The sequence below is a fragment of the Dyella humi genome (assembly GCF_044904605.1).
Lineage (GTDB): Bacteria > Pseudomonadota > Gammaproteobacteria > Xanthomonadales > Rhodanobacteraceae > Dyella_B > Dyella_B humi.
The window spans coordinates 1-115343 of record NZ_JADIKI010000022.1; the positions used below are offsets into that span (position 1 = coordinate 1).

97 protein-coding genes, 1 tRNA gene and 2 pseudogenes (1 of these 100 running past the window's edge) are annotated in these 115343 nt (G+C 60.3%); 59 read left to right on the forward strand and 41 right to left on the reverse strand.

Going from position 1 to position 115343, the window contains the following annotated elements:
• The 5 genes and pseudogenes from ISP18_RS04985 to ISP18_RS05005 all read left to right on the forward strand — a co-directional run.
• Window positions 1-941 (forward strand): RHS repeat domain-containing protein (locus ISP18_RS04985; RefSeq protein ID WP_404559248.1); only part of this gene is annotated, 941 nt, incomplete at its 5' end.
• 11 nt (window positions 942-952) lie between these two features.
• The gene (locus ISP18_RS04990; RefSeq protein WP_380007492.1) at window positions 953-1270 is read left to right on the forward strand and encodes a hypothetical protein; all 318 of its coding nucleotides are present in this window, start codon (window positions 953-955) and stop codon (window positions 1268-1270) included.
• Window positions 1271-2343: 1073 nt separating this feature from the next.
• A pseudogene (locus ISP18_RS04995) lies at window positions 2344-2472 on the forward strand (RHS repeat-associated core domain-containing protein); the annotation flags it as partial.
• A 90-nt stretch (window positions 2473-2562) separates the two neighbouring features.
• On the forward strand, window positions 2563-3072 hold the full coding sequence (locus tag ISP18_RS05000) for a Tox-REase-5 domain-containing protein (protein WP_380010913.1): 510 nt from the start codon (window positions 2563-2565) through the stop codon (window positions 3070-3072).
• Window positions 3073-3080: 8 nt separating this feature from the next.
• Window positions 3081-3719, forward strand: coding sequence for an Imm52 family immunity protein (locus ISP18_RS05005; RefSeq protein WP_380007495.1), 639 nt, complete (start codon window positions 3081-3083; stop codon window positions 3717-3719).
• A gap of 60 nt (window positions 3720-3779) precedes the next feature.
• On the opposite strand, the gene ISP18_RS05010 is transcribed toward ISP18_RS05005, so the two are convergent.
• Entirely contained in the window at window positions 3780-4079 is a 300-nt protein-coding gene (locus ISP18_RS05010) for a hypothetical protein (RefSeq protein ID WP_404559249.1), read from the reverse strand.
• Between the two features lie 6 nt (window positions 4080-4085).
• Between ISP18_RS05010 and ISP18_RS05015 the strand changes: the two genes are divergently transcribed.
• The 7 genes from ISP18_RS05015 to ISP18_RS05045 all read left to right on the forward strand — a co-directional run bounded on the left by ISP18_RS05015 (window position 4086) and on the right by ISP18_RS05045 (window position 11081).
• Complete coding sequence (locus ISP18_RS05015; RefSeq protein WP_449757883.1) at window positions 4086-6365, forward strand: RHS repeat-associated core domain-containing protein; 2280 nt, start codon at window positions 4086-4088, stop codon at window positions 6363-6365.
• 2 nt (window positions 6366-6367) lie between these two features.
• Window positions 6368-6745 (forward strand): hypothetical protein, encoded by a 378-nt coding sequence (locus tag ISP18_RS05020; protein ID WP_380007501.1) that lies wholly within the window; start codon window positions 6368-6370, stop codon window positions 6743-6745.
• 80 nt (window positions 6746-6825) lie between these two features.
• Window positions 6826-7053 carry an RHS repeat domain-containing protein gene (locus tag ISP18_RS05025; protein ID WP_380007504.1) on the forward strand — a complete coding sequence of 76 codons (228 nt, stop codon included), beginning with the start codon at window positions 6826-6828 and terminating at the stop codon, window positions 7051-7053.
• Window positions 7054-7096: 43 nt separating this feature from the next.
• Window positions 7097-7390: a transposase gene (locus ISP18_RS05030; RefSeq protein WP_380007507.1), complete on the forward strand. Its 294-nt coding sequence runs from the start codon at window positions 7097-7099 to the stop codon at window positions 7388-7390.
• A gap of 35 nt (window positions 7391-7425) precedes the next feature.
• On the forward strand, window positions 7426-8181 hold the full coding sequence (locus tag ISP18_RS05035) for an IS3 family transposase (protein WP_380007510.1): 756 nt from the start codon (window positions 7426-7428) through the stop codon (window positions 8179-8181).
• 823 nt (window positions 8182-9004) lie between these two features.
• Window positions 9005-10180 carry a DegT/DnrJ/EryC1/StrS family aminotransferase gene (locus tag ISP18_RS05040; protein ID WP_380007513.1) on the forward strand — a complete coding sequence of 392 codons (1176 nt, stop codon included), beginning with the start codon at window positions 9005-9007 and terminating at the stop codon, window positions 10178-10180.
• Between the two features lie 136 nt (window positions 10181-10316).
• Window positions 10317-11081, forward strand: a complete 765-nt coding sequence (locus tag ISP18_RS05045; RefSeq protein ID WP_380007516.1) for a class I SAM-dependent methyltransferase — start codon at window positions 10317-10319, stop codon at window positions 11079-11081.
• Window positions 11082-11206: 125 nt separating this feature from the next.
• Here ISP18_RS05045 and ISP18_RS05050 read toward each other — a convergent pair whose 3' ends face one another.
• Entirely contained in the window at window positions 11207-11812 is a 606-nt protein-coding gene (locus ISP18_RS05050; protein WP_380007519.1) for a GNAT family N-acetyltransferase, read from the reverse strand.
• Window positions 11813-12113: 301 nt separating this feature from the next.
• Here ISP18_RS05050 and ISP18_RS05055 point away from each other — a divergent pair, with 301 nt between their 5' ends.
• Complete coding sequence (locus ISP18_RS05055) at window positions 12114-13106, forward strand: DUF4034 domain-containing protein (RefSeq protein ID WP_380007522.1); 993 nt, start codon at window positions 12114-12116, stop codon at window positions 13104-13106.
• Between the two features lie 159 nt (window positions 13107-13265).
• The gene (locus ISP18_RS05060) at window positions 13266-13568 is read left to right on the forward strand and encodes a tetratricopeptide repeat protein (protein ID WP_380010916.1); all 303 of its coding nucleotides are present in this window, start codon (window positions 13266-13268) and stop codon (window positions 13566-13568) included.
• A gap of 13 nt (window positions 13569-13581) precedes the next feature.
• On the opposite strand, the gene corA is transcribed toward ISP18_RS05060, so the two are convergent.
• The 7 genes from corA to miaB form a co-directional block, all read right to left on the reverse strand.
• Window positions 13582-14592 (reverse strand): magnesium/cobalt transporter CorA, encoded by a 1011-nt coding sequence (gene corA / locus ISP18_RS05065; RefSeq protein ID WP_380010919.1) that lies wholly within the window; start codon window positions 14590-14592, stop codon window positions 13582-13584.
• A gap of 45 nt (window positions 14593-14637) precedes the next feature.
• Window positions 14638-15852, reverse strand: coding sequence for a lipoprotein N-acyltransferase Lnb domain-containing protein (locus ISP18_RS05070; RefSeq protein ID WP_380007525.1), 1215 nt, complete (start codon window positions 15850-15852; stop codon window positions 14638-14640).
• A gap of 285 nt (window positions 15853-16137) precedes the next feature.
• Window positions 16138-16977, reverse strand: a complete 840-nt coding sequence (locus tag ISP18_RS05075; protein ID WP_380007528.1) for an HlyC/CorC family transporter — start codon at window positions 16975-16977, stop codon at window positions 16138-16140.
• 194 nt (window positions 16978-17171) lie between these two features.
• Window positions 17172-17663 (reverse strand): rRNA maturation RNase YbeY, encoded by a 492-nt coding sequence (gene ybeY / locus ISP18_RS05080; protein ID WP_380007531.1) that lies wholly within the window; start codon window positions 17661-17663, stop codon window positions 17172-17174.
• A 15-nt stretch (window positions 17664-17678) separates the two neighbouring features.
• On the reverse strand, window positions 17679-18728 hold the full coding sequence (locus ISP18_RS05085; RefSeq protein WP_380007534.1) for a PhoH family protein: 1050 nt from the start codon (window positions 18726-18728) through the stop codon (window positions 17679-17681).
• Window positions 18729-18810: 82 nt separating this feature from the next.
• Window positions 18811-19338, reverse strand: coding sequence for a GNAT family N-acetyltransferase (locus ISP18_RS05090; RefSeq protein WP_380007537.1), 528 nt, complete (start codon window positions 19336-19338; stop codon window positions 18811-18813).
• Between the two features lie 9 nt (window positions 19339-19347).
• Entirely contained in the window at window positions 19348-20691 is a 1344-nt protein-coding gene (gene miaB, locus ISP18_RS05095; RefSeq protein ID WP_380007540.1) for a tRNA (N6-isopentenyl adenosine(37)-C2)-methylthiotransferase MiaB, read from the reverse strand.
• Between the two features lie 361 nt (window positions 20692-21052).
• Here miaB and ISP18_RS05100 point away from each other — a divergent pair, with 361 nt between their 5' ends.
• Window positions 21053-22132, forward strand: coding sequence for a lytic transglycosylase domain-containing protein (locus tag ISP18_RS05100; protein WP_380007543.1), 1080 nt, complete (start codon window positions 21053-21055; stop codon window positions 22130-22132).
• Window positions 22133-22184: 52 nt separating this feature from the next.
• On the opposite strand, the gene ISP18_RS05105 is transcribed toward ISP18_RS05100, so the two are convergent.
• Entirely contained in the window at window positions 22185-23390 is a 1206-nt protein-coding gene (locus tag ISP18_RS05105; protein WP_380007546.1) for a S1C family serine protease, read from the reverse strand.
• 234 nt (window positions 23391-23624) lie between these two features.
• Between ISP18_RS05105 and petA the strand changes: the two genes are divergently transcribed.
• From petA to cycA, 6 genes are all read left to right on the forward strand, one after another.
• Window positions 23625-24230: a ubiquinol-cytochrome c reductase iron-sulfur subunit gene (gene petA / locus ISP18_RS05110; RefSeq protein WP_380007549.1), complete on the forward strand. Its 606-nt coding sequence runs from the start codon at window positions 23625-23627 to the stop codon at window positions 24228-24230.
• Entirely contained in the window at window positions 24230-25534 is a 1305-nt protein-coding gene (locus tag ISP18_RS05115) for a cytochrome b (RefSeq protein ID WP_380007552.1), read from the forward strand. The genes petA and ISP18_RS05115 overlap by 1 nt, the downstream gene beginning before the upstream one ends.
• Window positions 25527-26270 (forward strand): cytochrome c1, encoded by a 744-nt coding sequence (locus tag ISP18_RS05120; RefSeq protein ID WP_380007554.1) that lies wholly within the window; start codon window positions 25527-25529, stop codon window positions 26268-26270. The genes ISP18_RS05115 and ISP18_RS05120 overlap by 8 nt, the downstream gene beginning before the upstream one ends.
• An 89-nt stretch (window positions 26271-26359) precedes the next feature.
• On the forward strand, window positions 26360-26986 hold the full coding sequence (locus ISP18_RS05125) for a glutathione S-transferase N-terminal domain-containing protein (RefSeq protein WP_380007557.1): 627 nt from the start codon (window positions 26360-26362) through the stop codon (window positions 26984-26986).
• 218 nt (window positions 26987-27204) lie between these two features.
• On the forward strand, window positions 27205-27633 hold the full coding sequence (locus tag ISP18_RS05130; RefSeq protein WP_380007560.1) for a ClpXP protease specificity-enhancing factor: 429 nt from the start codon (window positions 27205-27207) through the stop codon (window positions 27631-27633).
• 251 nt (window positions 27634-27884) lie between these two features.
• The gene (gene cycA / locus ISP18_RS05135) at window positions 27885-29288 is read left to right on the forward strand and encodes a D-serine/D-alanine/glycine transporter (RefSeq protein ID WP_380007563.1); all 1404 of its coding nucleotides are present in this window, start codon (window positions 27885-27887) and stop codon (window positions 29286-29288) included.
• A gap of 3 nt (window positions 29289-29291) precedes the next feature.
• On the opposite strand, the gene ISP18_RS05140 is transcribed toward cycA, so the two are convergent.
• From ISP18_RS05140 to ISP18_RS05155, 4 genes are all read right to left on the reverse strand, one after another.
• Window positions 29292-29708 (reverse strand): DUF3301 domain-containing protein, encoded by a 417-nt coding sequence (locus ISP18_RS05140; protein ID WP_380007566.1) that lies wholly within the window; start codon window positions 29706-29708, stop codon window positions 29292-29294.
• Window positions 29709-29744: 36 nt separating this feature from the next.
• Entirely contained in the window at window positions 29745-30602 is an 858-nt protein-coding gene (gene nadC / locus ISP18_RS05145) for a carboxylating nicotinate-nucleotide diphosphorylase (protein WP_380007569.1), read from the reverse strand.
• A gap of 172 nt (window positions 30603-30774) precedes the next feature.
• Window positions 30775-33087, reverse strand: coding sequence for a DUF1631 domain-containing protein (locus ISP18_RS05150; protein ID WP_380007572.1), 2313 nt, complete (start codon window positions 33085-33087; stop codon window positions 30775-30777).
• Between the two features lie 204 nt (window positions 33088-33291).
• Entirely contained in the window at window positions 33292-33564 is a 273-nt protein-coding gene (locus ISP18_RS05155) for a Trm112 family protein (protein ID WP_380007575.1), read from the reverse strand.
• A 67-nt stretch (window positions 33565-33631) separates the two neighbouring features.
• Between ISP18_RS05155 and purE the strand changes: the two genes are divergently transcribed.
• Both purE and ISP18_RS05165 read left to right on the forward strand, forming a co-directional pair.
• Entirely contained in the window at window positions 33632-34135 is a 504-nt protein-coding gene (gene purE, locus ISP18_RS05160; RefSeq protein WP_380007578.1) for a 5-(carboxyamino)imidazole ribonucleotide mutase, read from the forward strand.
• Entirely contained in the window at window positions 34132-35286 is a 1155-nt protein-coding gene (locus tag ISP18_RS05165) for a 5-(carboxyamino)imidazole ribonucleotide synthase (protein WP_380007581.1), read from the forward strand. Before purE ends, ISP18_RS05165 begins: the two co-directional genes overlap by 4 nt.
• A gap of 85 nt (window positions 35287-35371) precedes the next feature.
• On the opposite strand, the gene ISP18_RS05170 is transcribed toward ISP18_RS05165, so the two are convergent.
• Window positions 35372-35953 carry a superoxide dismutase gene (locus tag ISP18_RS05170; protein ID WP_380007584.1) on the reverse strand — a complete coding sequence of 194 codons (582 nt, stop codon included), beginning with the start codon at window positions 35951-35953 and terminating at the stop codon, window positions 35372-35374.
• A 108-nt stretch (window positions 35954-36061) separates the two neighbouring features.
• Here ISP18_RS05170 and grxD point away from each other — a divergent pair, with 108 nt between their 5' ends.
• The 7 genes from grxD (at window position 36062) to ISP18_RS05205 (ending at window position 44541) form a co-directional block, all read left to right on the forward strand.
• Window positions 36062-36388, forward strand: a complete 327-nt coding sequence (gene grxD / locus ISP18_RS05175; RefSeq protein ID WP_380007587.1) for a Grx4 family monothiol glutaredoxin — start codon at window positions 36062-36064, stop codon at window positions 36386-36388.
• Window positions 36385-37158, forward strand: a complete 774-nt coding sequence (locus ISP18_RS05180; RefSeq protein ID WP_380007590.1) for an SDR family NAD(P)-dependent oxidoreductase — start codon at window positions 36385-36387, stop codon at window positions 37156-37158. Before grxD ends, ISP18_RS05180 begins: the two co-directional genes overlap by 4 nt.
• A 50-nt stretch (window positions 37159-37208) precedes the next feature.
• The gene (locus ISP18_RS05185) at window positions 37209-37805 is read left to right on the forward strand and encodes a YhgN family NAAT transporter (RefSeq protein ID WP_380010922.1); all 597 of its coding nucleotides are present in this window, start codon (window positions 37209-37211) and stop codon (window positions 37803-37805) included.
• Window positions 37806-38053: 248 nt separating this feature from the next.
• The gene (locus ISP18_RS05190; RefSeq protein ID WP_380007593.1) at window positions 38054-39766 is read left to right on the forward strand and encodes a lysophospholipid acyltransferase family protein; all 1713 of its coding nucleotides are present in this window, start codon (window positions 38054-38056) and stop codon (window positions 39764-39766) included.
• A 526-nt stretch (window positions 39767-40292) separates the two neighbouring features.
• Window positions 40293-42740, forward strand: a complete 2448-nt coding sequence (locus ISP18_RS05195) for a TonB-dependent receptor (RefSeq protein ID WP_380007596.1) — start codon at window positions 40293-40295, stop codon at window positions 42738-42740.
• A 250-nt stretch (window positions 42741-42990) separates the two neighbouring features.
• Window positions 42991-44391, forward strand: coding sequence for a nucleotide 5'-monophosphate nucleosidase PpnN (gene ppnN / locus ISP18_RS05200; protein WP_380007599.1), 1401 nt, complete (start codon window positions 42991-42993; stop codon window positions 44389-44391).
• Window positions 44392-44464: 73 nt separating this feature from the next.
• A tRNA-Asn gene (locus ISP18_RS05205) sits at window positions 44465-44541 on the forward strand.
• A gap of 137 nt (window positions 44542-44678) precedes the next feature.
• Here ISP18_RS05205 and ISP18_RS05210 read toward each other — a convergent pair.
• The gene (locus ISP18_RS05210; protein ID WP_380007602.1) at window positions 44679-45101 is read right to left on the reverse strand and encodes a response regulator; all 423 of its coding nucleotides are present in this window, start codon (window positions 45099-45101) and stop codon (window positions 44679-44681) included.
• Between the two features lie 81 nt (window positions 45102-45182).
• Window positions 45183-47318: an ATP-binding protein gene (locus tag ISP18_RS05215; RefSeq protein ID WP_404559250.1), complete on the reverse strand. Its 2136-nt coding sequence runs from the start codon at window positions 47316-47318 to the stop codon at window positions 45183-45185.
• 808 nt (window positions 47319-48126) lie between these two features.
• Here ISP18_RS05215 and ISP18_RS05220 point away from each other — a divergent pair.
• The 12 genes from ISP18_RS05220 to ISP18_RS05275 all read left to right on the forward strand — a co-directional run bounded on the left by ISP18_RS05220 (window position 48127) and on the right by ISP18_RS05275 (window position 61472).
• Entirely contained in the window at window positions 48127-48804 is a 678-nt protein-coding gene (locus ISP18_RS05220) for a response regulator (RefSeq protein WP_380007609.1), read from the forward strand.
• On the forward strand, window positions 48801-51176 hold the full coding sequence (locus ISP18_RS05225; RefSeq protein WP_380007612.1) for an ATP-binding protein: 2376 nt from the start codon (window positions 48801-48803) through the stop codon (window positions 51174-51176). Before ISP18_RS05220 ends, ISP18_RS05225 begins: the two co-directional genes overlap by 4 nt.
• Window positions 51177-51711: 535 nt before the next feature.
• Window positions 51712-52284 carry a fimbrial protein gene (locus ISP18_RS05230; RefSeq protein WP_380007615.1) on the forward strand — a complete coding sequence of 191 codons (573 nt, stop codon included), beginning with the start codon at window positions 51712-51714 and terminating at the stop codon, window positions 52282-52284.
• Between the two features lie 74 nt (window positions 52285-52358).
• A complete protein-coding gene (locus ISP18_RS05235) occupies window positions 52359-53120 on the forward strand; it encodes a fimbrial biogenesis chaperone (RefSeq protein WP_380007618.1) in 762 nt (253 codons plus the stop codon).
• Between the two features lie 106 nt (window positions 53121-53226).
• Window positions 53227-56085 (forward strand): fimbria/pilus outer membrane usher protein, encoded by a 2859-nt coding sequence (locus ISP18_RS05240; protein WP_380007621.1) that lies wholly within the window; start codon window positions 53227-53229, stop codon window positions 56083-56085.
• 2 nt (window positions 56086-56087) lie between these two features.
• Window positions 56088-57314 (forward strand): fimbrial protein, encoded by a 1227-nt coding sequence (locus tag ISP18_RS05245; protein WP_380007624.1) that lies wholly within the window; start codon window positions 56088-56090, stop codon window positions 57312-57314.
• A gap of 11 nt (window positions 57315-57325) precedes the next feature.
• On the forward strand, window positions 57326-57835 hold the full coding sequence (locus tag ISP18_RS05250; RefSeq protein WP_380007627.1) for a fimbrial protein: 510 nt from the start codon (window positions 57326-57328) through the stop codon (window positions 57833-57835).
• Window positions 57836-57845: 10 nt separating this feature from the next.
• Window positions 57846-58394, forward strand: coding sequence for a fimbrial protein (locus ISP18_RS05255; RefSeq protein ID WP_404559251.1), 549 nt, complete (start codon window positions 57846-57848; stop codon window positions 58392-58394).
• 109 nt (window positions 58395-58503) lie between these two features.
• Window positions 58504-58842, forward strand: a complete 339-nt coding sequence (locus tag ISP18_RS05260; RefSeq protein WP_380007633.1) for a fimbrial protein — start codon at window positions 58504-58506, stop codon at window positions 58840-58842.
• A gap of 274 nt (window positions 58843-59116) precedes the next feature.
• A complete protein-coding gene (locus tag ISP18_RS05265) occupies window positions 59117-59881 on the forward strand; it encodes a fimbrial biogenesis chaperone (protein ID WP_380007636.1) in 765 nt (254 codons plus the stop codon).
• A gap of 122 nt (window positions 59882-60003) precedes the next feature.
• The gene (locus tag ISP18_RS05270) at window positions 60004-60771 is read left to right on the forward strand and encodes a fimbria/pilus periplasmic chaperone (RefSeq protein WP_380007639.1); all 768 of its coding nucleotides are present in this window, start codon (window positions 60004-60006) and stop codon (window positions 60769-60771) included.
• A 410-nt stretch (window positions 60772-61181) separates the two neighbouring features.
• On the forward strand, window positions 61182-61472 hold the full coding sequence (locus ISP18_RS05275) for an Hpt domain-containing protein (protein WP_380007641.1): 291 nt from the start codon (window positions 61182-61184) through the stop codon (window positions 61470-61472).
• A gap of 278 nt (window positions 61473-61750) precedes the next feature.
• On the opposite strand, the gene ISP18_RS05280 is transcribed toward ISP18_RS05275, so the two are convergent.
• The 7 genes from ISP18_RS05280 to ISP18_RS05310 form a co-directional block, all read right to left on the reverse strand.
• Window positions 61751-63193: an amino acid permease gene (locus tag ISP18_RS05280; protein WP_380007644.1), complete on the reverse strand. Its 1443-nt coding sequence runs from the start codon at window positions 63191-63193 to the stop codon at window positions 61751-61753.
• A 141-nt stretch (window positions 63194-63334) separates the two neighbouring features.
• Complete coding sequence (locus ISP18_RS05285) at window positions 63335-64915, reverse strand: aldehyde dehydrogenase (NADP(+)) (RefSeq protein ID WP_380007647.1); 1581 nt, start codon at window positions 64913-64915, stop codon at window positions 63335-63337.
• Window position 64916: 1 nt separating this feature from the next.
• A complete protein-coding gene (locus ISP18_RS05290) occupies window positions 64917-65822 on the reverse strand; it encodes a dihydrodipicolinate synthase family protein (RefSeq protein ID WP_380007650.1) in 906 nt (301 codons plus the stop codon).
• Window positions 65819-67108, reverse strand: a complete 1290-nt coding sequence (locus ISP18_RS05295; RefSeq protein ID WP_380007653.1) for an FAD-dependent oxidoreductase — start codon at window positions 67106-67108, stop codon at window positions 65819-65821. The genes ISP18_RS05290 and ISP18_RS05295 overlap by 4 nt, the downstream gene beginning before the upstream one ends.
• On the reverse strand, window positions 67101-67349 hold the full coding sequence (locus ISP18_RS05300) for a (2Fe-2S)-binding protein (RefSeq protein WP_380007656.1): 249 nt from the start codon (window positions 67347-67349) through the stop codon (window positions 67101-67103). Before ISP18_RS05300 ends, ISP18_RS05295 begins: the two co-directional genes overlap by 8 nt.
• Entirely contained in the window at window positions 67346-68461 is a 1116-nt protein-coding gene (locus ISP18_RS05305; protein ID WP_380007659.1) for an NAD(P)/FAD-dependent oxidoreductase, read from the reverse strand. The genes ISP18_RS05300 and ISP18_RS05305 overlap by 4 nt, the downstream gene beginning before the upstream one ends.
• The gene (locus tag ISP18_RS05310) at window positions 68440-69384 is read right to left on the reverse strand and encodes a 4-hydroxyproline epimerase (RefSeq protein WP_380007662.1); all 945 of its coding nucleotides are present in this window, start codon (window positions 69382-69384) and stop codon (window positions 68440-68442) included. The genes ISP18_RS05305 and ISP18_RS05310 overlap by 22 nt, the downstream gene beginning before the upstream one ends.
• Before the next feature lie 412 nt (window positions 69385-69796).
• Between ISP18_RS05310 and ISP18_RS05315 the strand changes: the two genes are divergently transcribed.
• The 8 genes from ISP18_RS05315 to msrA all read left to right on the forward strand — a co-directional run bounded on the left by ISP18_RS05315 (window position 69797) and on the right by msrA (window position 76131).
• On the forward strand, window positions 69797-70918 hold the full coding sequence (locus ISP18_RS05315) for a transglycosylase SLT domain-containing protein (RefSeq protein ID WP_380007665.1): 1122 nt from the start codon (window positions 69797-69799) through the stop codon (window positions 70916-70918).
• Between the two features lie 259 nt (window positions 70919-71177).
• On the forward strand, window positions 71178-72074 hold the full coding sequence (gene lgt, locus ISP18_RS05320) for a prolipoprotein diacylglyceryl transferase (protein WP_380007668.1): 897 nt from the start codon (window positions 71178-71180) through the stop codon (window positions 72072-72074).
• Between the two features lie 9 nt (window positions 72075-72083).
• The gene (locus ISP18_RS05325) at window positions 72084-72878 is read left to right on the forward strand and encodes a thymidylate synthase (protein ID WP_380007671.1); all 795 of its coding nucleotides are present in this window, start codon (window positions 72084-72086) and stop codon (window positions 72876-72878) included.
• 162 nt (window positions 72879-73040) lie between these two features.
• On the forward strand, window positions 73041-73529 hold the full coding sequence (locus ISP18_RS05330) for a dihydrofolate reductase (protein WP_380007674.1): 489 nt from the start codon (window positions 73041-73043) through the stop codon (window positions 73527-73529).
• Between the two features lie 9 nt (window positions 73530-73538).
• Window positions 73539-74501: a Nudix family hydrolase gene (locus ISP18_RS05335; protein ID WP_380007677.1), complete on the forward strand. Its 963-nt coding sequence runs from the start codon at window positions 73539-73541 to the stop codon at window positions 74499-74501.
• A gap of 40 nt (window positions 74502-74541) precedes the next feature.
• Complete coding sequence (locus ISP18_RS05340) at window positions 74542-74820, forward strand: putative signal transducing protein (protein ID WP_380007680.1); 279 nt, start codon at window positions 74542-74544, stop codon at window positions 74818-74820.
• 91 nt (window positions 74821-74911) lie between these two features.
• A complete protein-coding gene (locus ISP18_RS05345) occupies window positions 74912-75430 on the forward strand; it encodes an adenine phosphoribosyltransferase (protein ID WP_380007683.1) in 519 nt (172 codons plus the stop codon).
• A gap of 47 nt (window positions 75431-75477) precedes the next feature.
• Complete coding sequence (gene msrA / locus ISP18_RS05350; protein ID WP_380007686.1) at window positions 75478-76131, forward strand: peptide-methionine (S)-S-oxide reductase MsrA; 654 nt, start codon at window positions 75478-75480, stop codon at window positions 76129-76131.
• Window positions 76132-76193: 62 nt separating this feature from the next.
• On the opposite strand, the gene ISP18_RS05355 is transcribed toward msrA, so the two are convergent.
• From ISP18_RS05355 to ISP18_RS05385, 7 genes are all read right to left on the reverse strand, one after another.
• The gene (locus tag ISP18_RS05355) at window positions 76194-76799 is read right to left on the reverse strand and encodes a DUF3501 family protein (RefSeq protein ID WP_380007689.1); all 606 of its coding nucleotides are present in this window, start codon (window positions 76797-76799) and stop codon (window positions 76194-76196) included.
• Window positions 76800-76807: 8 nt separating this feature from the next.
• Window positions 76808-78151 (reverse strand): heterodisulfide reductase-related iron-sulfur binding cluster, encoded by a 1344-nt coding sequence (locus tag ISP18_RS05360; protein WP_380007693.1) that lies wholly within the window; start codon window positions 78149-78151, stop codon window positions 76808-76810.
• A gap of 206 nt (window positions 78152-78357) precedes the next feature.
• A complete protein-coding gene (locus tag ISP18_RS05365) occupies window positions 78358-78780 on the reverse strand; it encodes a rubrerythrin family protein (protein ID WP_380007696.1) in 423 nt (140 codons plus the stop codon).
• A 148-nt stretch (window positions 78781-78928) separates the two neighbouring features.
• On the reverse strand, window positions 78929-79873 hold the full coding sequence (oxyR, locus tag ISP18_RS05370; protein WP_380007698.1) for a DNA-binding transcriptional regulator OxyR: 945 nt from the start codon (window positions 79871-79873) through the stop codon (window positions 78929-78931).
• A 151-nt stretch (window positions 79874-80024) separates the two neighbouring features.
• Window positions 80025-81977 carry a S8 family serine peptidase gene (locus ISP18_RS05375; RefSeq protein ID WP_380007701.1) on the reverse strand — a complete coding sequence of 651 codons (1953 nt, stop codon included), beginning with the start codon at window positions 81975-81977 and terminating at the stop codon, window positions 80025-80027.
• A gap of 147 nt (window positions 81978-82124) precedes the next feature.
• Window positions 82125-89102: an ESPR-type extended signal peptide-containing protein gene (locus ISP18_RS05380; protein ID WP_380007705.1), complete on the reverse strand. Its 6978-nt coding sequence runs from the start codon at window positions 89100-89102 to the stop codon at window positions 82125-82127.
• Window positions 89103-89881: 779 nt separating this feature from the next.
• Complete coding sequence (locus ISP18_RS05385) at window positions 89882-90637, reverse strand: response regulator transcription factor (RefSeq protein WP_380007708.1); 756 nt, start codon at window positions 90635-90637, stop codon at window positions 89882-89884.
• A 132-nt stretch (window positions 90638-90769) separates the two neighbouring features.
• On the opposite strand from ISP18_RS05385, the gene ISP18_RS05390 reads away from it, so the two are divergent.
• The 8 genes and pseudogenes from ISP18_RS05390 to ISP18_RS05425 all read left to right on the forward strand — a co-directional run bounded on the left by ISP18_RS05390 (window position 90770) and on the right by ISP18_RS05425 (window position 104908).
• A complete protein-coding gene (locus tag ISP18_RS05390; protein ID WP_380007710.1) occupies window positions 90770-93454 on the forward strand; it encodes a M1 family metallopeptidase in 2685 nt (894 codons plus the stop codon).
• Between the two features lie 207 nt (window positions 93455-93661).
• The gene (locus ISP18_RS05395; RefSeq protein ID WP_380007713.1) at window positions 93662-95407 is read left to right on the forward strand and encodes a type IV secretory system conjugative DNA transfer family protein; all 1746 of its coding nucleotides are present in this window, start codon (window positions 93662-93664) and stop codon (window positions 95405-95407) included.
• Window positions 95408-95457: 50 nt separating this feature from the next.
• Window positions 95458-96177, forward strand: a complete 720-nt coding sequence (locus ISP18_RS05400) for a hypothetical protein (RefSeq protein WP_380007716.1) — start codon at window positions 95458-95460, stop codon at window positions 96175-96177.
• Between the two features lie 63 nt (window positions 96178-96240).
• Window positions 96241-96618, forward strand: a pseudogene (locus ISP18_RS05405) (glycoside hydrolase family 73 protein); the annotation flags it as partial.
• A 21-nt stretch (window positions 96619-96639) separates the two neighbouring features.
• Window positions 96640-97452 (forward strand): peptidoglycan-binding domain-containing protein, encoded by an 813-nt coding sequence (locus ISP18_RS05410; RefSeq protein ID WP_380010925.1) that lies wholly within the window; start codon window positions 96640-96642, stop codon window positions 97450-97452.
• Between the two features lie 83 nt (window positions 97453-97535).
• On the forward strand, window positions 97536-101657 hold the full coding sequence (locus ISP18_RS05415; protein ID WP_380007719.1) for a DUF2339 domain-containing protein: 4122 nt from the start codon (window positions 97536-97538) through the stop codon (window positions 101655-101657).
• Window positions 101650-102498 (forward strand): peptide chain release factor N(5)-glutamine methyltransferase, encoded by an 849-nt coding sequence (gene prmC, locus ISP18_RS05420; RefSeq protein ID WP_380007723.1) that lies wholly within the window; start codon window positions 101650-101652, stop codon window positions 102496-102498. The genes ISP18_RS05415 and prmC overlap by 8 nt, the downstream gene beginning before the upstream one ends.
• A 94-nt stretch (window positions 102499-102592) precedes the next feature.
• Window positions 102593-104908: a TonB-dependent receptor gene (locus tag ISP18_RS05425; protein WP_380007726.1), complete on the forward strand. Its 2316-nt coding sequence runs from the start codon at window positions 102593-102595 to the stop codon at window positions 104906-104908.
• A gap of 179 nt (window positions 104909-105087) precedes the next feature.
• Here the strand turns inward: ISP18_RS05425 and ISP18_RS05430 are convergent, their stop codons facing one another.
• The 3 genes from ISP18_RS05430 to ISP18_RS05440 all read right to left on the reverse strand — a co-directional run bounded on the left by ISP18_RS05430 (window position 105088) and on the right by ISP18_RS05440 (window position 110325).
• The gene (locus tag ISP18_RS05430; protein ID WP_380007729.1) at window positions 105088-107688 is read right to left on the reverse strand and encodes an MMPL family transporter; all 2601 of its coding nucleotides are present in this window, start codon (window positions 107686-107688) and stop codon (window positions 105088-105090) included.
• A 171-nt stretch (window positions 107689-107859) separates the two neighbouring features.
• The gene (gene dxs, locus ISP18_RS05435; RefSeq protein WP_380007732.1) at window positions 107860-109647 is read right to left on the reverse strand and encodes a 1-deoxy-D-xylulose-5-phosphate synthase; all 1788 of its coding nucleotides are present in this window, start codon (window positions 109645-109647) and stop codon (window positions 107860-107862) included.
• Window positions 109648-109725: 78 nt separating this feature from the next.
• Entirely contained in the window at window positions 109726-110325 is a 600-nt protein-coding gene (locus ISP18_RS05440) for an HNH endonuclease (RefSeq protein ID WP_380007735.1), read from the reverse strand.
• A gap of 256 nt (window positions 110326-110581) precedes the next feature.
• On the opposite strand from ISP18_RS05440, the gene ISP18_RS05445 reads away from it, so the two are divergent.
• Window positions 110582-111352: a SapC family protein gene (locus tag ISP18_RS05445; RefSeq protein WP_380007737.1), complete on the forward strand. Its 771-nt coding sequence runs from the start codon at window positions 110582-110584 to the stop codon at window positions 111350-111352.
• Between the two features lie 94 nt (window positions 111353-111446).
• Here the strand turns inward: ISP18_RS05445 and ISP18_RS05450 are convergent, their stop codons facing one another.
• The 7 genes from ISP18_RS05450 to ISP18_RS05480 all read right to left on the reverse strand — a co-directional run.
• Window positions 111447-111821: a helix-turn-helix domain-containing protein gene (locus ISP18_RS05450; RefSeq protein WP_380007740.1), complete on the reverse strand. Its 375-nt coding sequence runs from the start codon at window positions 111819-111821 to the stop codon at window positions 111447-111449.
• Complete coding sequence (locus ISP18_RS05455) at window positions 111821-111949, reverse strand: addiction module toxin RelE (protein ID WP_380007743.1); 129 nt, start codon at window positions 111947-111949, stop codon at window positions 111821-111823. Before ISP18_RS05455 ends, ISP18_RS05450 begins: the two co-directional genes overlap by 1 nt.
• Window positions 111946-112134 carry a hypothetical protein gene (locus ISP18_RS05460; RefSeq protein WP_380007747.1) on the reverse strand — a complete coding sequence of 63 codons (189 nt, stop codon included), beginning with the start codon at window positions 112132-112134 and terminating at the stop codon, window positions 111946-111948. The genes ISP18_RS05455 and ISP18_RS05460 overlap by 4 nt, the downstream gene beginning before the upstream one ends.
• 112 nt (window positions 112135-112246) lie before the next feature.
• Window positions 112247-112705, reverse strand: coding sequence for a c-type cytochrome (locus ISP18_RS05465; protein WP_380007750.1), 459 nt, complete (start codon window positions 112703-112705; stop codon window positions 112247-112249).
• A complete protein-coding gene (locus tag ISP18_RS05470; RefSeq protein WP_380007753.1) occupies window positions 112702-114309 on the reverse strand; it encodes a flavin monoamine oxidase family protein in 1608 nt (535 codons plus the stop codon). Before ISP18_RS05470 ends, ISP18_RS05465 begins: the two co-directional genes overlap by 4 nt.
• A gap of 203 nt (window positions 114310-114512) precedes the next feature.
• Window positions 114513-114986, reverse strand: a complete 474-nt coding sequence (locus ISP18_RS05475) for a GNAT family N-acetyltransferase (RefSeq protein ID WP_380007755.1) — start codon at window positions 114984-114986, stop codon at window positions 114513-114515.
• A 250-nt stretch (window positions 114987-115236) separates the two neighbouring features.
• Window positions 115237-115343 carry the 3' portion of a CocE/NonD family hydrolase gene (locus ISP18_RS05480; protein ID WP_380007758.1) on the reverse strand. Its footprint extends 1867 nt past the window's final position, so only the last 107 of its 1974 coding nucleotides appear in the window; the start codon falls outside the window, past its right edge — the gene reads right to left on this strand; its stop codon occupies window positions 115237-115239.

Sequence of the window (115343 nt, forward strand, 5' to 3'; positions counted from 1 at the left end):
TCCAGAAGATTACCAACGGCCAAACCGAGCGCTACGTCTATGACGAAGCCGGGCAGCTGATCGGCGAATACGGTGCGACGAACCGCGATTACATCTGGATGGATGGCATCCCGGTGGCCAACGTCGACACGACGAACGGCGCCAGTGCGATCAGCTATGTGACGGCGGATCAGTTGGGGACGCCGCGTGCCATTGCGGATGGGAGCGGTAACACCCTCTGGCAGCTTCCGTATCAAGGTAATCCGTGGGGTGAGGTGCAGCCAGTATCGAGCGGCTATGTGTATAACCCGCGATTCCCTGGGCAGTATTTCGATGCCGAGTCAGGACTTGTGCATAACGGGGCTCGTGATTACTGCCCGGAATGTGGCGGGTATATTCAGAGCGACCCGCTGGGGCTTTTCGGTGGGCAAGTCAGTACATACGCTTATGGTTTGAATGATCCGTTAAACCACATCGATTCATCGGGGACGAGTGTCACGTGTGATCAGGGCTCTTGCACGATCGACGCGCACTCGCTCCTTGAGGTGGGCGTGGACTATTTGTACGTATCGTCTGTCTATCTTCAAAGGCTGGCCCAAAATGCAACTGCTAGGCCTAACGACATGACGCGTTTAGAAGAGCGTCATTTCGATCGCGTATGTCGCAATAGTGATGATCAGTGCGCCGGTCTTAAAGCGGCGGTGCGTCAGGCTATCGCGCAAGCTCGTGCAAAAATGTCAAATATGCAAAACGACAGTAGCTTGTTCGAACATGCTTTTTCCACCCCAAATCCGAATGTGACCGGAACCTCAACTACCTGGCTTGGACATACGGATGATTTAAAAGGCCGCCTCGCAAATATATATGCGATGATTTCCTTGGGACAGAAACTGGGATGTGACATGAGTGAAGAGGCTAGAGAAGCTGCTACTTTGTTTGTTCCAAGCGCTCCAAATAAGTAGGGAATACAACGATGAAAATTGAGATTGACTTTAGTATTTTTGATTCGCCTGTGTCTGCTTACGGAAATGTAACGGGGCAAGTTAGTGTCTATGGTGCACCAGAGATCGGCTCATATATCGACTTTATCGGTAGCGCAGGGCGAATCATCGCCGATGGGTTTTCGGGAGCGCTCCGAGTCGACCATATTACCCCGGTGCCTAGCGTTGGCTCGGTTATCTACGGACTCGAGGATGTTGTTGTTCCGTCACCGAATGTTGCGAAAGAGCTCGGTAGGCGATTGTCAGACGAGATGGATCTCTTTGTTGTCGACTATGACCGACCTGCGTGAGGTTGGTGAAATGCAAGGCATGACTTCATGCTCAGAGTGTCATCTATGGCATCCCAGCCTACGCGCTAACGCTAACTCGCAGAATGGTGTTGGAGGGCTGCACAACTCTACATCCCGGGGTATCAGAATGTGCTAAGGCCGGCGTACCAAATCCCGTTTAAATAGGACTAGTAATGCCTGTTCGTTTCGATGCCTCCCATGGATTGGTTTGTATTGGCTCTCACATAATAGTGAGGGCCAATATGTCAGTTGCAGATCTCCAGGGGCAGGGAGTCGCGTTCGTGCGTGACTTTGATATGCGAAGTGGCTGGCTTCTTAAGGTAGCGTCACCTCTATATTTGGGAGGTCAACGCGTCGCTTGGTCTGTAAACTTCTGTGACGACAAATTGCACTTTCTAGACTTATCCATCGGCGCGGATGGAAGTTCGGACCTAACGGTTATCAAAAAGAAACACGATCAGTACCTTAGAGATCAACTGGGCCGGCCCACTGAATTTCGCGGTAGCTCCATCATCTACCGCTATCCATGGGGCGAGATAGGATCAGGAATGGATGATCGAAATGGATCTGCCTCCATTACTGTGCACTGGCCTTGATCCTGCTGTATTAGAGAAGCTCAGAGGCAAGGCGACCGGCAACGCGGCAAGAAGCGTGGATGCCAATGGCAATACCACGGCGATCGGTCAGGCGGGGAGTACTTACGGCTTTGGCTACAACAACCGCAACCGCATGACCGTGGTGCAGCTTGCGGGTAGCACGGTCGCCATCTACACCTATGACGCGCTCGGGCAGCGTATCCAGAAGGTGGTCAATGGCCAAACCGAGCGGTACGTCTACAACGAAGCTGGGCAGCTGATTGGCGAATACGGCGCGACGAATCGCGACTACATCTGGATGGATGGCATCCCGGTGGCCAACGTCGATACGTCGAACGGTGCCAGCGCGATCAGCTATGTGACGGCGGATCAGCTGGGGACGCCGCGTGCCATCGCGGATGGGAGCGGTACACCCTCTGGCAACTGCCGTATCAGGGTAATCCGTGGGGTGAAGTGCAGCCGATATCGAGCGGCTATGTGTATAACCTGCGATTCCCTGGGCAGTATTTCGATGCCGAGTCAGGACTTTTGCACAACGCAGTCCGCGATTACTGCCCGGAATGTGGACGGTATGTTCAAAGCGATCCAATCGGCCGGGCCGGTGGTCCCAGCACGTATGCCTATGTAGGTGGCAATCCACTCATCCACAGTGATCGATTTGGCCTTGCAGGGGGCGGTGAGGAAGACGATGACATTTTGGAAGAATTAGATGAGCTGTTTCCGAAGCTAGGTGTTAATCAAGCAGAGCAATGGATCCAATATAAGATCGACATGCTGGAAGGGGAATGCATGGCACCCGGGGCCAAACCCGACCCCATGTCGACGCTTCCCGGTCAGTGGATACCAGTTAACGAGAGCATGTCCAACTTCTCGCGCGCCTACCAACAGTTCATCACTGGACAAACTGGCATGGCGTATGAGGTTAACGGCGTTCGGTTTGACGGTGTTGCAGATACCAGCTATCTGGACGCAAAGGCCAACTATTCGCAATTTGTCGATGGAAGCGGCGAATTCTATGGATGGTGGGGAGGTGCCTCTGATTTTGTGGATCAGGCAAACAGGCAAATTGAAGCGGCGGGAGGCCAGCCGATAGAATGGCACTTTGCTCAGCAGGATGCGGCCGCGGCAACGCAGTCGCTGTTCAATTCAGCAGGAGTCAGCGGAATAACCGTCGTCCACACTCCATACATGACTGCAGCGCAGTAGGAAAGGTAATGAAGATAAACGTCGGAGCCTATTGGGGCTCAAGACAAGAGTCGCTAGACCAGTGCGCTGCCCGGCTTGAGAGATACCTGTCAGCGCTTAGAAGTTTTCCCGTACTGGCGGACTGGTACCTTCAGGGAGGTTCAGTTCGACAAGCGTCAGGTAAAACTCCAATTACTCAATTTGGTGATGGGATCCTTACTGAGCTGCTACGTGCTGGAAGGAACAAATATGATACCAAGCCTGGCGTCATAGAAAATTTGGGCTATCGGGTTGGACTATGGAACAGACGCGGAGAGACCGAATCTGCCAGTCTTCTGATCGGATGTGGGATGTACTCGACGAATCCTCGATTGAGTAATGCCGTAGTTCTAGCACTCCCCTCCAACCTAGAGACGTTATCTACCGACACACAAAGTGCGATTAAGAGATTGCTATGCGTACATGTTGAGGCATGGAACCCTGACTGGAGTGCTGTGTTTGCGTCTCAATGCGACGCCATAAAAAATCGTAAGGGAAATGGTCCTTTTCTCGATAAAATGCTGTGGCTTAAAAGTGGTACGAAGGCGCCAGAGGGGCTCGTAACTGAGCAGCCAGTAGAGCAAGTGCTCGACGGGGCTTTGTACACAAGCAAAACGGGACGGAGGTAGTTAAATCGTCAGACACCGCGCTAGCATAAGGCACGACGTCGACGAGCCATCGCTTACGGCTTAACTAACTCCTTTCTGTTTTGCCGTGCCGCCTGCTACTAGGCCGGCGACCTGCACACCCTCACCAACGCCACCGGCCAAGTCACCACCATCGCCTCCTACGATGGAGCCGGCCGCATCACGCGCCTCACCGACATCAACGGCGTCAACACCGACCTCACCTACACCCCGCGTGGTTGGCTGGCCTCCCGCAGCATCAACGGCCAAACCATCACCTTCACCTACACACCCTATGGCGCCGTCCAGACCATCACCGACGCGGACGGCATCGTCACCACCTACGGCTATGACGCTGCCCATCGTCTGGTGAAGATCACCGATGCGCTGGGCAACTATGTGCAATACACCCTCGACGCCGCCGGCAACAAAACCGCCGAGCAGGTCTACGACACCAGCGGTACGCTGCACAAAAGCCTCACCCGCAGCTTCAACACCCTGGGCCAGCTCACCAAGGTGATGGATGGCCTCAGCCACACCGTGTTCGACGCCAGCGCCAGCGGCAGCTACGACGCCAACGGCAACCTGGTGCAAAGCGCCGATGGCCTCGGCATCCAGCGCCAATTGGGCTACGACGCGCTCAACCGCCTGGTGCAGACCCTCGACAACTACAACGGCACCGACAGCGCCACCCAGAACACCAAAACGGCGTACACCTACGACAGCCTGGACCGCCTCACCCAGCTGACCGATCCCAGCAACCTGGCGACCACCTACAGCTACGACGGCCTCAGCAACACCACCGGCCAGCAAAGCCCGGACACCGGCATGACGAGCCGCACCTTCGATGCCGCCGGCAACGTGCTGACCCGTACCGACGCCAAGGGCATCACCGCCACCACCACCTACGATGTGCTGGATCGCCCGCTCACCGTCAGCTACCCGGACAGCACGCAGAACATCACCTACGCTTACGACGAGGCCAACAGCGTCACCGGCTGCCCCAGCAGTTACGCGAATGGCCGCCTCACGCGGATCATCGAGAACGCCGTCACCACCGTGTACTGCTACGACGCGCGCGGCAACGTGATCCAGAAGCAGCAGATCACCGCCGCCGGCACCGACACCATTGCCTACCGCTACACCAACGCCGATCGGCTGAGCGGCATCGTGTATGCCAGCGGTACGCAGGCAAGCTACACAAGAGACGGCGATGGCCGCATTCAGTCGATCACGGTGACGCCGCCCAACGGCACGGCCAGCACGGTGGTGAGCAATGTCACCTATCAGCCGTTCGGGCCGATCGCCAGCTACACCCTGGGCAACGGCCAAGCCATCACCCGTAATTACGATGCGAACTATCGGCTGACAGATCTGACCAGCCCGGCGTTCAACCTGCACGTGGCACGGGATGCGATGGGCAACATCACGGCCATCGGCAATGCGCCGGGTGCGAACCCGGCCACGGAGACGTATAGCTACGATCCGCTGTATCGGCTGACGGCCATCACGAAAGCGGATGGCAGCACGCTGGAAAGCGTCACGTACAACCCGACCGGTGATCGCTTGAGCAAGACTGGGAATGGCCTTGCTACGGGTGTGTATAGCTACAACCCGAATACGCATCAGTTGATTGCTACGGGCAATGCGGCCAGAAGTGTGAATGCGAATGGCAATACCACGGCGATCAGTCAGGCCGGGAGCAGTTATGGGTTTGGGTACAACAACCGCAATCGCATGACTGTGGCGCAGCTCGCGGGCAGCATGGTCGGTAGCTACACCTACAACGCGTTGAATCAGCGGGTGCAGAAAATCGCCAACGGCGCAACGCAGCGCTTCGATTACGACGAGGCGAGTCAGTTGTTGGCTGAGTATGGCGCCACGAATCGTGACTACATCTGGATGGATGGTATTCCTGTCGCGAACGTGGACACGTCAGGTACGGCTAGCACGATCAGTTATGTGACGTCAGATCAATTGGGTACACCACGTGCGATTGCGGATAGCACTGGCAACACGCTTTGGCAATTCGCCTACCAGGGCAATCCGTGGGGCGAAGTGCAGCCGACGTCTAACGGTTATGCCTATAACCTACGCTTTCCGGGGCAGTACTTCGACCTCGAGACAGGGCTGCACAACAACGTCAACAGGGATTACAACCCAGCAACGGGAACGTATGAGCAAGTGGACCCGATTGGGTATCGCGGCGGCCAGTGGAGTTTGTATGCCTATGTGGATGGCAATCCTTTGCGCTACATTGATCCATTAGCTCTAGCAGAGACAACGGTTGACGCAGCTATAGAGAAGGCCATCTCGACGGGAGATGTCGCTGAGCTGGAGACGCTCTTAGACGCAACTGGCGATGAGGCACAAGTTGCAAGGATACGGACAGCGATCGATGATCTTAAGCTTGCCAATGCAAATAAACCTCCGGCAGATGTAATAAAGCAGGTCTCGACCAATTCTGAAGAGATTGCAAAAGGGAATCGGATTAGGAAGGTCGATGAGCTTGTGCGCAGGTTTGGTGGTAAGGCCAGGGATTGGTGCAAGAAGAAAGGCTGGGACGCTGAAGGAAATGAGTGGCACTGGTACGAAAATAACGGTCGTAAGATTGGTTGGAAATTGAACGGGGACTACGATCCCTTCTAACTATGAAAGTAAAGGCAAGATCGTACATACATGACCGCCTATTTGGCGAAAGCATTCATGCCGGCCTAACGGTCGGCGACATCTATCATGTTGTGGGCATTAGTGATGATCGTTTTCGTATCATCAATGACAACGGGGATCCTGTGTTATATGAAAGGGGCATATTTGACATCGTTGATCCATCCGTGCCCCAAAATTGGGTGGCCCAGTGGTTCGATGATGACGGTGAAAAATACTGCTATATCGACCCGCCTGGCTTTGGTAAGCCAGGTTTTTACGAAGATTACTTTGACGGCGTTGAATACGCAGTTGAAAGATTTTTCGCTTATTGCAAGCAAGAAGGCCTTCCTTGTCGCCTTCCAAAAAACAAAAAAATATGACTGCACGAGTGCTCTTGAAATATTGAGCACGTAGGCTGGGATGCCAATCCCGGCAACAAGGATCGCGGAAGTGGCTGGGATTGGCATCCCAGCCTAAGCGCTGCGGTACGCCCGGCGCCGCCTGCTACCAGGCCGGCGACCTGCACACCATCACCAATGCCAACGGCCAAGTCACCACCATCGCCTCCTACGATGGGGCCGGGCGCATCACGCGCCTCACCGACATCAACGGCGTCAACACCGACCTCACCTACACCCCGCGCGGCTGGCAGCAACAAAAGGGTCAGGTTGAGCTACCCCTGATTTAACGGACGCCTAAAAGCGAGGACAATCCTCGCACGGAGGTGTTCGATGGAAAAGCGTCAAAGGTTTAGCGCGGAATTCAAGCGCGAAGCGATCCGCATGATGCAAACCAGCGGCAAGCCCGTCGCCGTCGTGGCGCGCGAACTGGGTATCCCGCGCAATCGCCTGCACAAGTGGGTGCTAGACGCACAGAAGAAAGGCGACCAGGCGTTCCGTGGTAGCGGGCGCCCCAAAGCTAGTCAGGACGAACTGGCCGCGCTCAAGCGCGAGTTGGCGCGCGTGAAGGAAGAGAACGAGATTCTAAAAAAAGCGGCGGCGTATTTCGCGCGAGAGCTGCCGTGAAGTACGCCTGAATCGCAGGCGAGCGTGGTCATGGTGTGCGTATCTTGTGTCGCGCACTGCAGGTCTCGCCCAGTGGCTATTACGCTTGGCGGAATCGGCAGCCAAGCGCCAGAGCCATGGAGAATCGGCGTCTGGTTCAGCACATCCAGCAGGTGCATCAAGAAACCCATCAAGCCTACGGGGCGGATCGCATGTGGCAGGCATTGCTCCAGCGGGGAGAAACCTGTGGTCGCCACCGCGTGGCCCGGTTGCGCCAAGCCCACGCCATTCATAGCCGTCGACGGCGTCGCTACCTGCGCCAGCGCGGCACCTATCAACGGGTCTCGGCGGCGCCGAACAGGCTGACATGGCCTTTTGAAAGCGCAGGCAAGGATCAGGTTTGGGTGGCTGACATCACTTACGTCCCTACGCGACAAGGCTGGCTTTACCTGGCTGCCGTGTTGGATGTCCACAGCCGGCGCATTGTGGGTTGGGCCATGAGTCATCGCCCCGATCAGGCCTTGGCAAGTGATGCCTTGGCGATGGCGATCACACATCGAAACCCAGGCCACGGCACGATCCACCACAGTGATCAAGGCACGCAATACACCAGCAAGGCCTACCAGCAGCAACTGCAAGTAGCTGGCTTTATCGTCAGCATGAGTCGCAAGGGTATGCCTTACGACAATGCCGTCATGGAGAGCTTCTTCAGCTCCTTAAAACTTGAGCTCACGCATCACGAGTCGTTCGCCGATCGGGATGCGGCCAGAGCGAGGATCTTTCACTACATCGAGGTCTTCTATAACCGGTAACGGTTACACAGCAGTCTTGGCTACCACTCGCCCGATACATTCGAGAGAATGCACCGGGTGCCTTAATTTAACCGTCCGAAAAATCGGGGGTAGCCCAAATCGGACACGCGTACCGCTTAACTTAGGAGTTAGGTCGATTGTGGAGCCTTTGTGGTCAATCTCAATAGACTAACAATGTTCGTCAGTAGCACCGCGGCGACTGGCGTCGTCAGCGGAGAGACGCGCCTTAACTTCGCTCAACGCGGCGAACGTGTTTGGGCGCGCTATGCTGGCGGAAAGGTAGCGCGTGGTTGGCTGGTCGGTCGATGGACCGGCAACTCACTCCGCTTTCGGTATGGGCAGGTCGAGGACTCGCGCTCAATCCACGCAGGGCGTTCTGCGTGCGACGTACACCGTCTTCCTGACGGTCGCGTCCGGCTTATCGAGCACTTCACTTGGAGCACGCGAGTTGGCTCAGGCATCAACGTCTTCGATGAGCTACCACGGGCGGATTGAGGGCGTCCGGTATCGGGCTAACTCCTCTCTCAGGCGGACCGCTGCCAATCACTGCGCTATGCCGATTCGGCATGCGGCCTTATCGTCGAATTTGTAGCGGTCTAAGGTAGAGCAATCGGCCAAATGACATTCCGGTTCCGAGGTTGCGACTATACGTAGAACGCTTTGGGTGGTCCGGTGCCCCAGGGGACGCCACAAATTTGCCACACTAGCTAAGCGAAATCGTGCCTTCCAAAAACAAAACAGCGCTTTACAACGCAAGGTGTAAAGCGCTGTTCTGTATGAGATATTTGGTGGAGCGTAGGCCGTGCCTCTTCAGGATCTGCATATGATTTCCGTCGCTTTTCGTAACACACATGATGTGGTGGAAGAGATCTGGAGTCCGGCGGACCTCGATCAGCTGCGGCCAGAGCCCGATTCAGTCACCCGTTTCCGTGAAAGGTTTGCCGACATGGGTGGGCTGACCGGAGAAGTGGTGTTTGCCGCCAGTGGTAGACAGGCCCTGCGGCAGCTCTTGGCGCGCCTACCGCGGCGTCCGGAACGCCGCGACGTGCTGCTTAGCGCGTTCAATTGTCCGGTGGTCCCCGATGCGGTGCGCGCTGCCGGCTATCGTCCGGTGTTCTATGATTTTTCCTCCGTCCGAGGGAACGTGGATTGGGACCAGGTCGCGACCGACATCGGCGGCAGCGTCGCAGCTGTCATCGTTTCACATTTTTTCGGTGCGCCCGCAGATGCCGAAGCGCTCCGGGAGCGGACGCAGAAAGCAGGGGTCTTCGTGATCGAAGACTGCGCCCATGCGTTCGACGCGTCGATCCGGGGCGCCCCCGTGGGCTCCCTGTGGGATGCGGCGGTGTTCTCCTTCAACTACGGTAAACCCATCTCCCTTTGCGGTGGCGCCGCGCTGGTATTGAACGCTGCTGCGTTGCGAGGTATCTCGATGCCTTGCAGGGAAGCCGATGAGTCTGTTGAGCGCGACGAAACTGCGGCCTACCTCAAGGCGCTCAGCGCCGGACGACGGGCCATAGCTCCGGTCGTCGCGCCGCTGGATCTGGTGCGACGCATACTGCGCCGCATGCGGATCATGACCCCACTGACCCCGCCGCTGGCGTCGGGGTTCGGACCTTTGCGTGCGGCCCTTGGGCTTGCCTCTTTGTCACGTTGGCGCGAGGTGCGGGCCGTGCGGAACGCCAACGCCGATCTCGTGGCCTCCTGCGGCATCCCGCTCTGGCATGTGACGACGGGCGCGCAACCCTCGTGGCTGCGGCTGCGCGCGACGCTGCGCGACGAATCGGTCTTGCGCGAGGCGAGTACTCGGTTAAGAAGCCGGGGTTTCCGAGCCGGGAACATCAATTGGCCGAAGATCGATCCGGACTGCGGTCCCGCACCTTGGGCGCGGCAGGCGGCACGCTGCGGTATCGATGTGCCGATTCACCAAAACATGAGTGCAGACGAAATCGCGTTCATCATCGAGGTACTGGCACCGCTGGTGGAACCCGTTACTTGAACGTCGCGCAACGCCGAAAGGGAATGCTTGCGCAGTGGGTCGTACGCTTTATCGCGTCCACTTGGTCACAGCCTGATGCGGGATGCTAGCCTATGAAGACAAGTTCTCCGCTGTCATCTCTTCGAACTGAGCGCCTATGAACGCCAAGTCCAGCCACTACCAGGGTGTGGCTGCTCATCACGACAAGCTCGCCGAGCACGGTGTCTTCGGCCTGCTGGCGCCGCAGAATCGCGGCGGTGGAAAGAGCGAGTACGTGACTTCGGTCTTCGACCAAGCGCTGCTGCCGCTGATCCGTGAACGCCCGCATTCCTCCATGCTCGACTTCGGTTGCGGTACCGGGGTCTTTTGCCGCAAGGCGGCGCCCTTCGTGGAGCAGGTCGTGGGTGTGGATATCTCCGGCGGTGCCCTGGAAGTCGCAAAACAGGTGTGTGCAGGCTTGGGCAACGTCACTCTTTGCCTCACCGACGGCGATCATCTGCCGTTTCCCGAGGCGAGCTTTGACTGTGCCGTGGAGCGTGAAGCGCTCATGTACGTGCCGGACGCAAAACTCGATGCCGTGTTGACGGAGATATACCGCGTGCTGAGGCCTGGGGGCAGGTTCCTGCTGCTCGATCAGGTCTCCGATGACCCCTACTGGCAGAGATACCCCGGGACACCGCTCCAACTGAAGCGCTCACCGTCCGGCTTCCGCGACGCGGCTGCGCGAGCAGGCTTCACTCTTGTAGGCGACGGTCCGGTGCGCACGCCTCGGTTTCCGGCGATCTATCTCGCCTGGTCGGGTTTGGTGCCGCGACCGCTCATACCCCGGCTCGCGCGCCTCGAGGTCGCCTGGCACCGCGGTCGCCGCCATCCGGGGAAACGGTGGTGGAACGCCCTGTTTCTGCTCACCAAACCTGCATGAATTCTGCCGACGTCCGGGAGATGCCCCGGGCGGCCTACGCGAGTTTCCTGTCGGGTTGGCTCATTCCCCATTCCGGGGTCTGGAATACCTGGCCGATTCATGTTCGCTTCGCTGCGATGGATCACTCAGAGGCACTTTGCGATGTCTGCGTTGCGCCGTACGGGATCGAGGGTTCGACTGGCGCATTTGGCTTGCCATTCCCATCGCTCCGGAGGTAGGGCGATTTGCCCTTTGATCGTAAACTTGGCGGCCTTGTGCGTGCGCACGAAGCCCAAACGCTTTACCAGGCGGGCCATGACACGTGATTCAGACATGCAATAGCACTCCAGCCGTCCGCCTGGCGGAGTGCGCTTTTGAAAATAGGTAACAAGGGCTTGCCCAACGCCTTGCCGACGCCATTGCTCGTTCACCACGACCACGTCGATGCATATCAGTGAAGGGCCCGTTTGATGGGTGTCCGCGTAACTCAAGGCGGCTCCTATAATCTCGCGCCGGTGGCGAACCACGACGAATTGCCGCGTTACCGCAGTACGCCAAAACGGAAGAAGTTGTCCCAAAATCGCTTTAGCGCAACGTATACCGAACTCTTTTTCTGTCATGGGCAGCGAGCAGAACTGTCCGCCGAAGCGTCCACGCCAAGCACCGGAAACTATCTCCGTAACGAAAAAGAAAATGTCCCCTGGGCGCCCCGGCTCCACCTGAAAGCCGCGATCAGGATAAGCATATGTCATCGGTTTATCGCAGTTATGGGCGTAACAATCATCTTGGCAAAGGGTGTAGCCAGTGGCCTAAACGGACAGTTTTCTTCTTGGTTGACTCACCGGTCTGTCGTCCATCCTTTACGCCATGGCATCATCAACCCTGGCTAACCGCCTTACCTATCAGTACTGACAGGGGAATCAAGACATGACGTCACGGGTGCGGGGGCTGTTGCTCGCGGGGCTGGTCCTGGTATGCATTGCAGGTTGCATAAGCATTGGGTTGTCACATTGGCATCAGGGGTCTGTAAGCACAATTCAGCGTCCCACTGGCGTGGCATTGGCGCACATCCAGGCGCCGAAGCCACCGCCGTTCAGTGATGCTCAATTCAATCAATTCCTGGTCGATGCACGAAAGGCAGAGACCATCGCGGACCCGCTCCAAAGATGTCTGGGCTATCCCAATCCACCCGGTCTTGATTGGTCGGCGGCAGTAACGTCTGCGTACTGTCGCTATCAATTTGATCCGGTAGTGACTCGAGCCGAGGTACGCCGGCTTATTGAGTCCGGGTACGCGCAGGAGCTCGATAAGCGTCTTGCTGACGCCTTGCATGCCCAGCTAACAAAACCCGATGCGCAGGCTCTGCTGGATCGAACCTTTGTTATCGATTTCAAGGATGGATCGGAACAAACGCGTGCACTGATGGATGCGTGGAAGCGCCAGTCGCCTATGAGCGCTTTTGCATTGGCTGCCAGTGGCACGGCTTACGTGGAAATGGCGCGGCAAGTTCGTGGTTCCGACTACGCTTCCAAGACGCCGCAGAACTCCTTCGAGTCTATGGAGCGGTTGTTGGAGCGTGCGCATACCGACCTTGACAAGGCGGTTGAGCTTGATCCACAAATCACGTCCGCATACGGTGCGATGGTCTATGCAGGTACATTGCAAAGCGATGATGCGTACGCGGTAAATGCCGCTAAACGCGGACTGGCTGTTGATCCCGCCAATTACACCATTTATGCGCGCTTGGTCTGGATGGCGCAGCCGAAATGGGGTGGCACGGTTCAAAACATGCAGCGCATCATTGCTGCCGCTCAACGCCATGCCAAAGAAAATCCACTGCTTAGGTTGCTTTTTTCGGAAAGCATGGGTGGCGAAGCTTATGTCGAAAATTGTGATTGCAATCCATTGACGGAAATGGATCTCTATAAGGCAGGTGTACGCAGAGGCTGCGCCCGTAGGTATGTTGATGAGTGGAGGATGGGCCGCAAAAAATCGAAACTCTCCCGCACTGTCTGTGATCTACCGTTCGGAAGTGCTTCGGTTTGATCCAAGCAAGATCGATCACGGTGAGGGGCGCGCCTTCGATCTACCAAGCTTGGGTCAATCAGACTGGGCGTTGGCAGAGGGAAATTCCCTTGTGGCGCTGGTTCCCCAGGACGAAAATGCATTCGATGTCCGGGGCGCCACCTATGATCAGCAGGCAACCTGGATCGCGCCAAGGAAGACTACGAGCAGGCGCTGCGCTTGAACCCCGATGACACCTGGACGTTGATCGAGCTCGGCAATATCTACGTGCACTCGACTCGTGATTGGGATAAGGGTTGGGCGATTACCAATCGGCTTATTCAAATCAGCCCAGACAATCCAGAGGGTTGGTTGCTTCGGGCAAGCATCCAAAAGGATCAGCCACGAGACGGCCTCAACCAAACCATCTCGGATTTTGTCGCGAGGTTCGGCAGCGATCCTAGTAAGCAGGTGTTCGTGGAACGTATGCGGGCGATACGTTAGAGCGGAAGAGCTTTCAAAGCCACTTTGCCCGTTTCAGCCACAGATAAATTGTGCCTACTACGCAGGCCACCACGCCCATGATGATCGGATACGCCCATGGCTGGTTGAGCTCCGGCATGTGCGTAAAGTTCATGCCATACCAGCTCGTTATCAAAGTTGGCGCGGCGAGCATGGCAGCCCAGCCCGCAAGCTTCTTCATCACTTCGTTTTGGCCAAAAGTAACCAGTGATAGGTTGACGTGGATGGCGGCGGTTAGCATTTCGCGCATGGCGCTGATGGATTCGTTGACGCGGAAGACGTGGTTGTAGACGTCGCGGAAGTAGACGCGCAGGTCGTCGGGGATGAGGTTGGGGTGCAGGCGGACGAGTTGGTTGATGATGTCTTGCATGGGTGCTGCGGCGAGGCGCAGGGTCATCAGGTCGCGCTGCATGTCGTAGAGGCGGCGGACGGTGTCGCGGTTGAGGGTGTCGGCGAAGATGTCTTTTTCCAGGTCCTGCAGTTCTTCGCGGAAGTCGCGCACGATGGGGAGCAGGTTGTCGACGATGAAATCGAGTACGCCGTAGAGGCCGTAGCTGGGGCCGAGGGCCAGCATCTCGGGCGTTTTTTCGCAGGAGCGCCGGGCGGGTGTGTAGGAAAGTGAAGCGCCGTGCCGGACAGTGATGAGGTAGCGTTTGCCGAGGAAGATGTGGGTTTCGCCGAAGGCGATGTGTCCGCTGATCAGTTGTGCCGTTTGCACCACGATGAAGAGAGAGTCGCCGTAGGCTTCGATCTTGGTGCGTTGGTGGGCTTGCTGCGCGTCTTCCACGGCCAGGTCGTGTAGGTCGAATTCTTCTTGCAGTTTCAGCAGCAGGGCGCTGTCGGGTTCGTGCAGGCCGACCCATACGAAGGTCTCGGGTTCTTTCAAAATCTCGCTGATGTCGTCGACGCTGATGTCGCGCAAGCGTGTGCCATCGTTCCGATAGGCCACGCAGTTCACGACCATGGGGCTATCGGGTGGGCTGTTAGCAGGTGAAACGTCTAGCATGGACATGATGATGATCCTATGCAGTACATGCGCAGGCTATCGAAATCAGAATCGCTTGGTTTGTCTAAGCGTCCAGGCCAGCGCCAGCCAGCAGGGCAGGGCGAAAAGTATCCAGGGCTGGTTTTGTTGTACGACGCCGGGTAGCAGGTGCATGAGCAGGGCGAGTAGCAGCGCGATCAGTTGAAGTAAAAGAGCGCCGTTGGCGGGGCGCGAGGGCGCGATATTGCGGCGTGCCTGCCAGATCGAGCACATAGGCAGAAAAGCGAGCGGATTGAACAGCAGCAGGTTGGCGTTGGCCCATGCGGAATGGTGAGCGGTGAGGGTCCAGAGGGTCAGCATCAGCAGGCCGGCGATGCCCGCAAAGAGCAGGAAGAGGCTAGCGAGTGCGATATAGATCGGTCGCGCGCGGAGCCATGTGACGACGATCAGCGTGGCGAACAGTAAGCCAGCGATGCCGAGCGGGATGCGCAAATCGGGTGGCGTCGCGGGTGGTGCGGCGAGGCGGTTGGGTGAGAGCAGGGTTTCGCTTTGTACGAGCGGCTGTGTGCCTTCGTTTCCGTTGGCGATGGTGACGTTGCGAATGTTCTTCTGTAGCTCTTCAGGCAGAAAGCTTTCCTGCCAGGCGTTGAGTGGCTGATCGGCGTAGGGGCCGAGGCCAAGATCGAGGATCAGCATCAGCCACGGTTGTGCGCTCATCAGGCGCACGGTTTGCTGGCGGTAGGTCATGCCGCCGGGCAGTTTGGTGAGGCGCGCTTTGATGACACCGCCGAGTGCGTGATCGAGTGCATCGCGAACGCGGGTGGTGCAGTTGTCGATGTAGTAGTCGTAGTTGTAGGTGGCGTTTTCGGGGCGCAGGTTCCAGAACAGGAAATCACGCAGTGCAGCGGCTTGTTGTGGGGTGAGGGCAAGCTTTTGCTTGGTGACGGAGCGGCCGGCTTGGACGTAGAAGTTTTCTTCGTCGGTGGTGGGTTCGGCGTCGATCAAGTAGTGCATCTGGCCGCGCGCGAAGTTGAAGAAGAAGTTCTTCTCGTCGAAGTTGAAGACGCCGTAGTTGAAGTCCACTTCTTCGCCGCTGGTCGTGTCGCGCAGTTCGATGGCGTCGTGGCCGAAGCGTTCCCAGTAGATCTCGCCAGGGCCGTAGGTGATGAGGGAGATTTCCAGGTTTTCGCCAGGGGCGTCGGTGACACCGGCGTGGGCTGGGAGGAGCGCGCAGCACAGGATGGCGAGGGCGGTGAGAAGGAGGCGGCCGGCCTTGGTCATGGGTGGGCGGTCTTTTGCGGGGACGCGTTAGGGTAGCGGATGTGTGTGGCTGGTGTGGTTCACGGTTAGGCGCAGCATCGTGTCCTCATGGCCGTCATTCCCGCGAAAGCGGGAATCCATTTTTGCATCTTGCATCAGAGCAACGTGGATTCCCGCTTGCGCGGGAATGACGGCTATGAGGAGTACAGGCTTTTACGAAAGCTATTGGGTGTCGCGCGAGGGTGGCTCCTCACCCCAACCCTCTCCCCGAAGGGGAGAGGGAGTTTGCTCTAGGCGATAGTGGAGTCAGCGGCGTACTACGCGGAACTGCTGCACGCGCCGATCGTCTGCATGGGTCACGTGGAATTCGAAGTTGCCGATGGCGATGGTTTCGCCCACTTCCGGCAGGTGGCCGAATTCGGCGGTGGCCATGCCGCCGACGGTGTCGAATTCTTCGTCGGAGAAAGCGGCGCCTACTTCTTCGTTGAAATCGGCGATGGGGGTGAGGGCGTCGACGATCCACTCGCCTTCGGCCTGCGGGCGCACGAGGTTGGGCTCTTCCTCGTCGTCGTGTTCGTCGTCGATTTCGCCGACGATTTCTTCCAGCACGTCTTCGATGGTGACGAGGCCGGCGACGCCGCCGTATTCGTCTACCACCAGCGCCATGTGGTTGCGGCTGCGACGGAATTCGGCCAGCAGCACATTCAGGCGCATCGATTCGGGAATCAGCACAGCCGGGCGCAGGATCGAACGCAGGTCGAAATCGTGACCGTTGCCGAAGTACTTAAGCAGATCCTTGGCGAGCAGGATGCCCAAGATATCGTCCTTGTCTTCACCGTGCACGGGGAAGCGGGAGTGGCCCGATTCCACCACGGCGGCAAGGATGTCGGGGAGCGGGGAGTCCACGTCGATCATCACGATCTGGACGCGGGGCACCATCACGTCGTCGACGTTGAGCTCGGTGACTCGCAGCGCACCTTCCAGCATGGGAAGGGTGTCGGCACTAAGCAGGCCGTTGGCCTGGGCGGTTCGCAACTCGTCGATCAGTTCTTCGCGGTTGCGCGGTTCGCCTGAAAAGAGATGGCCCAGTCGATCCCACCATTTTCGGGGGGCCGGGCCGCTGGTACTGCCAGGGTCCTCGTTCATTACTCTTGAAAAGACAGCCCAAGTGGGGCGGGAAAATGAGTCTATCGGAAAATCCGTGACAATTCAGAGCCTAGGAAAAGTGGACGGCTGCTCGAAATGCGCGGTTTAGAGCAACAACATGGGGACGGTCTGGCTGGCGTCAAAGTATGCGCGGTGGCTCCGATTTTCCTTGCCGGGCAGGCAGTTGCGCGCGTTCAAGACTGATAGGGATCAGGTACGCCCAAGCCCTTGAGAATGCGTGTTTCCAGCGCCTCCATCTGCACTGCCTCGGCCTCGACGATGTGGTCGTAACCCAGTAGGTGCAACACGCCGTGCACGGTCATGTGCGCCCAATGGTAGGCGAGCGGCTTGCCCTGTTCGGCGGCTTCCCGGCGCACCACCGGGGCGCAGATGGCGATGTCGCCCAGTAGCGGCAGGCGCACGCCAGGCGGCAGTTCCACCGGGAAGGAGAGCACGTTGGTGGCGTAGTCCTTATCGCGGTAGGTGCGGTTGAGCGTACGGCCCTCCCGCGTGCCGACGATGCGGATCGAAAGTTCCGAAGCCCGTCGGCGGCGCGCGCCGGCCAGGGCGGCTTCCACCCAGCGGCGGAAGCTGGCGGGCGAGGGGATGCCGGCGCGAGGGACGCCGTAGCTCAGATGGACGATCGCGGGACTCGGAAGGGCAGATGTGCGGACGTGAGCGGGCATGTTGTCGGCAACCTGTTATTCGCTCGCCTTCGGGGGTGCGGGCTTCGCTTTTTCTCGAGCACCGAGTCCCGAGTCACGAGCCCCGCTATTAGTCCCATCCTGCTCTTCAAACGCCTCATATGCCCGCACGATCTTCGCCACCAGCGGATGACGCACAACGTCGCGTGAGGTGAAGAAGGTAAAGCTGATCCCATCGACGCCGCGCAGCACCTCGACCGCATGGCGCAGGCCGGAGCGCACATGACGAGGCAGGTCGATCTGGCTGACGTCGCCGGTGATCACCGCCACCGAGCCGAAGCCGATGCGGGTGAGGAACATCTTCATCTGTTCGACGGTGGTGTTCTGCGCTTCGTCGAGGATCACGTATGAATCGTTGAGTGTGCGGCCGCGCATATAGGCGAGCGGCGCGATCTCGATCACGTTGCGTTCGATCAGCTTGGCTACTTTTTCGAAGCCGAGCATTTCGTAAAGTGCGTCGTAGAGCGGGCGCAAATAAGGGTCAACTTTTTGCGATAGATCGCCAGGCAGGAAGCCGAGCTTCTCGCCTGCTTCCACCGCTGGGCGCACCAGCAGGATGCGCTGCACGCGATTGGCTTCCAGCGCTTCCACCGCGCTGGCCACGGCCAGATACGTCTTGCCGGTGCCAGCTGGCCCTACGCCGAAGCTGATGTCGTGCGTGGTGATCGCGTGCAAGTAGCGCGCCTGGTTCGGGCCGCGGCCCTTGATCACCCCGCGCTTCACCTTGATGGTGACTTCCTGCGCGCTTTCGGCGGCTTCTTCCGCCATCGCGTCGATGCCGGATTCGGCCAGATGCAGGTTGATCTTCGCGCCGGTGAGCGCTTCGCGTTCGGTGGCGGCGTAGAGCGCGCGCAGTACTTTTTCGCTGGCGCGCGCGGCGGATTCCTCACCGATCACCTGGAACAGATTGCCGCGATGATCGATTTCCACGCCCAGGCGCAGTTCCACCTGGCGCAGGTGTTCGTCGAACGGACCGCATAGATTGGCGAGCCGGGCGTTGTCTTCCGGATCGAGGGCGAAATCGCGTTGGTTCAAACCATTGTTCATAGATGTTGAAGTATTCGTGTGTCGTTGCACCGGCGAATGCCGGACCAGTCCCTTCCTTGCAGGCAAAGTTGCCAGGCCCGACTTACGGCGGTGATGAAGCGTCGGTTTGTCTTAGATTGAGCAGATAGAAGCGCGTATCAACCGGCATGAACGGAAAGCTTGCCGGCAAGTCCGTTTTGTCGATCTGCGAGAAACCGTGCTTTTCGTAGAAGCGATGCGCGGCGTGAAATTTTTCCGTCGTGCCGAGAAACACATTCCGTACCGCGTGCTGCCTCGCCCAATCCAGCGCTGCATGCAGCAGTTTCATGGCAACACCCCATGCGGCGCCGCGATAGTCGGCCGCCACGAACATCTTTCGCAGTGCTACGCCGTGTTGACCGATATCTTTCAGCGCGATCGTACCGATGACTTGCTCCTGATCCAGCGCCACCCAGAAATTGCCGGCGCCTCGCTGGTAGTACGCAGGTATCGCGGACAGATCCGGCTGCCGTTCCAGGTCGATGTCGAAGCCGAATTCTTCCCGCTGGATCGTCACAATCAGCTCACCGACTGCAGCCGTGTGCCGTGCCTCGAAGGGCCGCAGCTGTATGCGTGCGGGGTCAGCACCCATGCTGGCGAGTCAGGCCGCTTCGCTGTCCACGCTTGCAACGCGACCCCGCAGCGAGTTGGTCATCGCTTCGGTGATCACTACGTCTACGAACTGGCCGATCAAGCGTGCTGGGCCGGGGAAGTTCACGTAGCGCATGTTCTCGGTGCGACCGGTGAGTTCGTTCGCGTTTTTCTTGCTGGGTTTTTCCACCAGCACGCGCTGCACGGTACCGACCATGGCTTCGTTGATCTTGCGGGCGTTCTCGTTGAGCACAACCTGCAGACGTGCCAGGCGTTCGCTCTTGACCGCGGCCGGTGTGTCGTCGGCGAGGTTCGCCGCCGGTGTGCCGGGGCGTGCGGAGAAGATGAAGGAGAAGCTTTGATCGAAGCCGACGTCGTCGATCAGCTTCATGGTCTTTTCGAAATCGGCATCTGTTTCGCCCGGGAAGCCGACGATGAAATCCGATGAGATGCAGATGTCTGGACGCACCGCGCGCAGCTTGCGGATCTTCTGTTTGAATTCCAGTGCGGTGTAGCCGCGCTTCATGGCCGCGAGGATGCGATCCGAGCCAGCTTGCACCGGCAGGTGCAGGAAGTTCGCCAGCTTCGGCACATTGGCGTACGCCTCCACCAGCGAATCGGAGAATTCCAGCGGGTGCGAAGTGGTGAAGCGGATGCGGCCGATGCTTTCGATTTGCGCGATAGCGTGGATCAGTACCGCCAAGTCCGCCGTGCCGCCGTCGTGCGTGGGGCCGCGATAGGCATTCACGTTCTGGCCGAGCAGGATCACTTCGCGCACGCCTTGTTCGGCGAGTTGCGCCACTTCCACCAACACGTCGTCGAACGGGCGGCTAATTTCTTCGCCGCGGGTGTAAGGCACCACGCAGTAGCTGCAGTACTTGGAGCAGCCTTCCATGATCGACACGAAGGCGGTGGGGCCGTCGGCGCGCGGCTCGGGCAGGCGGTCGAACTTCTCGATCTCGGGGAAGCTCACGTCTACCTGCGGCTTGCCGGTGGCACGCTTGGCTTCGATCAGCTCGGGCAGGCGATGCAGGGTTTGCGGACCGAACACCAAGTCCACGAACGGCGCGCGCTTCAGGATCGCCTCGCCTTCCTGCGAAGCGACGCAGCCGCCCACGCCGATCAGCACGGGCTTGCCGCCCTGTTTGTATTCGCGCCAGCGGCCGAGTTGGCTGAAGACTTTTTCTTGCGCTTTCTCGCGAATCGAACAGGTATTCACCAGGATCACGTCCGCTTCCGACTCGTCCTGGGTCAATTCCAGGCCATGCGACGCCTTCAGCACGTCGGCCATTTTGGCCGAGTCGTACTCGTTCATCTGGCAGCCGTGGGTCTTGATGAAAAGCTTGCCGCTCATGGCGTCGGGTACCGTGGTTTCAGGAGGCGGTGCGGAGTGCGTCGAACCCTGCATTGTACGCGCGCGCTGTGTTACGTGTCACTGATGGATCAAGTACTTGCGTAGGGATGCGGCCGCCTGGGCAGTGTGTGGGCTGGGATGGCAATCCCATCTTCTTTCGCACCTTGCTGCTGAGATTGTCATCCCAGCCTACGCGCTCTATGAAATCAGAGAGATCAGGCGAGGGCGGCCCCTCACCCCAACCCTCTCCCCGAAGGGGAGAGGGAGCTCAAGCTGCGGCAGTACGTATATCCATGTTCTGGCACACGAATTCGCCAACTCGTGCTTGGCGAGGGCAGCGCATGGGCGCAAACTGGCCGCCATGTTTGCCGCCGTCCGCCAAAGGGGAGGCAGCGGCCCCGGCGCAAGCCGCGTCCCTGCGCTTCTGATCTCCATCCTGCTGCTCATGCTGGGGTGCGGCCTGTTGTTGGCAGCGCGGTCCGCGCACGCCAGCGTGCTTTATCGCTGCGCTGGTTCGCAGGGCGAAGTGGTATTCGCCAGCAGCAAGACGGGGTATCGGGATTGTCGGCAGGTAGCCTCGTTCTCGACGCCCGCGCCGCACGCCGGGCCTCGTCGGGTTGCGTCAAAAGACATCACCTCGTTGGCCTGGGTTACTGGCTGGGTGGAAACCACAGCTAAGCCGATCGCGCCGATCGTCGTGTCGCTGGATCAGGTGGAGGCCGGTGTCGAAACCACGGCTCGGGTGGCGCCGCTCTCGTCCGGCAAGCCGGGGCAGTGGACCTACAGCGAATCGCGCAGCAGCTTGTCCCCAGCACTGGCCGCCACCGGCGCGCCGGATACGCCGGACAACCGCGTGCTGCGCGGCGCCGTGTATAGGGTGGTGCATCGCGATGGCAGCGTGGAGTACACCAATATCCCACCTGCCGGCGGGCAGTCGAGCAACGTCACGCGGCTTTTCAGCTACATCGCCACCTGCATGGCGTGCAATCTGCACTCGACCATCAACTGGGGCACGGTGGCGCTCAACCTGGATGCGTACAAAGACGTAATCCGCGAGGCGAGCTTGGAGTCCGGCGTCGACGAAGCTGTGATCCGCGCCATCATCCATGCCGAGAGTGCGTTCAACCCGCGGGCGATGTCGCTCAAGGGCGCGCAGGGGCTGATGCAGTTGATGCCTGGCACCGCCAACGACATGGGTGTGCTCGATGCGTTCGACCCGGTGCAGAACATCCGTGGTGGTGCACGTTATCTCGGTCTATTAATGAAGAATTTCAACGGCGACGTAAAGCTTGCCGCGGCCGCCTACAACGCTGGGCCCGGCGCCGTGCAGCATTACAACGGCGTGCCGCCGTTCGCGGAAACGCAGGTGTATGTGCAGCGCGTGGGTGAGTTGGTGCAGCGGTATGCGAAGGCGTTGCATCCGCCGTTGGCGAGTCTGTAGGTTGCCCCCCTCACCCCAGCCCTCTCTCCGAAGGGGAGAGGGAGTAAAGCGTTCACCCCTGAATATCGCTACCGCCGCCGGCCGCCGTACTCAAGGTCGGCAACCGTGGAGGCCGCTCGATCACGTTCACCATCACATGGAACGGCACACCGTTGCGCAGGCCAGATACTTCCACCTTACTGCCGGGCTTGAGCGCTGCTTCGTGGCGGCTGAGGTCGGCGGGATCGCGGACGTCGTCCTCGCCCAGGCGCAGCAGGATGTCGCGTGGCTGCAGACCGGCGGCGGAGGCGGGGCTGCCAGGGTAGATATCGGTGACCTGTGCACCGCGCGCCGCGGCGGCTGGCAGGCCGCTGTCAGCGGCGACGGGCACGAAGCCGTAGTTCGCGCCGAGCCAGCCGCGAATCACGTGTCCGGTTGCGATTAATTGTCGCAGCACGTTGGTAGCTGTATCGACCGGAATGGCAAAACCGATACCCTCCGCATTAACTGCCTTGCCTATGAGGAGGGTGTTGATACCGACTAGGTCACCATTGCTGTTGACCAGCGCACCGCCGGAGTTGCCGAGGTTGATCGCGGCGTCGGTCTGGATGAAATTTTCTGGACTGCTGTTGTTCAACTGGCGACCGATGGCGCTGATGATGCCCATGGTCACGGTCTGATTGAGGTTGAGCGGATTGCCGATGGCGAGCACCACGTCGCCCACGCGCAGCCTTTTCGGATCGGCCATCTGGATCACTGGCAGGTTGCCGGCGTCAATGATCTTCAGCACGGCGAGATCGGTTTCCTCGTCTGCACCGACCAGCTTGGCCTTAGCCACGCGACCGTCGTACAGCAGCACCTGGATGTCGTCGGCGTTGGCGATCACGTGGTTGTTGGTGAGCACGTAACCGTCAGCGCTCACGATCACGCCGGAGCCGAGGTTTTGTTCGCGCCGCTTCACCGTGCCGATGGGCGTGCCGCCGAACAGCTGCTGCATCAGCGGATCGGTGAACATGCGCACGGCCTGTTCGGTCACGACCTTGTTGGCGTAGATGTTGACCACCGAAGGTGCCGCTCTGGCAACGGCATCGGCGTAAGAAAATGGAGATGCTTGCGACGAGGTCGAGCCCGCTGTCGAAATGTCCGCGTGCTGCAACCCGACGCGTGCACGCAGGCGATCGCCAATGCCCGGCCAGATCAGGCTGATCACGAACGCGATCGCCAGCCCGAGTATCACGAATCGGGCAACAAAGGCGACGATGCCGGCGGCATGCTTCATGTCGTAATCAATCTTGGAAAGTAAGCGCGTGAGTGTGGCAGAGCGACGTGACCGCCCATAACCTTTTATTGTAGGGTTGTTGACCTGAGGCTAGACTAACGCGATTTTTATAGGTAACGCGATTTTGCAGGGGCACGATCCTGGGGCGGTCGGCGAAGAACGCAAACTTTCTCGTCCGCAGTGGCAGAATCTGGTTTCTGCAGTGTCAATGGCATGCAAGTACCGGAGAGCCTGATGGCGAACGAAGTCGTCGATCAAGGCCGCCGCCGCTTTCTCACCACGACGACAGCCGTGGTGGGTGGAGTAGGTGTAGTGGCGGCAGCTGTGCCTTTCATCAAGTCGTGGGAACCCAGTGCAAGAGCGAAGGCCGCAGGCGCCCCTGTTACTCAATCGCTGAAAAAGATCGAGCCCGGCCAGCAATTGATCGTGGCTTGGCGCAGTCTTCCGGTATTCATCGTCAATCGCACGCCTGCGCAGCTTGCGGTGTTGCCTAAGCAAGATTCTCGTCTGGTCGATCCGAATTCCACCGGCGCTTCTTCCGATCAGCAACCCAAGTACGCACAGAACGCTACGCGCTCGATCAAGCCCGAGTGGTTGGTGATGATCGGCATCTGTACTCACTTGGGCTGCGTGCCCGATTACGTGGGTGAGATGAAGCCCGAGCCATTCGATCCGAGCTGGCAGGGCGGCTACTACTGTCCTTGTCATCACTCGCGCTACGACATGGCCGGACGCGTCTATCAAGGCGTACCTGCGCCGAAGAACATGGCGATCCCGCCTTATCACTTTGTCGATGACACTACTGTGCAGATCGGCGTGGATGCGGAAGGGGCAGCGTAATGGCGAACGTCTTCTCGAACATTGGTGAATGGTTCGTCGAGCGGGCACCCGGTTTGATGCCGGTGTACCGCAAGCACATGACCGAGTATTACGCGCCGAAGAACTTCAACATCTGGTATTACTTCGGCTCGCTCGCTCTGCTGGTGCTGGTCAACCAGATCGTCACCGGCATCTTCCTCACCATGAACTACGACCCGAGCGCGAGCGGTGCGTTCGACTCGGTGCAGTACATCATGCGTGACGTGGAGTGGGGCTGGCTGATCCGCTACATGCATTCCACGGGCGCGTCGCTGTTCTTCGTGGTGATCTACCTGCACATGTTCCGCGGCATCATGTACGGCTCGTACCAGAAGCCGCGCGAGCTGGTGTGGCTGCTTGGCATGTTGATCTTCCTGGTGCTGATGGCCGAAGCCTTCATGGGTTACGTGTTGCCGTGGGGCAACATGTCGTTCTGGGGCGCGAAGGTGATCGTGTCGCTGTTCGGCACCATTCCGCTGATCGGCAAGGATCTGGTCGAGTGGATCATGGGCGATTACCTGCCGGCCGATGCCACGCTCAACCGCTTCTTCGCGCTGCACGTGATCGCGCTGCCGCTGGTGCTGCTGTTGCTGGTGGTGCTGCATCTGGCGGCGTTGCACGAAGTGGGTTCGAACAATCCGCAAGGCGTGGATATCAAGCACGGTCCGAAAGGCAATCGCTGGGATCCGACCAAGCCGGCTGATGGCATTCCGTTCCATCCGTACTACACGGTGAAGGATCTGGTGGGCGTGGGGCTGTTCCTCGCCATCGCGGCATTCATCATTTTCTTCCAGCCCACTTTCGGTGGTTGGTTCCTGGAACACGACAACTCGATTCCGGCGAACAACCTGGTGACGCCCGCGCAGATCAAGCCGGTGTGGTACTTCACCGCGTTCTACGCGATCGTGCGCATGATTCCGTCGGCCATGGGCACCGCGGTGTGGGGCGTGCTGGGTATGTTCGGCGCCATCGTGCTGCTGTTTCTGCTGCCATGGATCGATGCCGGCAAGGTGAAATCCATCAGCTATCGCGGCACTGGCTACAAGGTGGCATTGGCTTTGTTCGTGCTTGCGTTCTTCGGGCTGGTGCTGATCGGCACGGATTCCACCGCTGAACTGATTCCGATGGTGTTCGGTGCGAGCGCCGATGTCACCTCCCTGGAGAACTTGTTCGGGCGCGTGATGACGCTGATCTACTTCGGGTTCTTCGTATTCCTGTGGCTGTACACGCATCTTGGCTGGGAAAAGACCAAGCCGGTTCCGGAACGGGTGACGACGCATGATTAAGCGCTACATATCCATTTTCGCGTTGGCGTTCGGCCTGCTGCTCGGCACCACGGCGGTTCTGGCGGAAGAAGGTCCGGAGCTGCCCGCCGCGGGCACCAATCTGCGCGATCAGGCATCGCTGCAGCGCGGCGCGCACATCTTCTTCAACTACTGCGTGGGCTGCCACTCGTTGAAGTACCTGCGCTACGAGCGCATCGCGGACGACCTCGGGCTGACCGAGGACGACGTGATGAAGAACCTCAACTTCACCGGCGGCAAGTTCGGGGACCCGGTGATCTCGCACATGCCGGCCGACGACGCGCAGAAGTTCTTCGGCAAGGCACCGCCGGATCTCTCGCTGGAAGTGTCGGCCAAGGGCGCGGACTGGGTATTCGGCTACCTCAATTCGTTCTACCTCGATCCCAAGAGCCCGATCGGCTGGAACAACACCGTGCTGCCGAATGCGGCCATGCCATTCCCGCTGTGGGAGCTGCAGGGCGTACAGGTGCCGGTGATGAAGGAGGTCAAGGCCGGCGACGATCCGCAGATCGAAAAGCTCACGCTGCTCCATCCCGGCAGGCTCTCGCCCGAGCAGTACCAGCAGGCCACCCGCGACGTCACCAACTTCCTGGAATACGCCTCCGACCCGGCTGCTCTGCAGCGGCGGCATTACGGCATCTGGGTGGTGCTGTTCCTGCTGGGCTTTACCTTCCTGGCATACTTGCTCAAGAAAGAATATTGGAAGGACGTCCACTGATTCGAAGGGGCGCCTACTGACCAAAAAGGACTTGTGGCCGCAGGTGGCACACGCCATTCTTGCGGCCATCTCGAAGGGGAGACTGGTGCATGGTCCAGAACGCTCGTTCCCGGACGGTACTCGCCCTGTACACCGCTGCCGATGACATCCAGTGTCATCGCGTACGGCTGGTGCTGGCAGCGAAGGGAGTCACCTATGACCTGGTCGTGGTCGACCCGGCCAAACCCCCGCCGGACCTGATCGATCTGAACCCGTATCACACCCTGCCGACCCTGGTCGATCGCGAACTCACCCTGTACGACACCTCGGTGGTGTGCGAGTACCTGGACGAGCGCTACCCGCACCCGCCGCTGATGCCGATCGATCCGCTCTCCCGCGCCCGGCTACGGCTGGCGGCGGTACGCATCGAGCGCGACTGGCTGCCGGAAGTCGAGCACATCAAGGCCGGTGGCCGTCCGGCGGACACGGCCCGCAAGCGGTTGCGCGAACACCTGCTTGGCGCGTTACCGTTGTTCAAGGCGTCCAAATTCTTCCTCAACCCGGAAATGAGCCTGGTCGACTGCCTGGTAACGCCGGTGGTATGGCGTCTTCCTTCGCTGGGGGTAGACCTGGGCCGGGAAGGCAAACCGATCATGGATTACGGCGAGCGCCTGTTCCACAGTCAGGGGTATGCTCGCAGTCTGACGGCAGAGGAAAAGGCTTTGAGGGTGCTCTGACTGGTTTTGCGTAAACGGTCTTCTGGACATCACCCCATCTTTCTCATTCAATACGCAAGGACCGGTTCTGTCTGTCCGCATATCTTCGGTGCGTCGCCTCGACAGACAGCCAGTCTGTCGAGGCGACACCCCTGTGATCTGCGAACAGACAGAGTCGGGGACGTCTACGCAAAACCAGTCAGAGCGCCCTTCAGGTGACCACCCAGCAACACCATAAGATGAGTTCCAATCGCCCGTATCTGCTACGGGCGATCTACGACTGGATCAGCGACAACAACCTCACGCCCTACATGCTGGTCGATGCCACGCGCAGCGGCGTGCGCGTGCCGCCACACGTGATCAAGAACGGGCAAGTGGTGCTCAACCTGGCCATGCGCGCCGTGGCCAACCTGGATCTGGGCAACGAGTGGATCAGCTTCCAGGCGCGCTTTTCCGGCGTCAGCCATAGCATCCAGATTCCGGTGCCTGCCGTGCTCGCCTTGTACGCGCAGGAAAACGGGCAGGGCATGATGTTTCCTGCCGACGAGGAAGAAGGTAGCGAGCCGCCGAGCGACACGCCGCCTTCGCCGCCCGAGCCAGAACCGCCGTCGGGCGATGGGGACAAGCCGAAGCGAGGTGGTGGGTCGCATTTGCGGGTGGTGAAGTAAACGATCGCTCTTATACCCTCTCCCCTTCGGGGAGAGGGCTAGGGTGAGGGGACAAGGCTTGACGGAAAGCTGACTAATACGTGCAAGTATCTTTTTGATTCTTGCGCATGTGATGAAAGATCACGCGAGGTTGGCCCCTCACCCCAACCCTCTCCCCGAAGGGGAGAGGGAGTAGGCATTGCTACAGGTCCAGATAGCCGCACCACCACGTTTCCTCTAAGGTATCGGCTTTCTCCTACAAATCATTCCGTATGTCCTCAGCCCAGGAACACCCGGATCATCTACGGCGCAGTCTGTCCAATCGTCACCTGCAATTGATCGCTATCGGTGGTGCGATCGGCACCGGACTGTTCATGGGGTCGGGCAAGACGATCAGTCTGGCCGGGCCTTCGATCTTGTTGGTGTATCTGATCATCGGCGTGATGCTGTTCTTCGTGATGCGCGCGATGGGCGAGCTGCTGCTGTCGAATTTGGAATACAAGTCGTTCATCGACTTCTCTACCGATCTGCTCGGGCCGTGGGCCGGTTTCTTCTGCGGCTGGACGTACTGGTTCTGCTGGATCGTTACCGCTATCGCGGACGTGATCGCCATCGCCTCGTACGCGCAGTTCTGGTTTCCCGGCCTGATGCCGTGGATTCCCGCCGTGTTCTGCGTGCTGCTTCTGCTCGCGTTGAATCTCACCGCGGTGCGGGTGTTCGGTGAGTTGGAGTTTTGGTTTGCGTTGATCAAGATCGTGGCGATCATCGCCTTGATTGTCACCGGCTTCGGCATGATCGCGTTCGGGTTTCAATCGCCCTCGGGTCATCACGCTGCGTTGGCGAATCTGTGGAACGACGGCGGGTTGTTCCCCACCGGCGTGGGCGGTTTCTTCGCAGGTTTCCAGATCGCCGTATTCGCATTTGTGGGCATCGAGCTGGTGGGCACGACGGCGGCGGAGACGGCCGATCCTACGCGCAACCTGCCCAAGGCGATCAACTCGATCCCTATACGCATCATTCTGTTCTACGTGTTGGCACTGGTGGTGATCATGACGGTCACGCCGTGGCGCCTGGTGCAGCCGGGCAGGAGTCCGTTCGTGGAGCTGTTCATGCTGGCCGGCATTCCCGCCGCGGCCAGCCTGATCAACTTCGTTGTGCTGACGTCGGCCACTTCCTCGGCCAACAGCGGCATTTTTTCCACCAGTCGCATGCTTTACGGTCTGGCCGAAGAGAGTCACGCGCCACGCGGGTTTGCGCGCCTGTCGCGAGCGGCGGTGCCATCGTATGGCCTGCTGTTCTCTTGCGTGTGTTTGCTGGCGGGCGCGATGCTGGTCTATGTGGTGCCCAATCTGGTGACTGCGTTCACCCTGGTCACCACGCTGTCGGCTGTGCTCTTCATGTTCGTGTGGTCGCTGATCTTGATTGCGTACATGGCTTACCGGCGCAAGCGGCCGCACCTGCACGCGACTTCGTCGTACAAGATGCCGGGCGGCGTGGTGATGTGCTGGGTGTGCTTGGTGTTCTTCGCGTTTGTGCTGTGGTTGCTGACATTGCAGGCGGATACGCGTCAGGCGCTGTTGGCGAGCCCGGTATGGTTTGTGGTGTTGGCGATCGGGTATGTGTGGAAGGGGCGGCGCGCTGCGGCAGTTACCGCGCCGGTCCGTGAAGAGGGCTAAGCCTCAATGCCGGATATCCCGGTCTCGATATTGCCGGCGAAACGGCACCACGTTGCTGTGCTCTGAGGTATCAGGGGTATCAGGTGTATGTGCCGGCTGCTCCGGCATGTACAGCTCGATGGTGGGAAGGATCAAGGCGGTAAGCACGTTGCCAATCATCCACAGGTGGCCGGCTTCGCGGTCGTCGCCGTCGATGCTCACCTCGAAACTGTAGCGGCGCTCCAGCACCCGCTGGCCGTGGAAGCGTTGCAGGCGCAGACCGCTCAGGCCCACGGTTTCGTCCAGCAGTTGCAGACCATGTTGCTGGCAGCGCCGACGCGCTTCTTGGATGGCGCGGTCGCGGGCGCGGCTCAATACCAACCAGGTGCCGGCGATGGCCAGCAGCACGAGCAGCAGCAATAGGGTAGCGAGGTCGCCCATGCTTGCAGTGTGTGGGCGACTGACCTGCGTAGCAAGTCAGTTGATCTTCAAACGCAGCGAAAGATCGACCGCCCGCACGTGCTTGGTCAGCGCACCCACTGAAATGTAATCCACCCCGGTTTGGGCGTACTCGCCGATGGTCTGAAGATCGACGTTGCCGGAGATCTCCAGCGGCACGCGGCCATTGGCCTGCGCGACCGCTTCGCGCATCAGCGGCAGGGTGAAATTGTCCAGCATGACGCGATCCACGCCTGCGTCCAGTGCTTGCTGCAGTTCGTCGAGGTTTTCCACCTCCACTTCCAGCAGCAGCGTAGGGTGCAACCGGCGGGCTGCCTGGACTGCAGCGGCAATGCTGCCGGCGGCGATGATGTGGTTTTCCTTCACCAGGATCGCATCGTAGAGACCGATGCGATGGTTGTGGCCGCCGCCGCAGCGCACGGCGTACTTTTGCGCGAGCCGCATTCCCGGTACGGTCTTGCGCGTATCGAGCACACGCGTGCGAGTGCCGGCGACGGCTGCGACATAAGCGGCCGTGATCGTGGCGGTACCGGACAGCATCTGCAGGAAATTCAGCGCGGAGCGCTCGGCCGTGACGAGTGCACGCGCGTTGCCACGCATTTCGCAGACGACGCTGCCAGGTGCGACGCGATCGCCGTCCGTGATGCTCCAGTCGATGCGCGCATGCGGGTCGAGTTTGCGCACGCAGGTGTCGAACCAGAGAATGCCTGCGATCACGGCATCTTCGCGACAGGTGAGCTGTGCGGTGGCCTCAGCATCGGCTGGCAGCAGGCTGGCGGTAGCGTCGCCGTGGCCGATGTCTTCGGCGAAGGCGCGTTCGACGTCGGCGTCGATCAGGTTCTGGTTGGGCGGGGCGAAGCGGAAGGCGTGGGTCATGAAGAACTCGATGCGCGAAGGGTGACACCCTCTTGGGGGTGAGGGGACAAACTTGCGCGCATGCTACTTCACTGCGCCGGAAATCGGCGCGTCGTTCGTGTGGTAATGAGGGTAGTGGAGAGCGTGGCCCCTCTCCCTTTCCTTAATCAAAGATGGGGAAAGGGAGAAAAACTCAGGGCGATTCGCCCGCGCGCACTTCCTCGTGGCTCAGGCGATCCACGATCGCGTCCATCGCACGGTCGAACAGGGCGTTCGAAGCCAGGATGCGTGCACGGCCATCCGTCATCACCATCGCCAGTTCGTAGGGCGAGTAATCGCCCACCTTCAGGCCACGGCGGTTGACGAAGAGGTAGCGGCCGCTCATCGGGCTGATCCACGACAGCTTGGCGCGCTCGAAATGCCCATCCTGGCCGCTGAATTCCAGCCAGGTGCCAGGCTTGAGCACCTTGACGCGCTCCAGTTCTTCGCGCACTTCCGGTGCGATGGCGTCTTCCGCCGGTTCGACACTGGCCGGGTCGTCTTCCAGGTCGGCCACGCTTTCGGCGATCGGCTGGATGCTTTCCGGAATCGGTAGCGGCGCAGGCGTGGCGGATTGCGAGTGCTGCTCCTGCGCCGGCGCGGCATCGCCAAGCTGCTGGCGATAGTACGCGTGGAGCTGGGCGAGCAGCTTTTCGATGTCCGCGTCCTGGAAGGCCACGTTTGCCAGGCCCTTGCGCAGCGCGCGCTCGATGCCGGGCAGCAACTGGCGCAGGTCGCGCTTGGCTTCCGGCGTGCGGACCGGCTTGGTGCTGGCGATGAAGGCGTCGACGAAACGCAGCGCTTCGCGCAGGTCGTTCGATTCCTCGCCCTTGCGCAGGATGGTGAGCACCAGGTAGTTCGCCCACGCACGCGACAGCACGCCGTGGATCAGTGGCGGCAGCGCATGATCGCCGATGCGATTGAGAATTTCGCGCGCGGCGCGGCGGCGCGCCTGCTCCAGCTTTTCGCGTCCGCGTGTGGATTCGGCCACGCGCTGCTCGGCCAGTTCCGCGCGGCGGCGGTTGGATTCCTGGAATTGCTGCAGTTCGGCGGACAAGCGATCGAAGATCGTCATGTCATCGTCGAATTCCTGCAGCAGGCGATCGACGATGGCCTTGATGGTGTCGTGCAGGCGGCCGTCGCGGTCCGATTCCTCGGACCAGCTCTTGGCCGCTTCGGCGAGGCCGTCGAGCAAGCGGCGCGCGGGATGTTGGCGGTGCGCGAACAGCTTGCGGTCGAGAATGGCGGCCTTGAGATACGGAATCTGCAAACGCGCCAGCATCACCTGCATCTGCGGCGGCAGGTTGCGATCTTCGAGAATGAACTCGAACAGCATGCCGACCAGGTCGATGGTGTCTTCGTCGATGGTGGCGATCTGGCCGGGGCGTTGGCCGCGCAGGGAGCCGAGCTGGGTAAGCAACTGCTCTTTCAGGTGCAGCACCTGCTCGGCGATATCCACCGCGCTCGCGCTGGGCGCGGCGGCGACCGGCAGCGATACCATGGCCGCCTGGCTTTGCAGCACGCTTAGCGCGCCGATCAATTCGTTGGCCGTGGGCAGCGGGCCATGCGCCATCGCCCCCAATGGAGCTGCCGAATGCCCGCGGCGCGAGCTGAACAAGGTGCGCAAGGTCTGCAGCAGCTCGGCGGAGGCTTCGCTGTCATCGGCCGGCAGAGGCTGCGGCACTTCGCCCGCGGCTGCGGTCTGGCCCCCTCCCGCGCCGGTCCCTGCGTTGCCGGCGGTGTTGCGCACCACTTCGTGACGGAGTTGCGGCAGCACGCCCGCGCGCATCAGCTCGGCGTTGACTTCCTGGTACAGCTCTTCGAGCGCCGACATTACGTAGCGATCGAACAGCTTGTAGATGATCAGCTTCACGCGCATGTCGGCGTTGAGCTCGCGCATCGCCTGGCGGAACGCCTGGGCCAGCAGTGCCGGACCGACCGGGTTGGTGGCATCCTCGATGCGCGTGCCGCCACAGATCACTGACAGGCGCTGGTTCACCGCGAACAGGTCACGCGAGAGACGTGTCTCGTTTTTGCCGATCATGCTGGTGATGGCCAGCGATTCTTCCAGCTCGTTGTCGGCGACCAGCGAGAGTTCGACCGAACCGGGTACCGGCGCTGACGGGGTGCCGGCGGCGCTTGGCGTCGTGGCGGAACGGTTGCCGCTGGCGAAGTCGTTCAGCTCACGCGACACCAGCGACAAGAAACTGCGCTCGATCACCGGCCGACGCTTGCGCACCTCGCGCATGCCGTCGAAGTAATGCATCTGCGCGGCGTTGTTCTCGGCTTTCTCGGCGAGATCGAACAGGGCGTCGTCGACGTGTTCGAACATGTTGCCGATGTACTGCTGCAGGCGGCGGGAGGAGATGTTACGGACAGCGTTCAACAGGTCGCCTCCGCGTCCGCTGGAGGGATCCAGCCGCTGGCTAAGATTGACGACGTTGGAGGACTCGTTGGCTTCGTTCATCGCCACACCCCTGTGGTTGGCTGGCTAGGCCGATGTTTATAGCTGCCGCGGATGGCAGCTGTTTTACCTTGGCGACCGCGGACGGTCGCGGCAGGGATGCCGCCTATACCCGGAACATAAGCGAAATTGGGTTTCACCGCCATGTCCCAAGTCATGCTTTTGTGTACTGTCCGTCTAAGTACAGTGAAGACGGATCGTAATTTTTTACGCTGTCGCGGGAAAATCCGTGAACTGGGTGGTGCCGATGCCTTCTTCGGGCAGCATCATAGGGATCCCATCCTCGATCCGGTAGATCACTTTGCGGTCGACCGTGATCAGGCCCTCGGTCAGCCGGTTTTGCACCGTGCTACCGGCCACGTTCAGTACCTGACCGGCGTCAATCGCCCGGTTCAAGGTGCTGAGTTCGCTGGTACTGAGAGGGCGCACCGGCGTTTTGCTTACCGGGCAGCAGAGGATGTCGAGCAGGCGCTTATCCATCGTTTTAAAAGGGTATCGTTGCAATGCGGCGAAGTCCTTACAATAGCCCCTTTTGGACGGCCGGACCATGACAGAGACAGCTTCAGCACCGCAGGTAGGCGTGGTGATGGGATCGCGTTCGGATTGGGAAACCATGACGCACGCGGCCGAGGTGCTGCAGGAGCTGGGCGTGCCACATGAGGTGCGCGTGGTATCCGCGCACCGTACGCCGGATCTGCTGTTCCAGTACGCCGAAGAAGCGGTGCAACGCGGCATTCAGGTGATCATCGCCGGGGCCGGCGGCGCCGCCCATCTGCCAGGCATGCTGGCCGCAAAGACCCGCCTGCCGGTGTTCGGCGTGCCAGTGCAATCCAAGGCGCTCAACGGGATGGACTCCCTGCTTTCTATCGCGCAGATGCCCGCTGGCATTCCGGTCGGCACGCTGGCGATCGGCCGGGCCGGGGCGGTCAACGCCGGTCTGCTCGCCGCATCTGTGCTGGCTTTGCACGATCCGGCCGTAGCCAAGGCGCTCGAAGCCTATCGCGCACGCCAAACCCGGACCGTGCTGGACAATCCGGACCCCCGCTCGTGAGCGTACGTCAGAAGCAATCTGTGCTCGGCATCCTGGGCGGCGGACAGCTTGCCCGCATGCTCGCTATCGCCGCAGCACCGTTGGGCGTAAGAACGCTGGTGGTGGACAGCGCCGGTGACGCTTGCGCTGGACAGGTTGCGCCGTTGTGCCAGGCTGACTGGACCGATTTCGTCGCGCTAGAGAAATTCGCGGCCGAGGTCGACGTGGTCACCTTCGATTTTGAGAACGTACCGGCGGACACCGCGCACTGGCTGGCCGAGCGCGTGGCGGTGTTTCCCAATCCGCGTGCATTGGCGGTGGCGCAGGACCGGCTTGCAGAGAAAAACCTGTTTCGCGAGTGCGGCTTGCAGACGCCCGCGTTTGAGGCCGTCGATACGCGTGAGGATCTGAGTCGCGCATTGGCCAAGATCGGCGCGCCATCCATCCTGAAGACACGTCGCCTCGGCTACGACGGCAAGGGGCAGTTTCGTATCAAGCAGCTTGCGGATGCGGATGCTGCATGGGAAGCGCTAGGCGCCAATGCGCATGGCCTTATCCTTGAAGCCTTCGTACCCTTCGAGCGCGAGCTTTCCGTGCTGGCGGTACGCACGCGTGCTGGCGATTTTCGCGTATGGCCGCTTACCCAGAACTGGCATACCGATGGCGTGCTGAGTTTGAGTCTCGCACCTGCGCCGAATGTCGGTGAACTGCAATCGCACGCCGAAGCTTTGGCGCGCACGCTGGCGGAACATCTGGACTATGTCGGCGTCTTCGCGCTGGAGCTGTTCGTAAAAGACGGCCAGTTGCTGGGCAACGAAATGGCGCCACGCGTACACAACTCAGGTCACTGGACCATCGAAGGCGCCATCACCAGCCAATTCGAAAACCACGTGCGCGCCGTGCTTGGCCTGCCGCTGGGCGATACGTCGGCGCGTGGTTTTTCCACGATGTTCAACTGGATTGGTGAACTGCCGGACGCCGCACCGGTGCTCAATACCGTTGATGGACATTGGCACGATTACGGCAAGCAATCGCGTCCGGGGCGCAAAGTGGGGCACGCCACGGTGTGTGCGCAGGATACGAAGACGTTGGCGGCGCGAGTGGGTGAGATTGCGCGAGGGTTGCAGCGTGAGGAACAGGCGGCGCCAGGTATACGCGCGCTATCCAGCTAGTTCGTAGGTTTCGATGTAGTTCAAGGCGAGGTTCGCCCTTCACCCCAACCCTCCCCCCAAAGGGGAGAGGGAGTAGAGCGGAAGATCAGGCGAGATTCTTCGCCGCGAAATCCCAATTCACCAGATCCCAGAACTTGTCCACATAGCTCGGGCGCGCATTGCGGTAGTCGATGTAATACGCGTGCTCCCATACGTCGATGGTGAACAGCGGCTTGTCGCTGCCGGTGATCGGCGTGGCGGCATTGGAGGTGTTGACGATACCCACCGAGCCATCTGGACGCTGCACCAGCCAGGTCCAACCCGAACCGAAGTTGCCGACGGCGGACTTCTTGAATTCCTCTTTGAACTTGTCGAACGAGCCGAACGCCTTGTTGATCGCATCGGCCAGCTTGCCGGCGGGAGCGTTGTCGCTCTTCGGCGAGCGCATGGAGTGCCAGTAGAAGGTGTGGTTCCAGATCTGCGCTGCGTTGTTGAACACGCCGCCGGACGACTTCTTGATGATGTCTTCCAGTGCGGCGCTCTCGAACTCGGTGCCCTTGATCAGATTGTTGAGGTTGGTCACATAGGCCTGATGGTGCTTGCCATAGTGAAACTCCAACGTCTCGGCCGAGATGTTCGGCTCCAGCGCATTCTTTTCGTAGGGCAACGGGGGAAGTTCGATCGCCATGGGTAACTCCTGGGCGTTGGCTGAGGATAACGGGTGGCCACCCGGCCGAGCGCCGGGACGGCTGGTACACTACTAAGCTGGCTGCATTGTAGTGATGAATCTCAAGTTATGGACGTCAACGAGCGAATCAAGGCGGTGCTAGCCGAGCACCCCATCGTGCTTTTCATGAAAGGCACGCCGCAATTCCCCATGTGCGGCTTCTCCGCCCGTGCGGCACAGGCGCTGAGCGAAGCCGGTGCTGCGTTCCATGCGGTGAACGTGCTGGCCGATCCGGAAATCCGCGCCGCCTTGCCGCACTACGCCAACTGGCCGACCTTCCCGCAGCTTTTCATCCAGGGCGAACTGATTGGCGGCTGCGACATCGTGGAAGATCTGAAAGCCTCCGGCGAATTGGCGCGCATGGCCAGCGACGTGGCAGGGGAACACCACGCATGAGCTTGAGCCTGCCGCTGCACCGTCTGCCCGACGCCTGGACGCCGGCTGCCGACGAACTGGCCGGCCGCGTAGTGCTGGTCACCGGCGCCTACGGCGGATTGGGCAGCTCGGTGGCGCGCGCGGTAGCACGCGCTGGCGCCACGGTGGTGATCACCGGCAAACGCAAGCGTCAGCTGGAACAGCTTTACGATGCGATGGTGCGCGACGGTTTGCCCGAGCCGATCATCCATCCGCTCGACATGGAAACTGCTACGCCGCGCGAGTACGAGACACTGGCCGAAGGTTTGCAGCGCGATCTCGGACGGCTCGACGGCATCGTGCATACCGCGACGAGTTTCGCCGGCCTGATGCCCATGTCGACGCACAAGCCAGATGCCTGGTTGCGCAGCTTGCACGTCAATGTGTCCGCGCCGTTCGCGCTGACTCAGGCCTGCCTGCCATTGCTTACCGCCGCGCCCGACAGTGCGGCGGTGTTCGTGCTGGACAATCCCGACCTGGTGCGTCGTGCGCATTGGGGTGCATACGGCGTATCGAAGGCGGCGCTGGAACGCTTCGTCACCATCCTGCATGAGGAACACGACGAAGACGCGTTCCGCGTGCATGCATTGCTGCCCGCGCCGATGCGCACCACCTTGCGCCGCACAGCCTATTTCGGCGAAGACACCCTGCAGCATCCGTTGCCCGATAGCACGGCCGAAGCGGTGGTCTATCTGTTGAGCAAGAAAGCCGCCATCGCACGCGGCGGCGTGCTCGACCTGCGCGTGGCATGATCGCGCAGCATTTTGCGCGCTAACCAAAAGGGGATCTGATGGAAACGCAGATGACCACCATGTCGGCGGCGATCCTGCTGTTTCTGATCATGGATCCGCTCGGCAATATTCCGATCTTCCTCAGCCTGCTGAAGGACGTGTCGCCCAAGCGCCGTCGCGTGGTGATGGCGCGCGAATTGCTGATCGCGCTGGCGGTATTGCTGGTGTTCCTGATGGGCGGTCAGTTGATTCTCCATCTGCTGCAACTGCGGCAGGAATCGATCAGCATCGCCGGTGGCATCGTGTTGTTCCTGATCGGTATCCGCATGGTTTTTCCACCGGCCGAAGGCGGCATTTTCGGGCAAGCCGGTGAAGGCGAGCCGTTTATCGTGCCGTTGGCCATTCCCGGCGTGGCTGGCCCTTCGGCGATGGCGGCCTTACTGCTGCTCACCAACACGCAACCGGGCCGCACCGCGGACTGGGCCATTGCCTTGCTATGCGCGTGGCTGGCGACGGCGATCATCCTGCTCAGTTCCACCTACCTGTTCCGCTGGCTGGGCGAAGGCGTACTTACCGCCTTGGAGCGTGTGATGGGCATGCTGTTGATCGCCTTGTCGGTGCAGATGTTCCTGGGCGGCATCGCGGCGTATCTGCATCTGGCTGTTTGATGCCCACGCCGCGCGCTGAAACCCGCCATGCCAGCCTGTGCCGGCATGACGATCAGGCCAGGACAACGTTCGTTGCAGTGAGCAGAATCAATACGATAGGTCGCAAGACACGATTGGTTTGAACGAGCTTTTAAGAAACCGTCCCGGACCCTTCGTGTATTCTTGCGTTCCGTACGAGTTTGACCCAGCGATTTCTCGCAGTTGTCACACTTGATCGGCAACATGGATTAAAACCAAGGGAGGCGGTCATGCTTCACGTCGAACAGGCCCTTACCGAACGTCTGCCGTGGCTCGCGCAGCATCCGATGATTCGTAAACCCGTTGTTGGCATGTTGGGGCGGCTGGCTGACGAGGCAGGTTTCAATCGGGTACTTGATCGGCTTGCCGATACCAAGGGGTTCGATTTCGCCGAACAGGTCCTGGATCTGTTGGGTTGCAGCTATCACGTCGTACAGCGCGAGCGGGAACATATTCCCGTCGAAGGTGGCGTGTTAGTCATCGCCAATCATCCGCTAGGTATGCTTGATGCAATGGCCTTACTGGACCTGGTTGGTTCGGTACGCAAGGACGTACGTATTCTCGGCAATGACTGGCTGGCTGCCGTACCGCAACTCGGTCCTTTGTTGCTGTCGGTCGACGTATTCGGCGGCGGCGCGGCTTCGCGTATGCGCAACATTTATCGTGCGCTGGACCGTGGCGAGGCTCTGATTATTTTTCCGGCTGGCGAAGTGTCTCGCATGGGACCGGCGGGCGTGCGCGATGGGCGCTGGGCGGATGGTTTCGCGCGATTGGCCATGCGCAGCAAGACGCCGGTGCTGCCCATCCACGTTGCCGCGCGCAATTCGGCCATGTTCTATGGCCTGTCGATGTTGGCCAAACCGCTGAGCACCGCCATGCTGCCGCGCGAAGCGGTCGCTACGCATGTCAGCCGCATCGGGTTCAGCGTGGGCGCGCTGGTCAGCGCGGAAGAGTTGGCCAAGCGCAGTGAAGACGACTCGCAGCGCGCGGCCGACCTGATGCGTCGGCATGTGTACCGCATCGGCCGTCGTCGCGGCTTGATCTTCGGCGGACAGGTGCCGCTGGCGCATCCCGAACCCGTCGACCGCGTAGCGTTGGAATTGGCGCAGAGCGAGAAGCTCATCGATCTCGCCGATGGCAAGCAGCTGATCGTGTTGCGCGGACAAACCGACGGCGCTGCGCTGCGCGAGATCGGCCGCCTGCGCGAACTCACTTTCCGCAAGGTGGGCGAGGGCACCAATACACGGCGCGATCTGGATGCCTACGACGCCCACTACGAACACCTCGTGCTGTGGGATCCGAAAGCGCTGCGTATCGTCGGCTCGTATCGTCTCGGCTACGGCGGACGCCTGATCGCTGAGCGCGGCATGAGCGGCCTGTATACCGCCAGCTTGTTTAATTATTCGCCGGCGCTGGAATCGCGACTGGCGCAAGGATTGGAGCTGGGACGCAGCTTCATTGCTCCGGCCTACTGGCGCTCACGCGCGCTGGATCAGCTCTGGCAGGGCATTGGCCTGTACATGCAGCGCCATCCTGACCTGCGCTACCTGTTCGGCCCAGTCAGCATGTCGGTGAATCTGCCGCGCCAGGCGCGCGAGTGGATCGCTGCCGCGCATCAGCATTACTTCGGCGTGTCGGGCCTGGCCTCTGCGCGACAGCCGTTCAAGGTTTCTGCAGACGTGCTCGAAGGCGTGCGTCGCGAACTGGAAGGTCTGGATTCGGTCAGCGGCCTGGGCAAGCTGCGCAATCATCTGGATGCGCTGGGTGTGAGCCTGCCGGTGCTCTATCGCCAATACGTGGACCTGGTCGAACCCGATGGCGTGCAGTTCCTCGACTTCGGCGAGGACCCGGGTTTCTCCGGCTGCGTCGATGGCCTGGTTATGCTCGATCTGGCACGCCTCAAGCCGGCCAAGCGGGCGCGTTATCTGGGCAAGGGCGCCTGAGCTCTATCCCCTCTTCCTTCCGGAAGAGGGTTGCCAGCGTCGCTATTACCTCGCCATTGCAAGCACCATGTTGATCGGTGCTGAGCGCGAATTTGTCTCATATCTCACCCTCCTCCGGAGAGCGCCCTTGATCTCCACAAATGAGATATTTTTGTAAAATTTGTGTAAGGGAAACGTGAGATCGTGCTAAGGTATCGCTAAGGATACGTGACCGTCTTCTCCTCGCCTGGGCATAAGCAAATGGCTTGGAGAAGCATGCGAATCAGCTTGCACGTGTTTCGTCCAGGGTTGTGTCAAAGGGTCGGAGCTCTTCCGCTTCGTCCCACTGGAAAAAGCAAAACCTAGGGATTCCTGAGAAGGCCACTCGGCTCATGCAGCAGATGAGCCCGAGCTTTTTTGTGTCGAGGAATCGCGAACGGCCAGGATGGCCGGCTGAGATCGCGTTGTCGCCAGCAATGGTCGAGCAGTCATTACGAGCGGTGCCAAAAAAATCTCGAAATCAAATAACTGGACTACGGGACTCTTCATGAAACGAACGCATCTTTCCGCAGCCATTGCTATGGCTTTCTATTTTTCCGCGGGCGTTGTTGCGGCACAGACCGCCAGCAACGACCAGGCTCAGGCAAGCCAGGACAATTCGGCGGCCCAGCAACGCGTCAACGCATCCAGCACGTCCAACACCACCACGTCCAACGCCACCCAGCGCGACGTGAAGCAGATGTCGCAAGTGACGGTGCAGGGCCAGTCGCTGTCGCTCGGCGGCGGATTGATGTCGGTGCAGATCGCGCCGAAGGCGGTGTCGACGATCACTCGCGATGCGATCGAGAAGGCTAGCCCTGGCAGTAACTTCACACAGATGATCCGTACCATTCCGGGCGTGAACGCGGCCACCGATGACGTCACGGGCCTGGCGAACGGCCACTACAGCCTGCGTGGCTACGACTCGTCCGACATCGGCATGACCGTGAACGGTGCGCCGATCACCGACACCGGCAGCTACTCCGTGTACGCCACCGAATACGGCGACTCGGAAAACATGGGCGACATCACCGTGCTGCAGGGTATTCCCGATGTGGACATGCCCGATTCCGGCGCCAGCGGCGGTCACATCGGCTGGGCCACCATCGATCCGCCGCATAACGGCGGCGTCGATTTCACCCAGACCTTCGGCGGCAACGACTATCGCCGCACCTTCTTCCGCCTGAACACGGGCGATCTCGGTCCGGTACGTTCCTGGTTGTCGTACTCCGACAACACCGCCGACAAGTGGCGCGGCCAAGGCACCATGGATGTGACCAAGGTCGATGGCAAGTCGGTGTGGACGATCGACAGCGACAACTCGATCAGTGCTTCGCTGCAGTACAACCGCGAAAGCAACATCAACTACGAAAGTGTCAGTAAGCAGCAGGTGGCACAGAACGGTTACTACACCGATTACAACACCACGTGGATTCCGCTGGCGGGTCTTACCGGCACCGCGCTGAAGAACGCGCTCAGCAACGACACGTACTACTACGGCCTGCGCACCAACCCGTTCCGCAGCTACCTCTTCAGCCTGGATGGCGAGTTCAAGCTGGCTGACAGCCTGCACCTGTCGGTGATTCCGTACTTCTGGTACGGCAACGGTGGCGGTGGTTCGGCGGCGACGGTGACCGAAAGCACGGCAACGACCAACCGCTTCGGCTATTCCAACATGGACGTCAACAACAGCGGCTCGGTCGTCACCGGCCAGCAGGGTATCGTGTATTCGTACTCCGCCGCGCTCACCTATCGCCCGGGCGTGCTGGTGAAGTTCAATCAGGATTTCGGCCTGGACAACAGCCTGGAATACGGCTTCTGGTACGAAGATTCACGCAAGACGCAGGACAATAGCTACTTCCAGGCGAACGCCAACGGTCAGCCGTCCAGTTTGTGGGGTAACTCGAACTACATCACATACCCGAACGGTATGCCGATGACGTACTACCACGAGTACACCAACACCGAGATCGAGAAGGGCTTCGTCACCGACAACTGGACGCCGACCGATCAGTGGACCTTCACCGCCGGTACTGCATTCCTGCGTGCCAACCGCAGCGGCTGGGGCTACGACTATCCGGGTTCGTACACCGGTTCGGTTAGCAAGCAGCAGATCTACACGTCCGTCAACAGATCCTGGAACAAGCTGTTGCCGACTGCAGGCATCAAGTTCCAGCTTGACGAGAAGAACCAGTTCTACATCGGCAGCGGCAAGACTTTCCGCGTGCCGACCAACACGGTTGTGCTGCTCAACTCGTTCGCGGGTAACGATCTGCAGAAGCCGGAGACCTCTTGGAACACCGACCTGGGCTGGCGTTACTACGGTGATGCGATCTCGGCCAATGCTGACGTGTACAACAGCAACTACAACAACAAGCAGGAAAGCGCGTACGACAACGCCAACGGCCAGACGTATTACACCGCGATCCACCGCATGCACATGCGCGGCTTCAATGGCGAGGTGAGCTACAAGTTCGCGCCGGCCTGGACGGTCTACACCTCCTACACCTATACCAAGGCGGAGATCGTGGGCAGCATCGACGGTGGCGGCGATGGCAGCTATCCGACCAACGGCAAGATCATGCCGGATACGGCCAAGAACATCGGCAACGTCGCGCTCAGCTACGACGACACGCGTCTGTGGGCGGAACTCAATGGCCGCGTCACCAGCCAGCTGTACGGTGACTACATGAACACCGAGCACGTCGGCGGTTTCACCACGTTCGACTTCAGCGCAGGCTATCGCTTCGGCGATTTCGACTGGCTGAAGAAGACCTACATCAAGGTGAACGTGACCAACCTCACCGACAAGCGCGCGTTCTCGTACGTTAGCTCCGCGCAGTTCCTCGCGGCGGCATCGGCGAAGCTGTTCCCGTCGCTGTACTCCAGCGCGCCGACCTATGGCCTGCTGCAGCCGCGTACGTACATGGTGACCGTCGGCGCTTCGTTCTTCTGATAATCAGTCATCCGTCCGACTCCCTCTCCCCCTTTTTGATCAATAACGGGGGAGAGGGTTGGGGTAAGGGGCAACCTCGCGGTTGAATTCAAATCCCGGAATATCAAAACGCCCTGCATGCAGGGCGTTTTTTGTGGGCGGGCGACATACGGCGTTGACCGCGCCGCACCAGAAGCGAGATGCTAGGCGGCCGCTCACGCACATTGCAGGCGCGTATGGCGGAACGAAATTCCAGGAGACGACGGACAACATGAACGACACGCAGATCGACAAATCCGGCAAGCCCGCGACGGCAAGCGCCCGCATTTCGCCGGCCGGCGGCCTGGATATCCTTTCTCGCAACGAAGTAGTGCGCCTGCGCGATGCCAGTGGCTCCGGCCTGCATGGCCTACTGCGTCGCTGCGCGCTCGCGGTGCTTACCTCGGGGGACGTCGGTGACGACCCGCGCGGCATGTTCGAGCAGTATCCGAACTTCGACATCCAGGTGCTGCAGCAGGATCGTGGCATCAAGATCGAGCTTTCCAACGCGCCGGCCAAGGCGTTCGTCGATGGACATATCATCCGCGGCATCAACGAACTGCTGGTAGCGGTGGTGCGCGACATCGTCTACGTATCCACGCAGTTGGAGCAAGGCGGTTTCGATCTGCACGACACGGTGGGTATTACGCACGCGGTGTTCGAGATCTTGCGCAACGCGCGCATTCTCAAGCCGCAGATCGATCCCAATCTCGTTGTGTGCTGGGGCGGCCATTCGATCTCGCGCGACGAATACGAATACACCAAATCGGTCGGCTATCAGCTTGGCCTGCGCGGCCTGGACATCTGCACCGGCTGCGGTCCTGGGGCGATGAAAGGCCCGATGAAAGGCGCAACGATTGCACACGCCAAGCAGCGCCGCCGCAGGAACCGCTACATCGGCGTGACTGAGCCGGGCATCATCGCGGCCGAGTCGCCCAATCCGATCGTGAATCAGCTGGTGATCATGCCGGACATCGAAAAGCGTCTCGAAGCGTTCGTGCGCATGGGACACGGCATTGTGGTGTTCCCCGGCGGCGTCGGCACGGCGGAGGAAATTCTCTATTTGCTCGGCATCCTCCTGCATCCGGACAACGCCGGTATTCCGTTCCCGCTGATCTTCACGGGGCCGAAGCAGTCGGCCGCCTATTTCGAGCAGATCGATACTTTCCTGCGCCTCGCGCTGGGTGACGAGGTGGCGCAGCACTACAAGATCATCGTGGATGATCCGATCGCGGTGGCGCATGCGGCGGTACGTGGCGTGGACAAGGTGCGCAACTATCGTCTGGACAACAAGGACGCCTTCTTCTTCAACTGGTCGCTGAGCATCCCACTGGCGTTCCAACAGCCCTTCATCCCCACGCACGCGGCAATGCGTGCGCTTGCCATCCATCGCGACAGGCCGCGCCACGAACTGGCCGCCGACTTGCGCCGTGCCTTTTCGGGCATCGTCGCCGGCAATGTGAAGGACGAGGGTGTGCGCGCCATCGAGCAGCATGGTCCGTTTGAGATCGACGGTGAGCCGGAGATCATGCGTGCGTTGGATCGACTGCTGCAGGCCTTCGTCCAACAGCACCGCATGAAGCTCCCCGGCGGCAGCGCCTACGTACCCTGCTACCGCGTGCTCACGAGCTGAAGGTGAGTGGAAATCCGACGCCCGCCATGGCTTGACAGCCTCGGCCCGGATTCCCCAAACTATGCAGCTCCCCGCCCGAATAGCTCAGCCGGTTAGAGCACTTGACTGTTAATCAGGGGGTCGTTGGTTCGAGTCCAACTTCGGGCGCCATCTACTTTTCCATGAAGTTCCATCCGGCTTCATGGAAAACGTCTAACCCCGCGACCAAGCGGGGTTTTTTGTGCCCGTTGCTTGTGGCCAACTCTGTATACGCGACACTCGCGAGCTCCGGGGTTTTCCCGTCGGGCTCACGGATGGATCAGGCTGGGGTCAACATAGCGTTGCCCGCCATGGATCATGCGGATGGCATCCATCAGCTCGGGTAAGGGGAGCCGCTTGTGTGCGATGCCTGACGCGCCCGCTTCGAAGCAGGCGAACATGCGCGTTTCATCGATGCTGGCGGTTAGGACGATGATGCTGAGTGTGGGATGCTGCTGCTTCAACGTGAGAATGAGCTCGGGGCCGCTGATGTCGCCTGGCGCGAGTGCGTAGTCCAGGATGAGCACGTCGGTACGAGTAGGCCCGAGATCCCGTAGCGTCTCGGCGCCTGATGCGTAGCTTCCGGCAAGCAGAAGGTCCGGCTGCTGTTCGATGAAGCGAGCCAGGCCCAGCCGAACCAAGGTGTGATCATCCAACAGAGACACCCGAATGGTTTGCGCGGCGGTGGCCATGATCGGTTGCTCCTTGGTCGAAGCGTGCGGGCGTCGCGTGATCATTCTACGCAGGTCATGCCGGCACTGTCTGTCGGCGCTTCAGGCGCAATTGTCTTGCTGCCGATTGCCGTCTGTTTGAGATGGTGGGACAGGCGGCAGCTCGATATCGCACCACAAGGCGAGCTCGGAGCGAAGCAGCGCCAGTTGCAGTGGCTTCCTCAGTACACCGTCCATACCGCACTCGATGCATCGCATGCGATGGCTGGCGTCGGTGGACGCAGAAAGCGCCAGGATCGGCGTGCGGCGAGGCGTCGAGCTCTCGCGTTCGCGGATCATGCGCGTCAGCGTATAGCCGTCCATATCCGGAAGATCACAGTCCATCAGGATCATGTCGAACAATTCGGCATGTTGCATCCGCAGTGCGGAGGCGCCATCCATACAGGACGTGACATGACAGCCAATGGCTTGTAGCTGTTGTTCGATCACGAATCGATTGGCAGGATGATCCTCCACCAGCAGGATCGATGCCTGTTTCGGCGATGAGGAGCGTTTACGGCGAGGCAGTTCGGCAACAGTGGCGGGGCGAGCCGGCTCGGCCGACTTGGATTGTTCGGCCGTTCCGAGCGTGACCGGAATATTGAACGACACCGTAGTACCGACGTTCACCTCGCTATCCAGTTCGATGACGCCCCCCATCAATTCGATCAGCTGACGACAGATATTGAGGCCGAGGCCGGTGCCGCCGTAGCGACGGGCGATCGTGTTATCGGCCTGCGCGTAAGCACGGAACAGACGCTTGCGACGCTCGGCGGAAATGCCGATGCCCGTATCCCGCACCTCTATCGACAATTGCGCCGGCAAGTCCATGCCTTCGCTTTGATGCAATGTCATTTCCAGCACCACACTGCCGCGCTCTGTGAATTTCACGGCATTCGACAGCAGGTTGATCAACACCTGGCGCAATCGTGTGGGGTCGGAGACAACAACAGCCCTTGCGGGAATATGCGGTCGAAACACCAGCTTCAGGTGTTTGGCCTGTGCTTTGTGGCGAACGATCTCGATCACGTCGTGACCAAGCTTTTCAAGCTCGAACGGCAGCCATTCCAGCTTCATGCCGTTGACCTCGAGCTTGGATAAATCGAGTACGTTATCGAGCAGGTGATGCAGCGCATCGGCCGCCGTGGTGGCGTTGTCGACGATCTGCTGCTGCTTGCCGTCGAGCGAGGTCTGCCGTAGCAGGTCCACAGACGAAAGCACGGCGCCGAGCGGCAGGCGGATCTCATGACTCATCACGGCAAGGAAAGCAGCCTTGTCGCGTTCACTGCGGATGGCGCGCTGCCGATCCCGGCGCGCGATCAGAAGTAGGGCGATGATCACCGTTAGCAGCGTTCCAGCGGTCAGCATTTCCGGCACGTGGAAGCGAACCAGCACCCGCCACGATGGCGCACCGTAATCGGTATCGCCCATCCATTTCGCTAGCATATCGTCGGTCTGCTTGGCGGTGAGCGAGGTCATCGATTTGTTGATGATCGACATCAGTTCGGGCATGTCGCTGCGAACGCTCATGCGGATGCTGAGCAAGGCATCGTTGACCGTGCCAGAAATGTGCAGGGTATTGAGGTACTTGCGCCGCCACACCGGCATCAATGCCGCGTCGATGCCGATCGCCGCGTCCGCCTTGCCTTGCGCGACGGCTTTGAGCACTTCTTCGGCGTTGGCGCGTGGCACAAGAACGATATCCGGAAAGCGCTCGCTCAAAAGCTGGCATAGAAAGCCCTGCCCACGTACCGCTACGCGCATGCCCCGCAGCTTTTCCAGCGCGAAGACCGGCGGCGAGGAGTCTCGCGTGATGATCACCGCGGTGCCCACGAAATAGGGATCGCTGAGCAGGGCGTGTGGATGGGCGGAGGTCTTTGTGAAGTTTTCCGAAGCGACCGCGGGAAGCAGGTCGACTTCGCCGCGATCCAGCGCCCGCTCGGCCTGGTGCTTCTGCGTCGGGTCTGCCTCTAGCACGGGTTGGAAGGTGAGTCCACTGGTACGGGAGATTGCCGCCAAGTATTCGAGCGCCACGCCGGAAACTTTGCCGTTGTCGATGTACTCGAAGGGATGCCAGTCCGGATACCCCGCATACCACGCTTGTTCCTCGGGCGTGAACAGCTCCCGCGTCTGCGCCCAACCGATAGCCGGCACCAGTACGCATAACATGATGAGCCGGTATGCAAGTCGCAGTATCATCGTCGTCCACCGGATGGCATGGGATGCCGGCTGCAGCCTGTCGAAGGCGCAACGGCGTTACCGTTGATGGGCACCCGCAAGGGCGCCCCGTTCATCCATGCCGTCTCTGTTTGCCTGGTGGTTCGGTTTGGAAACCCTGTATCCGCTGCAGGGAGGTGCGTGCGGGGCGCATGGCTGGGTGCCTTCCCGCAAGGCTTGGGAGGCTTCGCCCAATAGGGTGGTGTCGGCAGGCGCTCGCGGTGGCAAGCCTAGATTCACGGTTGGATGACCTGAAAAGAAGTATCGGATCAAACCGACCGGCGGTATTTAAAAAGTATCCGAAATCCAAGTGCTCATTCGATCGCCGTGGCATAACTACACAACACCGGGATGCCTGGTGGTCAGAGTAAGATTTATTGCGGGTTGGCAGGCTGGTGCGCGACCAACGGCGTTGAGCTGCTATCCCGAGGCGTGCCGGGTGGCTTGCCCATCGGCTGGGCACTCCTCGCTGTGGTACTAGTCAGGTATAGGTTCCCAATGGCATCGGATAATGGCTCACAGTGCTGTAAAAGTCCCTCGGCCTTTGGCCAGATTGGGTGCGTCTGTTGTGTTCCGATGTGACTAAGGAAGGTTGCGTGGGTGGTAGTTGGCTGAATAGCTGTAACCGCCTCGCTTCCAGTACGAAGTGATTCAGGAAATTGGCGGTTGTTGTCGCCAGACGAAGAAGGAGATATTCGTCCAACCGCATCAAACATGGACTTTCTTCACTACGGTCCGTGCGCAGCATCCTCCAGCGCGTGATCCGTATCTTAGTCAAAAGGATAGTTTCATGTCGGCCTATACAGTGACGTCTTCCTTACGCGTGATGTTGCTAGACGACCATGAGGTGATGCGTCGTGGGCTTGAGCTTTTGCTCAAGCAGGAACATCTCATCGATGTGATCGGCAGCTTTACCACCAGCCGCGAATTGTTCGCCGCGCTGCGCGACAAAACAGCCGATGTGCTGATCGTCGATTATTCGCTTGGACCTACAGAGGTCGACGGCCTCAACCTGATCCGTGCATTGAAGGTACGCTTCCCCAACGAGAAAGTGCTGGTAATGTCCGCGCACAATAATGCGGCGACTATCGCGCTGGCGATGAAGGCTGGCGCACGTGGCTTCATCGGAAAAGGACAGGACCAGAAGGAATTGATAACGGCCATTCGTGCCGTCGCCGCGGGGCGCGTTTATCTTAGCAAAGAGATGTCCCGGGAAATTGCATCGCAGCCGACCGAGTTATCAGAACATACGGGTGAGTCGGCGCTGATCAATGATGTAAAGCTTTCGCCTCGTGAGCGTGAGGTGCTTCGCTGTTATCTGGACGGCATGTCCGTCACGGAAATCGCCGTGAAGTTCTCGCGCAGCATCACCACGATCAGCGCGCAGAAGACTGCGGCCTATCGCAAGCTCGGCATTCGTAACGACAGCGAGTTGTTCAAGATCCGGCATCAGCTGGAACGATCATGACCCGCTTTTTTTTGCGCATGCTCCCGATCCTGCTGGTGCTGGCAGGATGGGCGGGAACCCTGCATGCCGAGAAACCGGCTTTCACCGCGCAGGAACGACAGTGGATCAAGGATCACCCGGTGGTCCACTTTGCCGTGGGTACGCAGCTGAGACCTGTCAGCTACGTCGAAGATGGTGTCTATAAGGGAGTGACGGCTCAATATCTTGAAGCCATTGCTCGGAAATCCGGGTTGCGGTTTCAGCTTGTACCTACCGATGGCTGGAGCGGAGCGAAGCAGGCCATTCGGGAAGGCAGCGTGGACCTCCTACCCGTCGCGTTCTACACCAGGCTCGAGCAAGATGTGCAGGAACGCGTAGTCGTCACGGAACCTTATTTTTCGTCGCCAACCGCGATCGTGACGCGGGCCGACAATCCGAGCATTCTCGATCCGGGCGAACTCGAAGGCGAGCGCGTGGCGATCTACGGCGACGCCTCCAGCATACGCTTCTATACCAACCGGCTTCCGTCCATTAAGCCAGTACTGGTCGTCGGGCCCTCGCAAGGGCTGGCGGCGGTCGCGAGTGGAAAAGCGGATGCGGCACTGGGTAGCGCTGCCGTTCTGCAACCTTTACTGCGGCAAAACTACAGCCGCCGGCTCGGCATTGCCGGTGTGATCGACGACTTGCCGGTGAAACTGCAAATGGCGGTGCGCAAGGACGAGCCGCTGCTGTATTCCATCATCTCGAAGACCTTGAAAAACCTGTCGGCGGAAGAGACGGATGTCATGGATGACCGCGCACTGCAAGAGGCTGGCTACGGCGCGCCTACGCTGCGTTCTCTTATCATGCAATACCTGCCGGAGTTGGGGGCGGCATGTGTAGCGGGTTTGCTGCTGATCTGGTTCGCGTACCGGGCGCGGGTGGCGATGCGCCAAGCGGAGCAGAGCGAACTGGCCAAATCGCGCTTCCTGGCGGTAATGAGTCATGAAATCCGCACGCCGATGAACGCGATCCTTGCTTCGATCGAGATGCTGCAACGCTCGACCCTTGATCCGCATCAACACAAGCTCGCGCTCACCGCGTCGACTGCTTCGGAAGCCTTACTGGGCTTGTTGGACGATGTGCTCGATCTCTCCAAGCTCGATGCCCATCGGCTGGAACTGGAAACCATGCCGACCGACATCGAGCGGCTGGCGCAAAAAGTGGTGGATGTGGTGACGGTCAAAGCGCGTGACAAAGCGCTACCGGTTCACCTGTCGGCGGACAATCCTTCGCACGCTCACGCTGTAGTCGATCCGACACGTCTGCGTCAGATTCTGCTGAATCTGCTTGGCAATGCCGTGAAATTCACCCAGCAGGGTAGTATCACGCTGGATCTGCGTGTGGAAGGGGAGTCCGGCCAACAGGGCCATATCCATGCGCGCGTGATCGATACCGGCATCGGCATTCCATCGGATCAGCAAAGCCGGTTGTTCCAGGCTTATGTGCAGGCCGACAGCGCCACCACGCGCCAGTACGGCGGTACCGGTCTGGGTTTGACGATTTGCAAGGAATTGGTCGAGCTAATGGGGGGGCAGATCAGTCTTGAAAGCACACAGGACGTCGGCACCACGGTGAGCTTCAGCATTCCGGTGCGCCTGGTTGCCGCTTCGATGGAATCGGAGATGCCTTCGGTGAGCGAAAGCGAAATAGCATTCGGATCGGCTGGTCACGTGCTGGTGGTGGAGGATCATCCGCAGAATCGTTTCATCATGGCCGAGCAATTGCGTGCGCTCGGCGTCGAGACGATGCTGGTTCCGGATGGCCGCGCGGCGATCGAAACGATCGGGCAGCAACACATTGCATTGGTGTTGATGGATTGCCATATGCCTGAGATGGACGGCTACGAGACCACGCGACGCATTCGCCAACGCGAAACGCGGCTAAAGCTGCCGCGCGTGCCCGTCATCGCCATTTCCGCGGCGACCGATGCGGCTCATCTGAAACGCTGTATGGACAGCGGCATGGATAGCGTGCTGAAAAAGCCGCTGCGGCTGGACGAACTGCGCAGCATGCTCGGCTTGTGGCTGGATCGCCTTCCGCAGACTGAGCCCTCCATCGCGCGCGCGGTGGCCGATAACCCGGCGATCGACATGTTCGAGTTGTACAAGGCATCCATCGAAGAGGATGCGCAGGCACTGGAAGATGCACTTGCGCGTGAGGATCGCGATAACGCCATCCATTTCGCGCATCGCATCAAGGGTGCCGCGCTGATGATCAACGCCGATGGCATGGCGCAAGCGGCTGGCCACGTCGAGGAACTGGCCAAGGCCGCCAACGACACGATCGCGGTTGAAGCGTTACAAGAGTTGCAGAAGGAAATCGCCAAGTGGATCGCGGTGACGCGACATTGAGCGACCTTTGATCGATGAGGTGCCGCAGTCGGCATCATGACTATGATTGTGCTAAAGCGCGCTTATCTTTTCCGCTCAATCGCTTTCCATAAGCGAGAGCGATAGGTGAAATCACTTTTCAGCGATTTTTGGGATTAGTACGACTTCTTTCGCCGGCTCCGCTTTTTAGAGTTTGTCCCAAGGACCGCGTGGACAGCTTCCAGAATGAGGGCGCGGAAACCTCACTTGGTTTTTAGTGCTATTCCGATTTCCTTTGCCAGCCATGCTTCTTAAAGTTTGTTTAACGGAGCACGCGGTTCGCTTTGAGTAGCTGCAACGATATGGGCTACTCCGCAGTGATTAAGACGAACTCCATAGGTGAGACAACCTCGTGAAGGCAAAGTCCTTCCGAGCATTTCCTTATGGGCGAATTTCGGATTAGGCACGCTTTTACGCGTTTGCTCCTTCCTTCTTTGTTGCCGGTCTTGTGGCAGGTAACGAAGGCAATTCGCCAACCAGCGAATGACAGCAAACCAAACCTTAAGGATTTCATCAAATGAAGCAGATCAAGATCGTCTCCGCGATTGCTCTCACCCTGGGCCTCGCTATTGCTGGTTCGGCCAGTGCGCAGAGCTCCTCGGGCGGCACCATCACTTTCACCGGCTCGGTCACCGACGCTACCTGCACCGTTACCGGCGGCACCGGCACCTCCGGTGGCACCGGCAACTTCAGCGTAGCCCTCGATCAGGTGGATGCCAGCACGCTGGCAGCCGCTGGCGATACCGCCAACCCGAAGGTATTCGACGTGATCATCGGTGGCCCGGGCCAGGGCACCTGCGAGGACGGCAAAGTCGCCTCGATGTCGTTCCTGCCATCCAGCATCTACGTCGATGCCGCCACTGGTGCCCTTTCCAATGCCCTGACCGGCGAAGCCACCAACACGGAGATCGAGTTGTTGGATAGCACCAGCACGAAGATCGATCTGCGTGCGGGCGCCGTTGCCGGCACAGCGACGATTGCCAACAACACGGCGACGATCCCGTTCACCGCACAGTACCTTGCTGTTAATGGTGCGGCGACCCCGGGTCTGGTCAGCACGAACGTTGTGTACGCGGTCACCTACAACTGATCGTTTAACACGTTGTGGTTCCACATCGACGGCCGTCTAGACGGCCGTCGATTTACCCTTCCGATAGGTGATGTATGACTAACGTAATGCGCTATGCCATGGCTGGCTTGTTTCTCTGCGCGGGCATCTTTGCCGGTCGCTCCGAAGCCAGTGTGGTGATCGGCGGCACGCGCGTGGTGTACCCCGCCCAGGAAAAGGAAGTCACCATCAAGCTCACCAATCAAGGTGTCAAGCCTGCGCTTGTGCAGGTATGGCTCGATGATGGTGATGCAAAGTCCACCCCGACCTCATCCAAGGTGCCGTTCGAGGTGTTACCCCCGTTTTTTCGGCTCGACCCAACTAAGGGCCAAGCCGTACGTGTGATGTATACCAAAGAGCCGCTGCCCACCGACAAAGAAACCTTGTTCTGGGTCAACGTGCTCGAAGTGCCGCCGAAGTCGGCCAATGACGGCCGCAATCTGTTGGAGTTTGCTTTCCGCACCCGCATCAAGCTGTTCTTCCGCCCAGCCGGTTTGCCCGGTACGGTCAATAGCGCACCGGAAAAGCTGACCTGGAAACTGGTCAACGGCGAAGGTGGCAAAGGCATGGCCCTGCAAGTTACTAACCCGACGCCGTACTACGTCAACTTCGCCCATGTGGGCCTGAAGATGGGCGAGCGCAGCATCTCCCAAAAGGGCGAGAAAGGCGAGAAAGGTGGCATGGTAGCTCCTGGCGGCACCACGACCTTTCCGCTCAGCGAACTGAGCAGTCGTCCCACGGGCGATGTGAAGGCGCAATTCGACGTCATCACCGATTTTGGCGCGATCAACCCGATGGTGCAGCCCCTGACACCCTAAGCGTTATCGCTTCGCCAAATATCCAAGAAATATGTATGGCCGCGTAGCGTCGTGCTGCGCGGCAAATAGCCACGATTGTCTCTTATAGTGTTAGGAGTTGCTCGATATGTTGTCTGGCGCGAAAGGATCAACCACCGGCCAGTCCGCGCCATTGCGGCGTGCACTGCTGCCTACGCTGCTCCTGAGTGCGCTGGCGAACTCGGCCTATGCTGCCGATCCCGCGGCTGCCGCCGCAGATCCTGCTGGCCCGGCTGACCCGGCATCGAATAGCGTCGACTTCGATCCAAACTTCTTCCCCGCCGGCACCGCGCCCAAGGTCGATCTGTCGCGTTTCGAGAAAGGTAACGTGGTGTTGCCCGGCACCTATCGCGGTGACGTCTACCTCAACAAGGTGTGGAAGGCACGTAACGACCTGGTGTTCGCTGCCGTACCCGGCAAGGACAACGCACAACCCTGTTTCGACCCGGCCACGCTGATCAGCCTTGGCGTGGACCTGAAAAAAGTCCTTACGCAGAAGGAAAATCCGTCGCTCAAGAAAATGCCCGAGGGCCAGTTCTGCGGGCCTATCGGCGACTACATCCCGGGGGCTGAGGCCGACTTCGACATCGGCACGCAGGAATTGTCACTGTCCGTGCCTCAGATCTACACCAACCAGGCGGCGCGCGGCTATGTCGATCCCTCGCAATGGGATGCGGGCATCAACGCAGCGGTGCTCGGCTATAACACCAATCTGTATCGCTCCGATTATGGCGCTCAAAACCAGACCAGCGGTTACGTTGGTCTCAATGCTTCACTAAAGCTCGGTTCCTGGCACGCGTACAGCCTGGGCTCCTTGACCTGGTCCAGTCGCAACGGCAAGCGCTACCAGAACACTGCCACGTATGTGCAGCATGACATTCCCTCGCTACAAGCCCAGGTCGTAGCGGGCGACACCTTCACACCGGGCGATATGTTTGACAGTGTGCGTTTGCGCGGTATGCGCCTGTACACCGATGACCGTATGCTGCCCCAGTCCATTCGCGGCTATGCGCCCATCGTGCGCGGCATCGCCGAAACCAATGCACACGTCGTCATCCGCCAGCACGGCTACATCATTTACGACGCCAACGTGGCACCCGGTCCGTTCGCCATCGACGATCTGTATCCCACCGGTTACGGCGGCGATCTGGATGTAGAAGTCACCGAAGCCGATGGTCGCGTCCAGCGCTTTACGGTGCCTTTCTCCGCCGTGGCGCAATTGCTTCGTCCTGGGCAAAGCCGCTTCAGCATCGCTGCCGGCAAAGTCGAGCAGCTGAACCTGCTGAATACGCCCATGCTGGTGCAGGGTACCTATCAGCGCGGCATCACCAACAGTGTCACCGCGTATGGTGGTGCTACCTTCACCAACAGCTACGGCGCCTTCCTCGCTGGTGCGGCACTCAACACCCAGTTCGGCGCTTTTTCCGCCGACATCACTCACGCTACCAACCAGGCGCCGGGCCAAAGCAGAACCCAAGGCCAGAGCGTGCGCCTGGGCTACAACAAGAACTTCGTCGACACCGGCACCAATTTCGCCGTGGCGGCATATCGCTATTCGACCAGCGGCTATGTGGGCCTCAATGACGCCGTCGCCATGCGCGATGCGGCCGCTCGCGGCTTGGGCGACAACTACATCCCGCGTCAGCGCAGCCGGATAGACGTCAATATCAATCAGGCGCTCGGCAGCCGTTTTGGTCAGGTGTTCCTGCAGGGCTCGGTGATCGATTACTGGAACGGTAGTGGCCGTCAAACCAATTTCTCGGCCGGCTACAGCAACCACTGGAAATCGCTCAACTACAGTTTCACCGCTCAGCGGCAGCTGGTCAGCGCCAGCCAGGTCGGTGTGCCAGGTAGTGCACCGATCGACCAGATTCCCGGTGCGCCCAGTGCGTTCAATCTGCAGACGAACCCCGGGCGTCGCGACACCCTTTTGCTCTTCACGGTCAACGTGCCGTTGGGACGCAGTGCGCAAGCCCCTCAGCTGACAGCCATGCTCAATCGCTCCAAGGACGGCGGCAGCAGCAGCCAGGCCACGGTAAGCGGTTCCGCCGGTGCCGACAATCGCTTCAATTACGGCGCCACCGTCGGCAAGACCGACGGCAGCGGCACCACTGGCGGCGTGAACGCGCAATACAGTAGTCCGCTCGCGCAGCTCGCCGCCGGTTACAGCCAAGGCAGCGGCTATCAACAGATCAATGCCGGTGCGTCAGGCAGCGTGGTGGTGCACAGCGGCGGTGTCACATTCGCGCCGCCCACCGGCGAAACCATTGGCTTGGTGCACGCCCCTAACGCCACAGGCGCAACGGTTTCCAACGGGCAAGGTGCGGCGGTGGATTCACGCGGCTACGCCGTGGTGCCGAACCTGATGCCCTATCAGCTCAACACCGTCACGCTCGACCCCAAGGGCACCGATGCCAGCGTGGAGCTGAAAACCACCACGGCCAATGTCGCGCCGCGCGCAGGGTCGGTGGTGCGATTGAATTACGAAACCACCAGCGGCCGCGCGCTGATGATCGAAACCACGCTGCCAGATGGACGTCCGGTACCGTTCGGTGCCGACGTGCTCGACGCGCAAGGCAACAATGTGGGCGTCGCCGGCCAGGGCAGCCGATTGTTTATTCGTGACATGCAGTCGTCCGGCACCTTGACAGTGAAATGGGGTGAAGGCGCGACAGATTCCTGTCGCATCAACGTACAGTTGCCACCGGCCACCAAGGGGCGTCAGGTCGATCTGCAAACCATCCACGCCGGTTGTCAGAACGAAGGCGCAGCGAGTGTGCCCAAAGCCATAACGCCCGAGACACCCGAGCTTAAGCCCGTCGCGCTCCATACTCAGCTACCACACGCAGCTAACAACGACGCTTTATCTTCTTGGCATCCGGGACGCTTCCCAGTGCAGCTCGCCACCCATCAACGTTCCGCTTTATCCGTGAGCGCCGCAGGATGAACATGCCCCTACGCCCCTTCGCCATCACCACGCTGGATTCCGAGACAAGTCACGGCCAGCGTGGTGTGTGCTCGATCCGAAGCCATGTCTCGGCAATCGCCCGTACCATCTCTACATCAGGCCTCAGCATGGTGACGAAATTCAACCTCACAGCCTTATTGGCATGCTGCCTTGTTGGTGCGCTGCTTATCCCAAAAACAGCGTGGGCGCAGCAAGCAGCGCCAGGGACATGCCTTTATGTACCGGGAAATAAGACTGTCACAGTACCAACCGTGACATTCCCGGCAGATGCCTCTATAGGAACAACCGTAACAATCAATGGCGCTGGCGCTGGTGTTGTTGGAAACCTTGGTGCGTACTGTAATGATATCGGTGCAGAGGTCACATACCATTTAGGTTATTACGGGCTTGCGCAATTAACGCTAGTGCCAGGCTACACTGATGTATGGGCGACTAACTATCCGGGCCTTGGGGTTCGCATTCCCTTATGGGATGCTGGCAGTAGCAGCTGGATTTACTTGAGCGCGGCCCGCATCGATGCACCATTCGCCGAATTTGTAGCCTCTGGCGGGGGGGGGCTTCAGTTTCTGACAACTAACCCCGGTTGGCATTACAATTTTACCTCTCTGCCTTTTCAGTTTGTTAAAACGAGCAATCAGCTGGTGACGGGAAATGTCCCCGCTACAACGCTGATGGCCACTTATTACACAGGATACATTTGGAAGGAGGAGAGGCCCACGCTAGGCCCAGAGCACACCGTCATTCCAGCAGGTTCCAACGCGTTTTTTGGATACTACCTACTGAATGGTTTTCAGGTCATTGAACCCACCCCGACCTGTACCCTCGCGACCTCCAGCGCCACCTTCAATATGGGTACTGTCGCAGTGTCGGCCTTTACCGGTGTCGGCACGGTGCAGCCATGGGTTGCCGACCAGTCCCTGGTTTCCGGTGGCTGCAATGCCAGCACGGTAACCATGACGTTCGCGGGGACCGCCGCGCCAGCACCCTACAACAGCGCGTTTGCCAACAGCGGCACGGCGCAAGGCATCGGTTTGCAGCTATGGCAGGCCAGCGGTGCGCAAGCCATTCCCAATGGCGGCCCGATCACCTTCGCGGCGCAGGGAGCGGGTGGAGTTTATACATTTGCAGCCCGCTATATCCAAACGGCGCCCACCGTCGTCGGTGGCTCGGTCAGCGCAACCGTCACGGTCACGCTCAATTATCAGTAAGGGACAAACCCATGAAACGCCTTTTCTCTTGCACCCTGCTGGCCGGCTTGATGATGACGGGTTCGGCCTTGGCCCAGGACACCGGTACTGCCACCATTCGTTTCGTCGGCACCATTGGCGCGATCACCTGCTCACTGCAAACCGCCAATCTCACGATCCCTCTCGGAGCCGTGAGTAAAACAACCTTTGGGGGTATCGGCAGCGCGTCGCCCTGGGTAGGAGGCAATCTGGTGTCCAGTGGCTGCAACGCCAATCTCGTATCGATGACCTTCTCGGGCACCGCCGATCCCAACAACCTAAATATGTTTGCTGTCACCGGCGGTGCGACGGGTGTCGCTGTGCAGTTGGATCAAGCCGGCGGCACGCAACAGGCCGTACCCAATAGCAGCACCCCGATGACGTTCGCACCCGCCGCCGCAGGCGGCCTCTACCCCTTCGCGGCTCGCTACGTTCAGACCGCTACCACCGTGACCACGGGTACGGCGAACGCGACGATAACCGTGTTGATCACGTATACATGAGGTGCTCCACATGAAAAACCTACGCGTATTCTATAAATCATGTTTAGCGCATCGTTGCTTGGCTATTGCTTTGTTGATGGCCATCGTGGTCTTGGGATCTAGCTCTGCCTTCGCACAGAACACCGGCAACGCAACGATTGATGTTACCGGCACCATTGTCGGGCCGACATGCTCGCTCACCACCTCAAACATTACGTTGGCTATCGGCCTCGTGGACGAATCCGTGCTTGCGAATGTTGGCGACACCTCCAACTGGTCGCCGGCCGAGTCCCTCCTTTGGGGCCCCTGCGATGCTTCGCTGGTCACGTTGACGTTCACCGGCGCCGCGGATGCCAATAATCCCGCGCTGTTTGCCGTCACCGGCGGAGCCGCTGGCGTGGGCATTCAGTTGCAACACACCTACCTTGAGCAGGCCGTTTACAAGCCTGGCGATGAAGCAAGCGAAACCCCCACGGCGGATTTCCACTGGACGTTTCAGGCTCGCTATATGCGGACTTCCGCTCAGCTCACCCCGGGCCCGGGCAACGCGACCATCACCGTCTTGGTGACGTATACCTGAGGCGCTCAACATGAAGAACATATCACTACTCAATAGGTCCCATTCCATGGGTCGCCTCCGCCTCGTCGTTTTGTTGACAGGCTTCATGGCTGCAGCATCGGGCTCTGTAATGGCACAGAACGCTACGATCAACGTCACCGGCACCATTGGTGGCTCATCGTGCGCCATCTCAACCACCCCGGTGGACTTGGGCCAGCACAATGCCAGCGAATTTACCGGCGTCGGTTCATCGCCATCTTCGGGTTGGGTCAATTTCCCGATCACCTCGCAGGGATGCAGTGCTGATGTTGTGACGCTGCATATGGGCTTTGACGGTACGGCCGACACCGACAACAACGCCATGTTCGCGGTCACCCCCGGCGGTGCCAGCGGGCTTGGGATCGAGCTGCAGACCCAGGATGGCAGCGCTACTGCAGTACCCAACAGCACCACCGAATTGATCAACTGAACGCCAGCCGCTGTCGGCAGTACGTACCCCATGCGAGCACGCTATGTGCAAACGCAGGCCGCCGTCACGCCGGGCGCGGCCAATGGTGTGGTCACCGTCATGCTGTCTTATAACTGATGCGCCAGGCCGCTCCTTCCAAACGGAAGGAGCATCGAATAATCTCGGTTTTATATCGTCATGAATCCGCTTTGCTGTTGGAAAGCGCCACAGCAGAAAGAAGAAGTGACGAACAAGCGTGGCATTTTTTCGAGGCGGCCTTATTTTTGGAGTCGACATGATGAAATTGCCATTTTCAAGCTTTTCCCGCTTATTCGCTGCCACGTGTCTGGCCGCGCTGTTCTCTGTGTCGGCGCAGGCCGATATCGTTATCAACGCCACACGCGTGATTTATCCCGCGAAAGATCGTGAGATCACGATCCAGCTGACCAATGATGAAAAAACCGAGCCACGGTTGGTGCGTGCCTGGATCGACGATGGCGATGTCAATAAAACACCCGATCAAATCGATGTGCCATTTACGCTGACACCGCCGATGTTTCGCCTGGATGCGGGCAAGGGCCAGGCCTTGCGCATCATCTATACAAAAAGCGACTACCAGGGAAAGCCTTTACCCGCGGATAAAGAATCGGTGTTCTGGCTCAACGTGTTGGCAGTGCCACCTAAACCGGCCAATAAAGCCAGCGAAAACACCGTGCAATTTGCCTTCCGCACCCGAATCAAATTGTTTTTCCGCCCCGAAGGGTTGGCTGGCCAGCCAGACGCTGCGCCCAAACAGTTGACGTGGAAACTCGTTTCAGATGGAGCAACGCAGGCATTGGAGGTTTACAACCCCAGCGCTTATCACATCTCGTTTTCCAAAATCGCGCTGGTGGTGGACGGCAAGGATTTCAAAAGCGAAGCGCCGCCGATGCTTGCTCCCGGAAGTACGGGGCGCTACGTGCTCAAAGATTTCTCCGGCAAGACCGATGCGACGGCAGAAGTACATTTTTCCGCCGTCGATGATTATGGCGGTGAGCAGAACTATACGGCCAAGTTGTAACCCGACTGGAAGTGGATCAACTACGCCCGTTCGCCATTCCTGCTTGCGCCAGGTGACGAGCTAAAACACGGAAACATTCGCCTAAGACACCCACCCCTATTAAGGATTGGGAGAGACTATTGATGAAGATGCACTATGTTCGCTCTATGTGTGCGCTGGCAGTCTGCTGTCTGGCAAGCATGCTCACCACCCACGTTCACGCTGGCGTGGTAATCGACAGCACGCGAGTGATTTATCCAGCGCAGCAGCGCGAGATTACCGTCAAGCTGACCAATCAGGACGAGAAGTCGCCGCTGTTGGTGCAAGCCTGGATCGACGACGGCAATGAGAAGAGCACGCCGGACCAGCTCCATGTACCGTTCATCCTGACGCCACCCGTATTCCGCATAGACCCAGGCAAAGGGCAAGCGCTACGGGTGACTTACCTCAAGGACAACGACAAGCCGCTACCGACAGATAAAGAGTCGATGTTCTGGCTCAATGTGTTGGAAGTGCCGCCCAAGCCCAAGGCCGTCAATGGTCAGCAGCCCAACACGCTGCAGCTGGCCTTTCGCACGCGTATCAAGCTGTTCTTCCGGCCTAAAGGCCTGAAAGGCAATCCCACGGATGCGCCGGGCCAGCTACGCTGGAAACTGGTGGCAGACGGCGCGCAACCGACACTGGTGGCGGAAAACCCCAGTGTCTATTACGTCTCGTTTGAGAGTGTGTCGCTAGTCGTGGATGGCAAGGATATCAAGAGCGAATCCCCGCAAATGATCGCCCCCGGTGGCACGCAGCGTTACCCGCTCAAGGATTTTCACTCCACTAACGGGGCGAAATCGGAAGTGCATTTCAATAGTATCGACGACTATGGCCAATTTGTTTCGCGTACGGCGATGTTGACACCATAGGGTGCAAAAAGAACTTTGCGTTGACACATCCCGGCACCGTATTTGTCGGTCACTGCTTTGACCGAGACTAGCGACGTGCTCGTGGAGGCCTTTGCTTTCAGAAGAACGGCTCGAACAGGGGCATTAGGGACGCTGCAACTGAATCTTGTAAGTAGGGCTTGCGACTAGGCCGGATTTGCCTGGCATCATGCTTATCTAGCTCGACAACGGTCACGGCTTGGCGGATATTGCTAGCCTGACAGCGTACAGTGAGATCGCAGGGGAAAGCTTTTTAGACGTCCGGCGTTCATCCGTGGCCGGACCGGTGTCCGAATCACTGCGGCCACTCTTTCAGGGAGTAACGCGATATGGCCACTTCTCAGCATCCGCCCTCCGCGCCGGATTCGTCTGCCGCAAACGGCAAGACGACCATGACGATCAGGCTGTCTGGGAAAGATCGGCGCGTTCTCATCGAATCCGTCAGTCGCGACCTTGAAAGTATCGACGATGCATTGCGCCGGCATGACCAGGCCGGTTTGCTGGAGTGTATTCATTCTCTGAAGGGCGCGTTGTTTATCGTCGGCGAACACTCAGCGGCCAACGATTGTGGCATCGCCGAGCAGAGCGTTCAGGCGCTAGGTCTGGACAAATGCGGACACGACATCGAATACCTGAAGGCATCGCTGCATCAGCTGCTCGAGCGCTACGCCAAAAACGATTGAGCTATTCAATCCACACGACTTCGATGCGACGCGCTCAGCCTGAAGACGAGTCGCTCTCGTTTTGCCAATACACGATGTGGCGTTCGTCGTGAATTTTATTTAACGGCGTAACTGCCAATGCGTCTTGGCGCGTAGTGGCTTCGAAACGCGGCGCGTCCTTAGAGACGACACGCATCCAATCCGTGTTCTGCGGCGCCGCTGCCGTTATGTGCGGGCAGGCTGAGCGGGTGGCTCCGGCACTGGGCCGGTGTCGTAGCCGCCGTACTGCATGGCGTGCGTCAGTCCCTGATTGCCGAGTCGCGCACAGATGCCACTGTATGGCTGTCTGCGTGAAGACGGCTGTGATGACGCCCATACGCGAAATACACCAGCAAGCCGACCAGCAGCCATAGTCCAAAACGCCAATATGTGATGCTGGGCAAACCCCAGATCAGCCAGCAGGAGAAACCTACGCCGACCAGCGGTATCAGCGGCACCATCGGCGTGCGAAACGGGCGCACCATCTCGGGGTGGCGCCAACGCAACACTGCCACCGCTGTGCAGATCACGATGAAGGCACAGAGCACGCCGATGTTCACCAGCTTGGCCAACTCGCCCAGCGGAAACAGACCTGATGCGGCCGCCGTGACGGCACCCAGCAGCAAAGTAGTGCGATGCGGCGTGTGCCAACGCGGATGCACCTTGGCGAACCAGCCGGGAAGCAGTCCATCGCGCGATAGCGCAAACCAGATCCGCGCGCCTGCAAGCAGATTAGCGAAGATCACGCTGGTGATGCCGCAGATCGATGCCAGCGAAATCGCCACCATCACCTGCGGCAGCCCGATGGCGGTGAACGCGCTCGCCACCGGCGCTGGAGTGTCCAGCGTGGTATACGGCACGATGCCGGTCAGCACCAGGCAGATAGCGAAATACAGCACCATCGCAATGCCCAGCGACAGCAGCACCGCACGAGGCAGATCGCGCTGCGGATGGCGCGATTCTTCCGCCGCCGTGGTAAGCATGTCGTAGCCGAACACCGCGAAGAACACCACCGCTGCACCGGTGACCACGCCGTGCATGCCGAACGGCATGAACGGATGCCAGCGCTCCGGCTTCACGTAGGCAACGCCGGCGATGACAATGGCTGCAGCCGCCGCGATCTTGATCGCTACGATCGCCGTGTTAAAGCGCGCGCCCCATTGCATGCGCATGGCAAGCAACGCAGTAATGGCCAGCGAAATTACCACCGCAGGAAGATTGAACAAGCGACCAGGTGCGCTTCCGTAAGCGCCTTGCGCCCACGCCGGCAACGACAACCCTGCCGCTTCCAGCAACGCTTGCACGTAGCCCGACCAACCCACCGCGACTACTGCCGCGATCAACGCGTATTCCAGGAGCAGATCCCAGCCGATGATCCACCCGACGAATTCGCCGAGCACGGCGTAGCCATAGGTGTAGGCGCTACCGGAGACGGGAATCAGTCCGGAGAATTCCGCATAGCACAGCGCCGCTGCACCACTGGCAATGCCCGCCAACAGAAACGACAGCACCACCGCTGGCCCCGCTTGCGTGGCGGCGACCGTACCGGTGAGCACGAAGATGCCGACCCCGATGATGCCGCCCAGACCAATGGCGGTGAGCTGCCACAGCCCGAGCACGCGCCGCAGTCCGCTGCGTTCCCCCGTTTCCTGCTGCATGACCTCGACGGATTTGCGTCGGGTCATATCGGTGATCAGGCTCATATGATGCTCCCCTGCGCCGAACCGTGATTGACCAGCTTCGCTGCTGAAAAGCGCCTTGGCCTTCGCCAAGATGACGGTGGAGCACAACACCCGTTCGCACCAGAGTGCGCGTGCTGTATGGCTGAATGATGTGCGCAATGCCTACGCAACATCACCATCCGTCCAGCGCCCATCTACCAACCGCTGCACACCGCCAGGATTGCGATTGCGCAACTCTGCCGGCAGCAACGCTTCGGGTACATTGTCGTAACTGTGCAGCGCGGTGAAGCGTCGAATGGCGGCAGGCATACCCACCGAGGTGAAGCCCGCATGGCTAGTGCTGGGGTAGGGGCCACCGTGGTTCATAGCCGCGCTTACGGCAACACCGGTCGGCATCTTGTTAGCGATCAGCCGACCGACTTTGTTGCGCAAGATTGGCGCGAGGGCTTGCCACGCGCTATCGTCGCCGCCGTCCGAAGGGCGATAGATGGTGCCGGTAAGATTGCCTTCGAACGATGCCGCGATCCGTTGCATGGCCGCCAGATCCGCCGCGCGAACGATCAGGCTGACCGGCCCGAACGCTTCGGCTTGCAGGCTTTCTGCATGGGCGACAAAATCATCGCCATCGACGCCGAGCAAGGTCGGTTGGAAGCGATAGCCATCGCCTACGCTGCCACCCGCAAGCACGTGCGCACCGGCCGCGTGCAAGCTGGCTACTGCGCGTGCAAGGTTCTGCTGCACGCCGCGTGAAAACAGCACCTTGGCTTCGGCCTCGGCGAACAATCGTGTGGCCGCAGCAACGAATGCATCGCCGTGTTCCCCTTTGGGCACGATCACGATGCCAGGATTGGTGCAGAACTGGCCGCTGCCCATCGTGCAGGAAGCAAAAAACTCCTGCGCCAGCGCTTCGCCGCGTTCGACCAGTGCACCGGGCAGCATGAACACCGGGTTGATGCTTGAAAGCTCCGCATAGATAGGCACGCCGGCTTTGTCGGCCGTGGCCTTCAACGCCAAGCCGCCAGCACGGCTGCCTGTAAAGCCGATCGCACCCAGTCGTGCGTCGCCGGCCCATGCGAGGCCAAGTGCATTATCGAAGTGATACAGCATCTGCACGGATGCCCCGGGCAAGTCTGCTTCCAACAATGCCGTATGCGCCAGTTGCGCCAGCCGTTGACTGGTGGCCGGATGCGACGGATGCGCCTTGGCGATCACCGGGTTGCGTGCCGCGATGGCCGATGCGAAGTCACTGCCCGCGATGGCGTTGAATGCGAATGGAAAATTGTTCGGGCCGAACACAAGCACCGGTTTGTTGAGCGGTGCGCGATGCGCGCGCAGTCCGCCTTGCGTGTCGATCACCGGATCAGTCCATGCGTAGTCGCGCACGGCCTTTGCTGCGAGACGAAGCTGGTTGCTGGTGCGCGGCAGTTCCACCGAGCGCAGGCGTGGTTCGGCGGGCAGGGCGGTTTCCGCATGCGCCAAGGCCACCAGGCGATCGGCATCGGCGTCGATCGCGGCGGCATAGCGCTCCAGAAAATCAGCAATCTGTGCGGGCGACGCTGCATTCAATGCACCCGCTACATCAACTGCAGCGCGCATCGCCGCTTCGATGTCGGCGTCGCCACTGATAGGAAACGCTGGGCCGATCGCTTCCACGCGACTGGGATCTTCCGCGCGAAAACTGCCTTGCGCATCCAGCGACGCGCACCAGCGGCCTCCGATCAGCACTTGCTCGAACATGTCCATATCAAACCGCCGGCTTGGTAGCGATGGCGTGATCGATGATCTTGAGCGCTTGCTCGCGTTCGGTGCCTGCCACCGGCAGACGTGGCGCGCGCACGCGTTCACTGCCCATATCGGTTTTTTCCTGCACCAGCTTGATCAACTGCACAAAGGTGGGCACGGTATCCAGGCGCAGCAGCGGCAAGAACCAGTTGTACAGCGTTTCGGCTGCCTTCGGGCCACCGTCGCGTGCAAGCTCGAATAGTTTCACCGACTCTTTCGGATAAGCGTTCACCAGGCCGGCAATCCAGCCCACCGCGCCCATCGCCACGCCTTCGACGATGGCATCGTCCATGCCTACCAGCAGTTGCAGGCGGTCGTCAACCACGGCACGAATGCCGGCGAAGCGACGCACGTCGGCCGAAGATTCCTTCACTGCCTGCAGGTTGGGAAATTCCGCGGCGAGTTCGGCGATCTGCGCCGGTGCAAAATCGGTCTTGTACGCGACTGGGTTGTTGTACAGCATGCACGGCAGATCGGTGGCGCCGATCACAGCGCGCACGTGCGCGCCCATTTCGCGCCAGTCGGTGGAATACACATACGGTGGCAACACCATCAGACCGCCGCAGCCGAGCGCCTTGGCTTCCTTCGCGAGCTTCACGGCCTCGCGAGTGGAAAGCGCGGCGATACCCGGAATCACCGGTGCGCGACCTTCCAGTGCCTTCACCAGCGTACGCAGAATGTCGAGCTTTTCCTCGAAGCTCAGCGTGGCCGCTTCGCCCAGCGAACCCAGCGGCACGATGCCGCGGCAACCGACGTCGATCAATTGCTTCGCGTGCTTGGCGAGAAACGCGTGATCGACCTGATCGTCGGCGGTGAACGGCGTGGTGATGGCGGGCAGTACGCCGTGCCACATGGATGCGTTGCTCATGAGGAAGATCCTTGGTTTTCGCAGAGAGAGTCGATATCGCCCAGCGTGGAGAGCCGGGCGGGAAACAGGGGCGGGCGCTGACCGCTGCGCGGAAAACGGCCGAGTTCGGCCAGTACTGTGCCGCACACGCGGCCCTGGCAGGCGCCCATGCCGCAGCGTGTGGCGAGCTTGGCGCTGCGTGCATCGTCGTAGTGATCCAACGCTTGCAGCGTTACGTCTTCGCAGCGGCAGATCAGGGTGCTGGGTTCGGCCAGGTCGTAGATGTAGGGATCGAGCGTGAAGTGTTCGCGCAGCGCCGCAGCGAAGCTACGCGCATGGCGTTGCTTTCGCAGCAGCGATGCATCGATCGCGGCGCCGGTGGCGCCCATACCTGCGATGCGTCCTTCCAGCCATGCGCTATCGCGTCCGCCGATGCCGCAAAGCTCACCGGCGGCATAGACGTTGGCGACGCTGGTGCGCTGCATACCATCGACGTCAACCCGAGGATGCGCGCCTTCGTACTTCATGGTGCAGCCAAGCATCTGCGCAAGTTCCACATTGGGCACCAGCCCATAGCCCACGGCGAGCTGATCGCATTCGATCCGTTCGACGCCGTGCGGTCCATCCACCTCGATCAGCTGCAGCGCATCGTTGCCAATCGCGCGCGTCACGATGCTGCCGCAACGGTAAGGAATGCCTGCCAGTTGTATACGCAGCAACGCTGCCTGCAGCGCCTTGCCGGGCCAGCGCCAGAGATTGCGTGCAAAGCGCTGCACCGTGGCCTCGCTGGCTTGTTCGTAAATGCCAAGCACGCGTGCACCGTGTCGCTTTGCCGTAGCGGCAGCAGCCAACAGCAACGGACCGCTGCCTGCGATCACCACGCGACGTCCGGCCAGCGGCCAGCCTTGCTTGGCTAGTGCCTGCAAACCACCTGCGCCGGTTACGCCGGGCAACGTCCAGCCCGGGAAAGGCAGCAACAATTCGCGCGCGCCGGTCGCGAGAATCAGCGCGCCATAGGTCGCGCGCCATGCACGAGATGCATCCTGCAGCAGCAGTTCGTCATGCCCTGCAGCGACGACCTGCGTCTGCGGCATCCACGTTGCGTTCGGGTGATGAAGTACGTGCTGAATCACGCGCTGTGCGCGACGCGGCCAACCATGCTCAACATCCTTGCGCCATACCTGGCCGCCGGGTGTGGGCTGCGCGTCGATCCATGCTACGCGTGCGCCGCGCACAAGCGCGGCTTCGGCGGCGGCCAATCCCGCAGGGCCGGCGCCGACAATCACGGCGTCGTAATGCTCAGCCATCGGTCGCCACCTGCATGCCTTCGCGCACCGTCACCATGCATGCGCGTTGCTGCGCGATACCGTCGATACGCACACGGCATTCGAAGCAAATGCCCATGCCGCAGAACGGTGCGCGTGCCTGTCCTTGCACGGAGCGGCGAAACGGACGCTGCAAACGCGCGATCGCCGCGGCCACGCTGATGTCGGCCGGCACGTCGAGCGTCTGGTCGTCGATTTGTATGCGCACAGACGAAGCACTCATGCGGCCACCCGCGCCGGATCGTAAGGGCGCGGATCGATCGCCGTCGATCGGCCCAACCATTGATCGATCACCAACCGCGCGCTGGCCAGCGAGGTCGTGATGCCGAGACCTTCGTGGCCTGCCGCTACCCATACGTTCGTTTGTTCCGGTACGCGGCCAAGATAAGGCAAGCCGTCTGCGCTGACCGGACGAAAACCGGTCCAGATGCGCAGCGCGTCGAGCTGACGCAAGCCTGGCAGATAATGGAACGTTCGCTCCAGCATCCGTTGCACCATCGGCATCGAGACGTCCGGCGTATCGCTGCCGTATTCGCGCGAAGAGCCGATAAGAATCTGTCCCGTTGGCCGCGGTTGCACGTTGAAGGCGACGCTGCTGTCAGCATCGCCGTGCGCGCTGTCCGCGTAGCCGAGTTCCAGCAATTGATGATGCACGATGCCGGGATAGCGATCGGTGATCACCAGATGTCCTTTGCGCGCGCGCATCGGCAACTGCGGCAGTAGCTCGGGCAGGGCGCATCCGGTAGTGACCAGCACGGAGCCGGCCAGACGCGTTTGATCCGCCAATTGCACGCCGTGCTCGGTGATGGCTGTGACGCGATGGCTATGAAGTTCGGTGCCACGTGCGCGTGCGCGATCGAGCAGGTGGCGTGCCATGCCGGGTGGATACACGACGGCCTCGCGCGCCACGCGCATGCCACCGCACAGACCGGCTTTCAAGTGAGGTTCGAGATGATACAGCTGTGTGCTGTCGATCAGCTCGGCTTGCACGCCCACTGTGGCGAGACGCGCCAGCTTTTCTGGAATGCATGCGTATTCCGCTTCGTTGCCGGCAACCCACAAGGTGCCGCAGCGGCTGTATTCGATTTGCTCGACGTCGGTGAAGGCTTCCCACAGATTCAACGAGTAGTGCGCAAGCGCGAGTTCCGCCGGATCGTCATCCATCGCTACCAAATGGCCCATGGCCGCCGCCGTGGCGCCGCCACCGATCGGACCGGGTTCGACGATCGCCACGCGCACGCCTTCCTGGCTGGCGTAATCTGCGCATGCGGTGCCGATGATGCCCGCGCCGACGATGATCAGGTCGTAGCTCTTCACGCGGTACCGATACCCCACGCCAGCGGATCGTTGCTATCGTCAATCAGCAATTGTCCTTGCGCCGTGATATGCGCGCTGCCGGTGATACGTGGCACCACGCCGCGCGTACCCGGTGTGTACTGCGCCTCGAACACACTGCCGAGTATGCCGCCCTGACGCCATATCTGTCCTGGCGCCAGTTTTCCGTCCGCGGCCAGGCAGGCGATCTTCGCGCTGGTGCCGGTGCCGCAGGGCGAGCGGTCGTACGCCAGCCCAGGGCAAAGCACGAAGTTGCGAGCGTCCGCATCAGGCTCGGGTGACGGGCCGTTGATTTCGATGTGGTCGATGTCGCCGTCGGCGTCACCGCGGATGTTTGCCGCTTCGAGCGCAAGGCGAATCGCTTCGGTGTACTGGGTCAACCCGCGCTGGTTGGCGAGCGTAAGCGGCAACGGACTATCGTTGCTGATGAAGAACCAGTTGCCGCCCCAGGTGATGTCGCCGGTCACCTTGCCGTAGCCCGGCACATCCAGCACCACGTCTTTCGCGTGGCGGTAGCTTTCCACATTGTCGATCGCTACGCGGCCGTCCGCATGCAACTCGATGCCCACCATGCCGACCGGCGTTTCCAGGCGATGCCGGCCTGGTGCGATGCGGCCGAGATAATGCAGCGTGCGGATCAGCCCGATGGTGCCGTGGCCGCACATCCCCAGGTAACCCACGTTGTTGAAGTAGATCACCCCGGCGCAGGCGGACGGGTCGGTCGGCGGCAGCAGCAGTGCGCCCACCATGGTGTCCGAACCGCGCGGCTCACAGGCGATCGCCTGGCGCCAGCGGTCGTAGCGGGTGCGGAACAGCTCGCGGCGCTCGGCCAGCGGGCCGGACCCTAAGTCAGGAAAGCCCGCCAGGACGACCCGGGTGGGCTCGCCCCCGGTATGCGAGTCGATGAAGTCGATGGTATGCATGCTTGCATCTTCGTCTTCACATACCGCAAACGTCTAGAAAGGCTTGTGAACCTGGCATGCGGAATTCGGCATAGTCGAGCCTACGCCATCTGGTACGCCGCCGGTCTGGCGGCGTTTATTTGCAGTTATTGCCGCATGTGTCGTAGCCGTCCGCCTATGAAGATTTTTGCCGATCAACTGAACCTACGATGCTTGTCTGCACAGGTCGCGTTCGGTTTTTACTGACATCACAGTCCTGGCGTTGGCCTTCCGTGCGCTTGGCGTCCGGCCCGATTTGTGCTTGTCTAGCGGGCTCAGCCGATCGGTACTGAAGGAAAAGACAGGTGCTGTCCTCGCAAGCTTTTCCACTTCCATGCACGCCCCTGGCTTTTCCGCGATGCGGAAGGAGGCCGGTCGCGCGCGAGTGGGCGCCATGAATCGGCCAGAAGTGACGCAACGGGTCTACCTATGCGCGCCGGCCGCGTTCCGAGCCAGGCGCATGGGTGGGCCTACCGAAAAGATCGTAATCGCAGCACCTTGCGGTTGGGCCAGGAGGCGGCGGATTGCGGAGCGTCATCCGCATGCCGGCGTGAACGTCAAAGGTCCTGCCGGCATGGCAGCGCTTCCTTCATGGCAGGCGAAACTCGCGATCGATGCATCGAAGCTGCTGCCGGTGATAAAGCAGCATGCGCAGACTTATCGCACGCCGATCCTCGGCGGCCTGGGTCTCGTTGCGGGTACGGCCGCGGTAGTGATCGGTCTGCATGCGTGGCATGCGGAGCCAAAGGCACACGTTTCATTGCAAGCGATGAGCGTAGCGAAGCCGGCAGTTATTACTTCGCCTGCGCGCTCATCGGCTTCGTTCGTCGATGTGACGGGCTCAGTGGTGAACACGCCGACGCATGTGGCGGCGATCGTCAAGCCGAAACAGGCACCGAAGACCACGCTTGGGCTTTCCGATGACGGAACCATCGTGGTGGTGGCGCAGCCGCGCGCTAGTCATGCCGACGGTTTCAATCTCGACATCACCTCGTCCGGCAGCTTGTGGGCGAAGACGGGTGCGCACTATCGCATCGATCCCGTTTTGATCTATGCGGTGGCACTGGTGGAAACGCGCGGTACGCAACCGGATGGTTCGGTGGCGCCCAGTCCGTGGATCGTGCGCATCAATGGTCACTTGCACAGCGGCACGCGTGCGCAAACCGAGCATGCGATCGAACTCGCCCATCTGCTGGCCGTGCCGGTACAGGACGTCGGCATCATGCAGGTGTACTACCCCGTGCACCGCGATATCGAACCTGATCCGATCGCGCTGCTCAATCCGGCGCGCAACATCGAGATTGGTACCCGTTTGCTGCGCAAGGCAATGGGCGAAAGCAGCGATCCGGTGCTGCGCATCGGTTATTACCATAGTCACGATGCCACGCTGGCGCGCGGCTACGGGCAGCTGGTGTTGAGTGTGTACAAGGAATTGAAGATGGCGATGGGTAAGTCGCCATCGGCCGCTGTGGCGTTGGAGTCGATGAAGGGCAATGCCGCGCAGCCGGGCGGATGATCAACAACATAGGCTGGGATGCTAATCCCCGCTGTTTTCACGTGATGCTGGGATTGGCATCCCAGCCTACGCGCTCTGGTTCATTCCGCATGTCTCAATTTCCTGGTTCGGCACATGGTGTCGAACGGGACTCGACCGTTGTTTCTCCTAGGGTTGCCGCGCCGAGGCAGCGTACCCAAGACTTCCGGCAGCGGGCAGTGTCCTGACGAGCCAGCGTCGGCCCGTTAAACTGCCGGCTTCAATCTTGCCGATGCAGCCCATGACGCAGCCTTTTGTCGTGCAATTCAACCCCGTCGTCGTGCATCTGGGACCGGTCCAGGTCCACTGGTACGGCCTGATGTATCTGATTGGTTTCTTGGGGGCCTGGTTGCTGGGCGGATATCGCCGCAAGCAGGGGCGTTTGCCGGTAAGCCGCGATGCGCTGGGCGACCTGATGTTCTACGGAATGATGGGCATCATCCTGGGCGGCCGCATCTGGTACATGCTGTTCTACTACGCGGGCGGTTTCAAATGGATCTGGACCGATCCGCTGGCGCTGTTCCGCGTGTGGGACGGCGGCATGAGCTTCCACGGTGGCCTAGTCGGCGTGCTGGTGGCGGGTTACTGGTGGTCGCGCCGGCATCGGCTGCACTTCTTCGACACGGTGGATTTCGTTGCGCCTCTGGTGCCGCTGGGCCTAGGTCTGGGGCGCTTGGGCAATTTCATCAACGGCGAACTGTGGGGTAAGCCGGGCGGCGTGCCGTGGGCGATGATCTTTCCCAATGCTCGCGATGAAGACGCTGCGCTGGCGGCGAACGATCCGCATCTGACGCAACTCATGCAGCAATTCGGCGGATTGCCGCGCCATCCATCGCAGTTGTATGAACTGGCGCTGGAAGGCGTGGTGATGTTCAGCGTGCTGTGGCTGGTGTCGATGAAGCCGCGTCCGCGCTATCTGATCTCGGGATTGTTCGCGCTGATGTATGGCTGCTTCCGCTTCGCAGTGGAATTCGTGCGTGTGCCGGATGCGCAGCTTGGCTATCTGGCCTGGGGCTGGTTGACCATGGGGCAGATCCAGTCGCTGCCGCTGATTGCGGTAGGCATCATTTTGCTGTGGATGTCGCGCAAAGCGCCCACCCTGCCGCTCGCCGCGGCAGAGCCCTCCAAGACGGCGTAAAATCCCGGTATGCGCGCTTACCTCGACTTGCTTCGCCACGTGCTGGATCACGGCACGGAAAAAACCGATCGCACCGGCACCGGCACGCGCAGCGTGTTCGGCCGGCAGATGCGTTTCAATCTCAACGAAGGCTTCCCGCTGGTCACCACCAAGAAGCTGCACTTGAAGTCGATCGTGCACGAGCTGATCTGGTTCCTGCGCGGCGATACCAATATCGCGTATCTGAAGGAACAAGGCGTCAGCATCTGGGACGAATGGGCGGACGAACACGGCGATCTCGGCCCGGTATACGGCAAGCAGTGGCGCGCGTGGCCCACGGCCGACGGGCGCGTCGTGGATCAAATCCGTTGGGTGGTTGAGGAGATCAAGCGCAACCCGGATTCGCGCCGCCTGATCGTGAGTGCGTGGAACGTGGGCGAGTTGCCGAAGATGGCGTTGATGCCCTGTCATGCGTTGTTCCAGTTCTACGTGGCGAACGGCGAGCTGAGTTGTCAGCTCTATCAGCGCTCCGGCGATATTTTTCTCGGCGTGCCGTTCAACATCGCCAGCTATGCGCTGCTTACGCACATGATCGCGCAGGTATGCGGACTGGGCTTGGGTGATTTCGTGCATACGCTGGGCGATGCGCATCTCTACAGCAATCATCTGGAGCAGGCGCGTTTGCAACTCACGCGCGAGCCACGTCCGTTGCCGCGGCTGAAGCTCAATCCGGAAGTTACGTCGATCTTCGACTTCCGCTTCGAAGACGTAGCGATTGAGGATTACCACCCGCATCCGGCGATCAAGGCGCCGGTGGCGGTGTAGGTCAGGAGTGAGTGAAGGCGAGTGAGGGGGAGAGAAAAGCGTCGATGGCCGGCCTTTGCTCTTCACTCACTCCTCACTCCCCTCCACTCACTTCTATATAATGAGCGGTCGGTCGGGCTGGTCCCGGCCTTTATGACACCACTGCCGTCCGCTGGAGCTTCCATGGCCATTTCGCTGATCGCCGCCCTCGACGAGAACTTTGCAATCGGTCGCAAGGGCCAGCTCCCCTGGCATCTGCCGGACGATCTGAAATGGTTCAAGCAGCTGACCGTCGGCAAGCATGTGCTAATGGGCTACAACACCGCCGTGTCGATCGGCCGGGCCCTGCCGGACCGCGTGAACTTGGTGCTGTCGCAGCGGCATGAGGCGCCGTTCCCTGGTCAGATTACGGTGCGTTCCATCGAAGAAGCTCAGGCGCGTTCCGACGGCACCGGCCTGATGGTGATCGGCGGCGGCAAGGTGTTCCATGACGCGCTGCCGATGGCGCGGCGGCTTTATCTCACCTGGGTGGGCGCGGCGGTGGATGGGGCCGATGCGTTCTTCCCTGGCATTCATTTCAGCGACTGGACCGAGGTTAAGCGCTCGCATCACAAGAAGGATGCGCAGCACAGCTACGACTTCGACATGGTCGAATACATCCGCAACAGCTGATTCCGCTGCGTGAACGCCGCCGCCGGCGCAATGCTGCATGTGATGGCCGGCGTGCTGCGCGATGCGCAGGGCAGGGTGCTGCTGGCGCAGCGTCCGCCGGGTAAGCATCTGGCCGGTTTCTGGGAGTTTCCCGGCGGCAAGCTCGAACCTGGGGAATTGCCGCAGCTTGCCTTGATGCGTGAACTGCGTGAAGAACTGGATGTGCAGATCGAACCGCAGGATGGCACGCCCCTGATCCGCATACCGTGGCGTTATGGCGAGCGTGGCCTGCTGCTGGATGCGTGGCAATTCACGCGTTGGCGGGGCGAGCCGAAGTCGCTCGAGGGGCAGGCCCTGCAGTGGCAGATGCCGTGCGACGTCGACCTGACAATGCTGGCACCTGCCGATCGTCCCATTCTGCAGGCGCTGCGCTTACCTGCGATCTACGCAATTACGCCCGCCGATGTACCGCCGGATCACGCTGAGGTATGGCACACGCACGTGGCGGCTGTGCTCGAACAGGGCATTGGGCTGATCCAGCTGCGCTTTCCGCTGTGGTCGATTGAAGAAGTGCGTGCCCTGGCAGCCCGCTTGCAGGGCCTCGCGGTGCGATGCGGCGCCAGCCTGTTGCTCAACGGCGACGTGGAAGGTGCGCGCCAGCTGGGCGAGGGCGTCGGCGTGCACGTGAAGGCGTCGCAGCTCGATCAGCTGAAAGAACGCCCCTTGCCCTGGTCGCAACTGATCGGCGCCAGTTGTCACGATGCCGACCAGCTGGCGAAGGGTGCACAGTTCGCCGACTTCGCCACGCTATCGCCGGTAGCGGCCACCGCCAGTCATCCAGAGGCAGCTGTGCTGGGCTGGTCGCGTTTCCAGGCCCTGGCCGAAGCCGCCGCGCTACCCGTCTACGCGCTCGGCGGCATGGCGCCTGCGCAGACCGAAGAAGCGCGCAAGCACGGCGCCCAGGGCGTGGCGGGCATCGGTGCTTTCTGGTGAATAGCTTGCCCGGCGGGGCAGGCAGCAGTAGCGTGGGGCCATGCGTATCGTTTACCGCGCCCAGAATCTGATCGACGCCCATCTGGTGAAAGATGCGCTGGAGAGCGCTGAGGTGCCCGCCTTCATCTCCGGCGAATACCTCACCGGTGGTGTCGGGCAGCTCCCTGCGCTGGATTACGTGGCAGTGCTGGTACCCGAATCCAGCGTGGATGCAGCCGAGTCGATCGTGCGCGAAATCGATCACGCGCTCGCCGAAGCGCGCCTGGCCATCCACGAACTCGACGACGATGCGGACAGCCTGGTGCCGCAGCCCGGTTGATCACGGAGCGTTTCCCTTTTCTCTCCATTGAGGAGAGGCTGTCGTACCGCATGCAGGTATCCTACCCGGCGCATCACCACTGGAGCCCTGCATGACCGAGTTTGCAAGCTTGATTCGCGCTGTACCGGATTTCCCGAAGCCGGGCGTCACCTTTCGTGACATCACGCCGCTGTTGGCCGACGGCTCCGCCTTCGCGCGTTGCATCGACGCGCTGGTCGAGCCATGGCTGGACAGTGACGTGCAGGCCGTGTGTGGCGTCGAATCGCGCGGCTTCATCTTTGCCGCGGCGATGGCGCAGAAACTGGGCGCGGGCTTCGTACCGCTACGCAAGCCGGGCAAGCTGCCGCCGCCCGTCATGTATGCCGATTACCAACTCGAATACGGTACCGATCGCCTCGAAGCGCGCGTCGGCACCGTGCGCCACGGCGAGCGCGTGCTGCTGGTGGACGACGTCCTTGCCACCGGCGGCACGCTTGGCGCCGCGCGCAATCTATTGGGCCAGCTCGGTGCAGAGCTGGTGGGCGCGTCGGTGGTGATCGAGCTGCTAGCCCTGCAGGGTCGGGCGCTTTGGCCACGGGACATTCCGCTGCATACCGTGTTGCATTACTGACGCCGGCCCACACCTTCAGACATATCACTCTGAAGGAGATCGCGGTCATGCTCAGCATCGGTGCGTGGAAACAGCGCATGCCTCGTGAGGAGGATGCGCTGCCCGGGCGCGAACAAGCGTTGGTGCCAGCCTTTACCCATGACGTACACGGCCGCCCGCTGCAGCAGGAAGCCTTTCCTGGCAGCGAAAGCGTGCTGTTCGGCATGGGCTGCTTTTGGGGCGCCGAGCGCAAGTTTTGGAGCCTGCCCGGCGTGCTCACCACGGCGGTGGGTTATGCGGGCGGCTACACACCCAATCCCACCTATCACGAAGTGTGTTCGGGTATGACCGGTCATGCCGAAGTGGTGAAAGTGGTGTACGACCCTTCGAAGGTTTCGTTCGATACGCTGTTGAAAGTGTTCTGGGAAAACCACGATCCCACCCAGGGCATGCGCCAGGGCAACGACACGGGTACGCAGTATCGTTCAGCCATCTATACGTCCAACGATGCACAGTTCAATGCGGCGCAAGCGTCGGCGAAGCGCTTTCAGGAGGAGTTGGCGCGTGCGGGTTATGGCAGCGTTACTACCGAAATCGCCATGGCCAAGCCGTTCTACTTTGCCGAGGACGAGCATCAGCAGTATTTGTCGAAGAATCCGGCTGGGTACTGCGGGTTGGGTGGGACGGGTGTTGCTTGTCCGATCGGAATTGCGGCAGCGTAATTCGTGCCTCATGGCCGTCATTCCCGCGAAAGCGGGAATGACGGCCATGGAGTAAGGTGCCGCTAATCGAAATCGACCACCAACGCCTTACGCAGCGTGTCCGATAACGTAACTTTCTCGCGCATCTCCGAATGCGTAGAAGCCAGCGTCACCGCAACGCCGGCTTTCCAATCCTCGATCATCCGGTCATCCAGCTCGAACCGCAGAAAATGCACCGCAGCGGTTTTTTCTTCGGTACTGCGATCCATATCTTCATCGGCGATGGCGGTGACCGGCGCATGTCCGCTTACCGTCAGCACAATGTTATGTTCGATGCCGACTAATCGCGCCAGCTCATGCTTGCGCTGTTCCACGTCGGCATACTCGATGAATAGCGTGGCCTTGAGGTTTTTTCCATCGGGAATGAGTGGATTGTAGGCATCCAATTCCTCGTTGATGCCATCGGCTTCGAAGATACGCTCGATACGCAACATCTCCTGCACCTGATACTGGATGGTGAGCCGATCCTCGAAGGCGAGTGTGAGATGCGCGCCAAGATGCACATTGCGATTCCTTTTGTGCGCCATGACGCGCGCGCGGAAATCGGCACGTTGCGCGGCGTAGGCTTCGAGCGAAAGCAGATCATGGCGCTGCAGTTTGTTCGTGGGTGTCGAAAGTTGAGCGTTCATGTCGATGTTTATATCCCGTAAGCCTTGCGTAGCAGGCTCAGTGGATGTTCGGCTGCGGGGTTGTCGCCCAGGCCATGCGCGATGTGGCCGCCGGCCATCGGGCAATCGCTGGTGAAGTGCGTGGCTTCCGCTTGCGCCACACGGTTTTCTACCGGCTTGGCGAGTTTGCGCGATAGTGCGTACGTCTTGTGCTTCACGCCGTAAGTACCGTCGTGGCCAGAGCAGCGTTCGATGGTGGTGATTTCCGTATTCGGCACCAACCGCAGGATCTCGGCGGTCTTGGGGCCGATCTTCTGCACGCGTTGATGGCAGGGCACTTGCCACGCGACCGTGCCAAGCGATTGCTTGAAATCGGTGACCAGCAGCCCGGCTTTATGGCGTTCGGCCAGGTATTCGAAGGGGTCGAAGAAGTGGTCACGCACCAGCGCCACATCGTCGTCATCCGGAAACATCAGCGGCAGTTCCTGCTTGAACATCAGCACGCAGGAAGGAATCGCCGCAGTGAAATCCCAGCCTTCGCGCGCCATCTTCGCCAGCACTGGAATGTTGCGTTCTTTGTACTTGCGTACGGTTTCAAGATCACCCAGCTCGAACTTTGGCATGCCACAGCAGCTTTCTTGTTCCACCAGGCGTACGGGGATGGCATTGTGCTTGAGTACGGCAGCGAGATCTTCTACGACGCCCGGCTCGGAATGGTCGCAGTAACAAGTGGCGAAGATGGCAACCTTGCCGCGTGTGCGTCCGGCCGGCTTGGCTTCACCTTGGCCGTCGAGTTTGCGCAGACGCTTGCGTGCGGTGGGCGTGTGATAAGCCGGTACGCGCGCCTGCGCGTCCACGCCCATGGTTTTTTCCAGCAGCTTGCGCGCGGTCTTGTTCTTGTTCGTTGCGTTGATGGTTTGCACGACGACGGGAATGGAAGCGAGTTTGCCGACAGCGCGCGTATTGGAAAGGATGCGTGCGGACACCGGCGCGCCATGCTCGCGAAAGTCGACGGCTTTGGCGCGCAGCATCACGTGCGGGAAATCCACGTTCCACGGATGCGGTGGCACGTACGGGCATTTGGTGAGATAGCACAGGTCACACAGGTAACACTGTTCGGTCACCTTGACGTAGTCGCTTTTCGCAACGCCGTCGATTTCCATTGATTCTGAGTTGTCGATCAGGTCGAACAGCGTGGGAAAAGCGTGGCACAGGCTGACGCAGCGGCGGCAGCCGTGGCAGATGTTGAAGACGCGTTCCAGTTCGGCATCGAGTGATTGGCGATCCCAGAATTCGGGGTTGAGCCAATCCAGTGGATGGCGTGTCGGTGCTTCGAGGCTGCCTTCGCGAGTTGTGCCGATGGGTTCTGCCATGGGGTTGTCTCTGACGTTGCCCTGTGTAACCGCAAGGCCGTCATTCCCGCGAAAGCGGGAATCCCTCTCGCTCTTGCATCGCAAGCGAAAGTGGATCCCCGCTTTCGCGGGGATGACGGCATCATGGGGTTGCAGGGTCTTCACGCAAGATTGGCCCCTCACCCCAGCCCTCTCCCCAGCGGGGAGAGGGAGTAGTTGCTATTGCGTCAGGAGGCGAGTTCGTTCAGCGCCTTCGTAAACCGATTCGCATGCGAGCGTTCCGCCTTGGCGAGCGTTTCGAACCAATCGGCCACTTCCTCGAAGCCTTCTTCGCGCGCAGCTTTCGCCATGCCCGGATACATGTCGGTGTATTCGTGGGTTTCACCCGCGATGGCGCTTTGCAGGTTCTCTTTAGTGGGGCCGAAGGGTTTGCCGGTAGCGGGATCGCCGCATTGCTCCAGGTATTCCAGATGGCCATGGGCATGGCCAGTTTCGCCTTCAGCGGTCGAACGGAATACGGCGGATACGTCGTTGTAGCCTTCCACATCGGCTTTCGATGCGAAGTAGAGATACCGGCGGTTGGCCATCGATTCGCCGGCGAACGCGTCTTTCAGGTTCTGCTCCGTCTTGGAGCCTTTCAGCTTGCTCATGACATCACCTCGTGGCGTTGGGCTTGAGAGGGAAATGCAGAGGCGGCCTCACGGTCGCGCCTTCCGAGCGTAGCGCGCTGTAGGACAAGTATGAAATTGATTGTTCTTATGAGGATGATTGACGCCAGCTATGGCGCAACGCAGCACTTCACATCACGCGTCGACGCTTTGCCGGCACCGCGTTGACGGTGTGCGGATCGAGCAGATCTTTTGGCAAACTCTTGAATATGTCCGCCAACTGTTTCAGAAAACCGCTCATGGCTGAGCTCTTGCGCCACACCATGGCTACGCGGCGGCTGGGCGGATGCCCGCCGAATTCCACAAACTGCAAGTTGGGTGCTTGCGCGACCGGTGGTTTCACCGCAAGTGTGGGCAGCAAGGTGATACCGACGTTGGAAGCTACCATCTGGCGCAAGGTTTCGAGACTGGTTGCGCGAAAGCCGCTCTTTTCGCCGGCGCCTGCCATGTGACACACCTCCAGCGCCTGATCGCGCAGACAGTGGCCGTCTTCCAGCAGCAGCAGGCTCTGATCGGAAAGATCGCTGAGCTTTAACTGCGTCCGTTTGGCCAACGGGTGCGATTGCGGCACGGCCAACATAAACGGTTCTTCGAACAGAAATTCCGCATGCAGGCTGTCGTCATGGATCGGCAAGGCCAGCACGCCGGCATCGAGCTTGCCTTCGCGCAGGCGATGCAGCACGACTTCGGTTTTCTCCTCTACCAGCAGCAGTTCTAAACGAGGAAAGCGTTCGCGCACCATCGGTACCACGTGCGGAAGCAGATAGGGGCCAAGCGTAGGGAAGATGCCCAGCCGCACCGTGCCCGATTCCGGATCCACCGTGCGCCGCGCAATGCCCTTGATCTGCTCGATTTCGTTCAACACCTCGCGCGCACGATTGGCGATGTCGCGGCCTACCTCGGTGAGCAATACCTTGCGAGGCGTACGTTCCACCAAGGCCACGCCCAGCTCGTCTTCCAGCTTCTTGATCTGGGTGGAAAGGGTGGGTTGGCTGACGAAGCAGGCTTCCGCCGCGCGCCCGAAGTGCCGATGCTCAGCCAGGGAGACCAGATAGTGGAGATCGCGCAAGTTCATGACGAGCTCAATAATAGATGGTATCTATAAGTATTGCGGTAATAATCGGTTTTAGCAATGCAAGAGGTTTCGCCATGGGCAATGAGAACCATCAAAAAAGAACCCCGGCTCGCTGGCCGGGGCTCTTCCTGCATGTAACTAACGCCTGCAATTACGGCGTGTAGTCGGCCAATACGGAAAGGTTGCTGGTGGCGCTCTCGCCACCGACCACGAGGATGTAGTACGTGGTTGCTTCCGGTTTCTGAATGACTACGGCTTCGTTGTTACCAGGCTTGACCGAGCTGAAATCGGCATCGCTGCCGTCGGCAGCTGGCGAGCTGCCGGCCTTCACATACAGCGATACGTCACCGCCGCTGCCGCCGATGGTGCGGATGTTCAGCGTGGTGGCGCCAGCCGGCACGGTGATCGAGTAGCGAACGGCGGCACCTGCGCCGATGTTCTGGCCGGAGAGGATCACGCCCTTGGTCAATGTGATGCCTGGATCGCTGTCTCCATCGCCCGGATTGCCAGTGTCACCATTCAAGGCAAGATTGACCGCGGCAGCAGCATCAACGATGCCCGCGCCAATGACGTGATCCTGGGCCACCGGGAACGGACGAGCGGATTTCACCAGGATATTCGCGATATCGGATGGCGATGGCGTCGCCAATCCAGCTGCGTTCGTTGCACCGATGATCATCGCCACGGTGCCACTGACATGCGGGGTGGCTTGCGAGGTGCCGGCCATGCCGCCGTATGTGGCGTTGCCGGGTGTTGTGGCGCCGTCATTGATGGAGGACCAGACGAAACCGTTGTCGACTACGTTGCCCGACGAAGCGTCGTTGGCATAGATGCCGCCACCCGGAGCCGAAAGGGTAACGCCCTTGCCGTAGTTGGAATAGAAAGCGCGTTTGCCTGTAATGCCGTTTGACGCAACCGCGATAACGCCGGGGCAACTGGCGGGTGTAAAGCCGGATACATCCGCCGAGCTGTTGCCTGCGGCTACGACAACGGTGGTGCCGCGGCTGATCGCGTTTTGGATGGCGGTGTATTCCGGAGCATCAGGGGTGCATGCTTCCTGACCGCCCAAGCTCATGCTGATCACCTGCGCCACGTGTGTATTGTCAGGCACACCATCCACATGACCGCCCGATGCCCATTCGATGGCGTCGGAAATATCGGAGTCGTAACCACCGCAATGGCCAAGCACGCGTACTGGCAGCACCTTGGCGTTGTACGCGATACCGGCCATGCCTACGCCGTTGTTGGTGAGCTCGGCAATCGTGCCCGACACATGCGTGCCGTGCCAGCTACTGGGTTCACCGTCCGCCGGATTGTTCGAGCCGAGACACTCTTGCAGATAGGGTTGGGTGTTGTCCCAATCACCCGTATCCCAGCCGCCCGGCACGCGACCGTCGGTAGCACGGCCGGAGACAAAGGAGTCAGAAATGAAATCGTAGCCTGCGTCAGCCAGCGACGTATCGAGGTCGGGGTGCTGCGTGATGCCGGTGTCGATCACTGCCACCGTGATACCTGAGCCATCGGCAATATCCCACGCGTTGTTGACGTTTGCGCCGCCGGTCGGGTCAAAGAAATGCCACTGATATTTGGCGTAATAGGGATCGTCTGGCGTGAAGGTTTGCAGGGCTACATTCGCCTTCGCATTGATCGATGCCGGTGCTGCGAAGTCTTTGACCACATACATCTTGTAGTCCGGCTGGACGTGCGCGACCGACGGGTCGGCGGCTATCTGTGCCATCAGTGTGTTCGCTTCACTCTGGTTGAGTTTGCGCGAGGTGCGCACCAGGTCGGCACCCACAGCGAGTTTGCGCTGGTACGACGCGGACACGGCGGGCGTTGTAGTGCCGTTGGACGCAATCGTTACGCGGTCCAAACCGACACGACCTAGAGCAGTCTTCACGTTTTGAATGACGGCATCGCTACTACTACGTTCGGTCGTGCCGTCTTTGTAGGTAATGATGAAGCGATCATAGGTTTGATTCGCCTGACCTACGCCGACGAACTTGCCAGGTAGCGTGGGCGCATCGGCAGCATGAATCGCCGAAACGGACAAAAACAAAGCAGCGGCAAGCGCACCGATGCGGAGTGTGTGAAGTGACTTCATGCATGGATCCTTGAAGTGATTCCCGGGATTCCCGCATCCCGGATGAGTTGGCGGGCGATACGTAATCGCCCGGTTGTCGCCCTGCCGCGAACGGCAGGGCGATGTGCAAGGCGCCCTCTCTCCATCAAGGGAAGAGGGCGCAACGCGTTACCAGCCGAAGCTGGCGCCGATCGTGCCGCTGGACTCGCCACCGCCGGCGACGGAGCCGCCGATCAGCAGCGCACCATTACCCGGTAGGCGACGTGCAAAGCCCACGGACAACGCGTTCTGGCCACCGTAGGTACCTGCTGCCGCGCTGACACGGTTGTCGGTGCCGGGAGCGGCAGCAATCGCACCTGCCATGCCCGACATTGCCGCACCCATGGCGCCGACACGGCTAATGCGCGTGTTGACGGCATGGAACTGCTGATTCACCGAATCCTTGAAGGCATTGAAGTTGTCGTTGGTGACAAGATTCGAGACCTTGCTGTCGGTATAGGCATTGGCGCTGTTGAGCGTCTGTTGCGCGCTGTTATCGGCATAGGCTTGCGCGGCTTCGATGGCGCTTTGCGTGGCGGCCGTCATCTGGCTCATGTTGACCGCATCGGTGGCCTGCGTACCGGCTGCTACGTTGGTGATCTGGCGTTCTGCACCAGCGCTGCCCACGGAGACTGAGTTGTCCCTGTCCGCAACCGAGCCAGCGCCAAGAGCAACGGCATTGGAGCCCGTGACTTCGCTGCCTTGCCCAATCGCGGTGCCGGTGGAGCCTGACGTGCTTGCGCCTCCACCCAGGGCGGTGCCGCCATTGCCGTTTTGCACGCCGCTGTTTTCACCGATAGCTACCGTATCGCCGCTAACCACACCAGGGATGCCGGTGCCACCGCCGACGGAGACTTCCAGATTGCCGACGCGGTTGCCCAGCGCGGTGACAGCGCCATCCAGAGCGCCGAATGCTGCGCCCACATTGCTGTAACTCACGCCTTGGATGTTGAACTGCGGCAAGCTGATCATGCCGTTGGGTCCGATCGCTGCACCGCCGCCGATGGTGTTAGCCAGCGACTGGTACTGATCGAAATTCACCGCCTGACCCGACGACACACCTGCGGCAACATTGGCAATGGTGGTGCCACTTATGCCATCGCCGAGGGTTACCGAGCGCTGGTTGCTGCCTGCGTCGTAAGCCACGGCCGAAATGGTGCTGCCGTCGGAACCGACCAGGCCCGCCTGCTTGAGCTGAGCCACGTTGACGGCATCGGTGTCTGCGGTGCCTGCAGCAACGTTGGTGATCTGGCGCTCGCCGCCCACACGGCCAACCGACACCGTATTGTTGCGATCAGCAACGCTACCGTTGCCCAAGGCCACACTGTTGAAGGCGGTGCTCGCGCTATTGGTGCCCAGTGCCAGGCTGCTATTGCCGGTAGCTGTGGCGTTGAAGCCCAATGCGACACTCTGCACGCCGCTGGCCGTGCTCTCACCGCCCAGTGCCACCGCGCCATCCGCCAACGCCTTAGCGTTAGCACCACTGGCTACCGCTTCCGCGCCACTGATCCTGGCGTCGTCACTGCCGTCGTTGTTGCCGACAGCCTTGAAGTAGCGGTTGGTACTGCCGTCACCGCCCACTTGCGAGATGGCATCGTTCAACTGATCCACGTTCACCGCGTCGGTGCCTTCGGTACCAGCTGCGACGTTGGTGATTTGGCGATCGATGGCCTTGTACACCGTGCCATCCGCGCCCTGCCAATCTTGCGCAGCGCCCACTGATACCGAATTCGCACGATCAGCTCGCGAGCCTTGCCCCAACGCCACGCTGTTGTCAGCCATGGCCCAGGCATTGGCACCTACTGCTACGGTGTTATCGCCAAAGCCGTAACTGTTGTAGCCGACCGAGGTGGCCATGCTGCCTGCGGCCCAGCTTTCCGTGCCGACAGCTGTGCTGTTGAAGTTTGCGTAGGTGTTGAGGCCAACCGCCACGCCACCGTTGTCGGCGAAACTGTCCGCACCCAGCGCTGTTGCCGACTGACTTGCCGTTGCACCGGCGCCTAAGGAGCTGCCGCTTTCATCGGCGGTGCTGCCTGCACCCACGGCTACCGCATACACGTTGGCGGAGGAGGAATCGCCGAGGGCCGTACTGAAAACACCCTGGGCCGACGAACCTCCGCCCACTGCGACGTTGAATGGCCCATTTGCCGTCGCAAAGCCGCCGATAGCGACCGAATTGAAGCCCAGGCTCTGGCTGCTTGCACCAATACCCACGCCAAAGCTGCCCGCAGTCAGGCTGTCGCGGCCAACAGCAATGGCGCTGCCGCCGGAGGCCTGGCTGTTTGTACCTTGCGCGATTGAGTAGTCACCAATCGCCGAGCTGCCATATCCGCTGGCCACGCTGTACGCGCCAATGGCATCAGCGCCGCTACCGAAAGCGGAAGCGCCATCGCCAAAGGCGTTGCTCCCCGAACCGGCGGAAGTCGCGTGCGCACCGCTTGCAACGGCGTCGTCATTACTGTCGCCAGTAGCAGCGAAGTAACGAGTGGTCGTACCGACGCTATCAGCGAGTGCATCCAACTGTGACTTGTTTACCGCATCAGTGGCCGCTGTGCCCGCCGCCACGTTGGTGATTTGACGTTCACTTCCGGTGGAGCCGACAGAAACAGTATTGGCACGATCAGCGTAAGAACCCGAACCCAGGGCTACTGCGTTCGTGGCGCCCTCAGCTACCACGCTGCTTTCGCCGATAGCGGTGCCGTTGCTTTCAGAGCTGGAGGCGTTCGCGCCGATCACGGTGCTGTTCGGTGCCCAGGATGCAATTTGGCTGCCTGCACCGACGATGGTGCCACGATAAGCATTCGCTTGAGCATCGGTGCCCACGGCGGTGATTTCATCCACAACGTCGTAGCTGCCCGCGCCTGCGCCGAGCGCTGTTGCGTTGTTGCCGAGTGCCCAGGCCCCAGCGCCTGCTGCCAAGCTGTTGTAGCCGCTGGCCATGGATGCACCACCAAGCGCGGTGGAGTACGCGCCGGTGGCTTGGCTAGCCCAACCCAGAGCAACGTTGCCCAGCTGGTCCGCTTGAGCCCCCTCTCCGATAGCGATGCTTTGAACACCGGTTGCTTGGCTGTCCAAGCCGACCGCAATCGAGGACCAGCTGTTGGAAATACTGTTGGAGCCGATGGCGATAGCGTTGTAGTACGAAGCGGATGCCCCGTCGCCCAGTGCCAGTGACTGCTCACCACTGGCTTGCGCACCCGTGCCGATGGCAGTGGCATGCGAAGCGATAGCTTGACTGGAGCTGCCGACAGCGATGGCGTAGTCATCCCCAGCAATAGCATCGTCGAACAGGCCAACATCATTGTTGCCGTTGGCTTTGAAATACTTGCTGGCTGCGGCAGCGTTGCTGGCCACTTCATCCAACTGCGACTTGTTCACCGCGTCGGTAGCCTGCGTACCGGCTGCTACGTTGGTGATCTGACGCTCGCTGCCAGCACTGCCGACCGACACACTGTTGCCACGATCGGTCGTGGAGAACGCACCCAGCGCTACGGAGTTGGCGTTGCTGGCTACCGAACCGGCACCCAATGTCGTGCTGTAATCGCCCGACGCGGTACTGCGCCGTCCCACTGCCGTGCTGCGTTCTCCATCGGCCAGCGCCTGCGAGCCCACAGCGGTTCCGCCATTGGCTGCATGACTGCTGTTGCCCACTGCCACCGACAGGTCGCCTTCGGCAAACGCATAGGCGCCGCTTGCGACGCTGTTTTCGCCCGCCGCAAGCGCGGAATCGAACGGATCGACGACATCACCCTTCTGGCCCTGCGCTTTGAAATAGCGATTGTTCTGAGTGGCGCCGGCCACCGTATTGTTCAGCTGGTCGACGTTGACGGCATCGGTGCCTTCGGTGCCAGCTGCAACGTTGGTGATCTGGCGGTTGATGCCATTGATATCGCTACCTACCGATACCGTGTTGTCGCGCGTGGCCGTCGAGTTGTAACCAATCGCCGTCGAGTCGGATGCAACGGCCTGCGCACCCGGACCAATCGCGGTGGCATTGTCAGCAAGTGCGAACGAAGCCGCACCTAGGCTGACGCTGTCTGCACCGTTGGCCATAGCGCTGGCTCCCAGGGCAACCGCATTACGTCCGGTTGCCATCGTGGCGCCCAAGAAGCCGACCGAACCTGGCGGTGGCGCGTAGGTGCCGCCAATCGCGACTGCACCATCGGTCGCTGCATTGGCGAAATGCCCCAGCGCAATCGAGTCTTCGCCGCCGCTATAAGCGCGGGCGCCCACGGCCAGGCCGTAGTTGCCATCGGCATAGGATTCAGCACCCAGGACCGTAGATGCATTGCCGATGGCCATCGCACCCACGCCTGCCGCCGTGGTGAAATCGCCGTCGGCCAAACTACCGGTGCCGAAGGCTGAGGCGTAGAACCCGTTCGCTGTGCTGCTATTACCCACCGCCGTGGTTTCTAGACCCGAAGCCTCGCTGTTCAGACCGACGGCGGTCGAACTGTCTCCGCTGGCCGAGCTATTGGAGCCAAAGGCCGCCGCGCCGAGGCCAGCAGCCTGGCTGCTGGCGCCTGCCGCCACGGCACGCTCACCGCTGGCGATCGCACCGTCGAACAAGCCTATGCCGTCATTGCCGTTGGCCTTGAAGTACTTGTTGGTGCCTTCGGATGCGTTGGCTACAGCATCCAACTGGGACTTGTTCACTGCATCGGTAGCTTCGGTGCCGGCCGCCACGTTGGCGATCTGACGCTCAAGACCGACCCTGCCTACCGAAACAGTGTTGTTCCGATCAGCCAAACTGTAGCTGCCCAACGCAATCGAATCGTTGGCGCTGGCTTCGGAGGCAAAACCAACAGCGGCGCTGAGGCTTCCAGCAGCCAGAGCGGCAGCGCCCAGGGCAGTCGAGTACGTGCCACTCCCCGTCGCCGCACGTGCGACGAAACTCGTGGTTCCCGGTTCGATAAACGCACCAACACTGCCTACAGCAACGGCTCCACCGGCGTTGGACTGCGCGTAGGCACCCACCGCGATGCCCCCGCTGGCGTTATCGCCGACCGAAGCCATGGAGCCAACGGCTATTGCGCTATGCGAGCCTTGACCCACATACGAGCCGGTACCAAAAGCTTGACCGAAGTTCGCACCGGCATTCACCGTGCCGCCGGCAAGTGCCAGCGAACCCAGGCCCAGTGCCTGCGAATCGCTGCCGAACGCGCTGCTATTGGCGCCACCCGCTACAGCGTTGGCGCCTACCGCGGCGCTACCCTGGGCCAGACCTTGACTGCCATGACCCACCGCAACGCTGTCGGTGTCGATAGCAGTCGCGGCATAACCTGCAGCTACGCTGAAATCACCGATCGCATCGGCGCCGCTGCCAAAGGCCGAACTGCCGGTGCCACCTGCAAACGAGCCTTCACCGGCGGCGGTGGCGTAATCCGCACCAGCGAGAGCCTCGGTGTCAGCGCCCGCGCCACCGCTGGCAGCAAAGTACTTGGTCGAAGCAGTCGCTGCTTCCAACTGCGCTTTGTTTACTGCGTCGGTGTCTTCGGTCCCCGCCGCCACATTGGTGATCTGGCGCTCACGACCTACATCGCCGACTGAAACGGTGTTATCGCGGTCGTTGTACGAATACGAACCCAGGGCCACACTGTCGTTGACCGGCGTGCCGTCGTCACGAGTAACCGCCGCACCGGCGCCCAGAGCCACGCTTCGATCGCCACCCACGAAGGCCCCGGCACCTACTGCCACTGCGTTATCGCCACTTGCCGCGGTGAAATAGGTTGGACCGAATTCGCCGGGAACTGGAGCCAAGGGCCCACCAATGGCCAAGGCGCTTTGTCCGCCGGCCTGCGCACCCGGTCCGATGGCCGTGGCGCTCCAGCCGCTGGCCACGGTGTCGGCGCCCAAGGCCATCGCGTGATTGCTTTCGGCATAAGCATTGATGCCGATCGCCATAGAAGCCGGTCCAGCAGCCATAGCACTACCGCCTACAGCGGTGGAATAGCTCGATGCGTAAGAGTTCGCACCGACGGCGACGCCCAGCCCGGCTTCGTCCCCATTGTCATCTTTGCCGTTAGCAATCGCCCCCATGCCGATAGCGACGTTGCCATAGACGTTGGCAACGGAATGATCACCCAGCGCGATCGTTCCTACGCTCGACGCCTCAGCGGAATAACCGATCGCTACCGCCTGATTACCCGCCGCATGGCTGGCAGCGCCCGCGGCGACGGCGTAGTTGCCACTGGCAGCGCTTTCCATACCCGTTGCGATCGAGCCATACGATTGCGCAGTCGAATTGGCGCCCAGCGCCAAAGCATAGTCACCACCCGCGTACGAGTCGGCGCCGTAAGCCGTGGAGCCGAATCCACCGGCGTAGCTAAACGAACCGATCGCAGTGCCAAGGCCATTCGCCAAGCTATAAGAGCCAATAGCCACGCTACTGCTACCCTGTGCAACGCTGTTGCTGCCGGCAGCAACGGCGTATTGGCCGTTGGCCGTAGCATCATCCGAACCATCGTTGTTGCCATGGGCCTTGAAGTAATGCTGTGCGTCGCTCACGTTGTCGGCGAGCGTGTCCAGCTGACGCTTGTTCACGGCATCGTACGGATCGGTCGCGTCAGCCACGTTAGTGATGCGACGCTCACTACCAGCGCGGCCCACTGACACGGTGTTGACTTGATTGGCGAGGGAGTTGTCGCCCAGCGCCACGCTATTGGCTGCCGAGGCACGACTGTTCTGACCGATGGCAATGCTTGATTGACCCGACGCAAGTGCGTCGTGGCCCAAGGCGATGCTGTCGATGCCGCGCGCTTGCGCGGAGTAGCCCACTGACGTGGCGTAGTCACCGAAAGCGAAGCTGTCGGTGCCAAGTGCCGTCGAGTATTCGCCCTTTGCGTAGGATCCCGCGCCGCAAGCAAGGGCAGTCGCCGCTGCCTCGGGCATGTCGTGATCCGTAAACGAACCCGAGCAGATATCGGCGCGTGCCATGGAGGGTAGCAGTGCAAGGCCGATCAACACTGCCAACGTGCTCTTCAAAATAGTGCGCGCCTGGTTCGGATTGCTTCCCTTGCAAACCACCACGTCACTGCTTGCCAGCTCGGATGCGACGATGACGGCGCCAATCGAAGCATTCCACACCTTGCTGTAGATCTTATTCATGACTTGTTCTTTCCTCCATGTTGTTAGGCCGCAACCTATGCATGCCGATGCGACGCTGAGAACGGGGCGATTCATAGGCGCCATGGCGCGGTCTTCTCCCCATGCAACCCTTGTCGATGACGAGTCATGACACGGTCGCGCAGCGTTGAGCATCCGTTCACGCGTGGAGGTGTGTCACGCACACAAATGCACGGAATATCACTTTCTTATTCGCAATCTCACGGTTGATCACATCCATGCATGCCGTGCACGAAGGAGCGCGCATGTCGCTCAAATGGCGTTGCGCTTGGCTTAGGAAGGAGTGGTGTTGATGACGTCACTCTCTCGGAGAGGGCAGGTGGGGAAATCGAGAGAGGAAGCTTGCGAATTATCTGACAAGATGCGCTGGCACATGCTTGCGCTTCTAGGGTGACATGCCGTCAACGCGATTTTTTGATGAGTACTTAAGTCCAATCTTGCCTGCGCTATCGATCACGGCGCGTAGGTTGGTGGTGAGCGCATGCGAACCCCAGCACGAGATTCACATGGCAATGTTGGGGTTCGTGTGCGCCGCAATCTATGTATGGTCGTCATTCCGGCGAAAGCGGAGGCGCTTCACAACAGCGAAGCTGGTCAATCCATCTCGCTTCTGTTCGCAGAGCAACATGGATTGACCAGCTTCGCTGTTGAAAAGCGCCTCCGCTTCTGCAGGAATGACGGCTGTGAGGGTGTACAGAGTTCATCACGGGCTGGATTGACGAAAAAATCGCAGCGAGTGTTTGACGACTTTTGGATGTGCCCTACGAATCACAAAGCAGCATGTAACCCTTGCTGCGCACTGTAATGAGCGGGAGTGCATGCTCCGTCTGCGCAAGCACTTTTCGCCGCAGCCGATAAATGATCATTTCCAGACGATGCGGATCGGAGTCGTAGGCGTTCTGGCTGAGTGCTTCGGCGAGCGCTTCGCGCGACACAGGATGATCACCTGCAGCAATCAGCACGGTCAGCACGCATCGCTCGCTGGACGTGAGTGCAACCACTTTTCCATGAGGCGACACGAAACGCCAGCCGCCGGCGTCCAGTCGCCAGCACGAGGGGGAAGGTTGATGATGTGTCGCGATGTCATGCGGAGTGGGAAGTACAAGCCGGCGCGCGAGGCTGTGCAGCGAAGCCACTAGCACGTCGACATCGATCGGCTTGGACAGATAGAAATCCGCTCCTCGCTTGAGTGCCTGGATGTGGTGGTCGCGGTGCACCAATCCACTCAGCATGATGATGCCAATGTCCAATGTTGCGCGCAGGTGTTGCGTGACGGTAAGTCCATCCTCATCGGAAAGGCTGATGTCGAGTAGCACGATATCGAACTGCTGCGAAAGCATGTTTCGATACAGTTCCGCCGCGCTTGCCATGCCGTGTGCGCTGAAGCCGTGATCGTGAAGCACCGGCAGCAGAATGTCGCGGCGGAATGCCTCGTCGTCCTCCAGCACCGCGACACGGATGGTGCGCGCGGATGCACACGGGATCAAAGGCGGATGATCCTTCATCGATATGTTCATCAATTGTCCCTCCTGCGAGCAAGCTTAGGTGCAGGCGGCGGCCAACCATCAGAGGACTATGCCTTTTGGCACTGTGGCAGAGTGCCTACACGACCTAGCGTGAACGCTTTTCGTTGCCGTAGGGAACTCTCCATGCACCACCTCGTTCGTTCGCTCGCCATGACTGTGCTCGCCGTATGCTGCAGTGCAGCCCTGGCATCACCGCAAGCCGATCAGGCGCCACATGGAAAGTTACCTGGCTGGGCCGTGCCGCAGGCTTACAAATTGGCTTTCAAGGTCGACCCCGCGCTGCAGACGTTTTCCGGCACCACCACCATCAAGGTGGATCTGAAGCAGGCATCCGATTATCTGTGGTTGGATGGTCGCGACCTCAGCGTCTCCAAAGTCACCATCACGGATGCCGTAGGCAAAATCTACGACGGCAAATACGTGGCCGTGGCGCCGAACGAAGGCGTGTCGCGCATCGATTTCGGCAGCACGCTGCAGCCGCAATCACTCACGCTCACCATCGACTACACCGCGCCGCTCAATCAGCAACTGCAAGGTTTGTACAAGGTCAGCCATGCCAGCGTGCCGTATGCGATGACGCAGATGGAGCCGATCAGCGCGCGCTTCGCTTTCCCTGGCTTCGATGAGCCTGGCTTTAAGACGCCGTACGACATTTCGCTCACCATTCCTTCCGATTTAGCAGCGGTGGCCAACACGAAGCAGCTCAGCGAGACCGCGGCCGGCGACAAGTGGAAAACGCTCACCTTCGCGCAAACCAAGCCGCTACCCACCTACCTGGTGGCCTTCGCGGTCGGCCCGTGGGATATCGTCAACGGCCCGGATATCGCGCCCGACGAATACCGCAGTGATGTGTTGCCGTTGCGCGGCATCGCTGCACACGGCGAGGGTCATCGCATGCAGCATGTGCTGAGCGAAACGCCGAGCATCATCCACACGTTGGAGAATTACTACGGTTTCGGTTATCCGTTCGGCAAGCTCGATCTGCTTGCCGCGCCCGATTTCTCCGCTGGTGCGATGGAGAACCCCGGTCTGGTCACCTTCCGCGACTGGCTGCTGTTGCTCGATCCGGATTCGCCGGCCAAGTATGTGCGCGGCTCGTTCAATGTCACCGCGCATGAGTTGGCGCATCAATGGACCGGCGATACGGTCACGCTGGCGTGGTGGGACGATCTCTGGCTCAACGAAGCTTTCGCCACCTGGATGCAGCAGAAAGTCACCATGAAGGTGCATCCGGAATATCGTGCCGATCTCGACCGCATTACCGCCGCACAAGAAGCCATGCAGAACGATAGCCTGGTCAGCGCACGCAAGATTCGCCAACCGATCACCGGCAACGGCGACATCGAAACCGCCTTCGATGCCATCACCTATCGCAAAGGCGCCGCGGTGCTTGGCATGTTCGAAGGCTACGTCGGCGAGGATGTGTACCAGAAGGGTATGCGTGCCTATATTCAGGCGCACAAGTTCGGCAATGCCACGGCGGATGATCTGGTCGGCGCCGTGGCCACCGCGGCGAACCAGGGCGAGACATTCAAGCACGCGTTCAACAGCTTCCTCGATCAATCTGGCGTCCCGTACGTACGAACCACGCTGGAGCAGAAAGGCGGCAAGACCATCGTGCACCTGAGCCAGAGCCGTTACCTGCCGGTGGGCAGCGCGGGCGATGCGAAGCGCGAGTGGGGTATTCCGTTGTGCGTGCGCTACGGCGCCGCGGATGGCAGCAAGGTGAAGTGCGAAATGTTCGACAAGCCCAGCGGCACCATCGAACTGACTGACGCGAGCAATCCAACCTGGGTGATGCCTAACGCCTATGCACGCGGCTATTACCGCTTCAGTCTCACGAAGCCAGAGTGGACGGCACTGACGCAGCACGTAGCGTCGCTCAGCGACACCGAGCAGCTGGCCTATGCCGATGGCATCGATGCAGGCTTCCGTCATGGCGAGCTGAATGCGGGCGATGCACTCGCAGCACTTAAGCCGCTGGCCGGCGCCGGTACGCGCGAGGTAGTTGTTGCGCCGCTTGATACCGTTGCGTGGATCTATCGCAACGAAGCGCAAACCGATGCGCAACGCGCGAAAATCGTCGATTGGGTGAAGAATGCTTATTTGCCACGCATGGAGCAGCTCGGCTATCAACGCAAGCAAGGTGAAGCCGATGGCGACTCCATTCTGCGCACCACGCTCGCCCATGCGCTCGCGCTTGATTTCAAGCTTCCGCAAGTGCGTGCGGCCTTGCTCAAGCAGGGCGATGCGGCGTTGACCAAGAAGGCCGATGGCCATCTCGACCTCGCTGCTGCTGATCCGGATCTGCTCGGCGATTCGCTGGCCGTAGCCGTGCAGGAACGCGGCAAGCCCGCTGTCGATGCCTTGATTGCCGAAATACCGCAAACCACCGACCCGGCCCAGCGCAACGCCATGCTCGCCGGCCTCGCCGCTGCGGATACGTCGGAGCTAGCCGATCAAGCCCGCAACTTCGCGCTGACCAAGCAAGTGAAGGTCGGCGAAATGGCCGCCATCCTCCGCGGTGGCCGCGACACGCCTGCCGCGCGCGAGGCGCTGTGGCACTGGTTCACCGGCCACTACGATCAGGTGATTGCTCGCACCGGCAGCTTTGCCAGCGGCGTGCTGCCACGTCTGGTGGGTGGTGGCGGTTGCTCCAAGGCCGAAGCGGATCGCCTGCAGGCGTATTTCGAGCCGCGCCTGAAGGACGTTACTGGTGCTGATCGCGGCCTTGCGCAGACGCGCGAGCAAACCTTGCTGTGCGCAGCCTTGAAGGCGAAACAGGATCCGGCGGCAATCCTCCGCTGAACTTTTGAAATGCAGTCGATGAACGCCGGACGGTGCATGCCGTCCGGCTTTTTTATGCGCTAAGCAAGGCGGTGGTCGTCATGTAGGCAAAGTCGTTCGCTGTCTCAGTCATGGTTGTCAAGCAGCCGGGTGGTGGGACTGCATCAAGACTCAGCCTTGCCTCAAGACAATCCATCAAAGCCACCCGACTTCGATGGAGATTCATGGATGAGCAAGGCAAAAGGACTGCTTGCGCTGACATTGCTGGCGCCAACCCTCATGGCTGCACTGTATGCCGCGGGTTTTCTTTTGTTGTGGCTGCTTGGCCTACGTCATGTTCCGCTGGAATGGAATACCTACTGGGCGTACTACAGTGTCATCGACGTGCCGGCGTATGTGCCGTATGCCGGCAAGATAAAACTCGCCGGTGTCATCGGTTTCGGCGTGCCGCTGCTCACCTGGATCATTCTGGCCATCTTGATCCTCAAGCCGCGCACTGCAGCGTTTCACGGTGACGCCCGCTTTGCCACCCGAGCCGATCTGGCCAAGGCTGGGCTGCTGAAAAAGACGCCCGACGGTGTGGTCATCGGCAAATACGGCCGTGAATACCTCTATCTGAGCGGATTGCAGCACATCATCGTGACCGCTCCCACAAGGACGGGCAAAACGACCAGCATCGCCGTTCCCGTGTTGCTTACCTACCAACACTCCATGGTCGTCATGGACCTGAAGGGTGAGTTGTACCAAGCGGCAAGCGGCCATCGGCAAGCCGAAGGTCAGATCATTTACAAATTTGCACCCTACGCCGAAGACGGCCGCACTCACCGCTTCAATCCGTTCCTGTGCGTGTCGCGCGATTCGCGGGTGCGGGTGAGCGAAATCCAGACGTTTGGCGCGATTCTTTATCCTGATGATCCCAGCAAGGATCCGTTCTGGATCGCGCAGGCCCGGACTGCGTTCTTCGCCTTTGCATCGTTCATGTATGAGAGTTGGGACGAGCGAATCCAGCGCAACATCCCGCTCGACCCCAACAGCGATCTATCCTTTCCCAGCTTTGAGCGTATCTATCGGCTATCCAGTGGTAACGGACAGGGTAGCGATCTGAAAGCGACGATCAAGCAATGGCTAAGCGGTAATCGCTACTTGAGCGAACCAACGCGCACCGCTTTTTCCGGCCTGGTCGGCTTGGCCGAAGAAACCTTCTCCTCGGTGATCGCTACCATGCAGGAGCCGTTGCAACAGTTCATCAGCCCGATCCTGGCTGCCGCCACCAACGCCAGCGATTTCGACGTGGCAGATCTACGCAAGCGGCCGACCACGATCTTCGTGGTGATCCCGCCGGCCAAATTGGGCGAGTCCACCAAGCTGCTGAACATCTTCTTTTCGACGGTTGTCGGCCAGAATCTGAAGGCGACGCCGCAAGAGGATCCATCCATCAAGCACCAATTGCTGCTGCTGATGGACGAGTTCACCGCGATGGGAAAGGTGAGCGTATTGTCCGAACGCATTTCGATCACTGCTGGCTATGGCGTGCGCGACTTGACGATCATCCAGAGCAACTCGCAGTTGCGCTCCACCTACGGGCCGGATGCAGCGCAGAACTACGTCACCAACCATGCCGCCAGTATCGTCTTCACCCCGCGCGAGCAGCAGGACGCCGAGGATTATTCCAGAGCGATGGGCGACACCACCGTACACCGGCGCAACCGCAGCACTGGCCAGGGCGGAACCTCCTACACCTACACCGAGGAGCGCCGTCCGCTCATGCTGCCGCAGGAACTCAAAGCGCTACCGAACGATGAACAAATCATCTTCTATGAAGGTTGCCCGCCGATTCGCTGCAAGAAGAACTGGTATTTCAAGAGTGCGTATTTCAAGAAGCGCATTGGGTCGCCGATTGAGGTGAAACCGTTAGCGCTGCAAAGTAAACCGGCGAAGAAAACTACACGCGAGGAAGGGGCGGCGGTGGGTTAGTGAAGTTGAAGTAATGAAGGATCGGTGCGGTCGTCGCTATGACGAGAATCATGATGCTGTATATGGACACTCGAGGGAATATGACGGTTTCGAAAACAATATCTTTAGCAATCGCCGCTACGCTGTTAGCCGCGTGTCAGGCGAGCACATCGCAGGCAGCGTTGGGTGATGTCGCTGCCGCGCCGTTCGAGACGGCAGCTAGGCCTGCGCCGATTTCATCAGTCCCTGCAACGGAGAAGGGTGCCGCGATCTCCTCACAAGTTCCACCCGAAGTCGAAATCTACGCGACGAAAGAAGCCGGTGCTGGGCAGAAGTGTATGGTGGGCGCCGAGACCGACGAAGACGGTATGAACGAAAAACCAGTTGTTTACCTAAGCGACGTGAAGGCCGGGTTTGTGTGGCATGTATCCCTGTCGATACCTGCTGATACCTATCAGGGGAGGGCAACGCACTGTGTCGCATCAACAAATGCATTGTTTGTTCTTGTTCAATCGGACACACAACCACAACAGTCTTTGTCCCAAACCTTGCTGCAAGTGGTCAAGCTAGACAGAAAGAGTGGCGCGGTGCTCTCTTCGAGAGGCATCGAAGTGCCGAATATTTTTGCAGCACACACGTCATGGGTAGAAAAGGGTGATGGAAATTTCGTCCTGGATGGAAATAGTCTGATCGTTATGGGTCGGTATGAACTACTTTCCGACAGAGATAATTCTTCCAAGAAGGATGCTTCTCATTTTTCCGTAAATATCTCTCAGAATCTAAGTCCATAAGGAGATGGAGAGGTGGACGACAAAGAAAGATTCATTGCGAAGCTCTATCTGGCCGCTCGTCAGGTGTCACTGGAGACTGGCATGTCCTACGAACTGATATTGGCACAGGCGGCTCAGGAAACAGGTTGGGGACAACATCAATTGCCCGGAACGAACAATATCTTCAACATCAAGGCCTATGGAGATTGGAACGGGCAGGCCAAGACATTCAATGTATGGTAAATGGAAAATGGCAAGAAGGTGTGGAAGGACCAGCCATTTCGGGTATATGACTCATACGAAGAAGCTCTTCGCGATCGTGTGGAGTTTCTGCGTGAGAACTCGCGTTATGCGAATGCTGGTTTGTTTGACAAAGGAACAAAGGGCGATTTGAGAAAAGAAGCGGAGGCGCTGCAAAAAGCAGGTTACGCTACTGATCCGAGCTATGCAGATAGCTTAGTCAAGGTATTTAACAGTCCGGCGATGCAAAGAGCTATCAGGAACGCCCAGTCTTTGGAACATGCGCCGGGCCAGGTTGTTTCAGTCCTATCAACGTCCGCGCAACCGGCTTTTGCTGCGCCCCATGACATCCTCCAGCAAGGCGTCTACGGAGCAGCGGTCCGCACCTTGCAAGCTAACTTGGCCGCACTCGGCTACACCGACAGCCGCGGCCAACCTCTGCAGCCGGATGGACATTTCGGCCGCAATACCGAGGCCGCCGTCCGTGCGTTCCAGAGCGATCACGGCTTGCTCGTCGACGGCATCGTCGGCAAGAACACACTTGAAGCTCTTCACGGCCAGCGACGGTTGCGCCATGGCATCTCTGCGTTGGCGCCGGAGTCGGAGGGCCGCGCTCATGCGCGATTCGATGACCGCATCAATCATGCTCACGCACAACGCGATCCCCGCGCGGGTGTCTTGCCTGAGGTCAACACACAGATATCTAACCCTTTCGCCGACCCACGTCACCCCGATCACGGTATGTACGCCGAATTGAAAGAACGCATCCCCGACGCTTCCGAAAACCGTCTGGCAGAACTAACGGCGGCATGCCACATGGTGGGGATCAAGCCGGGGCAATTGGGCGATATCCATATCGGTAGGCAGGGAATTGTGGTCAGGCCGGATGGCTTTGGGCTACATGCAGTGGTGGATAACAGCGTTCCTGCACCGCCGATCCAGCAAACGGTGCAGCAGGTACAAGCGTTCGATATCCAGCAGGCACAGCTCAGTGTCCAACTCAACCAGGCCCAGGTCGGTCCGGTAATGGGCGGACCAGGTAGCTATGGGCGGTAAGTCATCGACACAACCCTGTCCGATCCCTTGCCGACAGCACGAAGATTCCCTCTAAACTGAAAGGAACTCGACCAGGGGGATTTATGCGCCAGTGGAAGTGGATGCTCGGTCTGCTGTTTGCGGCTGCCTCGGTACATGCGCAAGACGTGCCCACCGCGCTGCGGGATTGGCAGGGTTGGGTGCTGCATGACGCGCCATGGCACGGGTGTCCTTTCCTGGCCAACAGCCAGCCCGATGCGGGCACCTATCAATGCGTGTGGCCCGGTCGATTGAATGTGCAGGCTGGCAAGGATGGCGGGCGTTTTAGTCTCGATGTGCGAGTGGATGCGCCCAGTTGGGTCGAGCTTCCCGGCGACGAGCGCAGTTGGCCGCAGCACGTCACGGCGAACAACAAGGCGTTGCCGGTACTGGATCGTGACGGGCATCCCGCGTTATGGCTGGAGCCGGGAAATTATGCGGTGCGCGGCGAGCTTCCATGGAATGCACGGCCGGCGCGCTTACGGGTGCCGCCCTCCATCGGCCTGGTGTCGCTCGATCTGGACGACCACACCATCGAACGCATCGAGCGTAACGGCGATCAGCTCACGCTCGGCGAAGCGGCTGAAGCACAGCGTCAGGCCGATGCGCTTTCCGTGCAGGTTTATCGCCATCTCAGCGACGGCATGCCGGCGATGCTGGATACGCAGGTGCAGATCAACGTAACCGGTAGCGCGCGCGAGCAACTGTTGGGGCCTGCGTTGCCCAAGGGTTTCATCGCCACCGCGTTGGATAGCGATCTGCCGGCGCAACTGGATAGCGACGGACGCCTGCGCCTGCAACTTCGTCCTGGCCAGTGGACGGTGCACCTTGCAGCGCGTGGTGTGGATACGCTGCATGCGGTGAATCTGTCGTCGCCGGCCGAACCCTGGCCAAAACAGGAAATCTGGAGCTACAGCGACGATCCCTCATTGCGCAGCACTCGCGTCGATGGCCATCTCACCGACGCGGGCCAGGCAGGCGTCCCCGGCGATTGGCGCGAGCTGCCAGCTTATGTACTCGACAATGGCGATGGCTTGACGATCGAGCAAGGCGTTCGCGGTGGCGAAGGCGGGGCAGGGGACCAGATCCATGTGCAACGCGAAATGTGGCTCGATTTCGACGGCCGTGGTTTCAGCATCAGCGATCATCTCACCGGCAAACTGCAGCGTGCGCAGCGCCTGGATGTTCTGTCGCCCTGGCAATTGCAGCGCGCAACACAGCAAGCGACGCCGCTGCTTGTAACCCAGGCAGCTGATGGGCGTACCGGCGTCGAACTGCGCGACGCGAACCTGGACTTGCATGCGGGATTGCGCATCAACGATCGCAGCGGCTCGTTGTCGAGCACCGGATGGCTGGCCTCGGTGGAAGACATCGATGCGGTTCTGCATCTTCCTTACGGTTATCGTCTTTTCGGCGCAGGTGGCGTGGATCGTTCGCCGGATTCGTGGATCGCGCAATGGAGTCTGTTGGATCTTTTTGTCGTCGCTTTGATCGCCTTGCTTGCCGGTCGGTTGCTGGGATGGCGCTGGGCGATAGTGGCTGCATTGTTTCTGATCCTGTCGCAGCACGAATCCGGCGCGCCACGCTGGACCCTTGGTTTGGCGCTTGCGTTTGCCTTGCTGATGCGTGCATTGCCGGCAGGAAAGTTGCGCCGCTTTTCGCAAATCGTCGCGTCGCTTGCGCTGGCGGTGGCCGTGTTGTGGACATTGTCCTTTGCGAAGACGCAATTGGAGACGGCCTTGCATCCCCAGCTTGAAGACAATGGCGGTTATGCGGCGTTGCAGGCACCTGACGCTTTGGAAGTCCGCGAAGCGAAGAAATCGATGGTGGCACCTGCGAATCAGGCCGAGCAGGATGAGGCGGTGTCGAAAGCCCCGGCACTGCCGCCGCCGCCCGCACCAGCACTGGCCGCGCCACTTGCACACGCTCCCTCTTCGGCACCTCGACAGCTCTACAGTGTCGTTGTGACTGGAAGCAAGATATCGGCCAGTTCAACACCTGCCAACGAAACGGATAGCCGCAGCGTGATCCAGGCTGGCGGTGGCGAGCCAAGCTGGAACGTCGGCAACAATTACCGCTTGACATGGTCAGGGCCGGTGACTGCCACGCAAGCCATGCGCCTTGTCATCGCCCCGGCGTGGCTGGTGCGCTTGTTGCGCGTGCTCATGCTCGCCTTGCTGATCGTATTGCTCGGTCGTATGGCGCGCGATCTGCTTAAACCCTCTGGCAGACTGCTTGCCGATTGGCGTCCATGGCGCGCCGCCGCAGCGTGTCTTCTGCTTGCGAGCATGCCGCACTTCGTGCACGCCCAGGCCACGCCCAATCCGAACGTGCTGAGCGAGCTGCGTAGCCGTTTGCTGGAAGCACCCAAATGCGCGCCGGCGTGCGCAGTGGTTGCGGTCGGCGGCCTGCGTGCGGCGAACGATCAAGTCACGCTGGATCTAGAAGCACACACAGGCGCATCCGTGGCGATGCCCTTGCCGCAAACGAATGCAGGCTTGCAGCTTTTTGACATCAAGGTGGATGGGCGGGCCGATACCCCGCTCGTCAAGCGCGACGATTTGAGCTTCGTAAGCCTTGATCAAGGTGTTCATCATGTGGTGCTGAGTTACCGCATCCAGCCGGTCGACAGCGTTACGTTGAATTTTGCGTTGCGTCCGCAATGGCTTTCCTACAATGGACAGGGTTGGTCGCTTGATGGTGTCGACGGTGGTCGTTTGCTCGGCGACAGCGTCACGCTCAATCGTGTTCGCACTGCTGCCGATGGTGCACAGGCGCCACTATCGCAGCAGACGTTTCCACCTTATGTGCGCACCACGCGCACGATTGTGTTGGGTGTGGATTGGACAGTCGTCAACACCGTCGAGCGTATTGCTCCCAGCAGCGGCGGCTTCACGCTCGACATCCCGTTGCTCGCCGGTGAGCATCCTTTGGGTGATGGTGATCGCGTGCACAACGGACGCCTCAGCGTCACGTTTAACGGCGGACAGGATCAGGTGAGCTGGACCAGTCGTCTTGATCACGCCGATACCTTGCAACTCAAGGCGCCTGTGCTGGGCGAGCGTGCGGAAACATGGGAATTGCACGCGGCGCCGATCTGGCACGTCGAAGCCAAAGGCTTGCCGATCAACGACAACAGCGACGGGCTTCGTTTTGCGCCGCTGCCGAATGAATCGCTTGAACTGGCGATCAGTCGGCCGAAAGCGGTGGACGGCGATAGTCTGGCGTTTGACAGCGTGGCCGCCACCGGTAGCATCGGCGACCACTCCATGGAGACAACACTTGAGCTGCTCGCGCGTAGCACTCGCGGCGGTGAGCACGAGATAACACTACCTGCCGGCACCGAACTGTTGAGCGCAACGCGCGACGATGACGCGCTGAACCTTGCCGTGCGCGACGGCAAATTGAGCCTGCCATTGCTGCCCGGTAAGCATCATTACTCGCTGCGTCTGCGCGAGCCGCGCGGCATAGGCTTGCATGTGGCAACGTCCGCGATCAGCTTGGGCGCGCCTTCCGCCAATATTCTGCTCGGCCTGCAATTGCCACAGGATCGTTGGGTGCTATGGACATGGGGGCCGACGGCCGGGCCCGCAGTACTGTATTGGGCGCAGCTGATCGTGCTGATCATTGCGGCATGGCTGCTGGCGCGCTACGCGCCGACGCCTTTGCGGTTCCATCATTGGCTGCTGCTGGGTCTGGGCTTCTCCGCGTTTGCATGGAGTGCGTTCGCATTCGTAGTGCTCTGGTTGATCGTGCTTGGCTTGCGGGCGCGCTATGACGGCGCCGTTGCGCAGCTTTCAACACGTGTATTCAATCTGCTGCAGATTGCCTTGGCGGTCGTCACCGCACTGGCGCTGATCATGCTGATTTCGGCTGTGCCGAAGGGACTGCTTGGTTTGCCGGACATGCACGTCACCGGCAATGGCTCTACGGCGTGGGCTTTAAATTGGTTCGCGGATCAGGCCGAAAAGACCTTGCCGCATGCTGGCGTCATCAGCATATCGCTGTGGTACTACAAGATAGCGATGCTGGCGTGGGCGCTGTGGCTCGCCAATGCGTTGATCGGCTGGCTGCGGTGGGGCTTCGATGCGTGGACCAAAGGTGGCTACTGGCGCAAGCGCGAACCGAAACACCCGGTGCCGCCATTGCCTGCCCAACCTTCGATGGATGCTTCGCACGATGCCTGATGTACGCCACACCTTGATCGAGGCAACGCATCGACTCGGCGATCGCGTCGATGCGGAAGTGTTGCTGGCCTATGCCTTGAGCAAGCCGCGCAGCTGGCTGATTGCGCATGCCGACGATGAACTGTCACTCGAACACGCATCGGCCTACAAGTTGTTGATCGAACAGCGCGAGGCGGGTGAACCGGTGGCGTATATCACGGGCCGGCGTGGTTTCTGGTCGCTCGATCTGGAGGTGACTCCCGACACGCTCATTCCGCGTCCCGAAACCGAACTGCTAGTGGAGCTTGCGTTGGAGCGCCTGCCGCTCGATAAGGCGTGTTATGTGCTGGACCTGGGCACAGGTTCGGGTGCGATCGCCTTGGCAATTGCGCGTGAGCGAACGCAGGCGCAAGTCATCGCCACCGACGCCAGCGCCGAAGCGTTGGCAGTGGCGCAGCGCAATGCACGGCGCCATCACGTCGGCAACGTTAGCTTCGAGCATGGTGATTGGTTTGCGCCGGTGGGTGATCGCCGCTTCGATGTGATCGTATCCAATCCGCCCTATATCGAAAGCAGCGACCCGCATCTGCAGCAAGGCGATTTGCGGTTCGAGCCGATGAGCGCACTGGCATCGGGGAAAGATGGGCTCGATGACATCCGCCGCATCGTTCGTGATGCCGGTCTTCACCTGGTGAAGGGTGGATGGTTGTTGTTCGAGCACGGTTGGAATCAAGGTGACGCGGTGCGCGTGTTGCTTCGCAACGCAGGTTTCGTGGAACTTTCAACCGCGCGTGATCTTGAACAACGCGATCGCGTGAGCATGGGGCGTTGGCCGGTCAGCAGCGGTTGTGATTCACCGTGAAGTTAGGCGTAGACTGCAGCCGTCTTTAAAGGGGCCCGGATTGTATCGGCGCATCTGGGCATAAACGAATAACGTTTGCCCCGGACGCACTGCTATGAACGCTCATCGTGTTGTGACTCGCCGTTTGTGTGTACAGCGTTGCCTGGCACACGCGATTCGTTTGCTACTGGTTTCTGCGGCTGCACCTGCCGCGATGGCGCAGACCAGCACATTGCCCGCATCGTCGAGCACTGCCGCAGCGCCGCCTTCAAGTAGCAACAAGCAAGCCGTGACGTTGAGCGAAGTAATGGTGACGGCAAACCGTCGTCGTGAACCGGAACGCGAGGTGCCGATGCACGTGGATACCGTGCAGGCAACTACGTTGCAGCAATTGGGTGCGAAGAATCTCAATGATTATGTGTCGTACCAACCTGGTGTGTTCTTCGCGAGCGCAGGTGGAACAGGTGAGGGCGAGCTGGTGATGCGCGGGGTTTCTACCGGCAACCAGACCAGCCCTACCGTGTCGCTCTACATCGATGACGTGCCGGTCGGCGGCAGCACGGTCTATGCCGCGTCGGCGACGTTTCTGTTCGATCCGGCCTTGCTCGATCTTGATCACATCGAATTTCTGTATGGACCGCAAGGCACGCTGTACGGCGCAGGTTCGATGGGCGGGCTGGTGAAATACGTGACGGTGAAGCCAGACCTCAGCGGTGTTTCGGGCAGTGTAGGCGGCGATATCTCCAATACGAATCGCGGCGGCATGAGCTATTCCGAACACGCCTCGATCAATCTTCCGCTGGTGAAGGACAAAGCCGCCGTGCGTGTGTCGGTGGTGGACCAGCATGTCACCGGCGTGTATCAAGCGGTAGGTGAAACGCCAGCCGGCGGTGCGGATCGCACACATACCAAAGGCGCGCGCGTGCAGTTGGAAGTCGATCCTATCGACAAACTCACGTTGAACGTGACCGCGATGGCGCAGAAGATCACGGCGGACGGCCTGTCGATGGGTGACTTCAATCTGCAAGGGCAACCCATTTCCGGCGGCCCATACAACCGCGCGCTCAACCATCGCGAGCCGTTCACCCAGACGTTGCAGCTTTATTCGTTCCACGCTGGCTACGACTTCGACTGGGCGACATTGGACTGGATCAGCGCGTATCAGAACTTCGTCAATCACAGCGTGCAGGACTATCCGGATTCCTTCCTGGGCTTGCTGAACTTGCTGGGGCCCGAGTTCGGTCTTACGCAGCCGATGAGTTCCTTGTACGTGGATTCCCAGTACACCGTGCACAAGACTTCGCAGGAATTGCGCCTTACCTCGCGCAAGGGCGAAACGCTCGATTGGCTGTTAGGCCTGTGGGCCAATCGCGAAGATGTGTGGGAGCAATACACGCTGCAAGGCGACAACCTGCCGCCGCCCGGCGCGACCGTGCTGATCCAGCAGAACGTGAATGCGCGTTTCGAGGAATACGCCGGCTACGGCGATCTCACCTGGCATATCAATCCGACCTTGGACTTGACGGTTGGTGCACGCGCAAGCGGCAACACGCAACATTTAGCCAACATGGAAGAAGGCCCCTTTGCTGGCAGCCCTGGTGGTTTTCGCGAGCACGTAAAAGACCAGGACATCACCAAGATGATCACGCTGACCTGGCGACCCACCGACAAGGACAGCTACTACATGCGCGCGTCCACCGGTTATCGGCCGGGCGGCCTGCAGGCGCCGATCCAGAGCACGCTGCTAGGGCCAAACCCCAATGCTACGAGCACCTTTGGTTCTGACAACCTGGAAAGTTATGAGCTCGGTTACAAAGGCAGTTATCTGGATCGCCATTTGAATGTCGGCATCGACGGTTACGACATCGAATGGCACCACATGCAGCTCTACACCTTCACGTTGGGCAACGCCATCATCCAGAACGCGGGCGATGCGCGCATCAAGGGCTTGGAAATGCAGGGAAGTTATTCAGACGGTTCCTGGGAGTTCGGCGCATCCGGCGCCTATACAGATGCATTCACCAACAACGGCGCGCCGCAACTCGGCATCCAGCCCGATGCACCGCTGCCGTATTCGGCCAAATGGGCCGGCACGTTGAGCGGAAAATACAAATTCATGTTGGCCGGAACGGATGCTTATATCGGCGCGGTGGTGCGCGCATCCAGTCATCGCAATGCAGGTTTCGACGGCGACATCAGCGATCCGAATTTCAAGCTGCCCGGTTTCATGTTTCTCGATTTCAATCTGGGCGTGAATCTACGTAATGGCACCAATATTGATTTCTACGTACGCAACGCGCTCAATCGACAGGTGCCGATCGGCACGCTCAACGATGAAGCGGTGAATTTCCTTGCCACGGTGGGCGGCCCGATGCTGGTGCAGATGTCGACGCCGCGGACGGTGGGTGTGGCGTTCAATGTGCCGTTTTAACTGAGTGTTTCATTCTCGCCGATGCGGTGTACTCCCTCCCCTGCTTGCAGGGGAGGGTCGGGGTGGGGTGAGTACTTGCCTCAGACTTTCCCGCAAGTGTTCACCCCCTCCCAACCTCCCCCTGCAAGCAGGGGGAGGAGCTGATTGCGGCAGGTTGAGGCTTCAGGCAAAAGCTGAGGCTAATGCCCCGTACCGCTAACCTGCCCAGGCGGCTTGATCGCATACAGCAGTGCCGGCAGAAAAATGAAAGTCGCCAGCAGCACTGCAACCAGGCTCACCAGCAGCATGCGGCCCATGCTGGCCATGCCCATATCGTGCGATAGCGCCAGCGAACCGAACGCGGTGCCGGTGGTGAGTGCCGAGAACAGCACCGCGCGTGCGGAGGCGGAGCTCACGAAACGCCGCATGCCCGCGCGCCAATTCATCACGAAGTAGACGTTGAATGACACGCCCACGCCCAGCAGCAAGGGCAGCGCGATGATGTTGGCGTAATTCACCGCCATGCCCAGCGCGCGCGCAAGCAGCGCGGTGAGTAGTGCAGACATGGCCAAGGTCAGCAGCACGATGCCGGCATCCTTTACGCGACGGATCACCAGCATCAACACCACGGCGATCGCGACGATGGCCAGCAGCGCAGCTTGCTTGAAGGCTTGCATGATGGTGTCGGCCGATGCGATGGTAGTGACGGCCGGGCCGCCCGCATCAGGCGCAACGCGCTGCACAGCTTCTACGAATTTGCGCAATCCGGCGGTGTCCTGCTCGCTAACGGTGGGCGACACCTGGATACGCACTTGCCCGCTTGGACTCACCCAGTCGCGCTTGATCGACTCGGGCAACGTTTGCAGTGTCACGCCTTTGGCGTTCAAGGCGTCGCGCAGGCTGTTCAACTGATTGGGTAGGAAGCGGCTCACCGCGTCGTTCATCATCATCAGGCGATCGTCCGGCGCCTTGGCGAGTTTCTGCAGGGCGGCCTCAATGCCAATCAGCGGTGAATTGGCGGGCATTTCTGGCTTGGCATCGTTGATCGCGTCCAGCGTATCGCTGATGGACGAGCGCAGTGCCTGCGGCGTGACCGGCGGCGCGGAAGGGTCGACATCCAGCGACGGCAGCATCAACACTTGCGCCTGGTTGAGCTGATCAAGCGATGCCTGTTGATCGGCCGGCACGAAGGTGGCAGTGGAAATCACGCTCGATACTTCCGGCAGCTTCGAGAGCTTGTCCGTCAGCACGCGCGCGGTGTCCAGGTTGGGCACCATGATGTTGATGTTGAACGGGTTGGTAATTGGATTGTCGGCCAGGCTGCGCAGGGTGCGCATCGGTTCGGAATTCGGATCCTGTGTGTTGAGCGGATTGGCATCGAACGGCATGCGCGCGCCCGCCACCAGTCCAATGATGCCGAGCAGGGCAAACACGATCAGCACCGGCTTGTAATGGCAGTGCAGCAGAGAATCCAGCTTGGGGCCGAACGGCAGCGACAGTTCCTTGCTCTGGCGCGTAGGCTTCATCAGGATCAACAGCGCAGGCAGCAAGGTGAGCGTGCAAAGCAGCGCGATGCCCATGCCGACGCCGGCGATGGTGCCCAGTTCTGCCACACCTATAAAGCTGGTGGGTGAGAAGGCGAGGAATCCGCACGCGGTGGCCGCGGCGGCCACTGCGATCTGGCTGCCGGAAACACGTGCACCTTCGGCCAGCGCTACGTTGATGTCATCGTGGAGCATGCGCTGCTCGCGCAGACGCACCGCGAACTGGATACTGAAATCCACCGCCAGACCGACGAACAGCACCGCGAACGCCACTGAGATCACGTTCAACGTGCCCACCGCCGCCGCGGCGAAGCCGATGGTGAGCGCGAAGCCGACCAGCAGCGTGAGCAGGATCGGAATGATGCGACGAAACGAATGCATCGCCAGGTACAGCCACAGCGCAAGCAGGAACAGGCTGACCAGCGTGCTGGCGACGATGCCCTTGGTGAGCGCGCCGAACTGCACGTCGCCAAGCGCGACCGAGCCGGTGTAATCGATGCGCACGCGTCCGGCCTTCACGTCGGGCAAGCTGTCGCGGATGCGCTCCAGTGCCTGCGTCGCGGCCAGGCCGGGCTGCAGCGAACCATCTTCAAGCACCGGATGGGTGAGCACGAAGCGCACGTTTTCCGGCTGCTGCGTGATGTCCGAGCCGAGCAGGCTCTGCCACGACAGCGGTGTGGGGTGACCGTCGGCTGCGTTGTCGAGTACCTGCCGCAATTGATCCAGCGCGGGCTTGTAGGGCGAAAGATCGGCATGCTGGATGCGCACGCCTGCGGCCATCAGCGATACACCGTTCAACAGGCCACGCGCCGATGGATCGGCTGCGAGCGGACCGAGCAGCGGCTGTGCATTCATCAGCGAGTTGAGCATCTTGCCCAGGTCGTTGGGGTCGAGCAGCAGCAGTCCTTCCTGGCGGAAGAACGGATCGGCATCGGGCCGGCTCACGTCGATGAAATGCTTCTTGTCCGCCTCCAACGCCTTGGCCAGTTGTGCGGCGGTTTCGTCGGATTCCTCCGGCGTGACGCCGCGCACCACTACTGCCAGCACGTTGTTGAACTGCGGAAATTCGCGGTCGAACGCCATGGCGTGCTGACGCCACGGCAGTGTGCTGGCGAAGAGGTTGTCGGTGTTGGTGTCAACGCTCAGCTTGCCCGCGGCGACCCAGATGCTGACCCCCGCGAGCGCAAAGAAAAACAGGGCCACGGCCAGGGCGTAGCGGCGGCAGAATTGGACTACTCGGACGATAAGCTCGGTCACGGGCCAAACGGCTCCTCAATCCTTGGGAAAACGTTAAGGATATTGCATAACCCGCAATTGTCCCTTAGGCGGGGGTAACTACCTCAACGTGCTTGAGGGTGAAGGGGGCATCGAACAAGGCGAATCGTACGGGATTTGGTGCCCTGTCCCCTCCGGGGGAGAGGGTGGCGCTCAAGCACTCGCCTGATTTGCCGCCACCACCTGCGGAAAACGCGCCCGGATCGCTTTGCGGATGCCCGGCAGATCCAGCCCGGCCTCGCTCAGCACCTCCTCGCGACTGCCGTGTTCCAGGTAGGCGTCGGGCAGCCCCAGGTGCAGGATCGGCAGGGTGACGCCGTGCGCCGCGAGGCACTCGGCCACGCCCGAGCCCGCGCCGCCGGCCACGGCGTTGTCCTCGATGGTCACGAAAGCATCATGGCTTTTCACCAGTTCCAGCAGCAGCGCTTCGTCCAGCGGTTTCAGGAAGCGCATGTTGACCAGAGTCGCGTCGATTTCGGCGGCGATTTCCGTGGCCGGGGCGACCATCGCGCCGAAGGCCAGAATCGCCAGCCGGCGGCCTCGGCGGCGCAGGTCCGCCTTGCCGATCGGCAGCGTATCCAGCGTCTGGCGCACCGCTACACCGGGGCCGGCACCACGCGGATAGCGGATCGCGGCCGGTCCCGCATGATGGAAGCCAGTGCTGAGCATCAGGCGACATTCGTCCTCGTCGGCCGGCGCCATGATCAGCATGTTCGGCAGGCAGCGCAGGAAGCTCAGGTCGAAGCTGCCGGCATGGGTAGCGCCATCCGGCCCGACCACGCCGGCGCGGTCGATGGCGAAGGTCACATCGAGGTTCTGCAGCGCCACGTCGTGAATGGCCTGGTCGTAGGCGCGCTGCAGAAAGGTGGAATAGATCGCCACCACCGGCTTGGCGCCTTCGCAGGCCATCCCGGCGGCGAGCGTTACCGCGTGCGGCTCGGCGATGGCGACGTCGATGTAGCGATCGGGATGTTTCTGGGAAAAACGCACCAATCCCGAACCTTCGCGCATGGCCGGAGTGATGCCGAACAGACGCTCGTCCGCGGCGCCCATGTCGCATAGCCAGTCGCTGAAAACGTCGCTGTAGGTGGGTTTGGGGCCGGCTTTCTTCACCACGCCGGCAAGCGGGTCGAACGGGCCCACGGCGTGGTATTCGATTTGCGCCAACTCGGCCGGTGCGTAGCCCTTGCCCTTGGTGGTGATCACGTGCAGCAGTTGCGGGCCTTGCTGGTCTTTCAGCGCGCGCAATACTTCCAGCAGTTTGGGTACGTCATGCCCATCGATCGGGCCGGTGTACTGGAACCCCAGCTCCTCGAACATGCTGCTAGGCACCGACACGCCGTCGCCGCGCTTTTCCAGCCGCTTGGCCAGGCCGCCCACGTTTTCGCTGATCGACATGCCGTTGTCGTTGAGTACCACCAGCAGGTTCGCGCTGAGGTCCCCGGCGTGATCCAGCGCTTCGAATGCCATGCCGGCGGTCATCGCGCCGTCGCCGATCACCGCCACGAACTTGCGCGCGTCTCCCTTGCGTTGCGCAGCGATCGCCATGCCCAGCGCCGCGGAGATCGAAGTGGAGGAATGGCCCACGCCGAAGGCGTCGTACTCGCTTTCCTCGCGGCGCGGAAAAGGTGCCAGTCCGCCTTTCTTTTTGATGGTGGTGATGCGGTCGCGGCGGCCGGTGAGGATCTTATGCGGATAGCACTGGTGGCCCACGTCCCAGATCAGTCGATCGCGTGGCGTGTCGAATACGGCGTGCAGCGCTACGGTCAGTTCCACCACGCCCAGGCCGGCACCGAAATGGCCGCCGGAGCTGGCCACCGCTTCGATCAAGTAGCAGCGCAGTTCGTCGGCGACGGCGGGAAGCTGGTCGTCGGGGAGGCGGCGCAGGTCGGTGGGTGCCTCGATCGAGGCGAGGTGGGGGTAGCGGGAAAGGTCGATCATTTGCGTATTGTTGGCCCCGCGCCCAACTGGAACAAGGCCACCACAGCCCCTCTCCCGGTGGGAGAGGGGAGAAGAGCGCTACACCAACGCTTCCCGCCGATGCCGCGGCAGATGGCTCACCAGAAACTCCATCTGGTCGGCCAGGATGTTGCGGTTGGACAGAATCAGATGTTCCACCCAGCTCGGTCGGTATGGCACCGCCAGCAGCGGCATGTTGGCTTCCTGCGGGGTGCGGTTGCCCTTCTTCAGATTGCAGTGCAGGCAAGCGCTGACCACGTTTTCCCATTCGTCGCGGCCGCGCTTGGAAATCGGCAATACGTGGTCGCGGGTCAGCTCGCCGCGGCTAAAGCGCACGCCGCAGTACATACACAGGTAGCGGTCGCGACTGAACAGGGCGACATTGGTCAGTGCGGGTGCGGGGTCGATGGCGTGGTCGTGGCAATGGCCTCGGCTGGCCACGATAGGGTGCAGGTCGATACGGCTCTGCATGCCCAGAAGCCGGTTATGACCACCGTGCACGGTGAGGCAGGGGTCGCCCAAGGTCCAGGCCACGGCGTCGCGGACGTAGAGGCATACCGCGTCCTGCCAGCTGATCCAGTCCAGAATCCGACCAGCGGCATCCAGTGACAGTACCCGGGTCGAGTTAAGGTCGGCCCTATGTGGCACTTCCATAAGCATGTGTTTCGTCCTTCACTTTTAGCGAAAGAGCGTCGTCATCAATGCAATGGCGCTCGAATTTTCCGCAGCATAGACCAAATTCATTGCAAATCGCATGCAATCCGTACAGCGGACCTTACGAAAACGTGTGGTTAGTGCCAACTCGCCCCGGCTTTCCCGCACTGATATAGTGGCTATTCATCTGTAGACCCGACGCCGGGTTTGGGAGGGGGAGCCTGGGTGGCTACCCCGGCACGGCGGGGCAGAGGTTAGTAACGTGGCTGAAGTACTTTTCTACGAGCGCCCAGTTCCGCTCAACCGCACCGCACACAAGGATCTGCGCATCAAGGGGCTGCAGAATCTCAAGTTCGCACACAACGCGCATTCCGTGCCGCTCACCTGCACGGAATTCCCGGTCAGCGCGCGCGATATCCCGATCCTGTTTGCCGGCCCAGACGAGACCAACGCCGGCCCGATGGCACTGCTCGGCCTGCGCCAGAACGAAAACCTGTTCCTCGGCACCGACGGCCAGTGGGCTCCGAACGTTTATATTCCGGCCTTCGTGCGGCGTTATCCGTTTGTGCTGGCCGAGAAGCCGCCGGGCGCGGAAGGCGACGACTTCACCGTGTTCCTCGATGAAGGCTACGAAGGCTTCAACAGCGTTGAAGGCGAGCGCCTGTTCAAGGAAGACGGCACCGAAACGGACGTGCTGAAGAACGCTGTGAGCTTCCTCGGCGAATTCCAGCAGCACGTGGCGCGCACCAAGCAGTTCATGGAAGACCTGCGCAAGCACGACCTGCTCGAGCCGCGCAACATCCGCCTGGAGCGCAACGGCAACGTGATCAACCTCAATGGCCTGTACGTGGTCAACGAGGAAAAGTTACGCAAGCTCGACGCGGAAACCACGCACCGCTTCCTCGCCGACGGCACCCTGGGCTGGATCTACGCCCACCTGCTGTCGCTGATGAACATCGACCGCGTGGGTCAGCGCTTGGCGCAGCGCGAGGAAATCGAAACCAGCGAGGCGGCGAAAGCCACCAAGAACTGATCGGCCTTGCGATAACTAGCATGGGGAAGCCACCCTTTTTAGGGTGGCTTCTCTTTTGTGCGCTGGGCGGGTATTTCGCCCAACAGCATCCAATTCACGCCGCGCGATCGCGCGGGCGCGGTGCCCGGCCAGCCGACTTCGTTCCTGCGCGCTTGACGGCTGGCATGTCCGGCGACGCCGGTTCGATCAGTGCTTTCAGCACATGCTTGGGGTCGTTCTTGATCGCGCGCAACAGCGCGCGTGCGGGGCCGGTGGGTTCGCGCAATCCCTGTTCCCAGTTGCGCAGCGTGCCCACATTCACATCCAGCGCCTTGGCGAATTTAGATTGAGACAAACCTGTGGCTTGGCGAATGGATCTCACTTCTACCGCATCGACATGGAATTCCCGCGAGGGTGCTCGCTCGCCGCGGGAGATTTCGCCCATCTGCTCCATGCTTTCGACCAGTTGTGCAAAAAGTTTCTTATCCATTACTGCCACCTTGCCTTGATTTCGCGCAGAACTGCTTTTTCCTTTGCGTTGAGATCGTCTTTGACGCCTTTCTTATAAATAAGAAGAAGGCGGATCTGTGCGGCCTCATCCAGGTAGTAGTAAATCACCCGCACACCACCGCGTTTCCCTTTGCTTCCGGAGACCAGCGAACCTTGCGTAGACCGTCAGTGCCTTGGATCACATCGCCGGCCAGCGGGCTCGCGACCATGTATTGCTGGAACGCCGAATAGTCCTCGTCACTCATCAATTCATGCAGAAGTTTGGTGAAGATAGGAGATTCGACGAAGATCATGTACGCATAGTACACCATTGGTGTAGCCATGTCGCCATAGACGTTGGATGGGTGACTGCGTCATTGGCTGCACTGCCTGCCATGGCAGCAAGTCCGCCGTTCGCAGAGATGTTTATCGCGGCGGCTGTCCAGATGTGGCGCTTTGAGGATGCATGGCAGCGACCTCATCGGCCGTGATATTGTTCGAGTAGTGATTGCCGAAATGCGTGCGCACGTAGTTGATCACTTCGGCGACCTGCTCATCGGTGAGCGTGGCGTCCTCGAAGAAGCTCCGATGGGTCGACGCTCTCACGACGAACGACGGCATGTCGTGTCGGCCAAACAGAATCACTGCGGCCATATACTGCGGCGAGGCAAGTTTCGGATTGCCCGCTAACGACGGATAGTTACCTGCACCGGTCGCGCCCTTGGCATCGGGCATATGGCAGCCCTGGCAGATGGTGTGGAAGATGGTTTCGCCATCCGCGTGTTTGAGCGTGGCATAGGTAAGCAACGCACCGTCGGAAGATTGCGCTGCGGCATGGCCGGCGCAAGCGAGAAAAAGCGCAGCTGCAAGGCCTAAGCGTTTCATGCCGCACCTCCTGCCATCACGCGTTGATGAATGCGCCCGATGACGTCCAGCGCCGATGTCACCGCGCCTTCCTGCCATGCGGGTAGGTAGGAGGCATGCTCGCCGGCCAGCGCGATGCGGCCGTCGATCTGGCAGAGGTTGGCGTAGTGCTTGTCGCGCAGTTCATCGGACCAGGTCGCGAAGCAGCCTAATGTGAAGGGCGCGCGGTGCCACGCCACGGCAATACCGTTTTCGAATTCCTGCTTGTACTGCGGATGGATCTGGCTGCCGTATTCCACGGCTCTGCGCACGCGTTCTTCGGGTGTCATCGCGGTGAACTGGTAGGCGTCGAGGCCATAGGCATAAGCGCCCAGCAGTACGCCCTTGCCCGTACTGTTGAAGCCACTGCTCGGATAGCTGATGGTGTTGATCGGTAGATCCGTGGCGGTGATGCCGCCGTAGATGTCTTCGTCTTCTTCCCAGAAGCGTCGCTTGAATTGCAGGCCGACTTTCACCGATGCGGCGTATGGCACGGCGTCGATTGCCTCGGCCATCGGCGCGCTGACGTTCATGGGAAGCTGGCTCAGGATGGAAAGCGGAATGGTGCAGATGCACCAGTCGGCGCGTGCGGTCGACGTGTGACCCGGGTGACGCGTGTCTTCGTAACTGACGGTTACGCCGTGATCGTCCTGATGAATCGCGGTGACTTTGGCGTTGTAGCGGATCACTTCTTTCAATTGCTGCCCGAACGCTTCACCAATGCGACCCATGCCGCCTACGGCCTGGAACAGCGTGGTCTGGAATTCGTAGTTTTCGCCATCCGTGAGGTTCGACCACAAATGCGAACTGAGCACGTCATGCAATTGCAGCGGCTGCGAATCTAGCGGCTTTGCCGACAGGCCGCCGCCGGGCTCCTTGTTGTAGCCGCGGCGATTGCTGGTGCGAGGGCCCGCAGCGTAGGCGTAGTGCTCGTCGAGCGCGCCCCACTGGCGCAGCGAGTCGAGCAACAGTGCCTGATCTTCCTTAGTAACTTGCGCCTCGAGCTTGCCTTGCTGGGTGACTTTGGCGAGCAGCTCCGCCACGTGCCCGCGGTAATCGGCATTGATGGCGCGGTAACGCTGCGGCTTGCCGTCGAAGGCTTTGGCACTGTGCAGGTACGCGTTGTGGTTGACCTGCACGAACGGCTCGAGCGGCACGTTGAGTTTCTTGCAGTAATCGAGCAGTCCACGGTGGTGATAGGGAATCCGCCACGGACCGGGATTGATGTAAAGGCCGCGATCGAACTGACAATGCTGCGTAAAGCCGCCGAGTTCGGTGTAGGTGTCGCCGCCGCGCAGCGTCCAGTTCCGTCCGCCAGGGCGATGGTTGTATTCGAGCACCTGCACCTTGTAGCCGGCCTGGTGCAGTTCGTAAGCCGCCACCATGCCGGCCAGCCCTGCGCCGAGAATCAGCACGGACGTGCCGCGCGGCGCGCCTTGCAACATGGGCGCGCCCTTGTACGGCGATTCGGCTGCCAGCCCGAGCCGGTTCATGGCCGCATACATCGCCGCGCCGCCCGCGCTGAGGCCGATCAGGCGCAGCAGGTCGCGACGCGTCATCGAGTGGTCGGAGTCTTCCCCTTGCATCGCTTGCCCCTTGGTGTCTGAGCTATCAGCACAGCGCATCCGGGGAGCTGTGGACAGTGACATAAGGCATGGTGCCTCGGCCGCCGCCTCATTCGTCGATGAGCGAGAAGTGAGCGGAGAGGAGTGAGAAGTGAGTGAAGAGCTGGTGGGCGCTGTCTGGGCCTTTCTCGCACTTCTTACTCCTCTCCACCTACTCCTGCATCTCAATGAACAGGCTTCGCCATCCGCAACAGATCGAGGTTGTACCCCGCCGCCTCGTAGAGTGCCCGCGCCCGCTCGTTGCCCGGAAACACCGCCAGCGTGACCAGTTGGCACTGATGCTCGCGCGCCCATGCCTCGGCATGTTCGATCAACGCCTTGCCGACACCCTGGCCTTCATAGCGGGGCGCCACCGCAAGGTCGGAGATATGGCAATTGTGCCGACCGGTGAAAAAATCCTGCGTTTTCTGCAAGTGGATGAAGCCGACCCGCTCGCCGTCGTCGTTTTCGGCGACGAAGACGTAGCTGTTGGAAGGCTGGTCGTCCAGGTGGCGGCTGAGGTCCTTGCGGATACCTTCGATGCACTCGTGCCGCTTGCGCCACGCAGGCAGGGAGAAATCCACGAAACGCGGAACCAGGGCGAGGATGAAGTCATCGTCATCCTCGGCCAGACGAATAAGAAAATGGGTGTCGCTCATGTCGGCCGGTCAATAAGAACGGGTGAAGCCGGTTCTACACCTAATAGGGTTGTGGGTGGAAGCCCTTGGCATCATTCCTCGCTCTGTAGAGCGCGCCCCTCCCCCTGCTTGCAGGGGGAGGGCGGGAGGGGGTGAACACTTGCGTGGTGGTCTGAGGCAAGTACTCACCCCACCCCAACCCTCCCCTGCAAGCAGGGGAGGGAGCTGATCTCCGCGTTTGTACGGATAGATGCATTGATGAGGCGCGAAGCTAACCACCAATAACCGGCAGAGAGATGTAACTCGCCTGATCCCCCGAGTGATAAACGCGCTGCGTCGCCTTCTGATAATCCGCCGGTTTGGCGAAGAAGATGTTCG

Coding starts and splice junctions, on each gene's coding strand:
- ISP18_RS04990 (WP_380007492.1), top strand. CDS start 953: ATGAAAATTGAGATTGACTTTAGTATTTTTGATTCGCCTGTGTCTGCT.
- ISP18_RS05005 (WP_380007495.1), top strand. CDS start 3,081: ATGAAGATAAACGTCGGAGCCTATTGGGGCTCAAGACAAGAGTCGCTA.
- ISP18_RS05010 (WP_404559249.1), bottom strand. CDS start 4,079: ATGGGCAGCGTCATAGCCGTAGGTGGTGACGATGCCGTCCGCGTCGGT.
- ISP18_RS05020 (WP_380007501.1), top strand. CDS start 6,368: ATGAAAGTAAAGGCAAGATCGTACATACATGACCGCCTATTTGGCGAA.
- ISP18_RS05030 (WP_380007507.1), top strand. CDS start 7,097: ATGGAAAAGCGTCAAAGGTTTAGCGCGGAATTCAAGCGCGAAGCGATC.
- ISP18_RS05040 (WP_380007513.1), top strand. CDS start 9,005: ATGATTTCCGTCGCTTTTCGTAACACACATGATGTGGTGGAAGAGATC.
- ISP18_RS05045 (WP_380007516.1), top strand. CDS start 10,317: ATGAACGCCAAGTCCAGCCACTACCAGGGTGTGGCTGCTCATCACGAC.
- ISP18_RS05050 (WP_380007519.1), bottom strand. CDS start 11,812: ATGACATATGCTTATCCTGATCGCGGCTTTCAGGTGGAGCCGGGGCGC.
- corA (WP_380010919.1), bottom strand. CDS start 14,592: ATGCTAGACGTTTCACCTGCTAACAGCCCACCCGATAGCCCCATGGTC.
- ISP18_RS05070 (WP_380007525.1), bottom strand. CDS start 15,852: ATGACCAAGGCCGGCCGCCTCCTTCTCACCGCCCTCGCCATCCTGTGC.
- ISP18_RS05075 (WP_380007528.1), bottom strand. CDS start 16,977: ATGAACGAGGACCCTGGCAGTACCAGCGGCCCGGCCCCCCGAAAATGG.
- ybeY (WP_380007531.1), bottom strand. CDS start 17,663: ATGCCCGCTCACGTCCGCACATCTGCCCTTCCGAGTCCCGCGATCGTC.
- ISP18_RS05085 (WP_380007534.1), bottom strand. CDS start 18,728: ATGAACAATGGTTTGAACCAACGCGATTTCGCCCTCGATCCGGAAGAC.
- ISP18_RS05090 (WP_380007537.1), bottom strand. CDS start 19,338: ATGGGTGCTGACCCCGCACGCATACAGCTGCGGCCCTTCGAGGCACGG.
- miaB (WP_380007540.1), bottom strand. CDS start 20,691: ATGAGCGGCAAGCTTTTCATCAAGACCCACGGCTGCCAGATGAACGAG.
- ISP18_RS05100 (WP_380007543.1), top strand. CDS start 21,053: ATGTTTGCCGCCGTCCGCCAAAGGGGAGGCAGCGGCCCCGGCGCAAGC.
- ISP18_RS05105 (WP_380007546.1), bottom strand. CDS start 23,390: ATGAAGCATGCCGCCGGCATCGTCGCCTTTGTTGCCCGATTCGTGATA.
- petA (WP_380007549.1), top strand. CDS start 23,625: ATGGCGAACGAAGTCGTCGATCAAGGCCGCCGCCGCTTTCTCACCACG.
- ISP18_RS05115 (WP_380007552.1), top strand. CDS start 24,230: ATGGCGAACGTCTTCTCGAACATTGGTGAATGGTTCGTCGAGCGGGCA.
- ISP18_RS05120 (WP_380007554.1), top strand. CDS start 25,527: ATGATTAAGCGCTACATATCCATTTTCGCGTTGGCGTTCGGCCTGCTG.
- ISP18_RS05125 (WP_380007557.1), top strand. CDS start 26,360: ATGGTCCAGAACGCTCGTTCCCGGACGGTACTCGCCCTGTACACCGCT.
- ISP18_RS05130 (WP_380007560.1), top strand. CDS start 27,205: ATGAGTTCCAATCGCCCGTATCTGCTACGGGCGATCTACGACTGGATC.
- cycA (WP_380007563.1), top strand. CDS start 27,885: ATGTCCTCAGCCCAGGAACACCCGGATCATCTACGGCGCAGTCTGTCC.
- ISP18_RS05140 (WP_380007566.1), bottom strand. CDS start 29,708: ATGGGCGACCTCGCTACCCTATTGCTGCTGCTCGTGCTGCTGGCCATC.
- nadC (WP_380007569.1), bottom strand. CDS start 30,602: ATGACCCACGCCTTCCGCTTCGCCCCGCCCAACCAGAACCTGATCGAC.
- ISP18_RS05150 (WP_380007572.1), bottom strand. CDS start 33,087: ATGAACGAAGCCAACGAGTCCTCCAACGTCGTCAATCTTAGCCAGCGG.
- ISP18_RS05155 (WP_380007575.1), bottom strand. CDS start 33,564: ATGGATAAGCGCCTGCTCGACATCCTCTGCTGCCCGGTAAGCAAAACG.
- purE (WP_380007578.1), top strand. CDS start 33,632: ATGACAGAGACAGCTTCAGCACCGCAGGTAGGCGTGGTGATGGGATCG.
- ISP18_RS05170 (WP_380007584.1), bottom strand. CDS start 35,953: ATGGCGATCGAACTTCCCCCGTTGCCCTACGAAAAGAATGCGCTGGAG.
- grxD (WP_380007587.1), top strand. CDS start 36,062: ATGGACGTCAACGAGCGAATCAAGGCGGTGCTAGCCGAGCACCCCATC.
- ISP18_RS05180 (WP_380007590.1), top strand. CDS start 36,385: ATGAGCTTGAGCCTGCCGCTGCACCGTCTGCCCGACGCCTGGACGCCG.
- ISP18_RS05185 (WP_380010922.1), top strand. CDS start 37,209: ATGACCACCATGTCGGCGGCGATCCTGCTGTTTCTGATCATGGATCCG.
- ISP18_RS05190 (WP_380007593.1), top strand. CDS start 38,054: ATGCTTCACGTCGAACAGGCCCTTACCGAACGTCTGCCGTGGCTCGCG.
- ISP18_RS05195 (WP_380007596.1), top strand. CDS start 40,293: ATGAAACGAACGCATCTTTCCGCAGCCATTGCTATGGCTTTCTATTTT.
- ppnN (WP_380007599.1), top strand. CDS start 42,991: ATGAACGACACGCAGATCGACAAATCCGGCAAGCCCGCGACGGCAAGC.
- ISP18_RS05210 (WP_380007602.1), bottom strand. CDS start 45,101: ATGGCCACCGCCGCGCAAACCATTCGGGTGTCTCTGTTGGATGATCAC.
- ISP18_RS05215 (WP_404559250.1), bottom strand. CDS start 47,318: ATGATACTGCGACTTGCATACCGGCTCATCATGTTATGCGTACTGGTG.
- ISP18_RS05220 (WP_380007609.1), top strand. CDS start 48,127: ATGTCGGCCTATACAGTGACGTCTTCCTTACGCGTGATGTTGCTAGAC.
- ISP18_RS05225 (WP_380007612.1), top strand. CDS start 48,801: ATGACCCGCTTTTTTTTGCGCATGCTCCCGATCCTGCTGGTGCTGGCA.
- ISP18_RS05230 (WP_380007615.1), top strand. CDS start 51,712: ATGAAGCAGATCAAGATCGTCTCCGCGATTGCTCTCACCCTGGGCCTC.
- ISP18_RS05235 (WP_380007618.1), top strand. CDS start 52,359: ATGACTAACGTAATGCGCTATGCCATGGCTGGCTTGTTTCTCTGCGCG.
- ISP18_RS05240 (WP_380007621.1), top strand. CDS start 53,227: ATGTTGTCTGGCGCGAAAGGATCAACCACCGGCCAGTCCGCGCCATTG.
- ISP18_RS05245 (WP_380007624.1), top strand. CDS start 56,088: ATGCCCCTACGCCCCTTCGCCATCACCACGCTGGATTCCGAGACAAGT.
- ISP18_RS05250 (WP_380007627.1), top strand. CDS start 57,326: ATGAAACGCCTTTTCTCTTGCACCCTGCTGGCCGGCTTGATGATGACG.
- ISP18_RS05255 (WP_404559251.1), top strand. CDS start 57,846: ATGAAAAACCTACGCGTATTCTATAAATCATGTTTAGCGCATCGTTGC.
- ISP18_RS05260 (WP_380007633.1), top strand. CDS start 58,504: ATGGCACAGAACGCTACGATCAACGTCACCGGCACCATTGGTGGCTCA.
- ISP18_RS05265 (WP_380007636.1), top strand. CDS start 59,117: ATGATGAAATTGCCATTTTCAAGCTTTTCCCGCTTATTCGCTGCCACG.
- ISP18_RS05270 (WP_380007639.1), top strand. CDS start 60,004: ATGAAGATGCACTATGTTCGCTCTATGTGTGCGCTGGCAGTCTGCTGT.
- ISP18_RS05275 (WP_380007641.1), top strand. CDS start 61,182: ATGACGATCAGGCTGTCTGGGAAAGATCGGCGCGTTCTCATCGAATCC.
- ISP18_RS05280 (WP_380007644.1), bottom strand. CDS start 63,193: ATGAGCCTGATCACCGATATGACCCGACGCAAATCCGTCGAGGTCATG.
- ISP18_RS05285 (WP_380007647.1), bottom strand. CDS start 64,915: ATGGACATGTTCGAGCAAGTGCTGATCGGAGGCCGCTGGTGCGCGTCG.
- ISP18_RS05290 (WP_380007650.1), bottom strand. CDS start 65,822: ATGAGCAACGCATCCATGTGGCACGGCGTACTGCCCGCCATCACCACG.
- ISP18_RS05295 (WP_380007653.1), bottom strand. CDS start 67,108: ATGGCTGAGCATTACGACGCCGTGATTGTCGGCGCCGGCCCTGCGGGA.
- ISP18_RS05300 (WP_380007656.1), bottom strand. CDS start 67,349: ATGAGTGCTTCGTCTGTGCGCATACAAATCGACGACCAGACGCTCGAC.
- ISP18_RS05310 (WP_380007662.1), bottom strand. CDS start 69,384: ATGCATACCATCGACTTCATCGACTCGCATACCGGGGGCGAGCCCACC.
- ISP18_RS05315 (WP_380007665.1), top strand. CDS start 69,797: ATGAATCGGCCAGAAGTGACGCAACGGGTCTACCTATGCGCGCCGGCC.
- lgt (WP_380007668.1), top strand. CDS start 71,178: ATGACGCAGCCTTTTGTCGTGCAATTCAACCCCGTCGTCGTGCATCTG.
- ISP18_RS05325 (WP_380007671.1), top strand. CDS start 72,084: ATGCGCGCTTACCTCGACTTGCTTCGCCACGTGCTGGATCACGGCACG.
- ISP18_RS05330 (WP_380007674.1), top strand. CDS start 73,041: ATGGCCATTTCGCTGATCGCCGCCCTCGACGAGAACTTTGCAATCGGT.
- ISP18_RS05340 (WP_380007680.1), top strand. CDS start 74,542: ATGCGTATCGTTTACCGCGCCCAGAATCTGATCGACGCCCATCTGGTG.
- ISP18_RS05345 (WP_380007683.1), top strand. CDS start 74,912: ATGACCGAGTTTGCAAGCTTGATTCGCGCTGTACCGGATTTCCCGAAG.
- msrA (WP_380007686.1), top strand. CDS start 75,478: ATGCTCAGCATCGGTGCGTGGAAACAGCGCATGCCTCGTGAGGAGGAT.
- ISP18_RS05355 (WP_380007689.1), bottom strand. CDS start 76,799: ATGAACGCTCAACTTTCGACACCCACGAACAAACTGCAGCGCCATGAT.
- ISP18_RS05360 (WP_380007693.1), bottom strand. CDS start 78,151: ATGGCAGAACCCATCGGCACAACTCGCGAAGGCAGCCTCGAAGCACCG.
- ISP18_RS05365 (WP_380007696.1), bottom strand. CDS start 78,780: ATGAGCAAGCTGAAAGGCTCCAAGACGGAGCAGAACCTGAAAGACGCG.
- oxyR (WP_380007698.1), bottom strand. CDS start 79,873: ATGAACTTGCGCGATCTCCACTATCTGGTCTCCCTGGCTGAGCATCGG.
- ISP18_RS05375 (WP_380007701.1), bottom strand. CDS start 81,977: ATGAAGTCACTTCACACACTCCGCATCGGTGCGCTTGCCGCTGCTTTG.
- ISP18_RS05380 (WP_380007705.1), bottom strand. CDS start 89,102: ATGAATAAGATCTACAGCAAGGTGTGGAATGCTTCGATTGGCGCCGTC.
- ISP18_RS05385 (WP_380007708.1), bottom strand. CDS start 90,637: ATGAACATATCGATGAAGGATCATCCGCCTTTGATCCCGTGTGCATCC.
- ISP18_RS05390 (WP_380007710.1), top strand. CDS start 90,770: ATGCACCACCTCGTTCGTTCGCTCGCCATGACTGTGCTCGCCGTATGC.
- ISP18_RS05395 (WP_380007713.1), top strand. CDS start 93,662: ATGAGCAAGGCAAAAGGACTGCTTGCGCTGACATTGCTGGCGCCAACC.
- ISP18_RS05400 (WP_380007716.1), top strand. CDS start 95,458: ATGATGCTGTATATGGACACTCGAGGGAATATGACGGTTTCGAAAACA.
- ISP18_RS05410 (WP_380010925.1), top strand. CDS start 96,640: ATGCAAAGAGCTATCAGGAACGCCCAGTCTTTGGAACATGCGCCGGGC.
- ISP18_RS05415 (WP_380007719.1), top strand. CDS start 97,536: ATGCGCCAGTGGAAGTGGATGCTCGGTCTGCTGTTTGCGGCTGCCTCG.
- prmC (WP_380007723.1), top strand. CDS start 101,650: ATGCCTGATGTACGCCACACCTTGATCGAGGCAACGCATCGACTCGGC.
- ISP18_RS05425 (WP_380007726.1), top strand. CDS start 102,593: ATGAACGCTCATCGTGTTGTGACTCGCCGTTTGTGTGTACAGCGTTGC.
- dxs (WP_380007732.1), bottom strand. CDS start 109,647: ATGATCGACCTTTCCCGCTACCCCCACCTCGCCTCGATCGAGGCACCC.
- ISP18_RS05440 (WP_380007735.1), bottom strand. CDS start 110,325: ATGCTTATGGAAGTGCCACATAGGGCCGACCTTAACTCGACCCGGGTA.
- ISP18_RS05450 (WP_380007740.1), bottom strand. CDS start 111,821: ATGGATAAGAAACTTTTTGCACAACTGGTCGAAAGCATGGAGCAGATG.
- ISP18_RS05460 (WP_380007747.1), bottom strand. CDS start 112,134: ATGATCTTCGTCGAATCTCCTATCTTCACCAAACTTCTGCATGAATTG.
- ISP18_RS05465 (WP_380007750.1), bottom strand. CDS start 112,705: ATGAAACGCTTAGGCCTTGCAGCTGCGCTTTTTCTCGCTTGCGCCGGC.
- ISP18_RS05470 (WP_380007753.1), bottom strand. CDS start 114,309: ATGCAAGGGGAAGACTCCGACCACTCGATGACGCGTCGCGACCTGCTG.
- ISP18_RS05475 (WP_380007755.1), bottom strand. CDS start 114,986: ATGAGCGACACCCATTTTCTTATTCGTCTGGCCGAGGATGACGATGAC.